This window comes from Pseudomonas sp. LBUM1649, assembly GCF_059716155.1.
In genome coordinates this window covers 2,790,670-2,903,845 of the sequence record NZ_CP166807.1, presented here as the reverse complement: position 1 = coordinate 2,903,845, position 113,176 = coordinate 2,790,670, and the positions used below count along the sequence as shown (strand labels likewise).

Below are 113,176 nucleotides of genomic sequence, written 5' to 3'. Positions count from 1 at the left end.
TTTGCCGCCGCCGGGATGTGGGCAGTCCTCGACGTCCGCGCTGAATCGGGTAGCAAGTTGGATGAGTGCTTTCTGGCTGGCGACGCGAAAGCCCATGCCGACAAAAGCGGCCTCGCCTTGCGTGGTCACGTAGGAAAAGGGCGCATCGCCATAGGAACGCAGATAGAAGGACTCCCCCTGCTGCGCCACATCCAGCAGGCCATAATCGATCATGAACTGACGGACTGCAGCCAGGTCGGGGTGGCGAAAGATGACGTATTCGATATCGTCGATGAGCATTTCTTATTCTCCTAACTAAAGGGTGCGCCAAGCCTGATCGCTTGAAAAATCATCAAGCCTAACGGGGGAGGTCCTGGTTTACATCGATGGGCCGGCTTAATGGCCTGCCGGGAGGCGAACCAAAAAGCACGATAGAGATGAACACGCGTGTTCACTATGTCAATCTATACAAATATGGAAACCCTTCATTGACCCCTGTCATATCCATCTAGACATCCAGTCTTGGAATCCCTGAATCCAACACAGCGCCGCATTCATCAAGCCGCCTTTCGTCTGTTCGCGGAAAGAGGCACTTCACAAGTGAACATCCTCGACCTCGCGCAAGAGGCGGGTGTGGCGCGCGGTACGGTCTATAGCAACATCGACAGCATGGAGAGCCTGTTCGAGGCAGTCGCCAGCCATCTCGCAGGGAGATGCACGAGCGCGTCAAGAAGAGCTTCAATTCAATCTCCGATCCGGCACAGCGTCTTGCCAATGGTATTCGCCTGTTCATTCGTCGAACTCACGAGGACTCTCAGTGGGGGGCGTTCATACACAAGTTCGCCATGAGCAATTCCGCGTTGCGCGAAATGTTCAGCAGCCTGGCGACCCAGGATCTTCTCAGTGGGCTTTCCAGTGGACGGTACAGGTTTCAGCAGGAGCAATTGCTCTCGGTAATGACGCTGATATCGAGCAGTGTCCTTGGCTGGATTTTTCTCGTGCTGGAAGGTCACAGAACATGGCGCGAATCAGGCTCGGACACCGCCGAGCTGGCTTTGCGGGCTTAGGGTGTGCCACCCGAGGAGGCGCGTGCGTTGGCGGCCATTGAGTTGTCGGCACTTCCATCGCTCGACTGAACTCGTAACCGACTTGACTGGACGATCCCCGGTTTTTCAGGGGTTCGGAAAAGCTCGCTCGAATTCCGGGTGCGTCACCGGTCGCGAAATCGGACCATCCGGGTGGCGGCTACTGCGTCAGGCTGACCGATCCTTCCGGTTTCGTAGTGGAAGCTGTCTGCGACCAGACCCCAGGTGAAACGCTGGCACACCGGGCACCTCTTGCCTGGAATCTGGCGCATGAACAACCGCGAATCAACGCCACGCCGCCGATTGCTCCGCCTGAAGTGCTGAGACTGGGTCACATCGTGATGGAAGTGGCCGACTATCAGGCGACCCGTGCCTGGTACACGCAGCATTTCGGGTTTATTCCGAGTGATGTGCAGGTGCTTCCCGACGCCACGCCGATCGTCGCTTTCATGCGCCTGGATCTCGGCGAAATGCCTGCGGTGCACCATACGCTCGTGATTGCGCAAGGGTTCATGGCGACCTATAGCCATAGCGCCCAACTGCCGCACCCATACGCAGATCGGGCCGTCCTCGGTGTCGTGTATCGAGAAGATGAACCATCCATCGCCGGCCGGCTTGCTCGGCACCCAGGCCGTGCAGTCGCAAGGACCCTCATCAGCCTAGGTTTCGAAAAGACCTTTCGGACCGTCGCTTTCCATCTCGGAGCAGAAGACCTCAAGGCCTTGCTCCGCGAACCACGTTTTAAGAATCGCGTCTTCGTCGCCATCGCGCGGCCACGCCGGGTTAGTTTGGAGTGTTGTTTAGGCATTTTATTTCTTGCCAGCCCGCTGATCCGGGAAAAGCATATTTTTGGAGTTGCCTTTCTGGAGTGCGTATACATATTCGCCCAAGGTATAGCCAACCACTTGTTTAGTTCCCAAGCAGCGAGATACGGTAGAGCTGGAGAGAGGTCGGCCACAGGGCTGATGTACAGCGAACGCGAGTCGCGAGACTCGAAACTGCCAACGCAGGACAATCGGGTAGTACGATGAATAAAAAATCATCACCAGAGCAGCACCTTCAACTCCGGGTACGCGAACTTGGGCAGTTGTTCAACTCGATGGATCCGACACCTTTTCTTAACAAAGATCTTGATCGCGACGCGGAAGCGTTCATCGAGACCTGGGCGGAGCAATTCAAGTCAAACTGCCAGCTCAGGATTACAATCCACCTTGAGCACCTGCCCGCAGAAGTCGATCCAAGCGCGATCATGGTCGAGGCAATCCACAATTACTTTGATCATAAAGCAGGTCTCGTACGCGGTGAGTTGAAGCTTCTCCTTTGGGAAGGACGTATCAGCCTATTGATCGGCATCGCCTTTGTGAGCCTGTGCCTGATCTTGGCCGATGTTAGTCGTCAACTTGACGCTGGCGCTGTCGTCAACATAGCGCGCGAAAGCCTGGTGATCGGTGGCTGGGTAGCAATGTGGCGACCGATGCAGATTTTTCTATACGACTGGTGGCCGCTTTTACGATCGATTCGTGTCTACAAGACCATAAGCCATGCACATGTTCGAGTGGTGCAAGGTAAATAATGCCTACGCAAGCTGTAATTCGATCTCGGGCAGGCCAGTCATTGGCCCGCGTAGATGTGCTTCATGCTGCCACCCGCTGCTGTTCCTGACGCAGCGCTTCCTGCACCGCCTCGATGATTCACTGCAGGTACGTGAACTTGTGGTTATCTTCTTTCGGCGCGGTCACCGACGGGGTGTGCCAGAGGGTGTAATTAGTATGTGTAAACGAGCAATCAGCTTGATACCAATGAAGCTGTGCTGGCGGGGTTCTCAGCATTTCTCCAGGCGGTCGATCAAAGTGATACGGAAGCAGCGGCTCGTTATGCGGCGGCCGTTTTATCCGCTTTGCAACCCCTAGGATCTCTGGCAGGGGCAACAAGTGGTGCACTTCGGTATCCAGTCGGTGTTGCGGTATTTCGCCCGTCGTCGCATGTGTTCGGGCGTTGGCGACCTCCATCAACCAAGGGCCAATCTTGCTGTTCGCGACCTCAACGTCCAACAGCAAGTTGACCTGGATAAGTAACGCGGCCAGTGGCACTACGAAGCCGCGAGCCCGGCCCGCTGATCGAGCAGATGTTTGTCCTGGGCCTGCTGCCCAATCTGCAAGGCCAGGGTGGTTACCCTGCGGATTCCACGCCATCCGGACACTCAGCCCACCAACATCCGGACACTCGTTCCACGCTCATTCGGACAGGCAGTCGGAGCGCAGCAACGCGGGTTTGCATTGTTAGTCTGAAGTCTCTGTCGCCGTCAATTTCGTTGCGCGTCTGCGCATCGATTCGCCCTTCAGTTCGATCCGATAAGCGTTGTGCACCAGCCGGTCGAGGATCGCATCGCCCAAGGTCGGATCGCCGATCAGTGCGTGCCATTTGTCCACTGGCATCTGGCTGGTCACCAGCGTCGAGCGGTTGCCGTAGCGGTCGTCCAGCAGTTCAAGCATGTCGCGCCGTTGCGCAGCGGTAAACGGCGCCAGGCCCCAGTCGTCCAGGATCAGCACGTCGGTCTCTGGCATAACCCGCCATCAGTTTCGCGAAGCGGCCGTCGCCGTGGGCCAGGCCTAGTTCTTCCATCAAGCGCGGCAAGCGCAGATAACGCACGCTGCAACCGTCGCGGCAAGCTTTGTGGGCCAGCGCGCAGGCGTCTCTATGATCGCAACGACGGTTTGCCCATTGAAATTTATTGGTGAGCCGTTAGTGCGTGCAAATATTGAAGAGAGAGTTTCTTCCATTTTCAGTACCCGGGATTCTTATGTCACTGAGTCAGAATGATTCAGGCGAGATTAGCGTGTCTATAAGGTAGGGGTCATGAAGGGCTGCTTTTGGCCGCTTTCTGCCGGTCGTCACTACCGCGTGTGCTGGTCAAATCCAATGCAAACGACTGGTCAGCACGAGTGCAATTGACTGGTCAGTGGCAATGCAAATGGGCGGTCAAGTCCATGCAATTGCGCACGTGGCTTTGCTTCGAGCTTCTCCCGATGCGCTGCGGCCAAGGGGAACGGTGGTGGGATTCCGATAAAGGCATGCAGTCGGATTTTAAAATTGATTAGCAAGGTGAGATCGCCGGACGCTTACCCTGGATGGCGGCAAGCGCATCAGCTACGGCTCCCGCGCCATCTGCAAGGGCGGCCTGAATTCGCTGCCGAAAATGGTTTTCAAGGGCGGCGCGCTGATCGGTTGCGACCTTGGCACCCTGAACTTCGCCAAGATCAAAGGCAGCCACATCACGATGAAGTCCGGTATGCTCGCCGCTGAATCCGTGGCTGAGGCGCTGTTCGCCGAGAAGGATGACACCGAAGAGCTGACCACTTACGTCGACGCGTTCAAAAAGAGCTGGCTCTACGACGAACTGTTCGCCAGCCGCAACTTCGGCCCGGCGATCCACAAGTTCGGCGCCATCGTCGGCGGTGGTTTCAACTGGTTGGACCAGAACATCTTCGGCGGCAAATTGCCGTTCACCCTGCACGACAACAAGCCGGATTACGCTTGCCTGAAGCTGGCGGCCGACTGCAAGAAGATCGACTACCCGAAACCGGATGGCAAAATCAGCTTCGACAAACTGAGCTCGGTGTTCATCTCCGGTACCAACCACGAAGAAGAGCAGCCTTGCCATCTGAAGCTGACCGACCCGAGCATCCCGATCGCCAAGAACCTGCCGCTGTACGATGAACCTGCCCAGCGCTACTGCCCGGCCGGCGTGTACGAAGTGGTGACCACGTAAGACGGCGAGAAGCGCTTCCAGATCAACGCCCAGAACTGCGTTCACTGCAAGACCTGCGACATCAAGGACCTGCACAGAACATCACCTGGGTGGCGCCGGAAGGTGCTGGCGGCCCGACTTACCCAAACATGTAAGTTGAATCGCTGAACAACAAGGCTCCCGAAATGGGGGTCTTTTTGTTGCCCGGGATTTAAGCAACAACACAAAATCAATGTGGTGGATCAGGCAGCGCGTTCGTCGCCCGGACTACGCTCGAAGTACCGCTTGTACTCCCGACTTAACTGCGACGTACTTTGATACCCGACCCGATGCGCCACCTGCGCCACACCCAACCCTTCCGCCACCAGCAACGTCTGCGCCTTGAGCAATCGCAAGCGCTTCAAATACTGCACCGGCGGCGACAACGTGCTGCGCTTGAAATGCTCATGAAAAGTCGACGTACTCATGTTCGCGCAACTGGCCAGCGTCTCGACGTTCAACGGCTCGGTGTAGTGGGCATGCAAATGACTTCTCGACGCCGCGATACGGGCAAACTGTCCCCGCTGTTCCAGGAGTTGCCGGTGGTCGTAGCGATGGCAAATGAATAGCTATGCTTTTTCTGATGTCGAAATTGACCGAGCAGAATGGGCTTTGCGTTCAATGGTTTATAACTTGCCGGTTGCAGGAGCTGAGAGCACACGGTTACTGTCGTGACAAATCGCCGCCCGGCAACAGCTTTCGCATAGGTCGACAAACCTAACGGCGAGCTTGCATCTGCTGTTGGGCAGCACGGGCAGAGAGTTACTACCACAGACCTCCCGTATGCGGCGCAACTCTCGGCTTGTGGTCGAGTGGGATCGCCAGTTATGCAGCGGCCTCCTTAGTCGTCATCAAAGGTGAGCAACGAATAACGGCTCAATGGATTAGTTTTTCTTGCGCTTAACGCGATTTCCAGTCTCGCAACCACTGCAATCCGGTCGAGGTGTTGCCACGCGGCCGGTATTCGCACCCTACCCAGCCGTCATAGCCCAACTGATCGATCAGTTCGAACAGGTAGGGATAGTTGACTTCTCCCAGGTCCGGTTCATGCCGGTCCGGCACGCCGGCGATCTGGATGTGGCCGATACCGTCGAAGTCCCGACGCAGTTTAGTGGCCAAGTCGCCCTCGACGATTTGGCAGTGGTAGCAGTCGAACTGAACCTTCAGGTTACTGGCGCCCACTTCCTTGCAGATGGCCTGGGCCTGATCCTGCCGGTTGAGGAAAAAGCCCGGCATGTCCCGTGTATTGATCGGCTCGAGCAATACCGTGACGCCTGCCTGGGCCGCTTGGGCGGTGGCGTAGGCGAGGTTGTCCAGATAAATGGCGTGATGCCGTGCCCGATCACTCTCGGAGGGCAGCAGGCCGGCCATGACATGGATGCGTGAGTTACCCAGTACCTCTGCGTATTCCAGGGCGCGATCAAAACCGCTACGAAATTCACTCTCCCGGCCCGGCAATGACACCGTGCCCCGCTCGCCCGCCGTCCAATCACCGGGCGGCGCGTTGAACAGCGCCTGCACCAGGCCGTTGTCGCTCAAGCGTTGCTTGAGTTCTTCAGCGCTGTAGTCGTAAGGAAACAGATACTCCACCGCTTCGAAACCATCAGCAGCCGCGGCGGCGAAGCGATCCAGAAACGCATGTTCCGGGTAGAGCATGCTGAGGTTGGCAGCAAAACGAGGCATGGTAGCTCCTGAGATTAAGAGTTAGACAAAGGGCCAGATCAGCAGGGTAATACAGAAACCCAAGGTGCCGAGCAAAGTGGTCAACACCGTCCAAGTGCGCAAGCCGTCGGCCACGTTCAGTCCGGACAGCTTGGTGAAGATCCAGTAACCGGCATCATTGATATGGGACATGGCCAACCCGCCACCGCCCATGGCCAGGCACAGCAGGGCCATGTGGTTCGGGGTGAGATTGAGGGTCGCAATCAGCGGGCTGATGATGCCGGCAGTGGTCACCAGCGCCACCGTGGTCGAGCCCTGCACCGCGCGCAACAGCAGGGTCAGCAGAAAGCCCAGCGCGAGCACCGGCAGACCGGTGGTGCGCAGCATATCGGAGACCACGGCACCGATTCCGGTATCCACCAGCACCTTGCCAAACACCCCGCCGGCACCGGCAATCAAGATCACCATGGCTACACCGGGCAAGGCCGAACCAATCACATCCGACACCTGAGTGCGACTCCAGCCCCGACGCGAACCCAGCAACCACGCACACAGCAAGGTGTCGATCAGCAGTGCCACCAGCGGCGCGCCGAGCACGGTCATGACGCCGCGCAAGGTCGATTCGGCAGGCAGCAACGAGGTGGACAGTGTCCCCAGCAGAATCAGAATGATGGGTAGCAGGATCAGGCTGACGATCAGGCCAAACCCCGGTGCGGGTGCTGGCGGCAACTTGGAAACGATGCTGCTGGTGGACTCTTCCAGGCCCATGTGCGACACGGCCACAGCCGCTCGCTCAGTGCTTTTTTCGTTGCCATTGGACCAGGCGGCCAGATCTTCGTTGGTGACATGCGGGCCATAGACCTCGGCACGGATATCGTCGGTCATCGGGTACACCCGACGCGTCATGCGTCCGGCCACGCGGTAGCCGACGTAGCAAAGGAACGCAGTGATGGGCAGACCGAACATCAGCACGCGGCCCAGGTCCGCGCCCAATTGACTGGCAGCAGCCACTGCGCCCGGGTGCGGCGGCAGAAAGGCGTGTACGGTCAACAAGGCAGCGCACATCGGCAGCGCAAACACCAACAACGGCTTACGCGCACTGCGCGCAATACCATAGGCCAGCGGCATCAGGATGATCACGCCGACCTCGAAGAACACCGGCACCCCGACCATGAAGCCGGCAATCGTCAACGCCAGCGGCGTACGTCGGTTGCCGAAACGAGTAATCAGCGTCTTGGCCAGCGCCTCGGCACCGCCGGAGAGTTCGATGATCCGCCCGATCATCGCGCCCAGGGCAATGATGATCGCAATATGACCCAGGGTCTTGCCCATGCCGCCTTCAATGGTGGCGACCAAATCGGCCGGCTTCACCCCGGCCACCAGCGCCACCAGAATGCTCACCAGCATCAAGGCCACGAATGGCTGAAACTTGTACTTGAGCACCAGGAACAACAACAGAGCGATCCCGAGCCCCGCGGTAACCAGCAGTATTAACGGGCTCATTTCACACACCCTTCACGCCGGGTGAACGAAAGGTTTCCGCCACTGGATCTGAACATGCCGCAATGAAGATGAGTCATGCCTGGTATTCCTCTTGTTATTGTATTTTTTGGCAAGCCTCGGGCATCGAGAGTCGCTGCGCGTCTCCCGGTCAGGGCCTGCGTTATCGATCTGTCGTGTTAAGCCAACGCCTTACCAGTGCGCACCAAAAGTCTCTCGCAACTCGTCCAGCGCCGCCTGATCGAGCGGTTCAGGCTTGGGGTTGCTCATCAGCCAGAGCCGCGCGGTTTCCTCGAGTTCCTCCAGGGCGTAGCTGGCCCTGGAGACCGAACTCTCCCAGACCACCGGGCCCAGTCGTTCAAGCATTACGCCACGAACGTTGTTGGCCAGCCGGGCAACCTGTTCGGCAACCTTCGGCGAACCGGGTCGCTGGTAGCCAATCAACGGGATATGCCCGACTTTCATGACCTGATACGGCGTCAGCGGCGGCAGAATGTCATCCGCCTGCCAGACACCGGCCAGTGTCAACGCCACCAGATGCGTGGAGTGGGTATGCACCACGCCGCCGACATTCGGGTTGCGGTCGTAGACCTGACGATGCAGCGCCAGGGTCTTTGAAGGCTTGTCACCGGACACCCATTCGCCGGCCAGGTTGACCTTGGCGATGGTCGCCGGATCGAGGCGCCCGAGGCAGACGTCGGTCGGTGTGATCAACCAGCCGTCGTCCAGGCGTGCGCTGATATTGCCGGCGCTGCCGACGGTATAACTGCGCTCATAAAGGCTGCGGCCGACCTGGCAGATTTCTTCGCGCAGGGCGTTTTCATTGCTCACTGCACACCCCCGGACAGTTGCTTCAAGGCTTTGCTGAAGAAGTCGCGGCCACCGAAGTTCCCCGATTTAAGTGCCAGCGCCAAAGGTTCATCCGTACTGCTGACAGTCGCCGGCACACCCGGATCAATCTGCGCGCCGATCTGCAGCAGCTGTACGCCCAACGCCTGAACCACAGCGCCCGAGGTTTCTCCGCCAGCGATCACGAAACGGCGCACGCCGTTCTGGCGCAGCCCTTGTGCAATTTCGCCAAAGGCGTTTTCCACCAGACTGCCAGCCTGCTCGACACCCAGTTGCTGTTGCACCGACTTGACCTCATCCGGGGAGCTAGTGGCGTAGATCAATACGGTTTGTTCGTTATCACGGGCGAAGGTCAAGGCTTGCGCCACCACCGGTTCACCCGCAGCCAGGGCCAACGGATCAATCCGCAGCGCCGGCCGGCCGGCTTCGAGCCAGGCAGCCACTTGCCCATTGGTGGCGATCGAAGCACTGCCGGCCAACACCACTTCCCCGCCGAACACCGCTGGGAGTTTCGACGCGTCGAGGTCGCGCAGCTTGCCGGCACGACGGAAATTTTCCGGCAAGCCCAGGGCCAGGCCCGAGCCACCCGTCAACAACGGCAGATCGGTACAGGCGGTACCGAGGGTGTACAGATCGCTGTCCGACAAGGCGTCAGCGATTGCCATGCCGACACCTTGAGCCCGCAACTCGACGATTCGCGCACGCACCTGCTCAGTGCCGGCAGCAATGGTGTCGTAGCGCAACAGCCCGACATTCAGGCGGGTCTGCGATTGCAGGACCCGAATTAGATTGGCATCGGTCATCGGCGTCAGCGGGTGATGTTGCATGCCCGACTCGCTGAGCAACTGATCCTGCACAAACAAGTGGCCGCGGAAGATCGTCCGGCCATTCTCCGGGAACGCCGGGCAGGCCAGGGTGAAGTCGCTACCCAATGCGGCCAGCAACGCTTCGCTGACCTGGCCGATATTGCCGGCCGCAGTGGAGTCGAACGTCGAGCAATATTTGAAGAAGATCTGCTCGCAGCTTTGGTCGCGCAGCCAGGCCAGCGCGGCGAGGGACTGCTCGACCGCTTCGGCGACCGGCGTGGTACGCGATTTCAGCGCAATAACGATCGCATCGGCGTCAAGCCCGGCGGCTACGTCTGCGCTCGGGATACCGATGCTTTGCACGGTGCGCATACCGCCGCGCACCAGCATGTTGGCAAGGTCCGTGGCACCGGTGAAATCGTCGGCGATGCAGCCCAACAGCGGGCGTGCGGTGGAGGTAGTCATGGGGTGTTCCTCAAACGGGCTCGGGCTTCAAACGGACTGGGGCTTGGCAGTCGGCAATTCGATGCCCGGAAAAATCTTGATCACTGCCGAGTCGTCCTCACGGCCGAAGCCGGCACTGGACGCCTGCATGAACATCTGGTGAGCGGTGGCCGACAGCGGCAGCGGGAATTTGCTGGCCCGGGCGGTATCCAGCACCAGGCCCAGGTCCTTGACGAAAATGTCCACCGCGGACAACGGTGTGTAGTCAGCCTTGAGAATGTGCGGTACGCGGTTTTCGAACATCCAGGAGTTACCGGCGCTATGGGTAATCACCTCATACAAAGCATCGGCATCGACCCCTTCACGCAGGCCCAGCGCCATAGCCTCGGCAGAAGCGGCGATATGTACCCCGGCGAGCAGCTGATTGATGATTTTGACCTTCGAACCCAGGCCATGGACGTCACCCAGGCGATAAACCTTGCCGGCCATGCCCGCAAGGATCGCTTCGGCCTTGGCATAAGCGTCAGCCGGGCCCGACGTCATCATGGTCATCTCGCCGGCGGCAGCCTTGGCCGCGCCACCGGAGATCGGCGCGTCCAGATACAGCAGGCCGTGCTCGGCCAGACGCTGACCAAGGTCCACGGCGTAGGTCGGGGCCACGGTGGCGCAGCCGATCAGCAGACTGCCAGGACGCAAAGCGGCCACGGCACCACCCTCGCCAAACAATACGGTCTCCGTCTGCTCGGCATTCACCACGACCGTAATGATCACGTCGCACTCGGCGGCCATGTGTACGGGCGAAGCGCACGCCACGCCGCCCTCGCTGGCAAACTGCTCCGCCACCGTCGCTCGCACATCGCAGGCATGCACATTGAAGCCGCTACGTAACAGCGAGCGGGCAATGCCCAGACCCATCGCGCCCAGACCGACTACACCGACATTCTTGTTATTCATTGGGTACTCCTGAGAAAAGCAGCGGCTTATTCAACGCCGGCAAGGCGTAAACGGTGGGCCGCATTGTAGATATGTGCACGGGCGGCATGCCCGGCGGCGAGCGGATCGCTCAGCCGGATGGCTGCGACGATCGCTTGGTGTTCTTCGTGTACCTGATGCGAGAAGTCCGCCCTGCCCGCCTCGTTGGTGCGGGTGATGCGGGTCGCGGCTTCCAGGTATTGACTGAAGAACTCCAGAGTCTTGAGGAAGTAAGGATTGCCCGTGGCCTGAGCAATGGCGCGATGAAAGGTCACATCGGCATGAACACCGTCCTGCCCTTCATTTACACCCTCATCGATGCGTGCCAGCGCTTCGTCGATCAGCACCAGATCGGCCTCGCTACGTTTGAGCGCCGCCTCGGAGGCGATTTCTGCCTCGATGGCACGTCGCAGCGCCAACAGGTGAAACACACTGCCGGGTAGATTGGCTTCGGCGTAATCGATACGTAGCGGGCGGATATTGGCGTTGGCCGTGACGAAGATGCCGCGCCCTTGTTGGGGCTGCAGCACGCCTTCGTTCTTCAGGCGGGAAATGGCTTCGCGGACCACGGTGCGACTGACACCAAAGGCTTCGGAGAGCATGGCTTCACTGGGCAGTTTTTCGCCGGGTGCCAACACACCGGTTTCAATCTTGTCCAGCAACTGCTGAGCGACGCTGTCACTCAGCACGTGAGTCGGGACCTTATCGAACATCGTAGCCATCCTGTTTTTGTCTTGTTATCAGGTTGTCATACAGGTTGGACAGATAATCCCCCAATGAGCTGATTATGTGAAGCATTTTTTTATAATAACATTTTATAACACTCCCTTCGCACCTTCTCCTTGGGAAAGCCAACAAGGAAACTCGCGCCTTGCCTCATGAGAACAGTGATTTGCAACAGCTCGTCCCTTCACCGTAGATTCGCTACTATGTTTGCTCCGCTTTCCTTTCATGCGTTTTTTTTACCCTGGAGCCCGAATGCCAAATCAAAAGGACATCGCAGCCGAACGCGGCGCACCGATGATTCCTGAGCAGCGCCGTGAGTTGATGCTGCGCCAGTTGCGCAAGCATCAGGTGTTGAGCGTTCATCAACTGATAGACATGTTCGACTGCTCGCACATGACCATACGTCGCGATATCGCACTGCTTGAACAGGAAGGCCGTGCTTACTCGGTAACCGGTGGCGTGCGAATCGCCAGCCAGCTCCACAGCGAACCCAGCCATCAGTTCAAGGCGGTGGTGGAGTTACCGCAGAAGCAGGCGATGGCCAAGATGGCTGCGCGGCTACTGCATGCGGATATGACGATTTATCTGGATGCGGGGACGAGCACGCTGGAGATCGTCCCGTACATCAAGGCGCTGACGGGCGTGACCGTGGTGACCAACGACTTCGGGATTGTGCAGGCGTTGATCGATGCGCCCCATGTAACAGTGATTCACACCGGCGGGCAGTTGGATCACTCCAATCAATCATGCGTGGGCGGGCTGGCAGTTGCCACCTTGCGTCAAGTCATCACTGATATCGCGTTCATATCGACCAGTTCCTGGGATTTGCGTCGTGGCCTCACCACGCCTTCGGCGCTGAAAGTGGAGGTCAAACAAGCCGCGATGCAATCGGCCTCGCAAGCGGTGCTGGTCGCCAGCAGCTCGAAGTACGGTACATTCAGTATGTACAAGATCGCTGGGCTGGAGCAGTTCGACATCATCCTCAGCGACGACGCGCTGACCCCTGCCGCGACCGATAGCATCCGCAAGCAGGGTGTCGAGCTGTTGCTTCCTTCTGACAGTACCCCGGCTTGAACAGCAGACCTGGATTCAGCAGAGCCCCTAGCCCCCTTCTCTGCTGCGCTTAGCACGCCCTCCAGTCCCGTAATACCGCAAGCCGGCTGACCTGTTGCCACGCGACCGGCATTCGCACTCTACCCAGGCGAATGATGAGTATGTCGGCATCCATGAATTGCTTGGAGCAACCAAAGCATAAGACAGGCCGATTGATCGGCAACCGTATGGAGGGTCTACTCGCGACAGGCAACTATCAGCTCGTTATCACGCAATCCAAGCTCACTGCCTTGTCTTCACTGTGACGAACATTTTGATGCGGTCGTGAATTTCTTGGAGTGCATGGCGCAAAGGCTCATGTTTCTCACTGGTTGTCGGGTCTTCAAAACTCCACACGATCACCTCACCGGAGAACGGCATCCGTGAAGCTTCTTCGGAAGACTTATCACACAGCGTGATCACGTAATGAGACTCCTGCCCTTCAAACTCATTGATCGATTTGCTACGCAAGCCGTTGGTCTCTATGCCTATGTGTTCGAGAGACTCCAGGGTTCGAGGATCAACATCGCCGGGTTCAAGGCCCGCCCTGAAAGCTTTGAAGTTTGATGAGTCAGTGTGGCGAAGCAGCGCTTCGGCCAGCAAGGAACGGACATCGTTTTTGGCGCAGACAAACAGGACCTGCATTTTGTCAGCCATTCCTTTCTCCCCACTCGAAAAGTGATCTGAGAAAACCACATTGCTCAGTTAAGCAGCGTTTTTGATCGCCCGAACTCAAGTCGATGGAATGCACTATTTGCAAATCTTTCAGCGCCCGTGCCGATTCAGTTCGCTTCCTCCAGCACGTGCAAGAGGTCAACAAACTGGCCTGTCAGCTTGTGATGCTTGTCGAGGTGAATCAAAGGTTGGCATCGCTCATGGGATTCACGCATTTTGACTGAACTGCCGAGATACACCGGAAGAATCGGCAACCCTTCCCTGATGAGTTCCTCAACCAGATTGCGATGGAAGCCGGTGGTGCTCACATAGTGATTGATGACAATCCCTTCAACGATCAATGACTCATTATGATCAGCCTGAAGTTCAGCCACCTGTGCCAGCACTTGGTACAACGCCTGGCGAGCGAACGTATCGCAATCGAATGGAATCAATACGGCATCCGCAGCGATAAGTGCGCTGAACGCATAGAAGTTCATCGCTGGCGGCGTATCGATGTAAATGCGGTCGTAATCTTGGGAAATATCGTCCAGCAGCCGGCGCAGCTTGTTTATCTTGAACTTCGCTTCCAGTTTGGGTTGCAGGTCTGCAAGCTCGCCGCAGGCAGTGATCAGGTGAAGATTGTCGTAGGGGGTCTCGACAATCTGAGCGCGGCATTTTTTGGCTGCCGGCCCCGAAGACAGCGTTTGCTTGAAAAAATCTGCAATGCCCACCGAGATGTCATCCCCGGTCAGACCGGTGAGGTAGTAGGTAGAGTTGGCCTGTGCATCCAGGTCGACAACGAGCGTTCGGTAGCCTTCCATTGCGCTTGCAGCAGCCAGGTTGCAAACAATACTCGACTTGCCTACCCCACCTTTTTGATTGAAAACAACACGACGCATCAACACCATTCCTGCGGCAAAAGATTCCAGTCTATCGATTTCCTGCGAATCCACAGGGGCTACTTGATGAATTTTTTATTGCAGTGCCCGTGCGCATTGGTTGAAACGAACAGTAGCTCTGCTCCGCTGTGCGAACCCACTCGCAAGCGAGGACGATGATGTCTTTTGTCGACGATTTTGTGGCTCAGATCATCTCCCTGGAAGTCTCCCTCTATCACTCGACGACAACGTCGACCACTCGGACTGAATTTTCTTCGGTTACGTAATCGTCCAGACACTCCGGCAGCAAGGTGACTTGCGTCCGAGCCTCACCTTCAATAAATCGCTTCATGATCGCCCCCGCTACGATCTCGACGATCAGAAAATTAGACAATTGCGGGAGTTTTCACACAGCCTGGGTCGATTACAGCCCTTCGCGAGAGGCAACAATCGGCCAAAAGCTGCCGCTCATGACGATCTACTAGTGGTCGCTCTCTGTCGGACATCTCCTGTGCGTACGTTGGTCAATCGGATGCAAACGGTGGTCATCACGAATGCAAATGCCTGCTCAGTAGCAATGCAATTTGGTGGTCATGTGCGAGGCAATACGCACTTAAGCGACGCTATGCATAATCCCCGATCAAAGGTCATGGATTGTCATGAAATGAAAAAGCGCTGTCGCCAAATGAAAGGTTGGCAGTTCCCCCATCTATAAACTCGTTTCACAGTCTGCGAAGCCCCCCTATTCAACTTGCACGGTCGGCGCGATGTGGGCCGTATGGTCGTCAGTCTGAGGAGAACAAAAAAATGCGTGTAGAACATCTAGCTGCCAGTCTTGACGCCGTGTTGATAGGCATGCGCCTCGTTAATGCCACGCATGACGTCCCCTTCAATGAAATCAAGGGGCTGCTGCCGCATAAAGCTCTGTTCACGCCCGATCAGGACACTTTCCATCCAGATTACATGGCCTTCACCCTACGTTTCGGCGCACTGGAAGACGGGTGAGTAGTCAAAACGCTCTGTGGAATCGACCTTGGTTTCATAGGCACTTTAAAGCCATAGAGGCATGGCCTGGCAGTAAGCGGGACACCTGGATTTTTTGGTGCATCCACAGACTGCGATTGGCCGTCTGCTGTCTGTCCCGATAGGCAAAGCGACCCTAAGCTGCCCTTCGTGGAAGGACAGCAGTCGGCCAAAAGCGGTCAATGGGCTACCCACCGAGCTCTCGTATTTCAAACTTATCGGCTAAACCCATAGTCAAAGTGATCAGGGGACATGCAATGCCGAAAAAGCGCTGCCCCCCCCTTCGGTCCGTGTAAACTCAAGAGACACACATGGGAAATCATTGAGCCATGCCTACGGAAAGCGAAGAGGGCCGCCGGATCGTTGCGTCCCTGGCGCTCCGGGTTGATCACATCGCTGACGATTACCAGGTCGCCGAGGCGATCATTGCGATGTTTCAAGATACAAACGCTGCTCTCGTTCCGATCATCGGCCCGAAAGGCGTCGCTGCACTCTATCGCCGCAGTCTTCACATTTGCACCGCTGTGCATCCAAGTCTGGCCACCACTTACATGGGCCTGGCAGACCCTCTGGACCTGACAGACCTCAAATCCCTACTCATCCAGCAAAATCGAACCGACGTCATATTCTTTGGCGAGGAATGTTTAAAAACGCTTTACCAGTTGCTGGCCACGCTGATCGGCCCATCGCTCTCTACACGCCTGCTACTGGATGTGTGGGACAACAACTTGAGCGCCCCACCTGCGCAGGAAACTTCGCCATGAGTACCAAAGTGACAATCAACCGTTTGGCTACCGGCGTACCTGGGCTGGACGAGGTGCTGGGCGGAGGTTTGCCGGAGTTTTCCTTCAACCTCATTGCCGGCCCGCCTGGCTGCGGTAAAACCACCCTGGCGCATCAAATGATGTTCGCCCTGGCGACACCGGAACGTCCGGCACTGTTTTTTACCGTGCTGGGTGAACCCCCCCTGAAGATGCTGCGTTACCAACAGCAATTCGACTTTTTCGACAGCGAAGCTATCAACACGTCGGTTCGTTACATCAACTTGGCGGACGATACCCTGGCGGGTAATCTGGACGAAGTACTGCGCCGCATCGTCATCGAGGTAGAAAACCACACACCGGCCCTGGTGTTTGTCGACTCGTTCCGCTCTGTCGTGCTCGCCAGCCAGACCGAGGTCAACCCAAACAACAATCTGCCGCAGTTCGTTCAGCAACTGGGTATGTTGATGACCACCTGGCAAGCGACCACATTTTTGATTGGCGAATACTTCACCGAGACCGATACCAATCCCATTTTCACGGTGGCCGATGGCTTGATCTGGCTGCGCCAGAGCGTGCAGCGCAATTCCATGGTGCGCAAGATGGAAATCATGAAGATGCGCGGCCAGCCTACCCTGCCGGGGCTGCACACCTTCCGCATTACCGGCTCGGGGATCAAGGTCTTTGCGCCGGTCGGCGCGAGTGCCGCCGAAGTTCTGAAGCCACTTACTAACGAGCAACCCGCTCGATTAAAAGTAGGCGTGCCGGGTCTTGATGAAATGCTCGGAGGTGGCCTGCCCAAAGGGTACTCGCTATTGGTTGCCGGTCCTTCCGGGTCAGGGAAAAGCTTACTGGCGTCGACATTCCTCGCCGAAGGTGCTCGCAACGGTGAAACCGGGGTCGTCGCGGTTTTCGAGCAACGTCCTAATCACCTGCGCGATGCTGAACTCAGCGCATTGATTCAAAATGGACAGGTCGGACTGGTGGAGAGCCACGCGGCAGATCTGTCCATCGATGAAATTGTCCAACTGTTGCTCACCGAGATCCGCCGCCTGGGAGCCACCCGGGTAGTCATTGATTCACTCTCAGGCTTCGAACTGGCGGTGGCACCGACATTCCGCGACGATTTCCGCGAATCCTTGTCGCGCCTGATCACAGCATTGACCGGTGTCGGTGTCACGGTGCTGATGACCTCCGAACTCGAAGACCGCTATACCGATCTGCGATTCAGCCCGTATGGTACAGCGTTCCTGACCGATGCCATCGTCGTTCAGCGTTACATCGAAGTTGACAGCCGCTTACTGCGCATCATGGGTGTGGTCAAGGTTCGGGCCAGCGCTCATTCGGATGAACTGCGTTTGTACCATATCGACGATAACGGTTTGCAGGTTGGAGAAATGCTTCACGGCCAGGAAGGTTTGTTGGGTGGGCGGCCCAAAAAAACAGTCCTTACAGGACGTCCAGGAGATGAAAATGATTGAGTTCCCGGTATGAGCGAAACCGATAGCAAGAACGAACGTGAGTTGGCAAATGCCGCCCACGAACTTTTATCGTTGGGTAAAAAAATCGTCAAGGCCCGGACTCTTCTGGTCTCCCTGGAAAAAGAGCTGGTTGAAGTAAACAGTGAATTGAGAGACAGCCTGCAAACGGAGCGGTTGCTTGAGGCTAATCAACAATTAGTATTGTCGGTGCTCGGGGCGTTATCAGAGCCAACAGCGCCTGCGGATGCAGAATTACCCGATTTATACCGGGAAACGCTTGAGGCAAACGAGCAGTTGGTTATCGCCGCCCTCAGCGCTCAAGACATGCAATCCAAGGCCGAGCAGGCCTTGGCACAGCAAAAAGGGGTTCTCGCCAAAGTGGCCCATGAGCTGCGCAATCCGTTGACGCCGATCAGCATGATTGCAGAGCGCATGGTCAGTATGCCCAGCGTCGAGCTGCCTCGAATGCGGACGCTGATTGAAGGCCAGATTCAACTTATGTCACGCATGGTCGAGGACTTGTTAGACGTGTCTCGCGTCAGTAGTGGCAAGCTGCGCCTCAATCGCAGCGATGTCGACATCATCCAGATCATCTCTGATGCCATAGAGGCATGCCGCCCGATGATGCGGGCTAAAAATCTGCATTTCAGTAGACGTTTCCCCCATGAAACACTGCTCATGAATGTCGATTCCGCGCGCTTTACGCAAATTCTGCACAACCTTTTGACCAATGCCACCAAGTACACGCCGAACGAGGGCATCGTCGAGTTATCCGTGACGTTAGTTCCCGACGAATTAACAGTCACTGTTTCCGACAATGGCATCGGCATTAACGCAAAAACACTTCCGTTCATATTTGATCCGTATGTGCAGGACGTAAAGGCTATAGGATTCAACGGTTCTGGTTTGGGGATTGGCCTGACCGTGGTCCGTGAGTTGGTTGAAGCGCACGGAGGGAAGGTAAATGCCAGGAGCGAAGGTGAAAGCAAGGGCAGCGTATTTATTGTGACGTTACCGCGGGCACGTCCTTAACAGCTTTCCAATACCAATTAGAGGAGTACATAACAAGAGATATAGGAGGACCAGGTCTCTATCGCGTACTCTCGTTCGGCGACGACTTATGCCACGGATAGCCCTTCGCGCTGAGTTGAAAGGCGTAGTCGAACAAACGCTTCATGTACTCGCCATCGAATTTGCGATTGCGCGCAAAGTTAAAGTCGGAGCCAATGTACGCAAGATTGAAGTCCGCTCCGTCCTGCTGCGCCATACGGTAGATTCGCTCCAGGTCACTGATCCCCTGAGTTTGAATCAATGCACTGATGGCTCGACCGCCGATGCTCAATGTACGGCGCTTCGTCCCGGACCACTGCGGCTCCAGTGTCCCATTACGAATGACATAGAAATGACGTTCGAGTCGCAAAGGTACTCCGGTGGCTCTGTTCAGCCCCACCAGGGTGCCCGGTGGGTAGAGAAAAACTTGAGTGATGACTCCTCCGTCGACGTGCATTTCATGAAACTGTTTGCCGTCAACGTCCACATCGATCATGACGGGTGAGACTGCACCGGGAATACTCATCGACGCGATCATGATGTTGCGAAAGAGATCGAGCGCTCCCGGTGCTGTACTTTCGGCAATAGCGCCCATGTTCCAGGTGACGGGTCGCCCTGAATCAAGGTCAGTTGTGCCGATCAGCAGAATTCTTCCTTTGGCGTATTCCGCCGCGATCGCCGCAAGAATCTGCGCAGTGACGTATTTCGTAATGAGCCGAGACAGCGGCTTGCTGTCCGCTATACCGTCGCTGGCAAGACGGGTCAGCACGTTTCGCGAATGAAAAATGTCCTTTGGACCGATTGCGTTGGAAACATACCGAATCACACCGTCGTACTCAGGCCCCAGGTAAGCGAAAGGGGCGACCAGGGCACCCGCGCTAATGCCCGTGACGACCTTGAACATGGGTCGGGTTCCATGGCTGGTCCATCCCGCAATCAGTCCCGCTGCGAACGCGCCTGCATCGCCGCCGCCCGAAACCGCCAGCATGCTTGCCGGCGGCAGGATGTTGTTCGGCTTCCCGGCTCTGGCGAGATCCTCGCTCTCACGTTTGTTGGCTTGAACCGCATCCTGAATGAACGGAGTCAGGTCGTAGTCCAACCTGTAGCGAGCATTGGGAATGCCTGGGATGACCGCTTTTTCCGTTAAGTTTGGCGGAACAGCGTCACGGCGTGGCAGGCACGCTTGAAGGAACGTGTCCAGAGGTGAGGCGCCAGGTCTGAGCGGAAATGGTTTCAAAACGCCTCCTCCGGCCCCCGCAGTCGACAGCAAGCGCGCTCATCGTACCCGCGAAGTCCTTACCCAGGGTGCCCGAGATGACAACATGCCAGCCGACCGCGACCCGTCATTCGAACGCCAGGTCGCTCAGTTTGCGCTCCTTTACATGATAAAAAAACTCATTGGGCGAGCAGCCCAGGTTAACTAACTAGCCCACAAACCAACATTATATGTTACGTTATATCAACACATTGGCTGTCGGTTGTTTACCGGCAGAGTGATCCACCCCCTGCCTGCGACTTTCGATGACAAACCTTGTTCAGATCCCGCCCATCACCAGCCTAAGCCAGCGCCTGATGTCCATCGATGCCCTCAGGGGCTTGGTGATCATATTCATGCTGCTGGATCACGTGCGCGAGACGTTTTTTCTGCACCGCCAGGTCGCCGACCCGATGCTCATCGACAGCACTGAGCCGACGTTGTTTTTCAGCCGGACGCTCGCCCATTTATGTGCGCCGGTGTTCGTGCTTCTCACTGGACTGTCCGCTTACCTGTACGGCGAAAAGCACCAGGGCAAGAACGATGTATCGATGTTCCTGTTCAAGCGTGGCCTGTTCCTGGTTGTGCTGGAGTTCACCCTGGTGAATTTCGCCTGGACCTTCCAGTTCCCCCCCACTGTGATTTACCTGCAGGTGATCTGGGCGATTGGTGTCAGCATGATTGCCCTCGCTGCACTGGCCTGGCTACCTCGGCCAATCCTGTGTGTCCTGGGTCTTGTCATCGTCGGCGGGCACAACCTGCTCGATCCCCTGCACTTCCCGGCCGGATCGGCGCTGCACCTGCCTTGGGCCATTTTGCATGATCGCGGCTGGATCGATTTCTCCGACAACTTGCGCCTGCGCAGTTCCTACCCCGTGCTGCCGTGGATCGGCGTCATCGCCCTGGGTTACTGCATCGGCCCCTGGTTCGCACGCTCAACCTCGGCCGCCGTGCGTCAGCGCTATCTGTTGCTGGCTGGGGCCAGCGCATTGATCGGCTTCATCACCCTGCGCCTGGTCAACGGTTATGGCGAGGCACATTGGGTGGTTTATGAAAACACCACACACACCCTCATGAGTTTTTTCAACATCACCAAATACCCACCTTCCCTGCTGTTCCTGTGTCTGACGCTAGGCGTGGGGCTGTTGCTGCTGCTTGGCTTTGAGCGGGCCCGGCAACACAAGTGGATCAGCACCCTGGCGGTATTTGGTGCGGCACCGATGTTCTTCTACTTGCTCCATCTTTATGTGCTGAAAATGCTGTATCTGCTCAGCGTGGCGTTGTTCGGTCTGAATCAGGGCGACTACTTCGGCTTCGACGGCATGTGGGCCGTGTGGCTGACGGCCGTGCTCCTGGCTGCATCGCTGTATCTGCCGGTGCGCTGGTTCGCCGCACTGAAGGCGCGTCGTCGCGATATCGGCTGGCTCAAATACTTCTGATCGGGACTTCTTATCGGGGCTTCTGATCAAGAGATGGGTTCGCCTCGGGCGGCATGATCGACTACCATGCCGCCGCCGGTTCCCAAATGGGATTAATAGGGAATCCGTGATGCTGCCAACGCATCAAACGGAACTGCCCCCGCAACTGTAGGTGCCGAGCCTGCTCCTGAACTGCCACTGGGATCGATTCCCGGGAAGGCTGGAGCACGCCATGACGCATCAGTCAGGAGACCTGCCGGCCAAGCAACAAATCACTAACCGGCGGGGTGTCCGGGAAGGACATCCTTGCGCGCGCGTCACTCAGGTGATCGGGCCTTGCACTGCTTTTTCGGCAGCGCTCGATGATGTGTTTTCCAGACCTTGCACCCTTGCTGCGTGTACGGTTCAAATGGAGATTGCATCATGCTGTTGCCGCGCTTTTTCGCCCTCGTCACAGGCCTGGGTGTTTCTTCCCTCGCCTATGCCTCCCCCACTCATTACCCGCTGACGATTGAGAACTGCGGCAGCACACTGACGTTCGCGCAGGCCCCCGCCCAGGCTGTGACGATCGGCCAGGCCGGCACCGAAATGCTCTTTGCCTTGGGACTCGGTGACAAACTGGTCGGTACTTCGCTGTGGTTCAATGATGTACTGGGTCAGTACAAGGCGCAAAACGACAAGACCGAACGCCTGGCCGATAACGAGCCGAGTTTCGAGTCGGTGATCGGCAAACGCCCGGAACTGGTCGCCGTCGAGCTGGAATGGATGGTCGGCCCGCAAGGCGCAGTCGCTACCCGCGAGCAGTTTCACGAACTGCAGATTCCGACCTATCTCATGCCCTCGGACTGCGAGTCTAAGGACAACCTGGTGGGTGCCGATGGCACCCGCCTGCAGCCGTTTCGTATTGAAAGCATCTACAAAAGCATCACCCAGCTGGCTGAGGTTTTTGATGTCCAGGCGCGTGCACAGCAGCTGAACGCGCAACTGCAGGCCAGCTTGGCCAAGTCCATTGCCTCTGTGCAAGACAAAGACCTTACGCACACCAGCGCGCTGGTCTGGTTTTCCAGTGCCAGTCTGGATATCGATCCCTATGTCGCCGGGCACAAGGGCATTCCCGACTTCATGCTGGGCACCTTGGGCGTGCGCAATGTGGTGCAGTCCGACGAAGAGTGGCCAACCGTTGGCTGGGAAACCATCGCCAAGGCCAACCCGACGTTTCTGGTCATCGCCCGCATGGATCGCCGTCGTTTCCCGGCCGATGACTATCAAAAAAAGCTGGAATTCCTGCGTAGCGATCCCGTGACCCGCAACATGGACGCCGTGAAAAACAACCGCATCATTATCCTCGACGCCATGGCCATGCAGGCCAGCGTGAGAATGTTCGACGGTCTCGAATCGCTGGCAACGGCCATCAACAGCTACGACCTGCCAAAATGACCGCGACGCTGATTCGCACTCTGCTGGCACTGGTGATACTGCTTCTGGCCGTGATTGCCGGTGTGGCCATCGGTGAAACCCGCATCGAGCCCAGTGTGGTGTTCCAGGTGCTGGCCAACAAACTGTGGACGGCCGGTTACGCCCTCGATCCCATCGACGAGGGCATCGTCTGGAACTACCGCCTGACTCGCGCGCTGGTGGCGGCGGCTTGCGGGGCGGGCCTGGCGACCTGCGGGGTGATCCTGCAATCGCTGCTGCGTAACCCGTTGGCCGATCCTTACCTGCTCGGCATTTCCGCGGGGGCCTCGACGGGGGCGGTGCTGGTGGCGTTGCTGGGCTTGGGTGCCGGGGCGATTTCGATGTCGGTCGGGGCGTTTTCCGGTGCCGTCGCTGCCTTCGCCGTCGTTGTGTTGCTGGGCCGTGCCAGTGGTTCGCCTGGCAGTACCGGGCAGATCATCCTGGCGGGGATTGCCGGCTCGCAACTGTTCAATGCGCTCACGGCGTTCTTGATCACCAAGTCGGCCAGTTCCGAACAGGCTCGCGGCATCATGTTCTGGTTGCTGGGCAATCTCAGTGGCGTGCGCTGGCCCTCCGTGTGGCTGGCCGTACCGATTGCGATAGCCGGTCTCGCGGTTTGCCTGTGGCACCGGCGTGCGCTGGATGCCTTCACCTTTGGCGCCGACTCCGCGGCCTCGCTCGGCATTGCGGTACGTCCTGTGCAATTTCTGTTGATCAGTTGTGCCGCCTTGGTGACGGCGGTGATGGTGTCGATTGTCGGCTCCATCGGTTTTGTTGGACTGGTCATACCCCACGCCGCAAGGCTGTTGCTGGGCACTCGGCATACGCGCCTGCTGCCGGCCAGCGCGCTGGGCGGTGCGGTGTTTCTGATTGCCGCCGATGTTCTGTCCCGGACGCTGATCAAGGGCCAGGTGATTCCGGTTGGCGTGATCACTGCATTGGTCGGCGCGCCAGTGTTCGCGCTGATCCTGGTCGGTCGGAGGAATGCCCGATGAATGCTGCTGCGCCTGTTATCGACGAACCCGTATTGAGTTGTTCCGGCATCGGATTCTCTATCCGCGATGTTGAATTACTGCACGAGATCCACTTGGACATTCGTCGTGGCGAAACCCTGGGTCTTATCGGGCCCAACGGTTCGGGAAAATCCACGCTGCTCAAACTGCTGGCCGGCGTGCGTCTCCCCAGCCGGGGAGCCATCCATCTCACCGGCCAAAGCCTCAAGGCACTGTCGCGGCGAACCATCGCACAAACCCTGGCGGTGGTTGAACAGCAAGCCGACACACTGGATGCGATCCGTGTGTTCGATGCCGTGGCCCTGGGCCGAACGCCGTGGCTGTCGGCCTTGAGTCCATGGTCGAAGGCGGACGATGACATCGTCCATCAAGCCCTGCACGACGTGGATGCGACGCACCTGAGCAGGCGCACCTGGCGTAGCCTCTCTGGTGGCGAGCGTCAGCGTGTGCATATCGCGCGTTCCCTGGCCCAGCGCCCGCAGATCCTGCTGCTGGACGAACCGACCAATCACCTGGATATCCAGCACCAGCTGGCGATTCTGCACGTGGTTCACGCATTGCCCGTGACCACCGTGATTGCTTTGCACGATCTCAACCAGGCACTCACCTGTGATCGTTTGGCTGTGCTGGAAAAGGGACGCCTGGTGGCCCTTGGCAAGCCGCTCGAGGTGTTGACCCCACAACGCCTTCTGGACACCTTCGGTGTCCACGCGCACTACCTCATTGACCCCTTTGACGGCGCGCACATCCTGCGCTTGCGTTCATCCTGATTCGTTTGTGGACACCCCGAAAATGCCTACCCGATCCGCCATTCTTCTCGCCCTGGCAAGTCCACTCGCACTCGCTGATTCGGCTCAATCGAAAGCCAATGGATTTATCCAGGACAGCGCCTGGAGCGTGCTCAATCGCACTGTCTACGACCATCGCGAGTACCGCAATGGCGCCCGCAACAACGCAGCGCGCAATGCCTACAAACCGCGTGACGAGCGTAATGACTACGCCGAAGAATGGGCCTACGGGCTAATGGGTACGGTGCAATCAGGCTTCACCCAGGGCCTGATCGGGGTAGGTATGGATGCCCATGCCTATCTCGGCACACAACTGGACAGCGGCGGTGGCCGCGCAGGGAAAGCGCGATTGCTTGGGCTCGACAACCAGGGACATCCCAAGGACGCGTTCAGCCGCGGCGGTGCGGCAGTCAAACTCCGCCTGTCATCGACCGTGCTGAGCTATGGCGAGCAGCGCGTGAAAACGCCGGTATTCAGTTCGTCCGATAGCCGCCTGCTCCCGGAGACCGCCACCGGCGTATTTCTCTCCAGCAAAGAGTTCGAGGCACTGAAGCTGGTCGCAGGACATTTCACCGAAAGTACCGATCGAAATGCCAGCAGTCATGACCAGGGCTTTGTGGTCAACTACTCCAACGCCGTTAAAGGCAATGCCTTCGATCTCGCGGGCATGGTCTTTACACCGGAAAAAAACCTGAACGTCAGCATCTATACCTCGCGCTATGAGGACACCTGGAACCAGCATTACCTGGGTGGCACCTTCATCCAGCCGCTGGATGAAAGACGCTCGTTGGCACTCAACCTGAACCTGTATCGCACCACTGATGAGGGCAAGTCGTTATCCGGCAGGATCGACAATACCACCTGGAGCCTGATATCCACTTACACCCAAGGCCCACATGGCTTTAGCCTCGGTTATCAGAAGGTGGATGCAAACACGCCGTTTGATTACGTCACCCGCGGCGCGATCTTTATCAGCAACGCGGTCCAGCTGTCGGACTTCAACGCACCCAATGAACAGTCCTGGCAAGCTCGCTACGATCTGGATGTCACCCCCTGGGGGTTACCGGGCCTGTCCATGAGCGCCGCTTATGTTCGCGGCAGCCAGATCGATGGCAGCCATGTCGACCCGCAAGGCGGCTATGCCTATCTGGGTTATGGCGAAGGCGGCAAACACTGGGAACGTGACCTGGAGGTGCGCTATGTGGTGCAAGGTGGCGCAGCGAAAGGCACCACCCTGTCGGTGCAGCACAATGTGCATCGGGGCAATACTGCCCAGGCAGAACTGGACACGGACCAGATACGCCTGGCGGTCGAGTACCCACTGACAGGAAGGTTCTGAGCCCTTCAGCCCAGGCTTCGGTTTGACGCTAATCCCGTAGGAGCCGGCCGCAGCAAGCCGGCTCCTACAGTTGTTATCGTTTCCACGTTAGGATTATCGAACGCTGGAATGGACCCTCTCGACTAAAGGACGCGACATTTATGGAAATCCCTTTTTCTCAAATCAGCGAGCGTTTGAACAATCGCCGATTTACGGTAGCGGGCAACGCCCACGGGCTATCCGGTGCAGGCACGGTATTTCATTACCATGTCGAGGGAGATGCCGTTTCGGGTACCTACCAAGGCGGCAAGATCCGCATGGGCAATCAAGTCGGCCGCGTAACAGGCCCAGATACCATCGAGCTTCTTTTTCATTGCCTGACTACGGAGGGTGAGATTCTGTCCGGCTGGTCTCGTGGCACGGTAGGTGTTGATCACGCGGGACGTACCACTCTGTCCTTCGTATGGGGTTGGTTGTCGGGCGCGACTGGAGGTGGGGAGTCGAGCTACGTCGAACTTGTCGCGTAGCGATTAATTGTTTTTTTGTGCCCTCGATTCACGACTCACCATCAACCAGTCTCACCCTGTGGCAGTCAGCGGGTCCCAGTTTCTGCCCGCTTGCTGAGCGCACCTCAATCGGCATCAGCGCCTGGGCGGACGCGTTGTCCAACAGCACAGAACGGGTTTCCTGCGGCTTGAACAGAAAACGTTCGCCCCACTGCCTCATACTGACCACAACCGGAAAGATCTCCCGTCCTTTTTCCGTAAGTACGTACTCCTTGTAGGCGCTGCCATCCGACGCCGGTCGCACGTCGAATATCCCGACCTCGACCAGCGTCTTCAGTCGCGATGCCAGAATATTCTTGGCCACGCCCAGGCTCTTTTGAAATTCGCTGAATCGGCGAATGTCGTCAAAAGCGTCGCGGATGATCATGAGCGACCAGCGATCACCGATGGCTTCCAGTGTTCTTGCTACCGGGCATTCGCTGCCTTGCGGTGAAGCGTCGTCGAGCATTTTTTACCCCTGTGGAATGTGGTTGCAATTTGAAACCTGATGCGGCAACAATGGAATCAAGTTTTCAATTGCAACCAGTTTAACGCCATGGAGGTGCGCATGACAGCAGATACCGATTCAGCTACCCAATCGCTGGCCAGGCAGCCTTCGCAAATATCGCTTAAGGGAACCGGAGAAAGCAGCAGGATCGACCGCTCTCCAGGGCTTTCACCGTCGCTCACGTTATTGTTTTCCATGACCTGCGCGCTTGCAGTAGCCAACGTTTACTTCGCGCAACCGTTACTCGATTCCATGGCCCAGAGCTTGGGCGTGGCCTCATCGATGATCGGGGTTGTGGTGACGGCCACCCAGGTGGGTTACGCGCTGGGGTTGCTGTTCATCGTCCCACTGGGGGATCTGGTAAACCGCAAGCGGCTGATTCTGACGCAAGTGCTGCTGTCTGCGGTGGCGCTCGCGGCGATTGGCGCAGCACAGCAATGGCTGGCCCTGTTGGGTGCCATGATCGTGATGGGCTTGCTGGCAGTGGTCGTTCAGGTACTTGTGGCATACGCCGCCGTGCTGGCAACGCCCTCGCAACGCGGGCATGCAGTGGGGACGGTAACCAGTGGGATTGTCCTGGGCATTCTACTGGCGCGGTTTACCTCTGGCCTGACTGCCGACATTGCGGGCTGGCGCGCCGTTTATTTTGTGTCTTCAGGACTGATGCTGACACTCGTGGCAGTGCTGTGGAAAGTAGTGCCTGTACCGACGTCGTCAAGGCAGCAAGACGCCTACCTTGCGCTCATCGGTTCGCTCTTCAAACTGTTCATCACCGAGCCCACGTTACGCGCCAGGGGCGTGCTGGCGCTACTGATCTTTGCCGCTTTTTCCGTGCTGTGGACCTCCATGGTGCTGCCCTTGAGCGCTCCGCCGCTGTCGCTTTCACACACTGCCATTGGCCTGTTTGGCCTGGCCGGCGTCGCCGGCGCCCTGGCTGCCAGAAGAGCCGGTCGTTGGGCCGATCAAGGCCTTGGGCAACGAGTGACCGGCATTTCGCTGGGGCTCCTGACGCTGTCCTGGTTGCCCATCACATTTGCCGAGACGTCCCTGATCGCGCTGGTTTGCGGGGTCGTCCTGCTCGACTTCGCGGTGCAGGCAGTACACGTCAGCAACCAGAGCATCATCTTCGCCGCACGACCCGACGCGCAAAGTCGCATGGTCGGCGCCTACATGTGCTTTTACTCGGTCGGCAGCGCGCTGGGAGCCGCCGCAGCGACCCAGGTTTATGCGCTATGGGGCTGGATGGCCGTCAGCCTGCTGGGCGCCTTGATCAGCGCAACTGCCCTGGTTCTGTGGTTTTTCATGTCGCATCTCTCAACGGCCAATCAAGGACGGCTCTGGCAGCATCAAAGTGGTGGTTTCCTGGGTGAGGATCAGGGGGTGGCTGAGGCGATGGATCAGGCATGAGCGTGATGTTGTGTCTATCAACACCTTACTGACGGGCAGAATCGGTTTTTTGCTGCCCATCGTAAAAGGCCACAACGTGCCAAAAGCGGCCGGTGGTCGTTGCATTTCGCTTGTAGCCAGCGTGTGGCTAAGCTTAATAAATCGGGGTGAACTGAAACCCGGGTGATAGCGGCCATCAGCGGATCTGGATAGGCACCAAGACGGTGCTCCCAAAGGAGACGACTATGTATGCGGTTATAAGAACCTACTTGGGTGCTGGAGCAAAGCAGCTTTTCGAGCGTTTGGAAGAACGCAAAACCGAAGTCGAAGCTGCCCTGCGAACAGTGCCTGGCCTCGTAAGCTACACACTGCTCAATACGGGTGATGGTGGTACGTCGGTGACTGTTTGCACGGACAAGGCCGGCAGCGATGCGAGCTTGAAAGTTGCACGTGAGTGGATTCAGAAAAATGCATCGAATATCCACGCGGACCCGCCGATCGTAACGGAAGGTCCGGTCATTGTGCAGATCAAATAACGCGTCATTGTGATTGATCTCACGACACGGTCGCTGTCGCGGGTTAGTCTTGGCCGTGTTCCAGCAAGCTCGATACCCAAGACGCGATTGAGCCAGCGGTTACCCAGGCACGCTCGGTACATCCAGCCCTACTTCACACGATCCAGCGCCACGATCGTCTTGAACCCAAACCCAGGCCAGGGAAGATCCTGCCAACGCAATACGGCCCTGTCGTGCGTACTCATCAGCTCGTGCGGTATCAAATTTTTCAGCAGCGTTGAAAGAGGATGATTTCAAGGCAATTCTCCATGTCCTGAAATCAACCTACGTCATGCGCAGGAATAATAAAAATTCATTAATTTTATGTGCTGCATTCCTGTGAGGAATGATAGCGAAATCAAGCCCCGAAAGATTCGGGGCTTGATAGGGTCATACGGCATCAGGGTTTGCGACCTCCACCTCCGCTCATCCCATCGTCCTTGCGTCCCGTATCAGATTTATCGCGGTCATCGGCAAGATTGCTGCCGCGTCCGCTTCCTTGCCCACCAGTGGCCGATTGATCAGCCTTGTTGGGTTGTTGTCCACCTGAAGCCTGGCCGCCTTTCTGACCTGGCTTGGACATGTTTTCCTTATCGTCGGCAAATTCGCCTCCGCGATTGGTGCCCTGCCCGCCTCCGGCCATGCGATCGCTATCGCGCGATTGTTGTCCGCCGGAAGCCTGACCTCCTTTTTTACCGGCTTCTTTACCGGCTTCGTTACCGGCTTCAGTAGCCTTGTCCCGATCATTGGAGAAATTGCCGGGATTTTTATTTCCTGTATTGGCCATTTTCTTTCACCTCTACATCGTTGGCACGAGCATAGGCTCGTCTAATTCGGAGGACGCACAAAAGAGAAAGTTTGAACGGAAATATCGGGCTCGCGACGAGTGGATTCGGGCATTTGGTTCCATTGAATTTGCGCGTATTCGATGGACGGCGAATGCCTCATGGAGGGGCAATCTGCGACGGCTTGCAGATCAAATGCTCGATGTTTACTAGACTTGATACGCGTAGGAGTCCTCCATGCATCACACCCAGGTGGTCACCCGATGACTGAACACATCGTGCATTTTCATTGCCAGATCGATCAGGGAACCACTGAGCGCTTCCGGGACTGTTGCCTCGAAGCCATCGATCAAGGCGCTACCTCCCTGCTCCTCAATCTGTCTACGAGCGGGGGTAGCACCAACTTTGGCTTCACCCTCTACACCTTCCTGAAATCACTGCCGGTACCGCTCTGCGCGATCAACGCGGGCAACATCGAATCAATGGGCATCATTATGTTTTTGGCGGCAGGTCGGCGTATCACATCGCCCCACTCACGCTTCCTGATTCACCCGATGAACTGGTACTTCAGCCAAAAATCGGTCGACCATCAGCGCCTTCGTGAATACCTGTCGAGCCTCGACAACGACCTTGCGCGTTACGTACAGATTTTCACAATCGAAACGGCTGACGCCGAGACCAAGCTCGATATTTTTCATTGCCTTTCAGCGGAAGAAAAAGTCATCGCTGCACACGAGTCTTTGGCATATGGCATAGCCCATGAGATGAAGCAAATGATGTTCGCTGATGATGTCAAACATTGGAAAGTCAGCGGTGGATGAACCGAGCGCACTTCAGTTTCCCAATTATGCCGCCGAGCTTTCTGTCATCTCGATGGAACATTGATATCAGCCCGTCCTCTATCGCAACACACGCGAACCCGAGGATGTCCTGATGATCGACTCACTAACCGGTATGAAGCCAGGCGAGCGTTACACCGTCGAGAGCCTCGAACGCACACGACATTTTCCCGGGTTCTTTCTCGACGGAAAGTATTACCTGGGGCCGGAATTAATGACCGCTGTCGGGTGGCTGGAAGGTCAGCATTTTTTTATGACGAACTTGATCCCACGGGCGAACCGGTATTTCCAGATCGGCTCGCTGGCAGCATCGAAGACCTGACGTTGATTCTGGCTGATGGCGCACGCCTGAAACTCAACAAAATCCGATTTAACGCCCCGGTGGATTCACCCTCGCCAACGGTCAGAGAGCGCCCCGATGTGTCCCGTAGTGACCCGGCCAAACTGCTCGACAACAAACTGGTGGTGATCACTGGCGCATCCAGCGGCATTGGCCGAGCGGCTGCACACGCGTTCGCCAGCCAAGGCGCCCGCCTGGTCCTGGGAGCGCGTGACGAAGCCGCCCTCGATGAAGTCGTCGAAGAATGTGCCGCACGGGGCGCCACCGCCCTGGCAGTTCGCACGGATGTGACCAACAGTGAACAGATGCGAGCTCTGGCAGATCAGGCTGCCGCCTTTGGCGACGGGCGCATCGACATCTGGATCAACAACGCAGGTGTCGGCGCGGTAGGCAGCTTTGAGGACACGCCTCTTGAGGCCCATGAACAGGTACTGCAAACGGATCTGCTCGGTTACCTGCGAGGTGCCTATGTCGCGTGGCCGTACTTCAAAAAGCAAAGGCGCGGAACCTTGATCAATACCCTTTCGCTGGGGAGCTGGGTCGCGCAGCCCTATGCCGTGGCGTATTCGGCCAGCAAATATGGATTACGCGGTTTCAGCGAGGCGCTGCGCGGGGAACTGAATGAATATCCAGACATTCATGTGTGCGACATCTACCCAGCTGTCATGGATACCCCTGGATTTCGTGATGCCGGTAATTTCACCGGTCATGCGCTCAAGCCACCGCCACCCCTCTATGATCCGCATCTCGTTGCCCAGGCAATGATTGCCTGTGCTATACGACCAAGGCCCAGCACTACCGTGGGAAGCGCTGCCACACTGGCACGCATCGCGCATTTCCTGACGCCTGGTTTCCCCCGTCTATCCGGGTGGTTGACGCGGCTGGGTCTCGAATACAGTCCAGAGTCGGTGACGTCGTCCGGCAACCTCTTCGAGCCGCCCACCGGGCAACGGCATATCGAGGGTGGCTGGCGCAATACCGAGAACAAGCCTTCCTTGCTGGTAGCGGTATGCGCATCATTGTTGCTGGGTGGATGCCTGTACGCGCTCAATCGTCGTGGACGGCGAGAGCGTTATCGTTAGCGTTCGGCCCATGACCCGAGACCGAAAGGATCTAATGTCCTTAAGGGATCCGGTGTAGGCTAAATGGTGAGCCCCTAGCCAATAATCAGGTCAAGCCCTGTCAAGCGCGCACCTTCGCGGCGCTTGCTCGACACCCTTCAGACAAGAGTCATTTGGTTGACTCCGTCAGGACCAACGGTCATGTTATCGACTTTAGAAATCCGCCATTTGGTGGAGCAGAGTTTCCTTCCGTCACGTTGCGAATGCACCATCGATCCGGGGGCTGCCTTGACCGTTCGTATTTTTCATGAGACGTCGAACCAGGAGATTCTTGTCGTTACCGGAATCTCGCTAGTTCAACTGAGTACCGGACAGTCAATCGCGAGCCTTATCGAAGAGCTAAGGCAAGACCTTGAACTCGTTACATCTGCTCCAAGCTACCCACACAATTACCTGACCTCCAAGCATCAACCTACCTAAAACAAGTCAGAGGCGATCGAGGGATCACGCGCTCGGGTGGGTGTGGTAAATCTTGCTGACGATCGTCCACTTGCCTTCCACCTTCAGCAGGTTGAAGAAATCGGTGAAGCGAAATCCAGAAACGTTGTCGGTATCGACCCGGGCACTGGCGGCAGTGCCCACGATGTCGATGCGCACGATCGCGGCTTTGGCATCTGGGGATGGGCGGAAAGAGTTGTCGATGACGTCGTACAGATTCTGAATCGCGCCGCCGACGAGCTTGTCGCCGTCGACCCCAAACATGGTGGCCTGTTCGTTGAACGCGGGCTTCATCAAAGTGCTGTCAGCCTTGGCACCACCCTCGTTGTACTGGCTAAGCACGTCGACGATCGCGTTGTATTCCTGGACGTAAGTTGGATTGCTCATGATGTACTCCTGGTTGCATGTTTTTGGTGACCCGCTTGGCCAAGCGGACGTGACAAACGAAAACCGACAATTACAGTTGGAATTGGCCGTTGGCCGTTGGCCAATCGGTGTAGCCCTTGGCGCCACCGCCGTAGTAACTCTCACGTGGCGCGATGGTCAGTTCGACACCACGACGCAGGCGCTCTACAAGGTCTGGATTGGCAATGAACAAGCGACCAAACGCTACCGCGTCAATCCGGCCTTGCGCCCGGCGGATCCTGGTTCTGCGAAATGGAACCATCGGCCATGCCCTGCTCAACACAACGCGTGATTCGCTGGATGATCAGCGCGGTGCCTTCTTCCAGCACCGTGCGCATGTCCTCCGACAAGTCGCAGACTTCAGCGCCCAGCTTCACCACCAGGGATATCTCCTCGGGATGATCGAACGCTTGCGTCTTTGCCCAGTAACGCAGATAGCCCAACAGCCGCTCGGCTCCGGTTCCTTCTGCGGCCATCACGATATCGACACGCCCGATGTACTCCTGAAAGTATTCTTCGAGCAGACCAGGCCGCTAGTGTTTCCTGTCAGATGTCTACTCGTGAATTGCCATGTTTTTTTGCGCTACCGGATTGACTCGTGAAGGCTCAAGGGCCGCCCTCTCCCATTTGGCGATAACCAAGGGTGCGATGGCATTGCCCAACACATTCAATGTGGTGGTACCGCTATCGATAATCCTGAAGATGCCCGCGATCAATGCCACCCCTTCCAATGGAAGACCGGCAGACGCCAATGTCGCAGACAAGATGATGATGGCAAATCCAGGTACTCCGGCAGCTCCTTTGGAGGTCAGCACCATCGTGACCACCAGCAGAATCTGCTGGGAAAGCGAGAGGTCGATACCATAGAGTTGTGCGACAAAAATCGTCGCCACGCCAAGAAAAATCGACGCGCCATCCAGATTGAACGCATACCCCACCGGCACCACAAAACTGACGATGCGGCGCGCAACGCCATAGCTCTCCAGCTTGCTCATCAGCTGCGGCATCACCGCTGCCGACGCGGCACTCGAGAACGCAAGAATCAGCTCGTTTCGGAAGTACTTGATCAGCTTGAAGATGTTCTCGCCGATCAAATAGCAAATACCGCCGAGTACCACCAACGCAAAGACAATCAGTGCCAGGTACACCACACCAATCAGCTTTAGCAAGGGCAATAGCGAGGCAAAGCCAAAGGTCGCAACGGTAGCGCCGATCATGCCAAATACACCTATCGGAGCGTACGCCATGACGATTGAGACGACTTTGAACATCGCATCGGAAATACCCTGAACCACCGCGACCACTGGCGCGCTTTTCTCTCTAGGTAGCGAGTTCAAGGCCATGCCGAACAACACCGCGAAGAACAGCACCGACAGCAGCTTCGCCTCCGACATCGCAACGAAGACATTGTCCGGGACAATGTTCTGCACAATGACGAGGGCGCCCTTCGAAGGTTCCATCGTGATAGACGCAGAGCTATGCGTGATGCCCGAAATATCGGTACCCGTGCCAGGCTCGAAGATATTTGCGAAACACAGACCCATTACAATCGCCAGGCCGGTAATCGCAAAGAAATATCCCAACGACTTTATGCCCATACGACCAAATGACTTGTTATCACCGCCTCCTGCGATGCCCAGGATCATGCAACAGAACACGATCGGCACAACCACCATCTTCATCATCTTGATGAAGATATCGCCAAGCGGTTTCAGGATTTCCGCACTAACCCACAATTGATACTGCGGATGCGTATTGAAGTACCAACCGACGAGCACGCCAAGCAGCAGCCCGGCAATGATTTGCCACACCAAGGGAATACGTTTCATGTCTAGCCTTCTTGTTGGAATGAAAGGACTGCATTAATTGGCAGTTGCTAGAGTCATGAGCTTCCAGCTCACTTGAGTTCAAATGGCACAACGCTGTTGTGCCAACACTGTTCTTATTTTGCGAAGAGCTGGCTCATATCCTTGAACGCCTTGAATTCAAGGGCATTTCCACAAGGGTCAAATAAAAACATGGTGGCTTGCTCGCCGACCTGCCCTTTGAAACGAATGTAGGGCTCGATCACAAACTCCGTGCCGAAAGACTTCAAGCGCTCAGCCAGTGCTTCCCATTCTTCCCAGCCCAGGATGATGCCGAAGTGCGGAACAGGTACGTCGTGGCCGTCTACCGGGTTGCTATGGACGCTTTCCTGGGAAGCGGTTTTTGGGTGTTCGTGAATGACCAACTGATGGCCATAAAAGTTGAAGTCGACCCACTGGTGACTGGAACGACCTTCTTCCAGGCCGAACACTTCGCCGTAAAATGTGCGTGCGCCAGCAAGGTTGTAGACGGGGATTGCGAGGTGGAAAGGCGAGAGGCTCATCGGAACTCCAATACAATTTTTTTGTTGGTGAAGGACCGGCATCGGCTTATTGGTTCGGCCAGTTGCCGGGGGATAGGCACATCGTAGGGCGGCCTACCAAGCAAAAAAATCAATATATTTTTCTTAGAAACACAATTAATATTTGTGAATGATCAAAGAACTCAAGACACTCATCGCCGTTGCACGGGAAGGAACCTTTGCCGCTGCCGGGAATAAAATCGGCCTCACCCAGGCAGCGGTGAGTGCCCAGATCCAGCGTCTGGAAGCCGAACTCGGCTTCGAGATATTCGACAGGAAGGGACGCTCAGCCCACCTCAACAGGATGGGCCACCAAATACTCCTGCAAGCGCAGGAACTGCTTCGCCTCTACGACAATCTGGGCTCCACCACTGTCGGACTTCCTGCAGGCGTCCTGGTGAACATCGGTGCGATCGCTTCCGTGCAGCGATCCTTTTTACCGGACGCATTAGCCAGGTTTCACCAACAATGCCCGCAGTGCCGCACCCGGGTAATCCCAGGGCTATCGATGGAGTTGGTAAACCTCGTGGATGCCGGCGAAATCGACATGGCAGCAATCATTCGCCCGCCCTTCTCGCTACAAAGCGATCTGCGCTGGACGACCTTGGCACTTGAGCCCTACCGCTTGATTGTGCCGCGTGAACTGCCGGGAGAAGATTGGTCAGAACTACTTTCCAGCCAACCGTTCATTCGGTATGACCGATCATCATTCGGGGGCAGACAGGTGGATCGCTTCCTTCGGCAAATGCATTTCACCTTGCGCGAGGTTTGCGAGCTGGATGAACTGGAGGCCATCATCAAGCTGGTTGAAAATGGTGTCGGCGTTGCTTTAGTGCCGCAGACAGCAACCCATCAGGAATGGCCCGCAGGTGTACGAGCGCTCGATCTGGGGCAGCACACTTTCCACCGTGATATCGGGCTCGTACACAGGTCTCGACAGAGTTTTACCGAACCGGTGCGGATACTCGCCCAACTTATTAGTGAGCAAGTAAAGACTGGCCCTGAATAAAATACGGACGGCAAAAGGGGTTGCTGGTTGCCGCAAAACTCCCATCAACCGGGTTGATCGTCGATCTTGATCTGCGTCAGCCCTACCAGTTCAGCCTGCTTCAGAACCTCCTCTGGCGTCGCGTCCGCGTTGGGCATGACCAGGCTGTTTTCTCCATCGCCGAAATGCAGTTGCAGCAAGTGCATCGCCGCCTCATGGATGGGCAACCGAGGTTGCTTGAGTTCGAAGATGTGGGTGCGCGGTTCGCCGTTGAACAGGTATTCCACGGTGTAGTTGTGCATAGCGGATTCCTCGATACAGCCCTGCCCTTTCATGCCAGGCCTACCTTTTGGCAAATGATCAGTGGCAAAGGTTCGATTCTTTACTTGCTCACAACATATGGATATCCGTATCTATCTGAGGGCAATGCCAGGGGCACGCGCGGCAAATTTCCAACGTGGCGCGCAACCCTGCCGGGCTGCGATTCTCCAGCTTGATCTGCCCACCCAGGCGATCTGCAATGGCCTGGACGATGGTCAGTCCCAGCCCTGCACCCTGGTCATTTCCGCGGCTGTAGAAACGCTCGAAAAGCCGCTCGCGATCGTCCTCATTGATACCCGGTCCCTCATCTTCGACTGACAGTTCGTAGCCATTTTCCTTGGCGGACAGCGTTACCCTGATGAGTCCATGCGGTGGGGAGAAGTTCGCAGCATTGGTTACCAGGTTATTAAGGGCAATATCAATCGCTGCGGGGTCGACTCTCACGGGGCCGATGTCGTCACTGACGTCGAACACCAGTTCAAGATCCTTGCTCAACAACCAGGGCGTCAGCTGAATCAGGCTGTCGCGAACGGTGGCGGCCAGATCGATAGGTGCAGGCGGTTGAGTGCCTGTTTCAGGCTCGATACGCGCCATGGTGAGCAATTGGTTGACCAGTCGGCTGGTACGGTCGACGCCGGCAATCAGGTGTTCAAGCGATACGCGCCGCTCCTCTTCACTCCCTGCTTCCATCAGATTTTCGGCATGCACCCTGAGCACGGCCAATGGTGTGCGCATTTCGTGGGCGGCGTCAGCGATAAAGCGCCGCTCACGCCCCATGACTTCCTGAATTTGCGCGAGCATTCGGTTGAGCGCTGCCTGCATCGGTTCAAGCTCCGTGGGGAGCGGCGTCAATTGCAAAGGGTCGAGTGAGCCGGGAGGCCTCGCCCGCAGTGTTGCCGCCATATTGACCAGGGGTTTCAATCCCCAGCCGATGGCCAGCCAGATCATTGCCGCCAGCATCAGGCTTCCCAGGATATTGGGCCATAAAGTGTGACGTACGATCCGGTCTACCAGGTCCGATCGGACGTCGTCGCGTTCGCCCACCCAGATGCGCAGGTTGTTTTGTTTGTCTTCGAGCAAGAAGGCGCGCCAGTGCCGGTTGTTCAGATCCACTACATCACTGAAGCCTGGCGTAGCCGGTGGTGCACTGAAGGACGGTGAGCTCGCCGTGTGCACCAGCATCTCCCCCTTGAAGTTCCAGACCTGAAAGGCAATCTTCGTTTCATAGGGATGCCCATCGACTCTGGGCGCCGCCTCGCTCAAGGCCTGATTGAAAGCCTGATACAGATCAGCATGTTCCTTGCTCGCCATGGGCATGCGCATGACGCCTTGTAAAAGGCGGGCGTTCTGGGCCAATTGGGCATCGTAGACTTCGGCAATTTCGTGGTTGCTGTCGTACAGGTTGAGTACGCTGATCACCATCAGGCCGGCGAGCATCAGGCCAATGATCAAGGTCAGGGTGCGACGCCTGATCGAGGTCATCGACGCTCCTCCACCAGATACCCGATCCCGCGGATGGTGCGGATCAGGTCGGTAGAGAACTTCTTGCGCAGGTGATGGATGTGCACTTCCAGGGTGTTGCTTTCGGCTTCCTCGTTCCAACCATAGAGCAACTGCATCAGATGATCGCGAGTCATTACCCGGCCGGGTGGCGACAGTAGTTCATGCAGCAACTGGTATTCCTTGGGTGTCAGGGCTACTGGCTCGCCCTTGTAACTGACTTGCTGGGTGCCTGGGTTCAAGCTGATACCGGCGTGTACGATCAGCGATTGCGCGCGGCCAGCGCTGCGCCGAAGGAGCGCGCGTATGCGGGCTTTCAACTCGGCCAGGTCGAAAGGCTTGATCAGGTAATCATCGGCTCCGGCATCCAGCCCGGAGATGCGGTCTTCGGTGGCATCGCGCGCGGTCAGGATCAGCACCGGTAGAGTGGAGCCGCTGTCACGCAGGCGCCTCAGCACCGGGAGACCGTCCATGCGCGGCAGGCCAAGGTCAAGTACCGCCAGATCGAAGATTTCACTGAGCAGCGAGTGCAAGGCGCTGCTGCCATCCTGCAACCAGTCGACGGTGTAGCCTTCACGACTGAGGGCCTGATGAATGCCCTCGCCGAGCGCCACGTCATCCTCTATCAGTAATAAGCGCACACGGACTCCTGTCAGCCGAGTTTCTTGTTCACGTCAACCAATAGCGTTTCAATCTCTTTGCGCCGCCCGGCGTCGGCGCTTTCGCGGCCGGGACGAGGCGCGGCCAACAAGGCTTTTTGCAGTGCTGCCCTGGCCTCGACGTAACGCTTTTGACGGTAGAGGTGATCCCCCCAAAAGTACAGGCTATCGATGCCGTTGGGGTTCATTTGCAAGGCTAGCTTGAGCAATTGTTCAGCCTTGTCCGAGTCGCCAAAACCAATGGGCCAGCCCGGCACACGGTCATACAGCGCACCGAGGCTGGTGTAGGCAGAGCCTTGCAATGCCTTGGGGTCTAACGCCAGGGCTTTTTCCAGATCGGCTTTCGCCTCTTTGACCTTGCTCAGCGCCCCGAGGCCTCCTTGGGCACCGGCCCAACTACTGGTGACGATACCGGCCCAGATCCATGCCTCTGCTACGGCCTGACGTTCCTGTGTGAAGCTTGAAGCTTGCGCGGCGAGTTTTTCGAAGGCAGCGGTGCGTTGTCCCTCGGGCAACTCGTACTGAATGTGCGCCCAGCTTTGCTGGATCCCGTTGAGCCGTTGCTGGTCGGCGGCATCCAGTGCCCAGACACTCTGGCTCAATACGCCAGACAGCAGGCAAGCGATGATCTTTTTCATGGTTTGAGATTCTCCTGGTCGGGTTTCTCGCTCAGGTGGCGGATCAGGGGCAATTGTTTACGCAAGCCACGGTCCACCAGATGCGGCAGCAGGCTGTTGAGGCGTACAAAAAAGCGCTCCGGCCAGCCCAGGTACAAGTCGCGACGGTCACCGGCAATGGCGTGAATCACAGCGGCTGCCACGGCTCGCGGATCGTCGACATTGGCCTTGAGGGCATCGTTGAGCGCCTGGGCCGCCGGGCTGTTCATGCTGGTGCGGGTGGCTCGAGGGGCGACGTAGAGCACGCTGACCCGGGTATCCGCCAGTTCCCGGCGCAGGGCTTCGGAGAACCCGCGCAGGGCAAACTTGGTCGCGCAGTAACTGGCGTATCCGGGGTAGCCAATGGAGCCATAGGTCGAACCGACGTTGACCACCATGGCACTGTCGGCCTGCTTGAGCAGTGGCAGCAGCAGTTTTGTCAGGCAGATCGGCGCACTGATGTTCACCGCCAGCATCGCGTTGATCTCACTGTCGTCCAGCTGTTCGAGCATGGCGAAATGGTTGACCCCGGCGGCATTGATCAGCAGGTTGATACCGCCGATACTTTCAGCCTCCGCCAGCACTTCGCGGCGCTGGGATTGCAGCGTCAGGTCAGCACCGATCCAGCACAGGTTGCGGGGGTAAAGCTCAAGCAGTGACGCCAGCGGTTGCCGATTCCGGGCCACGGCCAATACCCTGGCACCACTGACGCACAGGGCCGTGGCGATGGCTAGGCCGATGCCGCCGCTGGCTCCGGTCAACACCACCCGAGCTTCAGACAGGCGCATGCAGGTTCTCCCCGTCACGCGGCAAGCCGCGGAACATATCGGTGTACAGTTGGTAGACCACTGTGGAGGCGTGAATGACCGCGGCCTGATCGTCCGGGTCTTCCAGTCTGTCCATGAGTCGGCGATAGGTCTGCATGTGTTCGATATCCAGCGAGCCGTGGGAACTGAGGTAGCTGAAGGCGCTTTCCGGCAGATCCAGGCGTTCGCGAATGCTGCCGGCGGCGCGGGTAGCCAGGGCGATGCTGGTGCCTTCAAGCACGTTGACCATGCCGAACAGCCCCACCGGGTTGTCCCGGGCAATCAAGTCGTAGAGGAAGCTGACCATCAATTCGATCGGCAAGGACGGACGCCCGTCGCGTACAGCGTCCTTGTCACCGCCGCAGGCCTGGATGTCATCAAGTACCCACTTTTCGTGGCCGTATTCATCCTCGATGTATTCGCACACCGCTTCACGCAGCCATTCCAGACGTAACGGCAAGCGCGCACCACAAGCCATCATCAACGGCACGGTATGGCGCACGTGGTAATAGGCTTGTGCCAGAAAGGCGCGGTAACTTTCCAGGCTGACCTTGCCCTCCAGCGCATCGCGGATGATCGGCAAGTTGAACAACTCAATGCGTTCCTGTTGAGTGGCTTCCTGCAACCTGTCAAAAAAACTCATGGTGCGGTTTCCTCGGAAAATGCGGATTCGCTCAGTTGCACCCTGTAGCGTTCGACGATGACATCACGGCGCGGCCGGCCATTGGCGGTGAGCAAACCGTTGGCGGCAGTGAAGGGTTGGACGAGCCGGCTCCAGTGACGGACCTGGGCGTACCCGGGCAAAGCATCGTTGGCCTGGCTTACGGTGGCGGCCAGTTGTTGGTCAGTACAATCCGGGCGATGTGGCCAGAGCAGCGCATGGTTGTGCGGCATGGCCTCGCCATGGACGAAGGCCTGGGCGATATGCCCGCGCTGGGTCAGTTCGGCCTCCACCCACTCGGGATTCACGTTGCGCCCGAAACTGGTGACGAACTGATGTTTCTTGCGTCCCTTGAGGTAGAGAAAACCCTCGGCGTCGAACTCGCCGAGATCGCCGCTGGGCCACCACTGCTCGGTGTGCGGCGCCTCTCCCAGATAGCCCAGCAAGGTTGAACCCTTGATCAGCACTTCGCCGTCGTCCGCCAAACGAATCTGCACATGGGGCAACGGCCGTCCGACACTGCCGGGGCGGCACGCTTGTGGGCGATTGAGGCACACCACTGATGCACACTCCGACAGTCCATAACCTTCGTAGACCGGCAGGCCCACACGCTGGGCCCGACGCAGCAGATCCTCGCAAACCCGGGCGCCGCCCACGGCGGCAAAACGCAGATGCTGTGGGTCGAAGGCTTTCCGTTCGGCAGCGCCGACCAGCATCAGCAGCAACTGAGGTACCAGAATCAGGCTCTGGGGGGACCGGCTGGACAGGCATGCCAGCAGTTGCGGCACATTCGCACCGCTGGCGCCTTGAATCCCCAGAGTTTTCTCGCTGGGAAGGCTCAAGGTCGCGCCAGCATGCAACGCGGCATAACAACCGATGTTTTCCAGCAAAATGGCGAGCGGCAGCAGGGCCAGGTGGTGTTGCGGGTCGGTGGGTTTGCTGGCCAGATCCAGCTCGCGGGAGACCCGCAAGATGCTGTCCGCACTCAAGCACACACCCTTGGGCGTACCCGTAGTGCCCGAGGTGAAGGTCAACTTGGCAGTGCCTTCAGGCATCCGGTTCCGGCCACTGAAGGTGCGACGCAAGAACTCGCCGTTCTGCTGATATCCAGCCGCTTGCAGTTCGTCGTGCAGTGGCGGTTCGGCAATTACCCGTTCGGCCTGGCTTTGTTCCAGGCAATGCTTGCGCTGCGCCGGACTGAAAAAGCCCGGCAAGGTCACACAGGTCAGGCCTTCGAACAGTGCGGCCAGATCCCAGAGCATGGCGTCGACGCCGTTGTCCAGCGCCAGTGCAACGACCTTGACCTGCTCGTTTCGCAGACGCTGTTGGCGATCCATCACTTCGGCATACAGCGTGGCGTAGTCCAGTTTCAGCTGATCGCCCCACAATGCAGTGGGACTTGCTTTACGCTCGGCATGGTTGCGCAGGGTCTGTTTGAAACGTTCCACTTCAGGCGACATGGCAGCAAGCCTCAATGGACGTTGGCAAACCCAGGCGGCTGAACAACCCGATATCGCGCAGATGAATGAATCCGGCGCGGATGTTGCCAACATGAACCCAAGGCTTGCTTTGGTAGTAGCTGCCCCAGGTGTGGCGGAACTCGCCAAGTCGCGCAGGGTCGGCGGCACACAGCGTGACCGGCTTCAAACCCAGGCGATGAAAGCTGTTGACCAACCCCAGGTTCCCGGTAAAGGCCACCCATTCCAGTCCCCCCATGGCCAACAGGTAGGTCATCGCGATGATGCTCATTCGAGCGTTTGCGGTGTCGCTGGCTGCCAGGTTGCCCACCTCGACGATGGCCGATCGGTCTACGGTCTGGTCGGCGGCGGCACTGATCAGCGGATCGATCGCCTCGTCCAGGTAACACTCCAGAAACAGCGGTCCGGCGCTCGCCAGACGTACACCGACCACCGCACACAGCGCATCGCACGCATCGATCATGCCGAACAGTTCCGGCATGAAATGGCGAATGTCGGCACCGTGAGCCTTACGAAAACGTTGCTGGATAAAGATTTCGAAGGCGCACCGTTGCGGGTCCTCCGGCAATGCTCTGGCGACATGCATTCGCGGCGCTTCGGCTTGGCCAAAGTGCAGCGGCAACTGAACATTCCAGTTGAAATCAGACATTGGGAAACACCTCCCCCCGGATCAATTGGGGAGAAGTATCAAAGGCATTTCTTAACGAAGTCTGAAGGTGATAAAGAGATCAGCCGAAGTGCTCTCAAGATTGCCTGTCGATGGCGGGGCACCATCACCCCTTGCCAACGAACCCGCAAGGCTTCGGCCATAATGACCCTGTCTTGCACTGCAATCGGCGGGAACCTGTCAGATGATCTCGATTGAACTGCACGCGGCCCGGCGCGATGAGCTGCAGACCATTGAAAACTTGATGCAGTTCTACACCTATGACTTCAGCGAGTGGTTGCCGCTGTCACTGGGCGAGCATGGCTTTTACAATCTCATGCCTCTCTCGGACTACTGGCGAAAACCCGCGACCCAGGCATTTCTGATCAAGGTTGACGGGGAGTTGGCCGGGTTTGTTACCGTGGATGACGAAATTCATGTACCCGACGCCTGCTACAACATCGGTTACCTGTTCGTCAGCCGGCGCTTTCGCGGCCAGGGTGTCGCCAGGTTTATCGTTTCCACCCTCTTGAACCGGCTCCCTGGTCGATGGCAGATTTTCCATGTCGAGGCGAACCAGCCGGCACGGCTGTTCTGGGCTGCCGTGATACCTGAGGCGACGCAAAAGCAGTTCAGCCTTCATCAGATGTTGATCCAGGGATTGCCGTGCACCGTTTACTGTTTTGAACAACCGTACCCCCCCCTGTAGGAGCGAGCATGCTCGCGAAAAACCTGAGAGCACCGTGGGGTGTCAGGCACCCCGCGTCATCGTTGACCTCCATCGCGAGCATGCTCGCTCCTACAAGGGTGTAGACGCAGACACCCGACTGCAGCCCCCCCTTTCTAATTCCAAATCAGCTTTGTCCGACAATATGTAGTGACTGAAAAAAATCACTACAAAACCGTTGACGCCTTCGATTTGCCCTTGCATGATGCAGACGTCTCCCCGATCGGGAGTACTGGCAACACGCTTGAGCAAGCTCGTCTGACCGCCGAGCTGTTTTTTCCGGATACACCCTGCCCACAAGGCAGATTGAAGAAGCTGACCTGGCCTGAACGTCCAGTACAAGGACGAGAAGCGCTGGCGATCCATCCTCATGAAGCTTGTCGCCGACCCTGAAAACGTCGGCAGGGGCCGAAGGTTATCGCCGCTTCTCTTCGTTGTGACGCTATTGCGTAGCAGTTATTCAACACGACTACATGCAACAGACGCGGTTCCCCGTCGATTTCGGCGGACGACTGCTGACGTCCTGGTTTCGGTGCCAGGGATCAACTAACCGATGGGCTACTTGTATTAGCGAATCAACTTTGAAAGATCACCAAATGGTCAAGGGGGCTTTATCATGAATCTGAACAATCAACCTACTATCGAAGAACTGGCTCGTATGTTCGCGGCGCAAAAAGACAGCCACGACAGCCATATTCTGTGGATCAGCAAATCGGGCCAGGTGCATATCGACTGCCTGTCGCCGCATGCCCATGAAGCGGAGTTCGACCAGAACAACCAGAACCTGCTCGCCCGACTGAAAATGTACCGTCGCGGCCAGGGCTATGTCGGCAAGAAAGCCGCAGCCGACAAGAACTTCATCGGTAATGTGCTGCAAACGCTGAAACAGGCCTGGGACTCGCTGCAGAACCAGAACGAAACTCGGGTGATTGACCGGTTCTACTGATTGAAGTGAGTTATCGCTGACTTGCTAATAAAAAGGGCCTGCTGCCACTAAGAGCAGGCCCTTTTTTTAATGCCCGTGTATTCCTGTTCAACGCAGATCTAATGTGGGAGCTTGACCGCAGCGACCGCCCAGGCAGCCGCTGCGCAAAATTTTTAGCGTTTGACCGACAGATCGATCTGGGTCATGCGACTGCGAATGGTAAACACACCATCGCCCGAGAGAATCGCGCTGCGCGCAAACAGGCGCCCGCTCTCCCAGTTCGACAAGCCCAGTTCCGGCTTGTTGAGTGCGTACTGACCATCGACCCAACGGGTAATCCCGTTGCCGACAAAAGGCGCGTTGACCGCGTTGTAGAAGCGTTCCTGAGTCGCCGCATCTTCACTGAGCAGCGACACAGTGAATTGCGGGCTGTAGCGGTTGAACAAGGCGATGGCACTGTCCAGGTCGTCGACGATCTTCAGGCTGACTTCCGGGGTTTCTTCCCATTCCCACTCACGACCCAATTGATCTTCCGGCAAGGGTTCGGCCAGTGCTTCGGTGCGATAGCCTTCCGCACGGTAGACCTCGACGGTGGCGGTTTGCCAATCCACCGGCAGGAACGCTTCGCTGCCCAGGGCGATGTGCAACTTGCAGCCCTGGCCGCGTGCCTTGCCGGCCTGTTGCAGCGCATCGAGAAACAGCGGCACCAGTTCAGCGGCGCGGGCGCGATGAATCAGGCAGACGTTCAGGGTGTTGCAGACCTTGCGGTCGAGGGAGTTGCGCACCACGGCGGCGAAGCGCGTGGAGTCGGCGTCAGTGTCGGCGATCAACCAGGCGCCACCGGTACCGTGCAGGCTGACGGCGGTACCGGCCTGTTGCGCGATGCTGCCCAGTTGACTGACGGCGCGCCCCGAACCACGGGCCACGGCCAGTGACAGACGGCGGTCGGCGAACATCGCCCAACCGGCGGCGTGATTGACGCTTTCCACCAGAGACACCGCACCGGTCGGCAACCCAGCGTCGTTCAGTGCCGGGTTCAGTGCGTGAGTGACGATGGCCTGGGCCGTGCCCAACGCATCGCTGCCAATGCGCAGCACCGCGGTGTTACCGGTGCGCAACACACCGGCGGCATCGGCGAAGACATTCGGCCGGCCCTCGAAGACGAACGCGACGATGCCCAGTGGCGAGACCACTTGCTCGACTTTCCAGCCGTCGTGCTCGACGCAACTGATCACTTTACCGCGGGTGGCCGACGCATCGCGCCAGGCGCGCAAGCCGCCGATCATGTCGCGGCGCATGCGCTCATCGGCCAGCAAACGCGTGGTCGAGCGGCCACGAGCCTTGGCCCGTTCAATGTCGGCCAGGTTCGCGGCCTCGATCAAGGCCCAGCACTCAGACGTCTCCAGACGTTGCGCGAACAAATCGAAGAAGGCGCTGATGGCCTGATCCGACACCGACGACATCGCGGTAAATGCCGCTTCGGCACGTTCGATCGCGACGGCCGCCGCTTGCTGGTCAGCCACCGGGATCAGCAACAGTTCGCCGCTGACCTGCTCGACCAACAGGTGGTCACCGGGCTGAAAGCGTTCCGCCAGTTCGGGGCTGACGACAGTGACACGATTACCGGCGAAAGGGATCGGCGTGCCAGCGACTAGACGTTCGAGCGCAAGAGACATGAAGCGGTTACACCATGCAATGGGCGGGCGGAAAATGTATAGCAAAAGTCCCCGAGCGTCATCCGCCACGCCCCTGCGCCGATGATCGCAAACCCCACTGTGACAGCCCGGTGCACCTACGCTTAAACGGTACCCCCCGCGTTTGCTGTTTCGAAGGAGGCCGTCATGAGCGATGAATTCAGAAGCCATGGCGCAGCCCTTGACGACGAAGGTCTGGAAAATGCCCTGGACCTGGCCAAAGTCAGCGCTGCACAACTCTGGGCTGTTCTGGCAGTAGAAACCTCCGGCAACGGATTCTTTTCCGACCGCCGTCCGAAAATCCTTTTCGAGCGTCACGTCTTCAGCCGCTTGACCCACCAGAAGTTTAACGCACAACATCCCGATATCAGCAGCAAAAGCCCTGGCAACTATGGTGCGTCGGGGGATCACCAGTACGACCGGCTGAATCAGGCTATCGGCCTGAACCGCAATGCGGCGCTGCAAAGCACTTCGTGGGGGCTGGGTCAGACCATGGGGTTCAATTTCGCCTCCACCGGTTCTGCAGACGTCGAGTCGATGGTCAAGCGCATGGTCCTGTCCGAGAACGAACAACTGCTGTGTACCGTCGGCACGTTGATCGGTGGTGGTTCCGTAGCGGCGCTGCGGGCCAAGGACTGGGCAAATTTCGCCCGGCGCTACAACGGCCCCAACTACGCCATCAACAACTACGATTTGCGGCTCAGTGCCGCGTATCAAAAGTTCTCCTACGGCGGTACGCCCGACCTGAGGATTCGCACCGCGCAAACCTACCTGACGTACCTGGGATGGCACCCCGGTCCGATTGACGGCATCGTCGGCAAGCAGACCCGGGATGCGATGAATCTGTATCAGGCCAGAGAAGGTCTGGAGCTGACCACGGTGCTGGATGACGAGACGCTGGAACATCTGCGCGGCCGGATTCTGAGGATGTCGCCCTGATCCCGCACGAGAGACATCCCCTGTGGGAGCGTTATGCCGTTCACTTAAAACAATTTTCAGGCGAGCAAGAAATCTGTGGCGAGGGGATTTATCCCCGTTGGGTCGCGAAGCGGCCCTCAGCGTCCGTTCAAACAGACCGAGTTGTTCGGATTTACGACTGCTTCGCAGCCGAACGGGGATAAATCCCCTCGCCACAAAGGCTCTCACACAGGGATCATGGAGTCCTGGTTACGTATCAAAGTGTGTACAGCCCCGCCCCTGACACACCAGGCCTTCAAATCCCCGCGCCAACGACACACCGCAGATACACCTGGTTGATGAAATACGTCTGTCGATTGGCCACGCCGATCCCAGCACTCAACGGGCACATCGCCGCCCGACATCCCTGACTTGAAGGAGATCAACCATGAGCGCCACTATTTCATCGGCCGTGAAAGGCCTGCACCTGAACCTTGACCGTGCCGGCATCTGGATCGCGCCACTGACCCTGCGGGTGTTTCTTGCCTGGGAGTTCTTCGAGTCAGGCCTGGAAAAATTCAATGGCGAAAACTGGTTCGCCGACATCCAGGACCGCTTTCTGTTTCCGTTCAACCACCTTCCTGCCACGCTGAACTGGGAATTGTCGATGTGGGTGGAGCTGATCTGCGCGCTCGCCCTGCTAGTGGGCCTGGCCACACGGTTCTCGGCGATCAGCCTGATCGTGGTGACCATCGTCGCAACCGCCGCGGTGCACTGGCCGGCCGACTGGTCGACCTTGAACGAACTGGCCCAGGGTTACTCCATCAGCAACAAAGGCTTCGGTAACTTCAAGCTGCCACTGATCTACCTCGCCGCCCTCGTGCCGCTGCTGCTTTCGGGTCCCGGCAAGTTCAGCCTCGATGCCCTGCTGGCCCGGTTTTTCTGGCGCCGCAATCATCGCTGAAACGAAGCCGTACTGTAGGAGCGAGCTTGCTCGCGATGGACGTCAACGATAATGCTGGAAACCTGACACCCCGCGGCGTTCTCGGGTTCATCGCGAGCAAGCTCGCTCCTACACAGTGGGTCAAGAATTATCGAACCATTTCTACCACCGCCTCAATCACACCGGCTCTTGCATAGCGTTATTGGCCAGTTCGAACGTGGCGCACATGGCCAGACCCAGTACCTGGAAACCGGGGTAAACAATGAGTCCGATGTGTTGCATGGGGGTTGCCCCGAATGACCTTAAAGGTGGCATGACCGGTTATTCAGCCAGAGCACCGCACTGCACGCCTGCAGTCATTGCACCGGGTAAATAAACGTCCGACGGCAATTCGGTCAGACAATCGTCCATTCAGGCCATCCCCCTTCATTTATTGGGTCTATAAATAACAGTACACAGTTGGCCGCAAACAAGAGGCGCAGGCCATGGACAGCAAGGATTCGGGCACAAATCTGGCCTTCTGGTTGCCAGGCAGTGCAGTCATCCTGAGTCTGGTGGTATCGATGTTCGCCCTCACCCGCGAACCTTTTCTGGAACCGCGCCCAATCGGTGCCCAGTTCCAGGCGCAACTGCCCATCGAGGCCCGGCTGTGGCAGGACCCTTTCGACGCGGTGGAGCGTTATCGCAAGAAGCTTGTCGACAGCAAGAACCCGGACGCCGAGAACGTTTGCAGCCCCGGCCTCTCTCCCCTGAGCGCAGGACAATCGGCGCCCGATATCATGGTCGCGCTGGTCGAGGGCGGTCCCTACGCCGATGAAGTCGAACGGCGTCGGCGCATTCGCTATGCCTTGCTGGCCGGGTTCAAGAATTCCCATCGGGTGCCGGATCAGGAGCAGTACATCCACTGCCTGAAACTGGCCGCCAACCTGACACTCGATGCGCCGCAGAAAACCGCTTTCGTCGATACCCCCTACGAAGTGTTCGTGTCCAACCCCTTCGATCCACCGCTGGCACTTGAAGGCAAGCCTGCGCCCCCCGACCGCACGATCGTGTTCTGGCTGAAACAGGACGCGCTCGGCTCGAATCCGCTGCAACAGCTCGAGACGCTACGCGACAGCCTGAACAAAAAAGTCGCCATGGCCTGCGCGCCAGCACCCTGCGCGGTGCCTGCGGCCAATGCCGTCCTGAAGGTCATCGGCCCCTCGACCTCGACCGTGCTGCGCGACATGTTCCAGGACCAGGACATCGGCAAGGCCTCGCCGAACATCGAAATCTATTCACCGCTGGCCACGGCCGATAACGAGACGCTGGATCGCGGCTACCAGAAGCTTTCACCGCCTTTGGTCAACCGCGAGCCGATGAAGCTGCTGCGCACCGTCAGCGACGACGGCACCATGACCCAACTCATGCTCGAGGAGTTGAAGTTGCGCCGCGTGGACCCGGCCGCTGGCGTACGCTGTGGTGAGGGTAAACTGCGCCGGATCGGCTCACCCTGCACCGGCAATCTTCGCCGCAGCGGCAACCGTATCGCGTTGATTTCCGAGTGGGACAGCTTCTACAGCCGTGCCCTGATCGAAAGCTTCAAGTTGCAGGTGGCCAAGGACGCCCTCCTGGGTGACGGCGAGAAAAACCAGCGCGAAGCGGTCGACCAGTGGATTTTGCGCTTCAGTTACTTGCGCGGTCTCGACGGACGTCTGCCGGAAGAATCGGCGAGCACCGATAAAACCGCCAGTTTCGATGCCAGCAAAAACGCCCGTAGCGCATCCGCAATCGACCTCAGCCCACTGGAAAAATCCGACGGCAATTCCCAGCTCGATTACCTGCGACGCCTCGCCGACCACATCGCCAGCGAAGACGCGGCCTATCGACGCGATGGCGAAAGCGGCATCGGCGCCATCGGCATCCTGGGTGTCGATGCCTACGACAAGTTGTTGGTGCTGCAAGCACTCAAGAGCCGGATGCCCTACAAACTGTACTTCTCCACCGATCTTGACGCGCGCATGCTGCAACGGGGCCAGGCACAAACCACGCGCAACCTGATCCTCGCCGCGCCCTATGGCCTTACGCTGACCCGCGCCCTGCAACAGGACGTGCCGCCGTTTCGCGACAGCCTGCAAAGTGCAGTGTTTATCTCGGTACTGGCCGCCTTGGCACCGCAATCCTTTGATGCCAAACGCGCGAAATTCGACTATTCCAAATCCGAGCTGCTCTCGCCGGGTATTTATGAAGTCGGCATCAGTGGCTTCATTCCCCTGGCCACGCGACTGGGCGCCTCGCGCCCGACGAGTTGCCAGGCACCTACCCAATCCCAGTCGGATCGTGGCATACCGCCTCACGATCTGATGGCGCTACGCTGCCTGCAAGATCCATCGCCGCCGCCCTACCCTGAGCCCTCCAGGTCACTACGCGAGCGCTTCAAACAAAGCCAATCGTTCTTTTGGGCGGGACCTTTGACGCTCACCCTGTTGACCATCGCCGCGTTCATCCTCTGGTGGCGCATCGAGGGCCCCCAGGATGAACAGGACACGCGACTGGCGTGGGTGCGCGGCGTACCTATTACGCTGTTCATGGTAGCGGCGGCCTGCGCCTTCATTGCTACACGCTACTGGCATGCGGAGTTCCTGTGGTTCACCTTCGTGCTGGTGCTGCTGGGCATCCTGTCTTCGAACCTGGTCCGCCGCTCCACACGGCGACTGGCATTGGCCCAGGACGCGACGGCGAGTTTGACCCCAGGTTCATACGATGCCTGGGCGTGGTACATCGTGGTCCCGCTGGTAATGTTCATCCTCGCGTTGATGCTGGCGTACCAGATGCGCAGCACCTTGACCGACAACGGCCTGGGCGAGCCGATGTTCCTGCTCGAAGGCATCAGTGCCTGGCCGACCGTGGCGCTGCGCCTGCTGGCAGTGCTGATCTCGCTCTCGGCGTTGACCTGGGGCTGGCGTAAACTGCGCATCAACTGCGCCGACATCGAAAGCGCCTTCCATTTGCGCCTGCACATGCGCAAATACCAGACGACCCTGTGGGGCCAGGTGCGACGTTTGATCCGCCGCGGCAAAGGCTGGAGCCTGCGCCGCTGGTGCAATGAACTGGGCCATTGGCTGCTGCTGATTTTCTTCCCGCTGATGAGCGCCAGCGAAGACTGGTCGAAATCCTGCGCTGCCGCCCAGGCCCGCTGCACGGACGGACGCAAGATGATCGTCATTACGCGCTTCTGGGGTGAGCACTGCATCTGCGGTTCATTCGGTGCCCGCCTGTTGCGCGCGATACTCGCCACCTGGGCCTACATTGTGGTCACCAGCGTGCTGTTTGTGATCTGGCCCATGGAAGGCATGCCCGTGCGCGGCGCATCGGCGTGGTGGATGATGACCTGGCTGATTCCAACCCTGATTTTCCAGGTGCTGGTATTCTGGGTCATGGACGCCAACCTGTTGCTGACGCGCTTCATCCGTCATCTGAGCGAGCACCATGCGATCTGGCCGGGATCCTTGCAGGCCGAGCACAAGAAAATCTTTGGCATGCTCAAGCATCCCTGCATCGATGACTGGGTGGATCTGCAACTGATCGCCAAGCGTACGTCGGCGGTCAACCGGCTGATCTACGCACCGACCGCGGTGCTGTTGATCCTGCTGGCCTCGCGCAGCAGCCTGTTCGACAACTGGCCGACACCGCCGGGCCTGATTATTTCCTACCTGCTGACCGCGTTGCTGCTGCTCAGCTCAGCGCTCACCCTGCGGCGAGCCGCGGAAAAGGCCCGCACGGTGGCCTTGCAACGACTCGACGTCTATTTGCTGGAAACACCGGAATCGACACCGTGCTTTGCCAAATTCAAGATGATCCGCGAACGGGTTTCAACGCTCAACACCGGTTCGTTCTCGCGCTATTCCGAAGATCCGTTGATCCGTTCACTGCTGCTGTCCCTGACCGGTATCGGCGGCTCGGCGATTGTCGATGCTTTGAATTATGCGAAGTTTTAAGGACTGCGCATCATCAGGGCCGCTTCGGTAGGGCAATGCTGTTCACTTAAGCATGGGGTTGAATTTAAGAACTGGATTGGGGGGCATATCCATTGCTGCGGTAACGGCCACTTATGGTTTCGCCCTTACGGCGAGTCCCTTTTTCAAACGCCTGTACGGACCGGACACAAACGCCAAAAAGGAACCAAAAGGCTTTGCCCCACCACTCGGTGCCTCGCCTGGGCTCGGCATGCCCTCACTCCGGCTTCGTTCCGGTTCTGCGCAGTGGGCAACCCGGCATGGATGCCGGGTTAGCCGCGCTGGGCCAAGGATGGCCCATCGCGGCGGACTCTGTAGGAGCGAGCATGCTCGCGAAAAACCTGAGAGCACCGCGGGGTGTCAGGCTCCCCGCGTCATCGTTGACCTCCATCGCGAGCATGCTCGCTCCTACAGGCTCTTCCAAGTGACTCGCTGTAAAAGCGAAACCCTAAGTGGCCGTTACCGCAGGAATGGATATGTCCAAATATGCACCTGCAGCAACCAACTTAAAGTGCACAGCATTAGCTTCAGTAGGCGACGGTCGCTTGCACCTGCGGATCAGCCCAGGAAAACCGATACACCGTCGACGACGCTCGCGGATGACACTGCCCGTTATCCGCATCCGCCCCGACAATCGACCATCGCGCCCGGGAGTTCTGCCCCAGTTCCCGCGCGGCCTCGGGCTTGAAGCAGCGGTCCAGCACTTCATCCGGCACCAGGGCGTAGTCCTGCGGGTGTTCGCGCAGCCACTGCGCAGCCCTTTGCACCGTAGAGTCGAGCATACCGAAGTGGACGATCGGCTGGCGGGCGAACAGCCAGTGCCCTTCGCTCCAGTTGACCAATACCAGGTCTGCGCCATGGGTCATGCTGTTGGCCTGGGCCATGAGCGTTTGATTGGGATTGGTTCCGTCCCGGACCGGCTCGACGAACCCCCGGGCGAACCACAGCACGAACCAGGTCGCGACCAAGGCCGGGAACACTCGCCGCAATCGCGGGCGCTGCCTGGACCAACGCTGCAGCAACCAGGGCACCAGTGGCGCTGCCACCAGGACCAGCCCGGGCAACGCCGGGTAAATGTACAACTTGCGCTTGCCGCTGCTGATACAGAAAAACAGCACCACCAGCGCCACCCAGCCGAGCAACACCAACACCCGGCCATCGCGTTTTTGCAACTGACGGCGCCAGGCGGGCACCAGCCACGGCAACACCAATACCAGCGGCAGCCAATACTGCGCAATGACGTTGGTGAAGAAGTACCAGAAGGGTTCACGGTGATGCCAGGCGGCGGCATAGCGTCCGGCGGTCTGGCGCAGGAGGATTTCCCGCGCATAGGCGATTTCGTCAGCGCTGCCATCGAGCATTATGGACAAGGCCAGGGGCAGCAGCCAGATCGAAATCGCTGCCAGCATGAGCACCAACCCGAGCAACCATCTGCGCGCCTGGCCCGGCATCGCCACCACCCCCGGCCAACCCTTGCGCACCGCATAGGCATAGGGGATCAGCAGCAGCGCCGGGAGAAAGCCCACGCCTTTGGTGATCACGCCGATGCCCATCGCCGCGCATCCCACATAGAACCAGCGCCAGGCAGGCCCGAGCAGCAGGTGACGGGCCATGGCATACAAGCCCAGGGTCGTGAACAGAATCAGGAGGCTGTCGATCTGCCCGGTGCGCAGGATGCTGTAGGTCTGGTAGGTCGCCAGGTACAACAGTGCAGCGAGGCGACCGATACGCTGGCACCAGAGCCGACGGCCCAGGTCATAGACCAGCGCCGTGACCGTTGCCGCCGACAACAGCCCCGGAATATACAGCGCGATGTTGGGCATGCCGGTCAGCCAGACGAAGAACGCCACCGTCCACATGAAGATCGGCGGCTTGTCGCCGTAGATCTCCCCGGCCCGGTGCGGAATCAGCCACGAGCCGTTGTGCAGCATCTCCAGGGCCACACCCAGGAAGCGCTCCTCATCGACGTTCTGCGCCTGACGCAGCCCCAGCCCGGCGCCGATCAACAGCAAGGCCAGCAGCATCAGGCCCAGGCATTCGACCCGGGGCGAGAGGGTTCGGCGCATGGTTTATTCCTTGAGTTTTCGGCTTTTGGCAATCAATTGCAGGTTGCGCAGATACACGATGGAGCCAAACGCCTGCCCGGCAATGAACACCGGGTCCTGGCGGTAAATGGCGTAGGCAAACAGCAAGGTGCTGCCGACGATGCTCAGGTACCAGAAGCTCACCGGGATGACGCTGCGCTTCTTGTATTCGCTGTACAGCCACTGCAGGACGAACCGACCGGTAAACGCGATCTGTCCGGCAAAACCGATCACCAGCCACATGGCTTCGCGGGTCATGATCATCCTTCGAGCTCCTGGGCGTGGGTGTTCAGGCGCGTGCGCTTGATCAGCCACCAGACGCCGACCAGGTCGAGAATGCCCACCAGGGCACGGTCGAGGTTGCCGTACTTGGACACCCCCGCCGTGCGCGCTCGATGGTTGACCGGATAGACGATCATTCGGCCGTTGTGGCGCTGGATCAATGCCGGAATGAATCGATGCATGTGGTCGAAATACGGCAGGCGCAAAAACGCCGCGCGTTCGATCAGCTTCAGGCCGCAGCCGGTGTCCGGCGTGGCATCCTTGAGCAGGCGCCGGCGCAGGCCGTTGGCGAAACGCGAGGCCCAGCGCTTGCTCGCGGTATCGCGACGGTTGGTCCGGTGACCGGCCACCAACTGCACATCGCCGCTACCGCGCTCGCTTCGCAGCCCACGTACCATGGCCAACATGCCGGGGATGTCCGCCGGATCGTTCTGGCCGTCGCCGTCGAGGGTGGCCAGCCATTGCCCACGCGCTTCCCGTGCCGCGTGGTAGAGCGAGGTGCTTTGCCCCAGCGAGCGTTCATGGTGCAGGATGCGCAAGGCACTCAGACCGCTGTTCCTGATCTGCCGCAGCTCGTGCAAGGTGGCATCGGTACTGCCGTCGTCGACCACGATAATTTCATACACTTCGTTTGCCAGCGCCTCGCGCACCTCTTCAAGCAACGGCTTGAGGTTGTTCGCTTCGTTCTTCGCCGGAATCAGTACCGATACAAATATGTCTTGGCTCATGGAGTCCCCTCGCCCTTTTGGCTTTACCGTTATCAGCGGCGAACGATTCAAATCTGATAAAACTGCCGATACCACTGCACAAATGCCCCGACCCCGGTCTCAACTGACACCTGCGGGCGAAAGTCGACCCACGCTTGCAGCGCCGAGACATCAGCCCAGGTCTTGACCACATCACCGTCCTGCATCGGCATGAAGTTACGCCGGGCCTCTTTGCCCAATGCCGATTCCAGGCACTCGATAAAATCCAGCAGCGCCACGGGCTCACCGCGACCGATGTTGAACAGTCGATTGATACCCTCGCCCGGCGGCCTTGTGCGCAGGCGGGCGATGCTTTCAACGATGTCGTCGATGTAGGTGAAGTCCCGCGCCATCTCGCCCTGGTTGTAGACGTCAATGGGCCGGCCGTTGAGGATCGCCTCGGTGAATTTGAACGGTGCCATGTCGGGCCGGCTCCAGGGCCCGTAGACGGTAAAGAAGCGCAGGCCGCTGGCCTTGAGGCCGTATAGATGGCAGTAACTGTGGGCCAGCAGTTCATTGGTACGCTTGGTGGCCGCGTACAACGAAACCGGGTGATCGACGGCATCTTCGACGCTGAAAGGCATCTTGCGGTTGCTGCCGTACACCGAACTGCTCGACGCATAGATCAGGTGCCCGGGGCGATGGTGCCGACAGGCTTCCAGCACATTGAGGAAACCCACCAAGTTCGATTGGGCGTAGACATCCGGATGGTCCAGCGAATAACGCACGCCGGCCTGGGCGGCCAGATGCACCACTTCGCTGAACCGGTACTCGCGGAACAATTCCAGCAATGCCGGTTTATCGACGATGTCCATTTTCAGGAAGCGAAAGCCCGGTAAGGACTCAAGCGCCTTTAGCCGCGCCTGCTTGAGCGCTACGTCGTAGTAGTCGTTTAGGTTGTCGATCCCGACCACTTCATGACCGTCCTGGCACAAGCGCCTGGCCGTATGAAATCCGATGAAACCGGCGGCGCCGGTGACGAGAACCGTCACGAGGCGTTCACCCTAAAGGACGCACCTGGCGGTGCCGAATGACTGCTGAAAAACCACGCCTGCTTCATGTTCTGTTTCCGCTCATGACATTTCTAACGCGTTGCTCCGTCATGAAGTTTGTAAAACAGAAATATTGCAGTTTCGCTGGCCTGGATGAATTTCAAGGGTATTCCCGCATAAAAGCGACTACTTCGCATCCCCGGCTTGCGGTTTGTAAAACCTGAACAAGCCGATGTTGGCCGTATTGGTGTACTCCCTGGCCCAATTCGGCTTCACCGTGCGGTCATGGAAATACAGTGCGCCTTTTGTGCGATCCGGCAATTGCTTGTTCAATGCCTTGCGCGCGATTTCCTTGGCCATCGCGTAAGACACCTCTTCCTGTACAGAGTCGGAACGGCCGTCGCACCACCAGGAGAACTGGCAGCTCCTGGTTTCCGAGCCCTGCTTGACCACGCCGCATACGGTATCGGGAAAACCCTCGTGGCCGAGGCGGTTCATCACCACATTGGCCACCGCTTCCATGTCGGCCGCGTTCTTGCCTTTGGCTTCCCAGTAGATCGAACGGGCGAGACAGGTGATGGCGTCATCCAGCGGCGCTTTGCCCGCCGGGTCCACGGCCTGGACCTCAGGCTGGGTAATGGCTGCAGACTTGGGCGCCGCCGCGGGACTGCTGTTTTCTGCGGCCTTGCGCTCCAGCACCTCGGCCTTGTCTTCAGCGATTTTCTGTTTTTGTTCCTGGTCAGTGGCGAATGCCGGGACAGCGAGCAGGGTCAGGGCGAGGCAGGTGGCTAACCAGTCGTGGCGCATGGTCGGGCACTACTCTGTAGGCAGTATTGGTCCAGTGTAGTAGTGAAATGATGGCGCAGAGAATGCGACATCACGGAAAAAGGCATTGCGCTCAAGGGGGGCACTTCGCGCATCATGGGCGCAGTCAGCTCAAGGAGGATTTCCATGCATTTCCTATCATCCACTCTGCGCCTTGCCGGGTTTTCACTGGGACTTCTATTTGCCGCCACCGCGCTGGCGAGCGAAGAGTCGCAACTGATCGAATCGATCAACGTCTACCGCAGCCAGTTGCAGCGTTGCGCCGGCCAGGTGTCATCGGAACTGCCGCCGCTGTCGGCCGACCCGCGGCTGGTGCTGTCCGCCGCCAGCGTCGGCAACCTGCAGCAGGCCATGGCCACTGCCGGGTATCCGATGAAGAACGTGCAGGCGATCAGCCTGTCCGGGCCGCGTGATGCGCCCTCGGCCATGAAGGCGATCCAGGAAAGTTTTTGCCAGATCGTGCTCGACCCGCAATTCGTCGACGTCGGCGTCAGCCGCCAGGACCGCGAGTGGCGCATCGTACTGGCCCGGCCATTGTTGAGCGCACGCCTGGGCGATTGGCAAGCCGAAGGGCAAAAGCTGCTGGCCGAACTCAACGTCGCGCGCAGCCAACCCCGCCAGTGCGGCGCGCAAGCCTTCAACGCCACCACCCCGCTGACCTGGAACGCCACCTTGGCGAGCGCCGCCGAAACCCAGTCGCGCAGCATGGCCAACAACAACTACTTCGATCACAAGGACCGCGACGGCCGTACCCCAGGCGACCGCGCGGAACTGGCGGGCTACGACTTCCAGCAGATCGGCGAAAACATCGCCGCCGGGCAGGACAGCGTGCGCAAGGTGGTCGACGGCTGGCTAACCAGCCCCAGCCATTGCGCCAACCTGATGAACCCGCTGTTCCGCGATTTGGGCGCGGCGTATGCGGTTGATCCGAAGAGCGATGCGGGGATTTACTGGACGGTGATGTTTGGGGCCCTGTAGGAGCCGGCTTGCCGGCGAAGGCGTCCTTCACCCTGGGAGACTGTGTCACAATAAGCGCCTTTCCAAAGCGTGGCATCATGGCTAAAGTCGCTGGCTCGAAGCGCCTTCGCAAGGAACATCCGCTTGAGCCCTACGCCTTCCCCAAACAGCCAGCCAGAACCAGCAAAGCCCGCTGCAATCAGCCTGCGAGAAGCGTTCCGCTTCTGGCTCAAGCTCGGCTTCATCAGCTTCGGCGGGCCGGCGGGGCAGATTTCGATCATGCACCAGGAACTGGTCGAGCGCCGACGCTGGATCTCCGAGCGACGCTTTCTGCATGCGCTCAACTATTGCATGTTGCTGCCCGGCCCTGAGGCCCAGCAACTGGCGACCTACATCGGCTGGCTGATGCACCGGACCTGGGGCGGCGTGATCGCCGGTGCGCTGTTCGTGCTGCCGTCGCTGTTCATCCTGATTGCCTTGTCGTGGGTGTATATCGCCTTCGGTGAGGTGCCGGTGGTGGCCGGGCTGTTCTACGGGATCAAGCCTGCGGTGACCGCGATTGTGCTGCAGGCGGCGCATCGAATCGGCTCCCGCGCATTGAAGAACGGCTGGATGTGGGGCATCGCCGCCGCGTCATTCGTGGCCATCTTCGCGCTCAACGTGCCGTTTCCCTTGATCGTGTTGGGGGCGGCAATCATCGGTTATTTCGGCGGGCGTCTGGCACCCGAAAAGTTCCGCACCGGCGGCCACGGCGCAGCGCAAAAATCCTTCGGCGCGGCGCTGATCGATGACGACACACCGACACCCGAACACGCCCGTTTCAGTAGCTGGAAACTGCTACGCGTGGCCCTCATTGGCGCGGTGTTGTGGGCGCTGCCGATGGCCACCCTCACCGCCCTGTTCGGCTGGGAAGGCACGCTGACGCAGATGAGCTGGTTCTTTACCAAAGCGGCGCTGCTGACCTTCGGCGGTGCCTACGCGGTGCTGCCCTATGTTTACCAAGGTGCGGTGGGTCATTATGGCTGGCTCACGCCGACGCAGATGATCGATGGCCTGGCCCTCGGAGAAACCACTCCAGGGCCACTGATCATGGTCGTCGCCTTCGTCGGTTTCATCGGCGGCTATGTGCATCAGGTGTTCGGTCCTGATCAGGCCTTTGTCGCCGGTGCCGTCGCCGCCATGCTGGTGACCTGGTTCACCTTCCTGCCTTCGTTCCTGTTCATTCTCGCCGGTGGTCCCTTGGTGGAATCGACGCACAACGAACTCAAATTCACCGCGCCGTTGACGGCGATTACGGCGGCGGTGGTCGGGGTGATTGTCAATCTGGCGTGTTTCTTTGGCTATCATGTGCTGTGGCCCAAAGGTTTCGGCGGTCAGCTGGATTGGCCTTCGCTGCTGATCGCCATCGCGGCGGCCGTTGCGTTGTTGCGATTCAAGCGCGGGGTGATCGAAGTGTTGATCGGCTGCGGGCTGATCGGGCTGGGGGTGTACCTTCTGCGATGAAAACAGACGTTTACAGGTTTCACTTTCACCCCTAGTATCCAGCCACCGTGGATAGTTTGTTATCCGCCATCGACGATTTCCCCTGCTGGAAACCTGTGTCATGAGCACCTCACCGTCAGAGCACCACTTGCTGGATGTCTCGATCCTGACCACCTCTGTGTTGGTCGTGGAAGGCATTGCCTCATGAAACGCATCGTCAACCTGCCCATGGCCCTGCGCCGCTCCAAACTGCGTCACTCCGCACGCCCGCCGGATAGCACCCTGCTCGCCTGAATCGCGTCCCCGACGCGTCGAGCCCCCACCTTTTCGCTATCGCTGCCAACCCGCCGCGGACCTTTATCCGTCGTCGTGCCCTGGCCTGAATCCGTGCGTCCGCGGGACGCCAACGTGAGTGACGAACAATGAAATTCGCAGCCCTTGAAGACGCCCAACATTTTTTGGCGAACAACCCCGATATCGACATGATCGAGCTGTTCATTCTCGATGCCAACGGCGTGCCGCGCGGCAAGTTGTTGCACCGCGAGGAACTGCTGGCGGTGTATGAAAGCGGTCGCCCGCTGCCCAGCACCATTCTCGGCCTGACCTTGCAAGGTGATGACGTCGAGAACTCCGGGCTGGTCTGGGATGTGGGCGACATCGACTGCCGCGCCTATCCGCTCGAAGGCAGTCTGGTGCGTTTGCCGTGGCGGCAGATTCCGACGGCGGCGGTGCAAGTCAGCATGCACCCGCAAGAAGGCATGCCGGCGAGCATCGCTGACCCACGTCACCTGCTGATCAAGGTCATCGAGCGTTTGCAAGCCGAGGGTTACCACCCGGTGATGGCGTGCGAGCTGGAGTTCTATTTGCTGGACGCCAAGCGTGACCACCACGGTCGCCCGCAACCGGCGCTGGACGTTGACGGCGGTCGACCGCGACACACTCAGGTCTATGGCCTGCGTGAGCTGGAGCAGATCGAACCCTTCCTCGCCGACCTCTATGCCGCGTGCAAACTCCATGGCATTCCGGCGCGCACGGCGATTTCCGAGTACGCCCCAGGGCAAGTGGAAATCACCCTGGAACACGGTGATGCCTTGCAAGCGATGGATCAGGCCGTGCGTTACAAACGACTGGTGAAAGCCGTGGCCCACAGGCACGGCATGCAGGCGACGTTCATGGCCAAACCCTTTGATCATCTGGCAGGCACCGGCATGCACATGCACGTCAGCATCGCCGACACCGAAGGCCGCAACCTGTTCGCGTCCGAGGACCCGGCTGGCACCCCGCTGCTGCGCACCGCCATCGGTGGCATGCTGGCGTCCCTGCTCGATTCGCTGTTGCTGTTCTGCCCCAATGCCAACTCCTACCGGCGTTTCCAGGCCAACAGCTATGCGCCGCTGGCCCCGACCTGGGGCGTCGACAACCGTACCGTCAGCCTGCGTGTTCCCGGTGGCCCGGCCAACAGCCGCCACATCGAACATCGCATCTGCGGCGCCGACGCCAACCCGTACCTGGCAGCGGCGGCGATCCTGGCCGGCATCCATCGTGGCATCAGCGAGAACCTCGATCCGGGCGAACCGGTGCAAGGCAACGGCTACGCGCAGGCCACGCAATTGCTGCCGACCGATTGGCTGACGTCACTGACGGCGCTGGAAAATTCGGTGTGGGCGCGGGATGCGTTGGGGCAGGAATTTCTTGGGGTATATCTGGCGGTCAAGCGTGCCGAGTACCGGCAGTTCATGGCTGAGGTGGGTGAGCAGGATTGGCGCTGGTACTTGACTGAGGCGTAAACCACCCAGTCAGCCACCGAGAACCTTGTAGGAGCAAGGCTTGCCCGCGATGGCGGTATGTCAGTTGAAATTAATGCTGAATGACACACCGCCATCGCGGGCAAGCCCTGCTCCTACAGGGGCTGCGCCTGCTTTCCTACCTCTTTTGCCTGGACATGAAACATGACCCAACACACCAATTCCTACTACACCGCCACCCTCAACCATGAAACGGACTACCCAACCCTGCAAGGCCAACACCGTGTCGACGTGGTGATCATCGGCGGCGGTTTCACCGGTGTCGCCACGGCGGTCGAACTGGCGGAGAAAGGCCTGAAAGTCGCCATCGTCGAAAGCCACAAGATCGGCTGGGGCGCCACCGGGCGCAACGGCGGCCAGGTCACCGGCAGCCTCTCGGGTGACGAAGCGATGCGCAAACAGATGCGCCGCACCCTCGGCGACGAAGTCGACGATTTCATCTGGCAGCTGCGCTGGCGCGGGCACCAGATCATCGAGCAACGGGTGGAGAAATACGGCATCGCCTGCGACCTCAAGCACGGCCACCTGCATGCGGCGTACAAACCGGGCCACATGGACGGTTTGCGCAAGGACTACGACGAAGCGGTGCGCCGTGGCATGGGCGACGACGTCAGCCTGCTCGACCGCAGCCAGGTACGCGACCTGCTGCAAAGCGACCTTTACCACGGTGCGATCAAGAACACGCGCAACATGCACCTGCACCCACTCAACCTGTGCATCGGCGAAGCGCGGGCGGCGCAAAGCCTGGGCGCGCTGATCTTCGAAAACAGCGAAGTGCTGGAAATCATTCACGGCGATGGCTTTCACAAGAGCCCAGGCGTACGCACCGCCCACGGGCGCATCGACGCCAATCAGGTCCTGTTGGCCGGCGACGTCTACCACAAACTGGAACCGGGCAAGCTCAAGGGCAAGATCTTCCCGGCCATGGGCGGTATCGTCACCACTGCGCCGCTGGGGGACCTGGCCAAACAGATCAACCCTGAAGACCTGGCGGTCTATGATTGCCGCTTCGTGCTCGACTATTACCGCCTGACCGCCGACGGACGTCTACTGTTCGGCGGCGGCGCCAACTACAGCGGCAAGGATTCGCGCGACATCGCCGCAGAGTTGCGCCCGTGCATCGAGCAGACGTTCCCGGCACTCAAAGGCGTTGCCATCGATTACCAGTGGAGCTGCGCGATGGGCATCGTGATCAACCGCATCCCGCAACTGGGCAAACTCTCGGACAACGTCTGGTACTGCCAGGGCTACTCCGGGCACGGCATCGCCACCACCCACATCATGGGCGAAATCATGGGCCGCGCGATTACCGGGCATCTGGCACAGTACGACACCTTCGCCGCCTGCCAACACATCCGCGTGCCCATGGGCGACCTGCTCGGCAACCCGATGCTGGCCGCGGGCATGTGGTACTACCAGATGCTTGAGCGACTACGCTGAGTCGCTCGGTGCCAGTACATGGCGGCCGTACACTCACCAGATATCCACCCTGTTACTTCTGACAGTAGACAGCCAAAAATTCAACAGCTAGTTTAATTTCACGAATTGCCAAACAGCTTCTCAGAAGAGGTGCGGGGTGTAGATTACCCTCATTAAATCAGGCCAGGACGGTGTCAGCCACGTAGTGCCCTGCCGTATCGAATGGATCGCAGACATGGACATGTATTACTGGCTCGCACTCGTTAGTTATGCACTGGCTTTTCTGATCATTGTGGCGTTTTCAGTTGTTTACTTGAAGCGTTCTGACTTCCTGCCCTATCACGGCATCGCCATTGCTCGCCCGTGGGATGAGGTCGACTCGCGTATGCAGTTGCTGATCATGGCGCTGATCAAGGTGGCCGGGTGGGCATGGCTGGCTGTGGCCTTCGCTGGCTTCGTGCTGTTGTACCTGCTTTTCTCGCGCAATGCGGAGTTTTCACTACTGATCATATTTCAAGTGTTCTGCCTGATTGCAGTTACGCCACCCATAGCCGTCGCCATTCATATTCACAAGAAAACGGATGCACCAACCCCGATTCGCAGCGGCACTTTAGTCGTGTTGCTAACGTTATCGGGATTCACGTTCGCATTGCTATCCGGCCATTACGCATAGCTTTGCAGGACTCTCCCGCACACCATGAAGGTAACGAACCATGAACCTCGACTCATTGTTCTGGAAAGTCGTTAAGGGTGATCTTCCCTTGCCAAATGCAGCCGCATTACTGGGATGGAAATTCATCAGGCACGATGAACGCAAGAATAAGGCCTATGTCGAATTTGATGCTCCCACTTCGTTGACCAATCCAATGGGCAACATTCAGGGGGGTATGCTTTCAGCCATGCTGGATGACTGCATGGGGCCAGCGGTATATGCAAACCTGCATGCTAACCAAATCGCCATCACGGTCGAGGCGAAAACCCAATTCTTCCGCCCTGCTTCGCCGGGACGCATTATCGGATGGGGCCGCATTGATCACGCAACTAACAAGTTATGCTTCACTTCGGGTCAACTCACCAATGAAGCCCACGAAGTTCTGGCGCGCGCGACAGCCATTTACCAAATCGTCAATCGTCGTGAGCCGTGAATCGGATGGCCGTCATCGGCGAGGCGGTAACCGCCGTGATGGTGATGTCCGACGGCAGCAACCGAGTCAGTTATCAATTCTTTCGATCTTTCAAATCACCAAGCCGAATTTTTTATTTGCGCCCGACCTGTTCAAGATGAGCGCCATCACCCCTGTCTCGGATGGAAACGACATGAATCTAAATTTCGCCTTTGCCTGCATGATCGTGGTTTCGTTCACCATCGCGTTGGTGCACACCTGATCGCGACAATGCGCACCCGGCTTTTCTTCCTGTATCGAACGGTGCCTTAAGGCGCGACGTCATTGGTCAAGGGCGAGGCAACCTGCATTGACTGCCACAAGGGCATTGCGCACAAGCTGCCGGATATGAGCGGTGTCAAAGGCTGGTAGCGGTTCAGTTGCTCGCGACATGATCCACATTGCCCGATGTCACCAGCGTCTTCAACGACGCATCGAACTGTTTCAACGCGCTCACTTGCAACTCGGTCTGCTGATTGATCTGCGCGGCAATCTGCGGCGCGGCTTTGCCATGCACCCACACCGAGGGCATCTGCTCGGCACGTGAACCTTCAGTCTGGCCGATGTACTGCAGGTTCGAATCATAGAATTTGGCCACAAACCGCGCCTCAACCTGATTGTTGCGTTTCGACACCAGGCGACTGTAGGTGTCGAGCAGCCCCCCATTGGCTTTGGCGGCGATGCTCAGCAACCGTGGGTTGGCTTCGGCCCAGGCCAGGTCCCGCAGTTGCGCGGGCCTCTTGAGGATCTGGCTGATGATAGACGTCGTGTGTCTGGCACCCCAGGTGTTGGCGCCCACGAGAATGCCGTCGCCAGCGATCCGTCGGCCGCTGGGTAAGGTGTGCGGTGGTGGGTTCAATGCAGCCCCGCCGCCTTGCAGGCGTCGACGAAGGTTGCGCCTTTTTTGTCCATGGCGGTCTTGACCAGGGCGTTGGCTTTTTGCAGGGCGGGGCTGGGTTGGGCCCATTGTTCGGGGGGCAGCGGTTGCGACCAGGCTTGTACGCTTTCAGGCAGGATCGGACGGCCCTTGCGGTGGGCCCATTCGGCGATCAGGTAGGGCATTTTCCAGAACACTATCACCCGCCTGACGTACCACCAGCGCAGAGGCCATCGGGTTCGCTTGCCGTAACCGTATTGGTGTCGCTGCTCGGCGGTCAGGTCGGCGCCGTCATCGTCCAAAGAGCCCATGAAACGTGCGCCTTTGCGTTCGATCTCAAAGGTGTGCAGGCCCTCGTAGGGCTTGAGTTCGTCTTCGGTGGGTGTAAGCCCCAGAATCGCAAGCATGGGGTTGGGCGTATCCACCTGCTCCCCTTCTTCCATGTAATTGCGAATGAACGTCCACATGCCCAGCGCATGCGCATCGCTGGGTTGGGCCGACAGGATAAACTGCACGGTGTCGTGCTCCTCGTCCTCCAGGCCCATGCCGAAGGTGTAATCGCGCATCGCACCGTAGCTGGTCACGCCCTGGCTGCGGGCGACCCAGGCCACCACGCTCTCCCAAGGCACGATCAGCACCCGATGGGTGGTGTCGTCGATGTAGCACACTTCGCGGCGTTGGCGGTTGAAGCGGACCGGGTAGCTTTTGGCCAGGGTTCGGACGTTGGAGAGCATGCCGTAGATGAAGGCACCTAGGGGGATAATGGATAGAAGCGCGTAACTGGAAAAGACCTTAATAGCATCGATGAGATCCTTGAATGGGGTAGGGAAATTTTCTGGATAAGAAAGCACCCCATAAAGGATTACAAAACTGGGAGCCACAAATGCTGTAATCAGGGCCATCCAGATTCCAGTTGCCAGAATCTTCCCCTGCTCGACCATCCCCCTGTTGCTCCCCCCCAACTCCAGATAGGTCTCATTTATTTCTGAAAAGTTACGCCGCGACACTTGCGCCTGCCCGGTGTAGACCGGCAATGGCGCCAGGAACAGAGTTTCATTCAAGCCCCTGAGCCGCAGCTCCCCGGCACGGGGCCGCTGGCTGCGGATGTCCGGTGCCGACTCCGGGCTTTCCGGCGGTTTTCTGCGCTTGAACAGTCGGCTAATCATCGACCGCCGCCATTTCTTCGCGCTTGCATCCCCAGAAAAGCGCTTTGTCGAGGCCGCTGGGCAAGGTTTCCACTGGATCGAGCATAAACCGCCCCTGGGCCGGCAACCGTACACCGCGCACCGTCGCGATGCGCAGGTCGCGCAGGACAAAACTGGTGTAGTGAAACAAGTTGCGTTCGGCTTCCAGTTGGTAGCGGATGGTGAAGGCCAGGGCGAAATCCGACGTTTGCTGGGCTTCGCTGATCGGCAGGTGAAGGGTCAGTGCCTCGTCTTCCTGGCTGGCGACCACGGTCACCGCGGCCCAGGCCGCACTGTTTTCCTGCCAGCGGGCAGGCGGTGCCTGCCGACTGTAGGGTTGGGGGTGCCGATCGCGGGTTTGATGAAAGGCCCGCAGGTGCACTTTGCGGCTGTCCATTTCCCGCGTGCGCACACCGGGCAGTCGCAGTTGCAGGTAGGTGCGCTTGCCTTTGCGAACCAGCTCACAGGTGGGTTGTTGCACCACCTTGGCCAGGGCGCTCCAGTCCTCGGCCAGGCTGCGTTGCAGGTTGGCCGTGCCCCAGGCGCTGGCTTGTAGCCATTTTTGCAGGGCGTCCAGGTTGAAGTAGTTGTACAGACCTTCACCCACCAGTTGCAGGGCCGTGCCGATCAACCCCACCAGGTTGGCTTTGGCGGCGATGCTCAGCAGCCGCGGGCTGGCTTCGGCCCAGGCGAGGGACCGCAGTTGGGCGGGCTTCTTGAGGAACTGGCTGATGATAGACGTCGTGTGTCTGGCACCCCAGGTGTTGGCGCCCACGAGAATGCCGTCGCCAGCGATCCGTCGGCCGCTGGGTAAGGTGTGCGGTGGTGGGCTCAATGCAGCCCCGCCGCCTTGCATGCGTCGACGAAGGTTGCGCCTTTTTTGTCCATGGCGGTCTTGACCAAGGCGTTGGCTTTTTGCAGGGCGGGGCTGGGCTGGGCCCATTGTTCGGGGGGCAGCGGTTGCGACCAGGCACGCACGCTTTCAGGTAGGGTCGGGCGGCCCTTGCGGTGGGCCCATTCGGCGATCAGGTAGGGCATTTTCCAGAACACTATCACCCGTCTGACGTACCACCAGCGCAGGGGCCAGCGGGAACGCTTGGCGTATCCCCAACGCTTGCGCTCCTCGGCAGTCAGATCGCCTCCTCCATCGTCCAGCCTACCCAATGCCCTGGCGTCGAGCCGTTCGATTTCAAAGGTGTGCAGCCCTTCGTAAGGTTTGAGCTCGTCCTCGGTCAGGGTAATGCCCATCGCAGCAAGCATGGGGTTCGGCGTATCCACCTGCTCCCCGTCCTCCATGTAATTGCGAATGAACGTCCACATGCCCAGCGCATGCGCATCGCTGGGTTGGGCCGACAGGATAAACTGCACGGTGTCGTGCTCTTCGTCCTCCAGGCCCATGCCGAAGGTGTAATCGCGCATCGCACCGTAGCTGGACACGCCCTGGCTGCGGGCGACCCAGGCCACCACGCTCTCCCAGGGCACGATCAGCACCCGATGGCTGGTGTCGTCGATGTAGCAGACTTCGCGGCGTTGGCGGTTGAAGCGGACCGGGTAGCTTTTGGCCAGGGCTCGGACGTTGGAGAGCATGCCGTAGACGAAGGCGCCGAGGGGCAGAATGGATGCAAGGCTAATCTTGCTACCTGCCTCTATAAACAGGAGTAAATCGCGCCAGGGAGTCCTAAAGTTTTCTGGATAAAAGAGTACTCCGTACACGATGAATAGGCTCGGAGCAATGATAGCTACAAACAAGGCCATCCAGATTCCAGTTGCCAGGATCTTCCCCTGCTCGACCATCCCCCTGTTGCTCCCCCCCAACTCCAGATAGGTCTCGTTCATCGCCGAAAAGTTACGCCGAGACACTTGCGCCTGTCCGGTGTAGACCGGCAAGGGTGCCAGGAACAGGGTTTCATTCAAGCCTCTGACCTGCAGTTCACCAGCACATGGCCGCTGGCTACGGATGTCCGGTGTTGGCTCTGTAGCTTCAGTCGGTTTTCTGCGTTTGAACAGTCGGCTAATCATCGAGCGCCGCCATTTCTTCGCGCTTGAACCGCCTGAAGAGCGTCTTTTCGAGCCCGCTGGGCAAGGCTTCCACGTCATCGAGCACAAACCGGCCCTCGGCCGGCAACCGTACGCCCCGCACCGTCGCGATGCGCAGGTCGCGCAGGATAAAATTGGTGTGGTGAAACAAGTTGCGCTCGTCTTCCAGTTGGTAGCGGATGTTGAGGGCCAAAGCGAAATCCGAGGTTTGCTGGGCTTCGCTGATCGGCAGCTGAAGGGTCAGCGCCTCGTCTTCCTGGCTGACGGCCATGGCAACTGCAGCCCAGGCCGCACTGTTTGCCTGCCAACGGACGGGCGGTGCCTGCCGACTGTAGGGTTCGGATTGCCGATCGCGGGTTTGCTGAAAGGCCCGCAGGTGCAGTTGGCGACTGTCCATTTCGCGAGTGCGCACACCCGGCAGTCGCAGTTGCAAGTAGGTGCGCTGGCCTTCGCGAACCAGCTCACAGGTCGGTTGTTGCACCACCCGGGCCAAAGCGCTCCAGTCCTCGGCCAGGCTGCGTTGCAGATTGGCCGTGCCCCAGGCGCTGGCTTGCAGCCATTTTTGCAGGGCATCCAGGTTGAAGTAGTTGTACAGACCTTCGCCCACCAATTGCAGGGCCGTGCCGATCAGCCCCACCAGGTTGGCTCTGGCGGCGATGCTCAGCAGCCGCGGGCTGGCTTCGGCCCAGGCCAGGGCTCGCAGTTGAGCAGGCTTCTTGAGGATCTGGCTGATGATTGTTGTCGTGTGTTTGGCGCCCCAGGTGTTGGTGCCCACGAGAATGCCGTCGCCCGCGATTTGCAGGGTCGTAGCCGCCAATGCCTGATGATTGCCTGCGGCGAGCGCTTTGCCCCATTGTTGCGAATGTTTGCCTAAGTCTAATGCGGCAGCCAGACCACCAAAAAAGAATGCTCCAAAACCTGTAACACCCGTCCAGCGTCCCAGGCGGCTCATGGTATTAAGCTTGCCGGCGGCACTGTCCATTTGTTCGATATGTGCCTGCAAGATCGATTCAACGAAAACCGCAGCATCTGATAAAGAACGGTCATTGTTTTTGATGATCGCACTCAACGCCTCAACAAACTTCTGCCCCTGATACACAAACAGCAACAGCGCAATCCCATCCCCTCCGGAGTTCAAGATCCTACTCAGCGGCTTGCCAAACGTCCCCGTCGCGCGGAAATCCCGCACCGTGCGCTGCATTTCCTTTCGCAGCACCGGGTCCATGCCATCGACCACCGTACCGATCTGCCGGCGCCCGCCACCGCCCACCGTCAACGCCCGGCTGAGGCGGTCTTCCAGCGGCAGCAGCGCGTCCTTGAGCTCATTGATCCGCTGGTTATGCGCCTGCTCACTGCCCGGCGCGCTCAAGCCATGGGTTTGCCGCGACAACTCCTCACGGCGCAGCTTGTAGGCGCGCTTGAGCTGGCGGCGCAGATCGAGGGCGGCATCGCGGGTCTTGTTGAAGGCCTGGATTTCGTCAGCCGACGCCGCCCGCAGGGTCAAGCCGCTGCGGGAAAATTCGCGCAACAGTTGCAGGCGTGCCGACTGACCGAGGTCACGGAGGAACTTATTGGGGTCGATGTGCTGTCGCTGCTTTAGTGCGTCATGGGCAGTTTCTAGCTCGTCCGCAATGCTGAGTTGCCTGGCCGGGTTATACGCCCCATCCAACAAACTCTGCAGCCCCTTGAACCGCGTATTCAGATCCGCATAGTTGGGCAGCCGTTCGTTCATCAGGCTGTTGAATTGATTGGCCAGCGCATTGACGCTGGCCAGGCTGTCCGGGGCCGTGGCGACCTGGATCGAGAAGTTGCTCAGATCCAGCAGCTTCTTGCTCACATCCAGCTGTTCGGCGAGGGTCAGGGTTTCCAGCCCCGGGACAACGGCGAGCGGATTCTGCTCAAGGAAGGCGGCGAGTTTTTCCGTCGCGTCGCGATGGCTGCACAGGGCCGCCACGCAGACGAATTCGGTTTCCAGGCGATGCTCGATCTGCGCGTTTTGCTCGAAATCGTAATACCAGGCCGCTCGGTGAAAATGGCCGCCGGCGATCATGTTCAAGCGGTCTTCACGAATGGCTTGCAGGCGCTGTTGCCAATGGCTGAGCAGCGTTTGCTGCTGGCGGACGAACGCTTGCATCTCGGCCCGCTTGACCAGTTGATCGATGCCACGCTCGCCGATGGCCTTGCCGTTCAGTGCCTCCCAGGTTCGCAGGTGGAGGCCGGCGATGGTGCTTTGATGTTTTTGCCACAGCGCTTCGCCCAGGCCATCGAGCAGGTTGACGAAGGCCTGCGCGTAAGGATCGCTGGCCGCGGCCTTTCGCCAAGCCTGTTCGCCACCATAGATTGACGGCCCGTTGTGTTCGCGTTTGGCCCGCAAGTAATCATGAAGCGCCGTCTGCTGTTGCGGGTTGAGATCCTCTTGCAGGGCTTTGACATCGGGATCCGTGGCGGCCACGGCTTGCAGACGCTCCGGACCCGCCTCATACAAGGACTGGATGTAAGCGCCGGTGAGGTATTTGCGCTGGGCCTCCTCGTCGGCGCTCCAGTGCTCAATCCAGTCCGCCACCTGCAGCTGGGCGCTGGCGAGGTCGCGCATCACGCCAAAATCGTCGCGCAAGACCAAAAACAGGTAGTCGTTCTGGTAGATACCCAGCACCCGACTGGTGAGCGCTTCGATCCCCGTCTCCTTGAACAGCGGCGCGGCTTCCCAGCTATAGGGTTGGCGTTCCTGCGGGTGGGCGCCCTCGGGCAATGCCTCGGGGCCTGTGCCGGCGGCTGGCGGGATGGGCGGTGCCACTTCCGCCAGCCATTTTTCCGCCTGCAGCTTGCTCAACAAACCAGGACCGCCATCAACGGGGCAAGCGCTTACCAGATCGATGCGTTGCATCAAGCGTTCACGCTCGGTGGCGCTCTTGAGCACCTGCGCGCACTTGAAGGCCGTCCACTGGATCTCCGAATAGCTGGCGTACAAGCGGTGTTGCCGGTTGAACACCAGATGCGGCTCGCCGACCGACGCGGTGCGCGTGTCGCCCGCCACCTCCGCACCCTGCCACAGCAGTTTGCTGATATGCCCTTGCTCGACGCGGTATTCGTGCAGGTAGCCGGTGTTGTGATCGATGATGTACAGGTAGCCGTCACGCAGCAGCCGGATGCCCAGGGGCTGGCTGTTGAGCTTGAGCGGCATTGACAGTTTCGTAGAGGGATCGAGGTGTTCGACCAGGCCGTAGCGCAGCGGCAGCAGCTGCACTTTGTGGCCCATCAAGGGGCACAGCCCGATGGGTGAACGGGCGTCCTTGACGCTCTTGGCCATGGCCGCGACATTGGCGCTGACTTTGGGGGGTTGTCGGACAGTCACAGGAGGCCTCCTTGTCGATCGGCAGCGCGGCTTTCCGCGAGCTCGGCAGCACGTTGTACGCGCGCCAATGGGGCGCCCGCTGCCGTCCCCGCCAGCAGTTGCGCGATATCAAGATGTTCAATCACCGGTTGCCCGGCCAGATAACCAAAAACGTTCGCGTAAAAGAGCATTTCCTGCTCTGAAGAAAAGCCTTGCTGGTAGGCTTCGCTCGCCAGTTTTTGTGCATACTGACGACCCTCAGGCCCTGGAAAATTCGCCATGAACGCCGGGAAGTGCGCATGCAAGTGCTCAATCAAGTCTGAGACGACGTTGCGAAACTCGACCTCGCCCAGTGCCGTAAGCTCCAGATCGGTCAATCGATTAGCCTGCGGTTCAACGCGGGCCTGTTCGGGGCGGGTGTGCTGCCGCCAGGCGCCCGCTACTCCATCGGGCACGCAGACGTGGGCGACAGGCCCGAACCAGCGTGCGCTGTTGGCTTGGCACGCAAGGTCAAACATAGGATGCATGACGGCTGGATCGGCGATGCGCGGCATAACCTCCACGCCCTCCGCCTGCTCAACACTGAGCAGGCGGCGCCAATGTTTGCACAGCGTCAGCGCGTCGGCCTCGCTGAACAGCAGATACCCCCATTCCAGCGCGGCATGTTCCTGGAAGTACGCCAGCAGTGAATCCCCTGCCCCCTTGAGCGTGACCAGACAGGGTGAGATGTCTGCCAGCTCATGCCAGCGGGTGCCGTGGTACAGGCAATACACCGGGTTATCCCAGCGGTGCAGGCGACGCGCCAGATTCGCGGCGCTGACCCCGTCCAACAGCAGATAGGCCGGCAACGACCAGGGCAGATCATCTGGCAATGGCGGTAACTCAAGCATGGGCTGCTCCACTCTGCTGTTTGAGGACTTCGCACATCGCGCAAACAGGCTTTTTGGCCATCAGGGCCAATCGCTGCGCGTGGGCCGACAAGGGTGCAAGAAGGGGCGCGGAGACCGCCCCTAGCGCCGACAACGGCGGGACCGGCGCCACTCCCACCAACGGATCGCCCCCCTCATCGATGGCCACATTGCTGAAAATGCCCTCCGGGTTGATCACGATGTAGTGGTCACCGGCCTTGAGCGTCAGGCTTATGTTGGCTTCGACCACCACATTGGCGGCAGTGACATGGGCCTGGGGGCCGGCTTGGATCACCAGCGTGCCGCTGGCCGTGGTGCTGCTGTTGCCCGCAATGCTGATCAGCTCGTTTCCACCGATCATCGTGTGACGCTGGCCTTGCGTGGTGTGCAGTTCGTCGCCCTTGATCAGGCTGGAACTGTTGTTCCCGACCTGTTCAAACCGGTCGTTGCCAATCGCGCTGTGGCTGTCTCGCGTAATCTGCTCACGGCGGTCGTTACCGATCCTGGTCTCGCTGTCGTTGAGGATCATCTGTTCGAGGTCGCGCTGGGCGCGCAGGTAAATTTTTTCTTGCCCGGCACGGTCTTCAATCGACAGCTCGTTGTAGCCGCCAGTGGCGGGCGAGCTGCGGCTGCGCAGCACGGTTTTGGTCTTGTGCGCCGGCAAGGGGTACGGCACGCCGGTGATCGCGTTGGGCACGCAACCGGTAATCAACGGATGATCCGGATTGCCTTCCAGAAAGGTCACCAGCACTTCCATGCCGATGCGCGGGACGGTCACCGCCCCGAAGTGATCTCCCGCCCAGCTGGACGATACCCGTAGCCAACAACTGCTCACGTCATTGCCTAATCCGGCGCGGTCCCAATGAAACTCGACCTTGACCCGCCCGTATTCATCGCAAAAGATTTCTTCGCCCGCAGGCCCGGTGACACGGGCGGTCTGGCTGACCAACTGCGTTTTGCGCGGGACCAGCGGCGGACGATAAGACACATCCCAGGGAATCGCGCTGAAGCTGTTACGGTAACCCTGGGTGAAGCCGTCTTCGGGCTTGACCTCGCTGGTGATCGCTTCTTCAAGAACCTGGGGTTGTTTTCCAACGTGACTGACACTGAGCAACAACCACATATCGTTGTAGGGTTGGCGCGGGTGTTCGGTCAGTTCAAAGAAGTGGCCACTGCGCAAATTCGCTTGATCGCTGCAGCCCTCGGCCAGTTGGTAATCACTGCGATGGCGTTCCAGCGCGTGCCGGGTAAGCTGTTTCCCGTGTTTTTCATTCTCGATGAAAACGGGGTAGCGATAGTCTTCCAGTTCAGGCCCGCTACCGGCCGTGCAGTGACCTTCGAATGGCGCTTTCGGGCGCGTGAAGTCATAGTCGCGGCGCGTGGTCGTGCTGGTCCGGGTGCTGAAACGCATGGAAAAACGATCGATCACCGAGCGCTCCGCGACCATACCGGAGCCTGGTTGATAAGGGGTTGCACCCAAAAGGGGGAAGAAGCTCTGATGGTCGGTAAACACCAGCATGTGGCCATCGGGTGAGTGCTGGTGGTGCCAGGCAATGCCCTCCTCGGCACATAACCGCTGGATCAGCTCGTAGTCGCTTTCCCCATACTGAGTGCAGTAGACGCGCTCGGGGCCGGGGGTGACGTGGAAGGTAAACACATCGGCGAGAATGCCATGGCCTTTGAGTACCTGGGCGATGATTTGCGGTACGGTCAGGCCCTGGAAAATCCGTTGATGGTGGCTGAACTGCAAATAGTGCAGCGCCGGCACTAGGGTCAGGTGATAGCGGGTCAGGCGACGACCCGCCTCCCCCACGACGACATCTTCGATACGGCCATGAATGCCTTCGCCATTGAGGCCGAACTGGAGAAACGCCGGCTGGCGCAGCAGGCTTTCCAGATTGAAGTCGGGGTACTCGCTGACCAGCTCGAGGTGGATCGCGTACAAGCAGCTGATGGCTTCCGTACCGTCAAAGGCCAGTACTTTGAAATCGTTGCGAACCGTGGGGATTTTCAGTTCGAAATGAGCAACATTGGCCGGTGCGAACATAGGCTGATCCTTGAGCTGAGGACGACAACCGCACGAATCTCATCCATGACGACATCAACGAGCGGTAATGGCCAAGGAAGCTAACAAGAGCGAGCAGGAATGAATGCCGGAAAAGTCCACTGATGACGTCGGAATTTTCCGTATTCAGGATGATTAATTTTGCTCCATTAAAAAGCGCCCGTTGCCATGAAGGCCGCGAGCGCTTTTTTGTGGGCGAGCACTTGATTCCAAGCCAGCGAAGATTCCTGTGGGAAATTCAATGAATGAAGCTCACGAAGTTCTGGTGAGTGCGACAGCCATTTACCCTGACTCGGATTCAGTTGCTCGCGACATGATTCAGGTTTGCGCTTGTCACCAGTGTCTTCAGCGACGCATCGAACTGTTTCAACGCATTCACCTGCAACTCGGTCTGCTGATTGATTTGCGCCGCAATTTGCGGCGCGGCTTTGCCATGCACCCACACCGAGGGCATCTGCTCGGCACGTGAACCTGCAGCCTGCCCGATGTATTGCAGGTTCGAATCGTAGAACTTCGCCACGAACCTCGCTTCGACCTGATTGTTCCGCTTCGACACGAGGCGACTGTAGGTGTCGAGCATCACCACCACATCCGGATGAGCCTGCACCGCAGCATCGAGGTTTTCGTAGACCGTCACCGCTGCGAATTCCTTCTGCAACGACCCCATCAACCAGCCAATCGCTCGCTGCGGGTCGGAACTGTCGACGAACGCCTGGCTGATACGCGAATCCAGCTCAGGATTCTGCGCCCCCTTCACCGCCACATCGTGGTAGCTCTCAAGGTATTGCTGGGTATTGAGGGTGTTATCACTGTAAAGCACCGCCACTGTTTGCGTGTGTTGCAAACGAATGGCGCTGTCGGCGATTGACGGGAAGTGGCAGGACGCATCCGCAGCCATGGCCGGTGCGGTGGCAGCAAGGCTGCCGCTGAACACGGCGACAAAAACCAGCAAGGTCGACATTCTCATCGCGCTTATTCCTTCAATGGCGAGATCGGTATGGCGCTATCTTCCTCCCTTGGCTGAAAAACAGAACTTGCATTCTTTAATGATGGGTATCGAGCGAATGAATGATTGCTATGACGGCACCTGCGCGTTCGGTTTCCCGCAGCCCCCCCACTCGGGGCACCAAGTGGATATCGACACGACGGTTGGCCGAGTTCATCGACGGAAGAAGTCTGGTAAGAGCAAGTCGCGCTGACGATACGTCCGGGATACATCCCCCCGCATACCTGTTTCTCGCTTGTTACCTCGCCGCCGCTGTTGTCACTTCTGCACCGCTCGACAGCTCAATAAAGTAGGGCCTTCGGCATCCTGCAGGGACCTCAGAGCCCTGTTCAGCGCCGATCCCATCACGGAAGAGGTGACATCATGAGTTTCGTCAAAGTGGAAAAAAACCAGAGCAGCGCGCCATCGGAAGCCGAGATGAAAAAGGCCATGATCGAGTCGGGCGGCGTACCGGGCGAGGTTAGCGGAACCAACGCCGCCCGCACCCTGACTTACACCGGCGTGGTCAATCACACGGTGTATGAGAACAAGCTGATCGAGATTGCCCATGGCAAACGCACCAGCTGGAACTACGTCTGGGCCGACGCCCGGGCTGCCTGAAACCACGGCGGGGCGGCATGTAGGCCGCCCCGCCGTGTGCGCCATTGATACACCCCCGATACCCGCCTGTAACGCCAAGACACTTGGGCACCCCGCCCCTTGCGCCTAGATTGAAACCCTCAATGGACCGACCGGCTTGGCCGCTCACGGCCCATCGACTGCCCAACACACCACCAAGGAAGAGGGAAACCATGAGCAAGTCAATCGCTGTCAGCCAACAAAGCCAGCAGCTTCACAACGATGTGCAAGAAGCCGTCAAGTCGATCATGGGTGCTACCACCGCGCTGAAATCCACCGATTACAGCCGGGTCTTGAGGTCCGCCCTGGCGGCTTCGCAAAAAACCGTCAGCATCGAAATTGCCCCCGGCGACCTGACCCTGCTGAAGAAGTCCGGCTACAAGCTGTGCTTTGCCAAGAAAGTCGGTACTGCCGACTACAACGTGGTCTGGCAGTCCTACAGTGCCTACCTGAGCAACAACGAATTCAGCTGGACGCCGCTGTATCAGCTGTTCGCCTCCAACGTGTTCAAGGAAAACGTACAAGTCAAAGTCTCGACCAATATCGTCAATATCGGTCTGGGGCAAACCTCGACACTCGATGAGCACGGCTTGCTGAGCCCGGCAGTCACGGGCGGCCCTGAGGTTTCCGTGACGTTCGTCAACAACTACGCGCCGATCCATCCGGGGATCAACCAGTTGTCCACCGGCATCGATGGCAATCAGGTCAGCACGCCGATCTACGTGGCAGTCAACCAGGTGGTCACCGGCAACACCGTACTGACCCCTGTGGAAACCATCCTCGTGTGGTTCGAACAGGATGTGCAGACCAGTACCATGTTCAGTACCTCACGCTCCAAGGCGATCGAAATCGACCTGACCTTCGATAACACCGCAGGTCGCCTTTACGAAGGCGGTCAATGGAAAACCGTTTGACGGACGCAGCGGGGCAACCTCGCGGTTGCCCCGTCTATTCGTCGAACGGCGCTATTCATCGAGTGGAGCTTGGGCAAAATAGCCCGTCAACGACTGGCAGATAGAGGCTGCCAGATCCTCCTGGGTAGCGATGCCATAGGGTTGATTGCGATCGAACTGCGCTGACCAGCGAATCCGCCCCTGCGCCACATCCACCAACCGCAGCGACGCCCGGACCCGCGCCGGCTCGACCCGCACGCTGCCCTCCAGGCAATAGCAGTAACGACCGCCACGCCGGGCATTCGGTGTTTTCACACTGCTGCGCGGCATCCTGATCAACACATGGTTAGCACCGGTCTGTGCCTGTTCGAACGACTCGAACAGTCGACAACTGAGCTCCTCGCACAAGCCGCGGGTAAAGTCATCGCCCTCACGGGTAATGCAAGTAAACGGCTGGATCTGCAAGACAGGATGGCGCGTGGCGCCTGCGTTGGGCCGCAGCCGCTGATAAACCAGGCGATAACAACCAGGCGCAATGCTCAGCCGCACCGGCTCCTGCTGTCCCACGGTGGCGTAATGGCTGGTGAGCTTGCGGCGCAGCCGCCCCACCTGCACCCGCACCACCGGATCGTCACCGGTGCAATACACCGCCGGATCACGACGAAACACGGCGATGCCAATGGCGTGCTCGGTCAAAGGGACATTGGCCGACTGCAGGTCGTGCTCGACCAGAAAGCGCAACAGGCTGCCCATGCGCCGGGACTTGGCGAACAACGGACTCGCCAGCAGCAACGCCAGTACCCGCTCCAGCTCTTCAGGTTCGAGCGACACGGCAGTGCTCTCGGCACTTGCAGGACCTGTGTGTTTGATCACCATTGCCTGCCTCCGTGCAGGTTGCCGACAATCGCTTGCCACTTCCAATGAAGGGTTGTGGGTACGGGAGTCCTACTCCCTGACCACGCTTGAGACCGGCCAAAGGCAGGCCAGGACGTGGCAAGGTCGAAGCTTAGCAGCCGTGATGGAATGGGCAGTGATTACAGGGTGTCGGCCGACGAACGTTCAATCCCAACCCCCGTCAACCCGACGAGCCAAACGCTCTGCATCAGTTATTTATACTCAAATGCCAGCTTAATAATATTTTACCGATATCAGGCTGATCCCTAGTCTTGAGCCCAAGAAATGGCAGGTCGACACAGACCTTTATCCAACTTCGAAGGGCAAAGAGATGACCATTGAAAAAACAATAATAGATACCTTGATTGTCGGCGCCGGCCAGGCCGGCGTAGCCATGAGTGAACACCTGAGCAAGCTCGGCGTGCCGCACCTGGTGCTGGAGCGCAACCGTATCGCCGAACGCTGGCGCACCGGCCGATGGGATTCGCTGGTGGCCAATGGTCCCGCTTGGCACGACCGTTTTCCAGGCCTGGAATTCGACGATATCAGCCCCGATGGTTTTGCCCCCAAGGAGCGCGTGGCCGATTACTTCGAAGCCTATGCCCGCAAGTTCAAGGCGCCGATCCGCACCGGCGTGGAGGTGAAGAAGGTCGAACGTAACGTTGGTCGCCCGGGCTTCACCATCGAGACCTCCCAAGGCGTGATCGAGGCCAGCCGCGTGGTGGCTGCCACGGGTCCCTTCCAGCGTCCGGTGATTCCGCCGATCGCACCGAAAGATGCACAATTGCTGCAGATCCACTCAGCCGACTACCGCAATCCCGGGCAATTGCCCGAGGGCGCCGTGCTGGTGGTGGGCGCAGGTTCCTCGGGCGTGCAGATCGCCGATGAATTGCAGCGCTCCGGCAAGCAGGTCTACCTGTCGGTGGGCGCCCACGATCGCCCGCCCCGCGCTTATCGCAACCGTGATTTCTGCTGGTGGCTGGGCGTGCTTGGCGAGTGGGACCAGGCCGCCATGAAACCTGGCCGCGAACACGTGACCATCGCTGTCAGTGGCGCCCAGGGTGGCCGCACCGTGGATTTCCGTGGCCTGGCCCATGCCGGCATGGTGCTGGTGGGCCTGACCCAATCGTTCAATGGCAGCGTGGCGACCTTCCAGCCGAACCTGGCGGACAACCTGGCGCGGGGCGATGAAAACTACCTGGCCCTGCTCGATGCCGCCGATGCCTACATCGAACGCAATGGCCTGGACCTGCCGGAAGAACCCGAAGCGCGCCATACCTTCCCGGATCCGGACTGTGTCACCCAGCCGATCCTCGAGCTCGACCTGGCCAAGGCCGGCGTGACGTCGATCATCTGGGCCACCGGTTTTGCCGTGGACTACAGCTGGCTGAAGGTCGACGCCTTCGACGACAACGGCAAGCCGCAGCATCAGCGCGGCGTGTCCAGCGAGGCTGGCGTGTATTTCCTCGGCCTGCCCTGGCAATCCCGCCGTGGTTCGTCGTTCATCTGGGGCGTGTGGCACGACGCCAAGTATGTGGCCGATCACATTGCCATTCAGCGGACCTACCTCGAGTACCGCGATGCCGCTGAACGCGAGGCCGAAACCACTCCGGCCGCTCACCAGACCACCGTCAGCGCTTGATATCCGCACGGCGCGTGAACCGCGCCGGCCCCAACTTTTCAGGAGTTCCAAATGGCCACGCCAACCCATACCCGCATCCGCATGTTCAACACCAAGGAAACCTACCCGAACCAGAGCCTGGACAACGACCTGTGCCAGGCCGTCCGCGCCGGCAACACCGTCTATGTGCGCGGCCAGGTCGGCACTGATTTCAACGGCAACCTCGTTGGTCTCGGCGATCCGCGGGCGCAAACCGAGCAAGCCATGCGCAACGTCAAACAACTGCTGGAAGAAGCCGGCAGCGACCTGAGCCACATCGTCAAGACCACCACCTATCTGATCGACCCGCGCTACCGCGAACCGGTGTATCAGGAAGTGGGCAAGTGGCTCAAAGGCGTGTTCCCGATTTCCACCGGGCTGGTGGTGACGGCATTGGGTCAGCCGCAGTGGCTGATGGAGATCGATGTGATTGCGGTGATCCCCGAATAAGGAGCAGAGCCATGACCTTTTCCATCGCCGCCCGCTGCCCCGAAACCGGCCAGTTCGGCATCGCCATCAGTTCCTCGAGCATCGCCGTCGGCGCCCGCTGCCCCTGGTTGTTGCCCGGTGTGGGCGCCGTCTCCACACAAAACATCACCCTGCCCTCCCTTGGCCCGGAAACCCTCGCCCTGATGGAGCAAGGCCTCGCACCCGCCGAGGCCCTGGACAAGGTGCTGACCCGCAACGGCTACAGCCAGTACCGGCAGATTACCGCCATTGACCACCTCGGGCGCACCGCGCACTTCAGCGGCTCGCAAACCCTGGGCAACCACAATGCCGTGTCCGGCGAGCAATGCGTGGCGGCCGGCAACATGCTCGCGGCCCCCGGGGTGATCGAAGCCATGGTCAGCGCCTTCGAACAGGCCGAAGGCCAACTGGCCGACCGTTTGTTGGCGGCGCTGCAAGGCGGCGTGGCGGCCGGAGGCGAAGCCGGGCCGGTGCATTCGGCCGCGGTGCTGGTGGTCGGGGAGCTGACCTGGCCGATCATCAACCTGCGGGTCGACTGGGCCGATGAAGACCCGATTGGCCAGCTGCAAAAGCTCTGGCACGCCTACCGCCCGCAAGTTCAGGACTACATCGACCGCGCCCTGGCGCCCGACAAGTCCCCGGGCTACGGCGTCGCCGGAGACGATCGATGAGCGCCAGCCGCAATCTGCTCGAAACCCTGGTGGCGTTCGACACCACCAGCCGCGAATCCAACCTGCAGCTGATCGAGTTTGTCCGCGACTACCTCGAAGGCTTCGATGTGTCGTGCCAACTGGTCTACAACCAGGAGCGCAGCAAAGCCAATCTGTTCGCCACGATCGGCCCGGCGGACCGGCCAGGCATCGTGCTCTCGGGGCACACCGACGTGGTCCCCGTCGACGGCCAGCCGTGGACTGTCGCGCCGTTCCAGCTCACCGAACGCGAGGGCAAGCTGTACGGTCGCGGCACGGCGGACATGAAGGGCTACATCGCCTGCGTGCTCGCCCTGGTGCCATCGCTGGTGCAGGCATCGTTGCGATTGCCGGTGCATATCGCCCTGTCCTACGATGAGGAAATAGGCTGCCTGGGCGTGCGCTCCCTGCTCAAGGCCCTGGAACAACGCCCGGTCAAACCGATGCTGTGCATCATTGGCGAACCTACTGAACTCAAACCGGTACTGGGCCACAAGGGCAAGCTGGCTATGCGCTGTGACATCCACGGTCACGCCTGCCATTCGGCCTACGCCCCGCTCGGGGTCAATGCCATCGAATACGCGGCCGAGCTGATCGGTGAACTGGGGCGCATCGGCCAACGGCTCAAGGCACCCGAGCAGCATGACGCGCGTTTCGATCCGCCGTTCTCCACCGTGCAGACCGGCGTGATTGAAGGCGGCAAGGCCTTGAACATCGTCCCGGCCGACTGCCGCTTCGACTTCGAAGTTCGCGCCCTGCCCTCACACGACCCGCGCCTGGTGGCGCAGGAACTGCAGGCCTATGCCGAGCAGCACCTGTTGCCGCGCATGCGCGCCGTGAGTGAGCAGAGCGAGATCCGTTTCAGTGAGTTGTCGGCGTACCCCGGCCTGGCCACCGATGCGCGCAGCGAAGCCGCTGAGTTGATCGCTGCATTTTCCGGCTCCCGGGCGTTCGGCACGGTGGCGTTCGGCACCGAGGGCGGCTTGTTTGATGCGGCGGGAATCCCGACGGTGGTGTGCGGCCCGGGCAGCATGGAGCAAGGCCATAAACCCGATGAGTTCGTCAGACTGGAACAACTGCACGGCTGCGATGCCATGCTGCAACGAATGCTGTTGGCGATCAGCAACTGAGGGCTGGCCCAAGGCTCAGGTATAGAGTCGGGCCAGTTCTTCCTGACAGTAATCCACGAAGAGCTGCACCGGCTTGGTCAGCTGCGCCCTGCGCAACCACGCCGCAGACAACCCGGAGCCGGTGACGGCTTCGGCCAGCGGCACGCACACGACTTTTTGCCCGTCATAGGTGTATTCGGAAAACGGCTTGGTCACCAGGATCGAAAAGCCGAAACCCCGCCCTACCATCCCGCGCACCATCTCGATCGAAGGCGAACTGAAGACGATGTTCGGCGTCAGCCCGCGCTCTTCGAAGATGCTCACGAAATAGGTTCGGCTGGGCACCACGTCCAGCAGGATCATCGGCTCCAGCACCAGGTCGTGCAGCGAGACTTTCGCCTGCTGCGCGAAGCGATGGTCCACGGGAAGCAAGGCGTAGGGTTGCTGGGGCGGCATCAGCGCCACGGTCTCGATCGTGCTGTCCAAATCGTGTTCGAAGACCATGGCCATGTCGATGCTGCCGGCGGTCAGCGCTTGCACCAACTCCTGCTGCTCGCCATCGCGAATGCGTATTTCCACCCCTGGCCAGCGTGCCTTGAAACCGGCGATCAGGCGTGGCAGGTATAGCGGTGCCACGGTTTCAAAACAGCCGATGTCGATCTGCCCCGCCACCACGTCATTGTCCGCCAGGGCATTCTGCTCAAATTCATGGGCGACCCGCAGCAGCTCCTGGGCCTTGCGGTAAAACCGCGAACCGCTGGGCGTCAGCGAAACCCCCTGGGCGTGATGACGGATGAACAGTTGCACGCCAAAACTTTCCTCCAGGTGCTTGATCGCCGTCGACACCGAAGGCTGCGCGATATAGAGCTTGCGCGAGGCCTCCGCCACGCTGCCGCAGTCGGCCGTGGTGACGAAATATCTGAGCTGGCGCAGGTTGTAAGCGGCCATGGGGATCTCCGGAAAACACAACATCTGGGTCAAGGAATCGACAGCGCCCACAAGGGTTTTGCGCTGACCTGCGGTCAAGGTTGAACATACCGGAGGCGACCGCCAGCGCGGCATATATTTTTTAAGGTTTGAGGCAACAAACTTACTAATTTATCTATCCCGATCCATTGCACATGATCACTCCAACAAGAAAAGCGTCGTTCGCGCGGCGCTCACCGAAGTACGTCCACGTACTCACTTTGCCTTGGAGTTCGTCATGGTAACCACTGCAACAACGAGCGCCCCGCTCATCGAAAAACACACGATCGGCTACGTGCCGCCGCAAGATCGTCATGGCAAGACGCGAGACCTGTTCACCCTGTGGTTCGGTGGCAATATCGCCCCCTTGCCCATCGTCACCGGCGCCCTCGGCGTGCAAATGTTTCACCTGAATCTGGTCTGGGGCATCGTCGCCATTCTCGTTGGCCATCTGGTCGGCGGCGTGCTGATGGCGCTGCACTCGGCCCAAGGCCCGCAGATGGGCATCCCGCAGATGATCCAGAGCCGCGCCCAGTTCGGCTCCCTGGGCGCGCTGCTGGTGGTGCTGATCGCCGGCGTCATGTACATCGGCTTCTTCGCATCCAACATCGTGCTGGCCGGCAAATCCCTGCACGGCGTGGTCGACAGCGTCCCGGTGCCCGTGGGCATCGTCATCGGCGCCCTGGGTTCGGGCATCATCGGCATCATCGGCTATCGCTTCATCCACGTGCTCAACCGTATCGGCACCTGGGTGCTGGGCATCGGCATCGTGCTGGGCTTCGGCTACATCCTGACCCACGTACAGACTGACGACTTCCTCACCCGTGGCAGTTTCAACATCTCCGGCTGGCTGGCGACGGTTTCCCTGGCCGCGCTCTGGCAAATCGCCTTCGCACCCTATGTGTCCGACTACTCGCGCTACCTGCCGGCCAACGTGCCCGTGGCGGCGACCTTCTGGACCACGTACCTGGGCACGGTGCTCGGTTCCAGCTTGTCGTTCGTCTTCGGCGCCGTCGCCGTACTGGCCACGCCAGTCGGCATGGACACCATGGACGCGGTCAAGCTCGCCACCGGTTCCATCGGCCCGCTGATGCTGGTGCTGTTCCTGCTCAGCGTCATCAGCCACAACGCCCTCAACCTCTATGGCGCCGTGCTGTCGCTGATCACCCTGGTGCAAACGTTCGCCTACCGCTGGATCCCCACCGCCAAGAGCCGCGCCGTGCTCTCGGTCATTGTGCTCGCTGCCTGCTGCTTTGCCGCCGTCGGTGCCTCCGCTGACTTCATCGGCCACTTCGTCGACATGGTATTGGTACTGCTGGTGGTCCTCGTGCCGTGGACGGCGATCAACCTGATCGACTTCTACGCCATTCACAAAGGCAAGTACGACATCGACTCGATCTTCCACATCGATGGCGGGATCTATGGACGCTACAACCCGCAGGCGCTACTGGCCTACGCGATCGGCATCCTGGTGCAGATTCCGTTCATGAACACGCCGCTGTACGTCGGACCGATTTCCGAGCACATCAACGGGGCGGATTTGTCCTGGTTGGTGGGCCTGTTGATTACGTCGCCGCTGTACTGGTGGCTGGCCAATCGTGACAGTGCCTACAAGCGTCGGTTGTCGGGTGGAAAACTGGCCAGCAACGTTTAATCCCGCCAACAAGCCGCAAGACAAAGCCCCGCAGACTCGGGGCTTTGTCATGTCTGCAACGCGCCCAGCTTCAGCGTGGCCCCTGAAATGAATGGAACCACGCACCTCATCGCGTTTTCGAAACTCTATCGGCGCCGCTTCCCGATCAAACAAAGGTGCCATTGCAGAGGAAATCCCGATGAACTGTCGACTTCTGCTTCTGATTGCCTGCCTCACTCCCGGCCTGGCCGTCGCTGAAGGCTGTGACGTGCTGACGCGATCTCAAAGCCCTTCCGTTCCGGTGGTCGAGACCCACAGCTGTTATGAATACGAAGGCATGCCGGTCAATGCCATCGATTGGTCCTGCAGCAACGAGAGCAAGGAGATGCTCACCAACACCAAGAAAAAAGTCGAACACTGTGCCGATCACTATCAAGCCTCCTGCGTCGCCACGCTGACCCAGGAATCCCTGGCCAACCCGCATTCCACCAGCAAGGACAAGAACAGCAAGTCAGTGAACATTCCCGACAGCGCCCAGGTCACCACGTATTACTACGACGCGCAGCACATTGATCAGGCCAGGATCGATTGCGAGTCCGGTGGCGGTCACTGGAAGACCAAATAGCCCCGGAAATTAAAGAACCCTGGGTTTGCGTGGCCACCTGACTGAATGACTTTCAGGAGGTGACTCATGCAAATAGAAACGCTATGGATCGTAATGCAGTGCATTGACACCTCGGCCGGCTCGTCAGAAGTTCGCCGGGGTGTTCGCGCTAATGATCTCCGCTTCATCCGCCCCGATGTTCCTGAAGCGATGCGGCAATGTTGTCGGAAAGTAATAACCATCACCGGCATTGAGCACGCTGATCTGCCCGTCCACCGTCAGTTCGACGGTGCCACGGGTCACAAGCCCGCACTCTTCCCCTTCCGAATGCACGATCGGCTCTTCCCCGGAACTCGCACCCGGCGCGTATTGTTCGCGCAACAGACGCATCTGCCGGCTCGGCACGGACGCGCCGATCAGCAGCAGGCGCAGGCCGTGGCGGCCAAGGTCAGGCTGTTCGTTGGCGCGGAAGACGTATTGATGCTCGCGCGGCGGTTGATCGAAGGTGAAGAAGTCGGCCAGGGACATGGGGATGCCTTCAAGCAGCTTTTTCAGCGAGCTGACGGAAGGACTGACGCGATTCTGTTCGATCAGGGAAATGGTGGCATTGGTGACGCCGCTACGCCGGGCCAGCTCGCGCTGGGACAGTTTGTAGCTTTCGCGTACTAATTTGAGTCGTGAGCCCGTGTCCATGACAGCCTTATGTGCTTGGTACTTAAGGGTAATGGGGGTGGAGAGCAGGCGTGGATCGCGCCGTTTTCCTGTCCCGGAAACGTGAAAGGCGGCTATTAAATCACGTTTGCTGGTGTTGCTGTAGGAGCAAAGCTTGCTCGCGATAGCGGTCTGTCAAACGACTCAAAGGTCGCCTGATCTGGCGTAATCGCGGGCAAGCCTTGCTCCTACAGGTTGGCTCTGGCACTGCGATAAATAAAAAGCCGGCGACACCTTTAAGGGCCACCGCCGGCGAGGTAAAGCCTAGATGCCGAAACGGTCACGCAGCGAGTAGTACACGGCGCCGAGGGCGGTCAACGGTGCCGAGAACGTGCGCCCGCCGATCATCGGCATGTGTGGCAGGGAGGCAAACGCGTCGAAGCGTTCGGCGTCGCCACGGATCATTTCCGAGATCAGTTTGCCCGCCAGGTGCGAGCAGGTGACGCCGTGGCCGCTGTAGCCCTGCATGTAGTAGGCGTTTTTCTCGATACGGCCGAATTGCGGCATGCGCGACATGGTCAGCAGGAAGTTGCCGGTCCAGCGATAGTCGATCTTCACATCCTTCAACTGCGGGAAGGTCTTGAGGATTTTCGGGCGGATCAGTTGTTCGATGTCGTCCGGCTCGCGCGCGCCGTAGACCACGCCGCCGCCGTAGAGCAAGCGGTTGTCGGCGGTCAGGCGGTAGTAATCGAGCAGGTAGTTGCAGTCTTCGACGCAATACTTGTTGGTGATCAGGCTGCGGGCGACTTTTTCCGACAGCGGCTCGGTCACGACAATTTGCGACCCGCACGGCATGCTCTTGCTGGTCACGCGATTGTCGAGGCCCTGCGGCAGGTAGGCGTTACCGGCGATCAGCAGGTACTTGGCCTTCACCACGCCTTTGGCGGTGCGAATGACGTTTGGCTCGCCGTAGGTAATCTCTACCGCAGCGGATTGCTCGTAGATTTTGCCGCCCAGACGTACGATGGCGGCGGCTTCACCGAGGGCCAGGTTCAGCGGGTGGACGTGACCGCCCTGCATGTCGAGCAGCCCGCCGACATAGGCATCGGAGCCAACTTCGCGACGGATATCAGCCGCGTCAAGCATCTTCAGATTACGGTTGCCGTAGCGCTCCCAGTTGCGCTTCTGTTCGGCCAGGCCGTTGAGTTGTTTCTTGTTCATCGCTGCGAAGATACCGCCCGGGCGGTAGTCGCATTTAATGTCGTATTGCTTGATGCGCGAACGGATGATGTCGGCGCCTTCGAAAATCATGCTGCCGAGGATTTCCGCAGTTTTGTCGCCGTAACGCTCTTCAATCACGTCGACGTCGCGGCTGTAGGAATTGACCAGTTGACCGCCGTTACGACCGCTGGCGCCGTAGCCGACTTTTGCTGCTTCCAGCACTGTCACTTTATAGCCGGCTTCGGTGAGGAACAGCGCCGAGGACAGGCCGGTGTAGCCAGCGCCGATGATGCAGACATCGCAGTCCACCGCTTCTTCCAGGATCGGAAAGTCGATCACTTCGTTGCGGGTGGCGGCGTAGTAGCTGTTGACGTGTTGTTGTTTCATTGTTGTTCTCCGAGGGACGCCGGCAAAACCGGCGCCCACCGCTGTAAAAGAATTAGAGCTTGATCCAGGTCGCTTTGAGCTCGGTGTACTTGTCGAACGCGTGCAGCGATTTGTCCCGACCATTGCCCGACTGCTTGAACCCGCCGAATGGCGCGGTCATGTCGCCGCCGTCGTATTGGTTGACCCAGATGCTGCCGGCGCGCAAGCCACGGGCGAAGGTGTGGGCCTTGCTCAGGTTGCTGGTCCACACGCCGGCCGCCAGGCCGTAGATGCTGTCGTTGGCGATCTGCAGCGCTTCTTGCTCGCTGTCGAAGGTGATCACCGACAACACCGGGCCGAAGATTTCTTCCTGGGCGATGGTCATGGCGTTGGTCACGCCATCGAAAATCGCAGGCTCCACGTAGAGGCCCCCGGTGTCTTCGAGGGTGCGGCTGCCACCCGCGATCAACTGCGCGCCCTGCTCCTTGCCGATGTCGATGTAGCGCAGCACGTTGTCCAGTTGACGTTGATCCACGACCGCGCCGACGGTGGTCGCAGGGTCGAGCGCGTGCCCCGGTTTCCAGCCTTGCATGGCTTCCACCAGCAGCGGGATGAACTGATCACGGATCGAGCGTTCCACCAGCAAACGCGAGCCGGCGGTGCAGACTTCGCCCTGGTTGAAGGCAATGGCGCCGGCGGCGGCCTGCGCTGCGGTGCGCAAGTCCGGCGCATCGGCGAACACCACGTTGGCGCTCTTGCCACCGGCTTCAGCCCAGACGCGTTTCATGTTGCTTTGCCCGGCGTAGATCATCAGTTGCTTGGCAATCGCCGTGGAGCCGGTGAAGGCCAGCACGTCAACGTCCATGTGCAGCGCCAATGCCTTGCCGACGGTGTGGCCGAAGCCTGGCAACACGTTGAACACGCCTTTGGGGATGCCGGCCTCGAGCGCGAGCTGCGCAATGCGGATCGCTGTTAGCGGCGACTTTTCCGAAGGCTTGAGGATGAACGAGTTGCCCATCGCCAGGGCCGGGGCGAATTTCCAGCTGGCCATGATCAGCGGGAAGTTCCACGGCACGATGGCCGCGACCACGCCGGCCGGTTCGCGAGTCACCAGGCCAAGCTGATCGTGGGGCGTGGCGGCGACTTCGTCGTAGAGCTTGTCGATGGCTTCGGCGGTCCAGCGGATCGCGTTGGCGGTCGCCGGAATGTCGATGGCCATCGAATCGCTGATCGGCTTGCCCATGTCGAGGGTTTCGAGCAGCGCCAGTTCTTCCTGGTTGGCCAGGATCAGATCGGCGAAGCGGATCAGGATGCGCTTGCGCTCGGCCGGGGCCAGTCTGGACCAGACGCCGGATTCGAAGGTGCGACGGGCAACGGCGACGGCGGCGTTCGCGTCAGCTTCGTCGGTGCTGGCAACATTGGCCAGAAAGCGACCGTCCACCGGGCTGATGCATTCGAACGTGGCGCCGCTGGCGGCTGCACAGTATTGGCCGTCGATGAAGGCACGGCTTTCGATGTTGAGGGACTGGAAGCGTTGCTCCCAGTCGCTGCGAGTGTTTGTCATGGTTGTGACTCGACGCAGGGGAATAGGTGATCGCAATACCTGTAGGAGCAAAGCTTGCTCGCGATAGCGGTGTGTCAGGCAACATCAATGTCGATTGATCCGCCGCCATCGCGAGCAAGCTTTGCTCCTACAGGTTTTTGTGTCGGGCACCGTGCTGTGGGAGCGAGCAGGCTCGCTCCCACGGTTGATCGGTGTTGTTCGTTTTAAACGGTGTGCAAGTACCAGTTGTACTCAAGGTCGGAGATGGAGTTCTCGAACTCGGCCAGCTCGCTTTCCTTGCACGCCACGAACACGTCGATGTACATCGGGTCGATGTATTTGGCCATGACTTCGCTGTCGTCCAGCTCGCGCAGGGCATCGCGCAGGTTGTTCGGCAGGCTCTGCTCGTTCTGCTCGTAGCTGTTGCCTTCCACCGGGGCGCCCGGCTCGATCTGGTTGGTCAGGCCGTGGTGCACGCCGGCCAATACCGAGGCCATCAACAGGTACGGGTTGGCGTCGGCACCGGCCACGCGGTGCTCGATGCGCACGGCGTCCGGTGAACCGGTCGGCACGCGGACCGCCACGGTACGGTTGTCGACGCCCCAGCTCGGCGAGTTCGGCACGTAGAACTGTGCGCCGAAACGACGGTAGGAGTTGACGTTCGGGCAGAGGAACGCCATCTGCGCCGGCAGGGTCTCGAGCACACCGCCGATCGCGTGTCGCAGCGCGGCGTTCTGCTCGGGATCCTCGCTGGCAAAGATGTTGTTGCCTTCCTTGTCGAGAATCGAAATGTGCACGTGCAGACCGTTACCCGCCTGGCCCGGATACGGCTTGGCCATGAAGGTGGTGTCCATCTCGTGGTCGTAGGCGATGTTTTTCACCAGACGCTTGAGCAGCACTGCGTAGTCGCAAGCCTTTATAGGATCGGCCACGTGGTGCAGGTTGACTTCGAACTGCGCCGGGGCGCTTTCCTTGACGATGGCGTCAGCCGGGATACCCTGCTCTTTCGCGCCTTCGAGGATGTCCTGCAGGCAGTCGACGTATTCGTCGAGATCGTCGATCAGGTACACCTGGGTCGACATCGGACGCTTGCCGGACACCGGCGAGCGCGGCGACTGCGGACGACCGTTCACGTTGTCCTGGTCGATCAGGTAGAACTCCAGTTCGAACGCGGCGCAGATGGTCAGGCCCATGTCGTCGAACTTGCGCACCACATTGGCCAACACTTCCCGCGGGTCGGCGAAGAACGGCTGGCCTTCGAGTTCGTGCATGGTCATCAGCAGTTGCGCGGTCGGGCGCTTCTGCCATGGCTCGATGCTCAGGGTGCCAGGGATCGGGTAGCAGATCCGGTCGGAGTCGCCGATGTCCAGACCCAGGCCGGTGCTTTCCACCGTGGAGCCATTGATGTCCAGGGCAAACAGGGACGCCGGCAGGTTGATGCCTTTCTCGTAAACCTTATGAAGACTGGTGCGTTCGATGCGCTTGCCGCGCACCACACCGTTCATATCCGCAATCAGAAGGTCGACGTACAAAACCTCAGGATATTTCTTAAGGAATGCGTTTGCTTCGTTGAGTTGAACGGTACGCAGAGGGACCGACATGATGCACCTATTAGCTGTTAATTATTATGTTCACCGCCCTTTCACGTAGCCAGTCAATCCGAAAGGCAAAGTGAAGTCAATAGCGAACAGCCAGCCTTTAAACGTTTATTTTCGGGCCTCTCAGAGGCACGAGAGTGCCAAATCATCCTTGGAACACGCGTAAATCCTCAGCTTTGGACGTGCGGCGTTTAGAATTTTTTACATGAGAGTTGTTAATTAAAATCAACAAGGCTAAGCTCCAGAAAAGCTCGTCCAAGTGTGAAACTTCGAGGTGATAAAAATGGCATTCAAGCCATTGATCGGCGTTACTGCATGCGTCAAACAGATTGGCCTGCACCCCTACCATGTCAGCGGCGACAAGTACTTGCGTGCTGTCAGCGTTGCCGCGCTTGGGCTGCCTGTGGTCATTCCTTCCTTAGGCGGACTGACCGAAATCGAAGACCTGCTACCGCAGCTCGACGGTCTGTTGCTGACCGGCTCGCCATCGAATGTGGAACCCTTCCACTATCAAGGCCCTGACAGCGCTCCCGGCACCGAACACGATCCCCAGCGGGATCGCACCACCCTTCCCCTGATCCGCGCGGCCATTGCCGCCGGCGTTCCGGTACTCGGTATCTGCCGGGGCTTTCAGGAGATGAACGTGGCGTTCGGCGGCAGCCTGCATCAGAAAGTCCATGAGCTGCCCGGCTTCCTCGATCATCGCGAAGCCAACCATCCCGACCTCGCGGTGCAATACGCACCGGCGCATGCCGTCAGTGTGCAGCCCGGTGGTGTGTTCCAGGCGCTGGACCTGCCCCCGGCGTTCCAGGTCAATTCGATTCACAGCCAGGGCATCGACCGACTCGCTCCCGGTCTGCGCGCCGAAGCGCTCGCGCCGGATGGCTTGATCGAGGCGGTCTCGGTGGAGAACAGCAAAACCTTCGCCCTCGGTGTGCAATGGCACCCGGAATGGCAGGTTCTTGAGAACCCGCCGTACCTGAAAATTTTCCAGGCGTTTGGCGAAGCGTGCCGACAACGGGCGGCGCTGCGTAACTCGCGCTGACTTAGAACACTAAAACCAATTTACTGCCCCCGTGAGTCAGGCGGGCGTGCCTTTGCGCGCCCGCCACTCACGACAACAACACACTGCAATAACAACAAGTACCGCAGCCAGGACGGCGGCACCGGATAAACCCGGGGTGGGAAACGCAATTCCCTGTAGGAGCGAGCATGCTCGCGATGGATGTCCGGACACCGCGGGCATTCAGACTGCCAGCGTCATCGTTGGCGACCATCGCGAGCATGCTCGCTCCTACAGAAGAGGCAGCGTCGACCGTGAAGCCCCGGGTTTGCAATCAACTATTAAGTCAGGCCGCGTTGGCCCGACGACAGAAACCTGTTGGGAGTTTCACATGGCAAACGCCTCCAGCATCTACAGGAAGGCTCTTGAAGGTCACCAGGCACCGAAAAAGGTGTTGGTGAAAGTCGACCGCGTCACCAAGAAGTTCGACGAGACCACTGCAGTGGACGATGTGTCCCTGGAAATCCATCAGGGCGAAATCTTTGCCCTGCTCGGAGGTTCCGGTTCCGGTAAATCGACGCTGCTGCGCATGCTCGCCGGCTTCGAGCGCCCGACTGAAGGCCGCATTCTGCTCGACGGCGTCGACATCACCGACATGCCGCCCTATGAGCGGCCGATCAACATGATGTTCCAGTCCTACGCGCTGTTCCCGCACATGACGGTGGCGCAGAACATCGCCTTCGGCCTCAAGCAGGACCGTTTGCCCGCCAGTGAAATCGATGCCCGCGTCGAAGAGATGCTGCGCCTGGTGCACATGACCCAGTACGCCAAGCGCAAACCCCATCAGTTGTCCGGCGGCCAGCGCCAGCGCGTGGCATTGGCCCGCTCCCTGGCCAAGCGTCCAAAGCTGTTGTTGCTCGACGAACCTATGGGTGCGCTGGATAAAAAGCTGCGTTCGCAGATGCAGCTTGAACTGGTCGAGATCATCGAGCGCGTCGGCGTGACCTGCGTCATGGTGACCCACGATCAGGAAGAGGCCATGACCATGGCCCAGCGCATTGCGATCATGCACCTGGGCTGGATCGCCCAGATCGGCAGCCCGGTCGACATCTATGAAGCCCCGGTCAGCCGCATGGTCTGCGAATTCATCGGCAACGTGAACGCCTTCGACGGCACCGTGGTGGAAGACCTGGAAGGTCACGCGATCATTCACAGCGCGGACCTGGAGCAGAAGATCTACGTCGGCCACGGCGTCAGCACCTCGGTGCAGGACAAGTCGATCACCTACGCCATTCGCCCGGAAAAGCTGCTGGTCAGCACCGTCAAGCCGGACACCCGCTACAACTGGTCCAGCGGCAAGGTGCATGACATCGCCTACCTCGGCGGTCACTCGGTGTTCTACGTCAAGCTGCCCGGTGGCAAGGTTGTGCAATCGTTCATGGCCAACGCCGAACGCCGTGGTGCACGTCCGACCTGGGACGATCAGGTCTATGTGTGGTGGGAAGACGACAGCGGCGTGGTACTGCGCGCATGAGAACCTTCAATCAGCAATTCCTGCGCCTGGTGCCCAGCGGACGAAAGCTCGTCATCGGCATCCCGTTCCTTTGGCTGTGCCTGTTCTTCATGCTGCCATTCTTCCTGGTGATGAAGATCAGCTTCTCGGAGGCGGCCCTGGCCATTCCGCCCTACTCGGAGATCTATACCTACGCCGAGCAGAAATTCAATCTGCTGCTCAACATCGGCAACTACACGCTGCTGGGCGAAGATGAGCTGTACCTCTCGGCGTACCTCGGTTCGTTGAAGGTCGCGTTGCTCAGCACGCTGATGTGCCTGGTGATCGGTTTTCCGATGGCCTACGCCATCACCAAGACCCGCAGGGAAGCGCAAAACGTCCTGCTGCTGTTGATCATGATGCCGACCTGGACCGCGATCCTGATCCGTGTTTACGCGTGGATGGGCATCCTCAGCAACAACGGTCTGCTCAACGGTTTCCTGATGTGGACCGGGCTGACCGATCACCCGATCGAGATCCTCAATACCAACACCGCCGTCTATATAGGGGTCGTTTACGCTTACTTGCCGTTCATGATCCTGCCGCTGTACGCCAACCTGGTCAAACACGATCAGAGCCTGCTGGAAGCGGCATCGGACCTGGGTTCGAGCACCTTCAACAGCTTCTGGAAAATCACCGTGCCGCTGGCCAAGAACGGCATCATCGCCGGCTGCATGCTGGTGTTCATTCCGGTGGTTGGCGAGTTCGTGATTCCGGAACTGCTGGGCGGTCCTGAGACCCTGATGATCGGCCGTGTGCTGTGGCAGGAGTTCTTCAACAACCGCGACTGGCCGGTGGCGTCTGCCCTGGCGGTGGTGATGCTGTTGATTCTGATTGTGCCGATTCTGCTGTTTAACCGCAGTCAAGCCAAAGAGATGGAGGCACGGGGATGAAACGCTTCGGATTTTCAAAGTTCATGTTGATTTTCGGCTTGTCGTTTATCTACCTGCCGATGCTGATTCTGGTGATCTACTCGTTCAACGCCTCGAAGCTGGTGACGGTGTGGGGTGGCTGGTCGTTCAAGTGGTACGCCGGCCTGCTCGACAACTCGCAACTGATGGGCTCGGTGGTGCGCTCTCTTGAGATCGCCTGCTACACCGCGATTGCCGCGGTGGCACTGGGGACCCTGGCTGCATTCGTGCTGACGCGCGTCACCCGCTTCAAGGGCCGCACCCTGTTCGGTGGCTTGGTGACCGCACCGCTGGTGATGCCGGAAGTGATCACCGGTCTGTCGCTTTTGCTGCTGTTCGTGGCCATGGCGCAGTTGATCGGCTGGCCGATGGAGCGTGGCATCGTCACGATCTGGATCGCCCACACCACGTTTTGTGCCGCCTACGTGGCGGTGGTAGTCTCCGCCCGCCTTCGCGAGCTGGACCTGTCCATCGAAGAAGCGGCCATGGACCTGGGTGCTAAGCCGTTCAAGGTGTTTTTCCTGATCACCATCCCGATGATCGCGCCGTCACTGGCGGCCGGCGGCATGATGTCGTTCGCCCTGTCGCTGGATGACCTGGTACTGGCGAGCTTCGTCTCGGGCCCGGGTTCCACCACCCTGCCGATGGAAGTGTTCTCGGCGGTGCGCCTGGGCGTGAAGCCCGAGATCAACGCTGTGGCCAGCCTGATCCTGTTGGCCGTGTCGATCGTGACCTTCATGGTCTGGTACTTCAGCCGCCGTGCCGAAGCCAGCCGTAAACGGGCGATCCAGGAAGCGATGGACCAGACTGCAAGCGAATCGTGGCAACAACCGAAAAAGCAAATGGTAGAAGCGACGGCCTAGTGCCTTGCTGCCTTTGTGGAGATGGAATTTAACTGTGGCGAGGGGATTTTTGTGGCGAGGGGATTCATCCCCGTTCGGCTGCGAAGCAGTCGTAAACCTGTGAACTGGGTGTACCTGATACACCTCGGTTGCAGGCCAGGGGGCAGCTTCGCAGCCCAGCGGGGATAAATCCCCTCGCCACAAAAATCCCCTCGCCACAGATTTTGTGTTCACTGCTTTGCGTAATTTGAATAAAAAAGAATGGAGTTGTACCGATGAAAATGTTTGGCAGGACTCTGCTGACACTGTCCTTATTGGGCGCGATCGCCTCGGGCGCCCAGGCCAATGACAAGGTTCTGCGCGTCTACAACTGGTCGGATTACATTGCGCCAGATACCGTCAAAAAGTTCGAAGACGAGACCGGCATCCGCGTGACCTACGATGTGTTCGACAGCAACGAAACCCTTGAAGCCCGTTTGCTGGCGGGCAAATCCGGCTACGACATCGTCGTGCCGTCCAACAGCTTCCTGGCCAAGCAGATAAAGGCTGGCGTCTATCAGGAACTGGACAAGTCGAAGCTGCCGAACTGGCAAAACCTCAATCCGGTGTTGCTGAAAAACGCCTCCGCCAGCGACCCGGATAACGCCCACGCCTTCCCGTACATGTGGGGCTCGATCGGCATCGGCTTCAACCCGCAGAAGGTCAAGGAAGTGCTCGGCGCCAACGCCCCGACCAATTCCTGGGATCTGCTGTTCAAACCGGAAAATGCTGAAAAACTCAAAGCCTGCGGCATCAGTTTCCTCGATTCGCCAACCGAGATGATCCCGGCGGCCCTGCACTACCTGGGGTACCCGGTGAACGATCAGGACAAGGCGCACATCGCCGAGGCCGAAGCACTGTTCATGAAAATCCGCCCGTCGGTGGCGTATTTCCATTCGTCGAAGTACATCTCGGACCTGGCCAACGGCAACATCTGCGTGGCCGTCGGTTACTCCGGCGACGTGCTGCAGGCCAAGGCCCGCGCCGAGGAAGCCGGGAACAAGGTGAAGATCGACTACAGCATCCCCAAAGAAGGCGCCGGCAGTTTCTACGACATGGTCGCCATCCCGCGTGATGCCACCAACGTCGAAAACGCCTACCTGTTCATGAACTTCCTGATGCGTGCGGACATCATCGCCGAGATCACCAACAACATCGGCTACAGCAACGCCAACGCGGCCGCGACGCCGCTGGTGGATGAGGCGATTCGCAACGATCCGGGCTCGTACCCGTCGCAAGACGTGATGGCGACCTTGTATGCCATCCCGGACATGCCGATTGGCGTGCAGCGGGTGATGACCCGGGGCTGGACCAAGGTGAAGTTGGGAAACTAGTTCGCTTTGGAAAAATGCTGCATCTGATGCCGCCATCGTCGGAACGCCGCCCGGAGCAAGCTCGCTCCCACAGGGGGACCGCATTCCATTGTGGGAGCGAGCTTGCTCGCGATGGGGCAAGCACATCCGACAGAGATGCCTGCTTTCCCGATTTACTTTCATGCAGCGCCTTACCACCGCTGCATCCCTCACCTGGCTCCTCGGTTAAGGTGAAGTTTGGCGCCCTCGGGCGCCTTTTTTTGTGTTGGATCAAGCGCCGCCCAACGGCCACTCGGCCAGCGCCCGGTAGCGGCCCTTGTGCGATTCGAACAACGTGAAGCGCTCGGCTCGCAGGAAAAACTCGGGTGGCGTGGCGGACTCCGGAACCGGCGCCCGATAGTCACGCGCCAAGGTCAAATGCGGGCGAAATTCCCGTGGTGCATCCGCAAGGACAAAGGGCAACAAGGCCTGCTCCAGGTCATACACCAGCCGCAACAACTCAGGCGATGCCTGCTCGGGCGCCAGCACCAGTACCCCTGCCCTGCGCCACACGTCCAGGCGATCAAGCTCCACGGTCAGGCGTTCGCCCGACGTGCGCACAGACGCGGCAGCCGTGCAGATGTCGGCAATCTGCGCGATCCCGACCGAACCCAAAAACTTCAAGGTCAGATGAAAATTCTCGACCGGCACCGGACGCCCGCTGCGCAATTGCAAGGCGCTGCGCCATTGGGCGATGGCCTTGCGTTGTGCCGGTGCGCAATCCAGCGCAAAAAACAGCCGTTTGAATGGTTCGCGGGATTCGTCGCTCATTCGTGGCACCTCCTGACATCCAAGTTATAGTTCATGCAAGCAATTCAACTGGAGGGGGCCATGCGAGAAATCATCAGCAAAGAGCCATGGTGGGCCGTGCCACCGAAACCCGGTCAAGATGAGTTCGAGCTCGAATGGGGGTGGCTGGTTCACTACAACGAAGGTGAGCCGCGCTTCGAGTTCGTCAAGGAACGGCCGACAGACCGCGAGATTCGTAATCGCAAGAGTTGCAGGATCACCCCGGTTTCCGAGTGATCCTGCGGCAGGTACTCAGGCTTTGACGATCATTTGAAATCCGCCGAAGATCATGCGCTGGCCATCGAACGGCATCGGATTGACGTCCGGCTGCATCCTTGGATCGACCATCATTTTTTCCATTCCGGCATCGCATGTAGCCTTGTCCGGCCAGATGATCCAGCCAAACACCACGGTTTCGTCGTCCTTGCGTTTCACCGCCATGGGAAACGAGGTGACTTTGCCGTCGGGCACATCCTCGCCCCAACATTCGACGATACTGAGTGCACCGTTCTCCTTGAAAATGCTGACGGCGATTTCAGCGTGCGCCTTGAATTGTTCGCGGTTGGCGGTAGGGACTGCTGCTGCAAAGGCATTGACATAGGACATGAGCATTCTCCTGGGTTCACGGGTTGATCTGCTGGTTAGTCGACTGGCTCGGCCGCCATTCGACATGCCCGGCATCCAGACCGACCGGCGGTTCAGCGCTGCTGGCCAGACTGCCTTCGATCTGCCCCGCCATGTACAGGGTCCCGGCCATCACACCGGTCGTCGGGTTCTGCACCAGTTTGGTCCATGCCTTATCGAAGGTGTTGCCCAGGCTGCTGCGAATCAGCGCTTCGCTGTCCGGCCGGTCGTTGGCCTGGATGATCGCCCGCACGCCCGCAACCCCGACGGAGATCAACGCACCGGCCAGCTTCCCCGCTGCCGCTGCTACCGCACTGGCCGCCCCGCGCGGGGCCATCTCGGCTTCAATCCGTTGACTGGCACGCTTGGCCACTGGCGCCATGGCGGTGTCGGTCGAACCAACGCCCTTGTCGCCACCCGCCTTGTGGACCTTGTCAACCAGCGCGGCGTACGCCGGCAACGTGGTCAGCTGCTCGGTGTGTACGACCTGGTAAAGCGAGGCGTCCCTGGCAGAGGGTGGCCCGAGGGCAATCGCGGGAATTTTCCGAATGCGCCCATTGAGTTGAGCCATCGGCACGCCATGGCGTTGGGAAATCTTCTGCAGTTCTTCCTTGAGAATGTCCAGGTAGAACGCCGCTGCCAGGGTGAGGATCGCATCCGGATCAACCTCAAGCGCCGCCGGGGCCAGCACTTTTTCCTGGTACTTCTCCAGCAGATAAGCCGCCAGGCGCTTTGCCGAGGCATCTTGCTCGCCTTTGGAACTACTGATGGAGTACCAACTGACTTTCATCGACAGCCATTCCTGGGTCCAATAACTGCTGAACCAGGGAATGAAGTTTTCTTCGGTCAGCTGATAGACCCGCGTGCGCCAGTAATCCATGGCTCCGCGCGCGTAGATTTTTGCCTGTTCGGTGGCCGATTGCGAGGCATCGATAATCTCCCGGTCCACTTGTTGCCAGGTGCTCGGGGAAATCATTATCTGCGGCACTTCCACCGGCGCAGGCGGGGCCGTGACGCATCCCGCCAACACCAGCAGCACGACGATCAGCGAACGCAGGTTCAAGATCGCGGTTTCCTAAAGTGTGAGCCGAACGGGATGTTCGGCGCTCGAAGCACCTGGTTTGAGTATAGGTGGCGGCTGTTGCCCGCTCAGAACTGATAGTGCTCTTGAGGCCGCCATCGCGAGCAAGCTCGCTCCCACTTATATCGGGTTGGAACACCATTCTTGTGAACACCCATAACCCCTGTGGGAGCCAGCCTGCTGGCATGAGGCCATCAAGAACACCCTCGCCATCCGACCATCACTCGCATCGATATTCACCATCGTCACGAATGCCTTCCGCCCAGCGACCGACAGCGTAGGATCAATTCCAACCCAACACCAAACCCTGTAGCGGAGGGTCAAACCATGCTGATCCATCTCCTGACCTGCCTGGCCCTGACGGCCTTCACGTTGAGCGTGTTCGGCTGGTTCGTCCTCTGCGAGGAGCGCACGTCATGATCAACAAAGTCACCCTGGCCGTGAGCTTCCCGGTGTTCGGCAACAACTACTATTCGCAGCAATTCGAGTCTCGTAAAGTATTGACCCTGGTGTTCGACGAAAAATTCGAAGCGCTGCTGATTCCGGCAGCCGGTCATCACTTTAATAACGAAGTGGTCGGGCTCAACGATCAGTTCCGCTTTCTCAACGATGTGCTGGCCGAGCATTTGCTGGCGACTGAGTTCACCGCTACCACCCGTCGCAATCACTTCTGAGCAGAGGCTTATTGCGCACAAACTTCCCGAAGGCAACCACGCAGCCAGCGATGCACCGGGTCGGCATCCAGCCGCGGATGCCAAAGCATGGCCACGGTAAATTCAGGCAGTGACAATGGCAGCACAAAGCTGTGCATACCAGACCGCAGATTGGCGGTATGCCGCTGCGGCACACAGGCAATCAGATCGCTCGATCGGGCAAGCGCCAGTGCGGTCGAGAAGCCGGCGACCATGGTCACGATGTGCCGCTGCAGACCGAGCAACTCCAGGGCTTCGTCGATTGGCCCCTTCTCCAGTCCCCGCCGTGACACGCTGATGTGACTGTGCGCGGCAAATCGCGCGGGCGACATCTCACCGTCGCACAGCGGATGCCCCGCGCGCACCACGCCGATGAAGCGATCGCGGAACAACCCTTGGGTAGGCAGTTCCGGGCTCGCGGCCTTGCCCACCACCCCCGTTTCCAGATCGACCATGCCGTCGCGCAGTGCCGTGCTGTCCTTGTCGGGCTTGTGCACGAAGCGCAGGCGTATGCCCGGCGCTTGTTCGGCGACGCGGGAGATCAGCGCGGCGCCGAAGTTTTCGACAAAGCCTTCGCTGATGCGCACGGTGAATGTGCGCAACACGCGCATGAGGTCGGGTTGCTCGGCCGGGCGCAGCACTGTTTCAGCCTCCAGCACAAGCTGACCAACCCGCTCCCGTAACTCCAGCGCGCTCGGCGTAGGCACCAGGCCGCGGCTGGCCCTGACCAGCAGCGGATCGCCGGTGGTTTCGCGCAATCGCGCCAGCGCCCTGCTCATCGCCGATGGACTGAGGCGCAGGCGTTTGGCGGCGCGGGCGACACTGCCTTCTGTCAGCAGCGCATCAAGGGTGATCAGCAGGTTGAGATCGGGTATGGACATGCGTGGCCCCAGGGTCGAATGACATGGCGTTGCATGCACGTATTAACTGCAATACGTGCGCCTTCCGCCATGTTAGGCCCGAGGGTAAATTTGGGTCGCCAAGGGCAAGACCGGCGGCGCCATGGGTCTGCTGGGAACAATTTCGGCCATTGGCACCGCGATGGGCCCGGCGCTCGGGGGTGTGCTCATCGGCGGATTCCGTTGGCGCTCGATTTTCCTCATCTGCGTGCCCCTGGGCCTGTTGACATGGCTGCTCGCGCAACGCTACCTGCCCGAGGATCGCCCGGCGCAGACCGGGCGTACGGGTATCGATCCGCTGGGCACGCTATTACTGGCCCTGAGCCTCGCCGCCTATGCCCTGGCCATGACACTTGGACGCGGTCACTTCGACCTGCCGAATATCGCCCTGCTGCTGGTGGCCTGCCTGGGACTCGGGTTGTTCGTCAGGGTTGAAGCGCGAGTCGCGGCACCGCTGGTGCGCCTCGCCCTGTTCCGCGATGCCCGACTCAGTGGCAGCCTTGCCATGAGCCTGCTGGTGACGACAGTGATGATGGCGACGCTGGTGGTCGGGCCGTTCTACCTGTCGCAGACGCTGCGGTTGACGGCTGTCGAGATCGGGCTGGTGCTGTCGGTCGGTCCGTTGGTCGCCGCACTGACCGGAGTGCCCGCCGGGCGCATCGTCGACCGTTGCGGTGTCCCTGGCATGACCCTCGCCGGGCTCCTGGGCATGGCGTTCGGCTGCTTCATGTTGTCGGTCGTGCCCGAAACGTTCGGCGTCGGCGGCTACATCGCGCCCATGGTCGTCGTCACCCTGGGGTATGCGGTGTTCCAGACCGCCAACAACACCGCCGTCATGCTCGACGTACCGCCCGATCAACGCGGTGTAGTGTCCGGCCTGCTCAACCTGTCGCGCAATCTGGGGCTGGTTACCGGGGCTTCGGCGTTGGGCGCCGTGTTCGCCCTGGCCTTAAAGGCGGTCGACATCGGCACCGTGCATCCGCAGGCCATTGCCAGCGGCATGCGCACCACCTTTCTCGTCGCGCTGGGGCTGATCGTCGTCGCCTGCCTGATCGCGTGGCGCAGGCAGGCTGACGCTCGGTAGAGGCGCTTACTGCTCCAGTATCACCAGCGGGGTGTCTTTCTTGACGATGTAGGTCGCCAGTTCCGACGCCTTACCCTGGCCGACGTTCTTGGCCACGTGGGCGGTACCGGCCGGAATGTACAGGGAGTCTCCGGCCTTGAGCGTAACGCTCGGTTGCCCTTCGAGTTGATATTCGAAGGTGCCGTCGATGACGTAGGCAACTTCTACCCCGGGGTGTGAGTGTTTCGGCGACACCACGCCCGGATCGAAATCAACGCGCACCTGGATGACTTCGCGCCCGGCGACGTCAAGGTCGCGGCGCACCAGGTCCGTACGCTTGAGACCGGCCTGCCAGTTTTTTGCCGGCGGCTGGCCAGCCTCCTCGGCTTGGGCAAGGCCGGTGAAAGCACCGAGTGTCGCAGTGACGAGGGCAACGCCGAGCAGGCCTGCCGCGTAGCGGTTGTGGGTTCGGGACATGTTGATTCTCCAATGTGTGCAAGGTAAAAGCCGTTGTGCGGCTGTTGCATTTCGCGCTTGCCGTGTATCGCCTGCGTGTCCAGCCACCCCGGTTTTTGTATGTGAACGTAGCGTTGCGAACGGTGGATACGTTGCGATACACCGTCATGCCTTGCGCGCAGTGCTGACCAACCCGTCCAGCCAATCGATCTGACACCCCACATCCAATACGCATTTTTGAGCTGCTTGCCAGCTATGGCGGCCTGATAGCCGACCTGGATTTTGTTGACCGCGTACATATCCATTCCTGCGGTAACGGCCACCTATGGTTTCGCTCATACAGCGAGTCACTTGGAAGAGCCTGTAGGAGCGAGCTTGCTCGCGAAGGACGACAACGATAACGTGCGCTGTCTGAGTGACCACGTTGTCCGGACGTTTTTCGCGAGCAAGCTCGCTCCACAGGGCCCGCCGCGATGGGCCATCCTTGGCCCAGCGCGGCTAAACCGGCATCCATGCCGGTTTACCCACTCCGCAGAACCTCCACTCGGCCTCTCGAGGGGCAAGAAAATCAAAAGCCAAAGCGAGGCGGCCTACCGGCCGGCCTGATCTCAGGTGAGCGCGATCCCATGCTCGAGTTCTGCGCCCGCCATCAGATCCTGCCGCAGGTCGAGATATTTCCCATGAGCCAGGTCAATGAGGCCATCGATCACCTGCGCAGTGGCAAGGCGCGTTACCGCGTCGTGCTCGATGCCAGTAAATGACGCAAGGCGCGTCGGGGCATCCCGATGCGCCTTATCTGAAGTCATTGAGCGGCGGCTGTCGGGAAATGGACTGGAGTCACTGGGCGGTGGAAGCCGGCATTGATGTCGGCCAGTAGGATCAGGGGATGAACTTCTCCGATCCCGGCCTCTTGCTGGATGCCGCTTGCGCGGGGCTCGGCATTGCGCTGGTCAGCCAGTTACTGAGCCGGCAAGCCTGCGCCAACGGCTTGTTGCAACCGCTGGTGGAACAAACCATCCGCGGGCCGAATTGGGCCCTGCTGACCCATCGTGACAGTGAGAACAGTGCACGAAGCTTCAGCGATTGGTTGATGCGCCATCTGCAACAGTATTAGCCAATGGCACAGTAACCCTTACAATCACCGCACTTCGTCTACCCTCAAAAGGCGCCTGGCCGCTACCCATGCGTGCCAGGCACCTGGAAATACTTGCGCTAATGAACCGGAGAACTTTCATGCTCAAACGCACCCTGGCATTGGCTGTCGGCTTGACCCTGTCGCTTTCCACCCTGCTGGCGCAGGCTGCCGACACCTTGAAGGTCAGCGCCATTCCGGATGAAGCCCCCACCGAACTGCTCCGCAAGTTCCAGCCCCTGGGCACTTACCTGGAACAGCAATTAGGCATGAAGGTCGAGTTCGTGCCTGTCAGCGATTACCCGGCCGTGGTCGAGGCGCTGGCCACCGACCGGATCGACATGGCCTGGCTGGGTGGTTTCACCTTCGTCCAGGCACGCCTGAAAACCGGTAATGCCATTCCGTTGGTGCAGCGCGAACAGGATGCCCAGTTCACCAGCAAGTTCATCACCGCTGACCCGAACGTCAAATCCCTCGCCGACCTCAAGGGCAAGACCTTCGCCTTCGGGTCGGTGTCCTCGACGTCTGGCAGCTTGATGCCGCGCTATTTCATGCTCCAGGACGGCATCAAGCCGGAAACCTTTTTCAGCCGCGTAGGCTACTCCGGTGCCCATGACGCCACCGTTGCCTGGGTCCAGGCGGGCAAGGTCGACGCCGGTGTCCTGAACGCCAGCGTCTGGGAAAAACTGGTCAAGGCCGGCAAGGTCGACACCAGCAAGGTCAAGGTATTTGCCACCACGCCGGCCTACTACGACTACAACTGGACCGTGCGCGGCACCCTCGACCCGGCGTTGGCGGCGAAGATCAAGGCCGCCTTCCTGGCGCTCGATCCAGCGAACCCTGAGCAGAAAGCGATCCTGGATTTGCAGGCCGCCAGCCGCTTCATCGAGACCAAGCCTGAGAACTACAAAGGTATCGAGGATGCCGCACGCGCCGCCGACCTGCTCAAATGACCTTGCACCTGACCCGGGTCAGCCTCACCCACGCCAACGGCGTACAGGCGCTGCGCAGCCTGGACTTGCACATCGAAGCTGGTGAACAGGTCGCCATCATCGGCCCGTCCGGCGCGGGCAAGTCGAGCCTGCTCAACATCCTCGCCACCGGCCTGCGCCCTGGCAACGGCGAGTTGCAGGTGCTGGGTGAACACCCCTGGCACCTGTCGGCCCGCCAGCGCCAACGCCTGCGCGCGCGCATCGGCCTGGTGCATCAAGCGCCGCCGCTGCCACCGCGCCAGCGGGTGATCACCGCGGTGCTGGCGGGAAAAATCGGTCAATGGGGGTTGGGCAAGAGCCTGTTGAACCTGGTGCATCCGCTGGATGTTCCGGGGGCTCGCGCGGCATTGGCCAGGCTGGACCTGCACGATAAGCTCTTCGCCCAGTGCCAGCAATTGTCCGGCGGTCAACTGCAACGCGTGGGCATTGCCCGGGTGCTGTACCAGGCACCCGAGGTTTTGCTGGCCGATGAACCGGTATCGGCGATGGACCCGGTGCTGGCCGGCCATACGCTCAAGGTCCTCTGCCAGCATGCGCGGGAGCACGCCGTCACCCTGGTCGCCAGCCTGCACGCAGTGGAACTGGCGCTGGCGCACTTCTCGCGGATCATCGGCTTGCGCGACGGCCAGATCCTCTTCGACCTGCCGGCCAGCGCCGTCGACCGCGAGCGGCTCGACACGCTCTACGCGAACGAGCAGTTGCAGCCCTCGCCAGCCCCGGTTCCCCCTTTGAGCGTGCAGATTCCCCGATGCTGAGCCGTGACACCCGCGACCCCGCCACCCGGCCACGCCTGCTGCTGAGCCTGCTGGCGATTGCCCTGTTGTGGCCGGGCATGCGCTTCAGCGAACTGGACCTGAGTGTGTTGCTGGCCAGTGACAGCCAGAGCGAGATGGGCCGCTTTGTCGCGACCTTCTGGCCGCCCGCCCATGGCACAGAATTCCTCCAGCTATTGTGGCAGGCGACCTTGCAGACCCTGGCCATCGCCACGGCCGGCATGGCCCTGGCACTGCTGCTGGCGATCCCCGCCAGCCTGCTGGCCAGCCGCGCGCTGTCGCTGTCGGCAGCGTCCCGCGCCGGTCGTCCGAGCCATTGGGGGCAACTGTTGCGCTGGCCGGTGCGCGGCGTGCTGATTTTCCTGCGCAGCGTGCCGGAAATCGTCTGGGCCCTGCTGTTCGTGCGCGCCGTCGGCCTCGGTCCGACTGCCGGGGTCCTGGCCATCGCCATTACCTACAGCGGCATGCTGGGCAAGGTCTACGCGGAAATTTTCGAGTCGGTCGACCAGCGCCCCGCCCACGCGCTGCTGCAAGCCGGCAGTGGCCGGCTCGCGGCGTTCTGCTACGGGATTTTGCCCAATGTCGCGGCGGAACTGTTGTCGTACACGGTGTACCGGTGGGAATGCGCGATTCGAGCTTCGGTGGTGATGGGCTTCGTCGGGGCCGGTGGCCTGGGCCAGCAAATCGACCTGTCGATGCGCATGTTCGCCGGCGGTGAAGTGGCCAGCCTGTTGCTGACCTTCCTCTTCCTGGTGCTGCTCGCCGATCAACTGAGCCGGCTGATGCGCTGGAGGCTGGCATGAAGCGCCTGGTCAACCTGCTACTGGTGCTGTGCATCGGCGCCGCGGTGTTTGCTTCGTTCCGCTACCTGGGCATCGACCTCGGTGAACTGGGCGCCAGCGGCAACCTGAAACAGATGGCCGCTTACGTGCAGCGTTTTCTCAGCCCGGACCTGAGCACCGGGCATTTGCAGGCCATTGCTCGCGGCGCGCTTGAAACCATTGCCATGTCGGCACTGGGCACGCTGTTGGCGACGGTGTTCGGCTTGCTGCTGGCGCTGCCGGCGGCCGGTCGATTCGGCTGGCCAATGCAAGGTTTGTCGCGCCTGATGCTCAATGCCTTGCGCGCGATTCCGGAGCTGGTGTGGGCCGTGCTTATGGTCCTGGCCGCCGGGCTCGGCCCCAATGCCGGCACCTTGGCCTTGGCGCTGCACACCACCGGTGTGCTCGGCCGGCTGTTTGCCGAAGCACTGGAAAACACCCCGCCCGAACCTGCCAATGCGATGCGCCTGCAGGGGGGTAACGCCATAGAGGCGTTCTGCTATGGCACCCTGCCCAATCTGTTCCCGCAGTTGCTGGCCTACATCCTGTACCGCTGGGAGAACAACATCCGCATGGCCAGCGTGCTTGGCTTCGTCGGTGCCGGTGGTCTGGGGCAAATGCTTTACTTCAGTCTCAGCCTGTTCCAGGAGGCCCAGGCCAGTACGGTCATTCTCGCGATGCTGGTGTTGGTGTTTGCCGTCGACACGCTGAGCAGCTGGAGTCGCCAGCGTTGGGTGAAGGCATGACAATTTGTATCAATGTGTATTGATCGCTGGCGGACGTACACAGCGATACACAACCGTCGGTTCAGGACACATTCGCCTGACATGGAGATGAAACAGTGGGCGGGTCGCACTTCAGCCAGGGCTGAAGCACCCCAACCACAGCAGGAGCCTTGCATGATCAATCAAATCGAAACCGTCCTTTACACCGGCAAGACCGTCGCGACCGGCGGCCGTCAAGGTGAGTCGCGAAGTGACGATGGCCGCCTGGATATCAAGCTGTCCCCGCCCGGTTCTTCCGGTAGCGGCACCAATCCGGAACAGCTGCTGGGTGCGGGCTGGTCGGCTTGCTTCATCGGTGCCATGGGCAAGGCAGCCGCTGCGTTGAAAGTGAGCTTGCCGGCTGACGTGAGCGTTGCCACCGAAGTGGATCTGGGCAATACCGGCAACGCCTACTTCCTTCAGGCGCGCCTGAATGTCAGCCTGCCGGGTCTGGACCCTGTCCTGGCCAGGACGCTGGTGGACGCTGCCCATCAGACCTGCCCGTACTCCAAGGCAACCCGTGGCAACATCGACGTCACGATCAACCTGGTGTAACGCCGTTATTGAACATTTGGTAAATCAGACAGACAAACAAATGCCCCGAAGGTCGGGGCATTTGATCTTGGCTAGCTGCATCGATACAGCTGCACAAGTAGGCTTCAAGAGCCAAGTAGGTGGCCAGCGCTGGTCTCTGGCTTACGAGGTTTATCAGGACTCTCACAGAAACAGCTATAGACGCTGCCCTGCTTCACACGGCTTAAGGGCTGGATCTCAGCGCGGAGATCTTTCTAACCGTGTACCCTTCGGAGCGCGCCCCACGCGTCCTCGCTATCCGCTTGCGCATCAGTCTGCGTTTTCACCTACAACTTCAGATTAGCAAAACACTCAGGGTGTGGGTCGGTATTTTTAGATCGATTTCGTCCTGTGAAAAGCAGCGCAGTTCGGAAAAATAATATTGCCTATTACCCGCATCCGGTCATTCATCGGATTGACGAAATCTGTTGATCCAACCCCATTACTCTCGACATTGCGCTGTGAATTTGCACATTTTGCTGCATTGACGCAGCACTTGATCATCGTGACCGCGTTCTTGCCCCCTGTTCAATGGCTTTTGAGTTGGCATGCGATATGCCCTTACCAGACTGCCCTGGCATTTTGTGTGCCCAGGTCCCATTAGCCGAATCGAGCCGATCCACCGATGGATATCCTGAATTTGCTGGTAAATAAAGCCCAGCCCCTGACCAGTACCGTCGCCGCCGACGGACAACTGCTCGGCCTGTCCTTGAGCCTGAGCGATCAATTGGGCTATGCATCTGAAGAGCTGCTCAATCAACCGATAGAACGGGTATTGAGTGTCGAGTCGCTGCGCACGGTGCAGGCACTGTTTGCCAACCCGCCCGCCGATGAACTGATCCACAGCCTGGAACTGACCCTGATTCGCCGCAACGGCGGCCTGCTGCACGTGATTGCCAGCGGTTTGCTGCAATGGCGCGACGTGCAGCCGGCACGCCTGCACCTGTTGATGATTGCGCTGGGTACGCTGGGGCACCGGCTGCGGGAAATGCACAACGCCAATGAGGTGATGAACCAGATGCTGCAAAGCGCCAAGGTCGCCTACTGGTGCATCGAGTTCGCCGAGGCGGTGGACATCAACCATTCCCCGGATGAAATCGTCCGCCAGGTGTTCGAAAACGACTCCCATTGGCGCCTGTGCAACCGTGCCATGGCCGAGGTCTACGAGATGCCGTCGGATGTCGACTTCAACCAGCAACCGGTGCGCCTGTACTGGCCGCGCAGCCCGGCCAACGAAGAATTCGTGCGGCGCCTGATCGAGGCCGGATTTCATGTCGATGGTGCACTGTCGGTGGATCGCCGCCACGATGGCTCGCCTGCCTACGTGGAAAACGACGTCAGGGCCACCATCGTCAATGGCCAGCTGTTGCGCATGTGGGGCAGCATTCGTGACGTCAGCCAGGAGCTGCGCATGCAGCACGATGCCGAGCAGCGCATCGATGCCTTGCGTCGGGTCTTCGATGCCGTGCCTGACGCGGTGCTGGTGATCGATGAACACCTGCAACCGCAATGGCGCAACGCAGCCTTCGAGGACACCTTCGGTATCACCCATGGCGCCGGTATCGCCCGTTTGCTGCTGGACCATGCCTTGCCCGAACGCACCTGGCACAGCCTGCCCCTGCCGGACCTGAGCGGGCGCGATTTGAACTTCAATGTGCATTGCTCGCGCATCCTGATTCGCGAAGGCGTGGCCTGGCGCGTGGCGGTGTTTCGTGAAAGCCAGGGCGTTCGCCGCCCCCAAGAGTTGCACCCATGAAAGATACCAACCTGCCGCCCACGTTGCAGATGGGCATGCGCTCCTCGGTCAATGTCAGCAGTGAAGTACTGGGCGCGCTGCTGGAAACGCCCGCCTTGCATGCCTTGCTCGACAGCTTCAGCGAAGCGCTGATCGTCACTGACGGCGAAGGCCGGCTGCGCTTTATCAACCTGGCCGCCGAACGCGTCAACCGGCTGTCAAAACAGCAAGCCGTGGGGCTGTCCGAGAGTGATTTTTTCCAGCGTTCGGCGTTGAACTACGACGACTTCCTGGCAGCGCTGAACCGCGGTGGCAACAGTGCGTTGACCCGCTCCCGGGAAGGCCGGGTGCTGCTCAGCAGTACTCACGCGATCCCCACCGGCGCCTACGAAAAACCGTTCAGGATGCTCACCCAGAAAGACTTCGACGCCAGCCAGCCACAGCGTCGGGCATCGCTCAACACCCGGCCGCTGGAGCCGCAAGGCCTGCGCGATCCCCAGGACAACGCCCTGCACCTGTCACCGCAGCTGTCGAGCATCGCCGACACCGGCGTGCGGGCTTTCCGTCGGCGCGCGCGCCTGTTGCTGCTGGGAGAGCCGGGGGTCGGGAAGACCGCCATCGCCCGGCACATTCATCGCGCGGCCGGTTGGGGGGATCGTCCGTTCATCCACGTCAATTGCGGGAGCATCCCGGAGAGCCTGTTCGAGTCCGAGATGTTCGGCTACGAGCGCGGTGCCTTTACCGGCGCGCTGGCGGGCGGCAAGCAAGGCTATATCGAAGCGGCGTCGGGTGGCACGTTGTTCCTCGACGAGATCGGTGAGATCCCGCTGCACGTACAGGCCAAGCTGCTGAAATTTCTCGAAGACAGCACCATCCAGTCGGTCGGCTCGCCCCTGAGCAAATCCGTGCAGGTACAGGTCATTGCCGCCACCAACAAAGACTTGCGGCATCTGGTGGATATGGGTGAGTTTCGCGCCGACCTTTATTATCGTCTCGCCGTGCTGCCGGTGGAAATTCCGCCGCTGCGCCAGCACAGGGATGACTTGCCGTTTCTCATCGACATCCTGCTGAGCCGCATCAATGGCGATCGTGTACCGTCCCTGAGCCTGTCCGCCGGGTGTCGCAAGCGCCTGATGAGCTATGACTTCCCGGGCAACATTCGCGAGCTGGTGAACATTTTCGAACGCTTGGCGGTGCTTGCTGACGATGAGGCGCAGGAGCATCATCTGCCGGCCGAACTGCTTGCGCCGGTGCGTTCCCAGGAACAGTCAGCCCCCTTGGTCGTGCAGGATGAAACGCCGGAAGACCCGCAGCAAAACCTCAAGCTTCAGGTTCAGCATTTTGAACGGCAGGTGATCTTGCGCGCGGTGCATCTGTGTGGAAGCAAGCGCAAGGCTGCGCAGCATTTGGGGATTGATATAGGAACGCTGATTCGCAAGCTGCAACGCGACTGACTTGAGGGAGTGGTCGGCGTACATATCCATTCCTGCGGTAACGGCCACTTATGGTTTCGCCCTTACGGCGAGTCCCTTTTTCAAACGCCTGTACGCCAAAAAGGAACCAAAAGGCTTTGCCCCACCACTCGGTGCCTCGCTGTGGCTCGGCATGCCCGCACTCCGGCATTGCTCCGTGGGTCGCCGCGCAATGCCTGCGTTCGGCCATCGTGGTTTAACGGGGCGCCCAGATCTAAAGCCAAATCGAGGCGGCCTGACAGCCGACCTGGTTATGGATTCGTGCGCTTTGATCGTTCCCACGCTCCGCGTGGGAATGCATCCTGTGACGCTCCGCGTCACCGTTGCGCACGGCTCACGTCATGCGTCGTCAGCGGAACGCGGAGCGTCCCTGGCGGCATTCCCACGCAGAGCGTGGGAACGATCACAACGCGCACAGACCTGCAATCAGGTCGGCTGTAAGGCCGCCTCGCTTTGGCTGTTGCTGTTGCTTTGGCTTTTGATTTTCTTGCCATATCGAGAGGCTTCGTTCCGGTTCTGCGCAGTGGGCAAACCGGCATGGATGCCGGTTTAGCCGCGCTGGGCCAAGGATGGCCCATCGCGGCGGGCCCTGTAGGAGCGAGCATGCTCGCGATGGTCGTCAACGATGACGCTGGGCACCTGACACCCCACGGTGCTCTCAGGTTCATCGCGAGCAGGCTCGCTCCTACAGGGCTCTTCCAAGTGACTCGCTAATGAAGAGCGAAACCATAGGTGGCCATTACCGCAGCAATGGATATGTACGCCGCAGCTTATCCAGAGCCCCCCAAAAAAAACGCTGCAAAAACGCCTACAACCGTTGTTATTTCTGCTTACACTTTCCCACCCGAAAAATACTTACCCCTTTAAAATCAACACCTTAAATATTTGGCACGACCTGTGCTCCTGCTATCTGCAACCCACCATCATTGGGCTTTGCATCTGTGCCGACATTTCACCCGTCGAGCCGATAGCCAGGAGGAATAATAAGAATGTTGATCACCGGGATCAAAAGTCGGCCGGTTTACGACCGGTTGCAACCCCTGCCGGGAGGTATCCGGCACATCATTGCCGGGCAAGGCAGTGGCGGTCGCGCCATGTTGCGTTTGCTGGACGAGATGGCCGGGCTGGACCGGCCGGTCACCTTGCTGTACTCCCAGGAGTCATTTTCCGGCCAGGACTTCCTTGCCCAATTGCAGCAGCACCCAGGCCACCAATTGCGTGTGTACGCCAGCAACCAGGCATTGATCGACGCCCTCGATGACCTGCTCGGCGACGCAAGAATGGGTACCCGCCTCTACCTCGCCGGGTCCGAAAGCTTCCTCGGCAGCGCCATGCAAGTGGCCACCCGTTTCGATCTCAATCGCGACGAAGTGCTTCGCGAGCACTCCGGCACGCTGGTGCGCCGGGTCTGGTGCGTGCACTGCGACACCTACACCGAGAACGTGATCCAACGCCTCTACGACTGCCCCGGTTGCAGCCTGACGCTGGTGGTGCGCGACCACTATTCCCGGCGCCTGGCGGCATTCCAGGCGGTCAAGGCCGATGCCGAAGTCCCGGGCGAATTGCCCCCAGCCGAGGAGCTCGATACATGAGCCAGAACAATGGGACTTTGAATCTGCGGGTGGCCCGCATCGAATCGGTGACCCCGCAAATCAAGCGCTTCACCCTGGTATCGCCGAGCGGCGCGCACCTGCCAGCGTTCTCCGGAGGCAGCCACGTGGTGGTGCTCATCGCCAATCCGAACAATACGCTGCGCAACCCCTACTCGCTGCTGAGTTCGCCCTATGACACCAGCAGCTATCAGATCGCCGTGCGCCGGGTGGAAAGCGGCCGCGGTGGTTCGATCGCGCTGCACGACAGTGTCCGTGAAGGCGACCTGATCGAAGTTACGCCACCGGTCAATCTGTTTCCGCTGATCAAACAGGCACGCCTGCACCTGTTCATTGCCGGAGGCGTCGGTATCACCCCGGTGATCTCCCAGCTGGAGGAGTTGCGCCTGAGCAAGGTGCCCTTCGAACTGCATTACGCGGTTCGCGGCGATGAACACGCACAGCTCGGCAAAGAGTTGCAGGACACCTACGGCAAGCAGGTCCACCTGTATCGCAAAGGCATCGAAGCACGCATGGACATCGGGCAGATTCTCGCCGATCGCCCGCTGGGCAGTCACGTTTATGCCTGCGGCCCGGACAGCATGATCGACGCCACCCTGGCGTGTGCCCGCGAGCTGGGCTGGACCGACAGTCACGTGCACTTCGAGCGGTTCCTCGAGCAAAGCAGCGGCGGCGAAGCCTTCAGTTTCACCCTCGGTCGCAGTGGCGCAACCATTGAGGTCTCGCCTGACCAGACCATGCTTGAAGCGGTGGAGGCAGCGGGCTACAGCATGCCTTACCTGTGTCGTGGCGGCGCCTGTGGCCATTGCGAAACCGAGGTCCTGGAACTCGACGGCGAACTGCTGCACAGCGATGACTGGCTGTCGGACGAAGACAAGACCAGCCGCAAGAAAATCATGCCCTGCGTATCCCGCGCCAAATGCAATCGCCTGGTCATCGACCTCTGATCGACGGAAGACATAACAATGAATATCAAATTCAATCCCGACGAAACCTACCGCGACGACTACACCTTCGCCAACAGCCCAGAGACCATCGCCCGCGCGCCCTTCCCGTTCCCCGATGACGACTACATGTACTCGATGAACCTCGAGCCTCATGTTTCGGTCGGCGACGGCGCCTTCCGGGCGGCGTTCGATATCGACGAGCACTACATCAGCGAATGCCGGGACCGCGCCATTACCCTGGAGAAAGACCCGGGCATGCATTACGTTTCGGCGCCGCACATGATGGAGGCGCAGTGGGACCTGCTGGAGCTGATCATGGAGTCCTACGCCCGCGACTACCCACAGTACTTCACACTGTCCCGTGAAGGCCGCCAATGGCACTGGATCAACCGCCTGCTGGACATCGACGATCACTTCACCTTCGGCGACCCCGCGACCCTGCCGTATGAGCCGATGGAATACGTGACCCGCCAGGCCCAGGGCGACTGGGTATTGCAGGAAGAACGCGACGGTACGCTGTATTGGGGTGCCGGGATCGCCACCCAGCGCGCCGACTACTCGCTGCGCTTCAACCTCGGCATGAGCTGGGAGGAATTCCACGGTCCGGTGCCGCTGGTGAAGGAAATCGGCATGCTCGACCGCGCCCTGAAATTCCTTCTGCGCCTGCGCACCGGCCACCCGGTGCGTCGCCTGAACTGGTCGCTGACGGTCAACCCGCGCCTAGAGGTGTCGGCCGAAAGCCTGCCCGAATGGGCACCGGACCGGACCATCGTGAC

At 59.4% G+C, this 113,176-nt stretch carries 101 protein-coding genes, 17 pseudogenes and 1 riboswitch (2 of these 119 running past the window's edge); of the genes and pseudogenes, 63 read left to right on the top strand and 55 right to left on the bottom strand.

The window, feature by feature from the left end; all coding sequences use genetic code 11:
- Window positions 1-279, bottom strand: the beginning of a protein-coding gene (locus tag ACA058_RS13635; RefSeq protein ID WP_497639542.1) for a VOC family protein. Its footprint begins 636 nt before the window's first position; the window shows 279 of its 915 coding nt (coding positions 1-279); the start codon lies at window positions 277-279; its stop codon lies beyond the left edge, outside the window.
- Between the two features lie 222 nt (window positions 280-501).
- On the opposite strand from ACA058_RS13635, the pseudogene ACA058_RS13630 reads away from it, so the two are divergent.
- From ACA058_RS13630 to ACA058_RS13620, 3 genes and pseudogenes are all read left to right on the top strand, one after another.
- Window positions 502-1,115, top strand: a pseudogene (locus tag ACA058_RS13630) (TetR/AcrR family transcriptional regulator).
- Between the two features lie 47 nt (window positions 1,116-1,162).
- Window positions 1,163-1,600 (top strand): annotated as a pseudogene (locus ACA058_RS13625) (VOC family protein); the annotation flags it as partial.
- Between the two features lie 491 nt (window positions 1,601-2,091).
- Window positions 2,092-2,637 (top strand): hypothetical protein, encoded by a 546-nt coding sequence (locus tag ACA058_RS13620; protein ID WP_497639541.1) that lies wholly within the window; start codon window positions 2,092-2,094, stop codon window positions 2,635-2,637.
- 706 nt (window positions 2,638-3,343) lie between these two features.
- Here the strand turns inward: ACA058_RS13620 and ACA058_RS13615 are convergent.
- A pseudogene (locus tag ACA058_RS13615) lies at window positions 3,344-3,755 on the bottom strand (ATP-binding protein); the annotation flags it as partial.
- A 433-nt stretch (window positions 3,756-4,188) separates the two neighbouring features.
- Here ACA058_RS13615 and ACA058_RS13610 point away from each other — a divergent pair.
- Window positions 4,189-4,967 (top strand): annotated as a pseudogene (locus ACA058_RS13610) (electron transfer flavoprotein-ubiquinone oxidoreductase); the annotation flags it as partial.
- Window positions 4,968-5,054: 87 nt separating this feature from the next.
- Here the strand turns inward: ACA058_RS13610 and ACA058_RS13605 are convergent.
- The 7 genes and pseudogenes from ACA058_RS13605 to ACA058_RS13575 form a co-directional block, all read right to left on the bottom strand.
- A pseudogene (locus ACA058_RS13605) lies at window positions 5,055-5,393 on the bottom strand (helix-turn-helix domain-containing protein); the annotation flags it as partial.
- A 358-nt stretch (window positions 5,394-5,751) separates the two neighbouring features.
- Window positions 5,752-6,534, bottom strand: coding sequence for a 2-oxo-tetronate isomerase (otnI, locus tag ACA058_RS13600; protein WP_497639540.1), 783 nt, complete (start codon window positions 6,532-6,534; stop codon window positions 5,752-5,754).
- Between the two features lie 21 nt (window positions 6,535-6,555).
- Complete coding sequence (locus tag ACA058_RS13595) at window positions 6,556-8,016, bottom strand: GntT/GntP/DsdX family permease (protein WP_497639539.1); 1,461 nt, start codon at window positions 8,014-8,016, stop codon at window positions 6,556-6,558.
- Window positions 8,017-8,205: 189 nt separating this feature from the next.
- Window positions 8,206-8,844, bottom strand: a complete 639-nt coding sequence (gene otnC, locus ACA058_RS13590) for a 3-oxo-tetronate 4-phosphate decarboxylase (protein WP_497639538.1) — start codon at window positions 8,842-8,844, stop codon at window positions 8,206-8,208.
- Window positions 8,841-10,133: a 3-oxo-tetronate kinase gene (otnK, locus tag ACA058_RS13585; protein WP_497639537.1), complete on the bottom strand. Its 1,293-nt coding sequence runs from the start codon at window positions 10,131-10,133 to the stop codon at window positions 8,841-8,843. The genes otnC and otnK overlap by 4 nt, the downstream gene beginning before the upstream one ends.
- Window positions 10,134-10,160: 27 nt before the next feature.
- A complete protein-coding gene (gene ltnD, locus ACA058_RS13580; protein WP_497639536.1) occupies window positions 10,161-11,066 on the bottom strand; it encodes an L-threonate dehydrogenase in 906 nt (301 codons plus the stop codon).
- Window positions 11,067-11,092: 26 nt separating this feature from the next.
- On the bottom strand, window positions 11,093-11,797 hold the full coding sequence (locus ACA058_RS13575; RefSeq protein WP_497639535.1) for a FadR/GntR family transcriptional regulator: 705 nt from the start codon (window positions 11,795-11,797) through the stop codon (window positions 11,093-11,095).
- Window positions 11,798-12,062: 265 nt separating this feature from the next.
- Between ACA058_RS13575 and ACA058_RS13570 the strand changes: the two genes are divergently transcribed.
- On the top strand, window positions 12,063-12,884 hold the full coding sequence (locus ACA058_RS13570) for a DeoR/GlpR family DNA-binding transcription regulator (RefSeq protein WP_497639534.1): 822 nt from the start codon (window positions 12,063-12,065) through the stop codon (window positions 12,882-12,884).
- Window positions 12,885-13,145: 261 nt separating this feature from the next.
- Here ACA058_RS13570 and ACA058_RS13565 read toward each other — a convergent pair whose 3' ends face one another.
- The 3 genes and pseudogenes from ACA058_RS13565 to ACA058_RS13555 form a co-directional block, all read right to left on the bottom strand.
- On the bottom strand, window positions 13,146-13,559 hold the full coding sequence (locus tag ACA058_RS13565) for an arsenate reductase ArsC (protein WP_497639533.1): 414 nt from the start codon (window positions 13,557-13,559) through the stop codon (window positions 13,146-13,148).
- Window positions 13,560-13,684: 125 nt separating this feature from the next.
- Window positions 13,685-14,458, bottom strand: coding sequence for a ParA family protein (locus ACA058_RS13560; protein WP_497639532.1), 774 nt, complete (start codon window positions 14,456-14,458; stop codon window positions 13,685-13,687).
- Between the two features lie 217 nt (window positions 14,459-14,675).
- Window positions 14,676-14,789, bottom strand: a pseudogene (locus tag ACA058_RS13555) (hypothetical protein); the annotation flags it as partial.
- 455 nt (window positions 14,790-15,244) lie between these two features.
- On the opposite strand from ACA058_RS13555, the gene ACA058_RS13550 reads away from it, so the two are divergent.
- The 4 genes from ACA058_RS13550 (at window position 15,245) to ACA058_RS13535 (ending at window position 18,734) form a co-directional block, all read left to right on the top strand.
- Window positions 15,245-15,442, top strand: a complete 198-nt coding sequence (locus tag ACA058_RS13550) for a hypothetical protein (protein ID WP_497639531.1) — start codon at window positions 15,245-15,247, stop codon at window positions 15,440-15,442.
- A 347-nt stretch (window positions 15,443-15,789) separates the two neighbouring features.
- The gene (locus tag ACA058_RS13545; protein ID WP_497639530.1) at window positions 15,790-16,224 is read left to right on the top strand and encodes a hypothetical protein; all 435 of its coding nucleotides are present in this window, start codon (window positions 15,790-15,792) and stop codon (window positions 16,222-16,224) included.
- On the top strand, window positions 16,221-17,702 hold the full coding sequence (locus ACA058_RS13540) for an ATPase domain-containing protein (protein WP_497639529.1): 1,482 nt from the start codon (window positions 16,221-16,223) through the stop codon (window positions 17,700-17,702). The genes ACA058_RS13545 and ACA058_RS13540 overlap by 4 nt, the downstream gene beginning before the upstream one ends.
- Before the next feature lie 9 nt (window positions 17,703-17,711).
- Window positions 17,712-18,734 carry a sensor histidine kinase gene (locus ACA058_RS13535; protein WP_497639528.1) on the top strand — a complete coding sequence of 341 codons (1,023 nt, stop codon included), beginning with the start codon at window positions 17,712-17,714 and terminating at the stop codon, window positions 18,732-18,734.
- A 58-nt stretch (window positions 18,735-18,792) separates the two neighbouring features.
- Here the strand turns inward: ACA058_RS13535 and ACA058_RS13530 are convergent, their stop codons facing one another.
- A complete protein-coding gene (locus ACA058_RS13530) occupies window positions 18,793-19,989 on the bottom strand; it encodes a patatin-like phospholipase family protein (protein ID WP_497639527.1) in 1,197 nt (398 codons plus the stop codon).
- 284 nt (window positions 19,990-20,273) lie between these two features.
- Between ACA058_RS13530 and ACA058_RS13525 the strand changes: the two genes are divergently transcribed.
- The 6 genes from ACA058_RS13525 to ACA058_RS13500 all read left to right on the top strand — a co-directional run bounded on the left by ACA058_RS13525 (window position 20,274) and on the right by ACA058_RS13500 (window position 26,526).
- The gene (locus tag ACA058_RS13525; protein WP_497639526.1) at window positions 20,274-21,446 is read left to right on the top strand and encodes an acetyltransferase domain-containing protein; all 1,173 of its coding nucleotides are present in this window, start codon (window positions 20,274-20,276) and stop codon (window positions 21,444-21,446) included.
- 59 nt (window positions 21,447-21,505) lie between these two features.
- Window positions 21,506-21,700: riboswitch (cobalamin riboswitch) on the top strand.
- A gap of 148 nt (window positions 21,701-21,848) precedes the next feature.
- Complete coding sequence (locus tag ACA058_RS13520) at window positions 21,849-22,862, top strand: ABC transporter substrate-binding protein (protein WP_497639525.1); 1,014 nt, start codon at window positions 21,849-21,851, stop codon at window positions 22,860-22,862.
- Window positions 22,859-23,875 carry a FecCD family ABC transporter permease gene (locus tag ACA058_RS13515; RefSeq protein ID WP_497639524.1) on the top strand — a complete coding sequence of 339 codons (1,017 nt, stop codon included), beginning with the start codon at window positions 22,859-22,861 and terminating at the stop codon, window positions 23,873-23,875. The genes ACA058_RS13520 and ACA058_RS13515 overlap by 4 nt, the downstream gene beginning before the upstream one ends.
- Window positions 23,872-24,663, top strand: a complete 792-nt coding sequence (locus tag ACA058_RS13510; protein WP_497639523.1) for an ABC transporter ATP-binding protein — start codon at window positions 23,872-23,874, stop codon at window positions 24,661-24,663. Before ACA058_RS13515 ends, ACA058_RS13510 begins: the two co-directional genes overlap by 4 nt.
- A gap of 22 nt (window positions 24,664-24,685) precedes the next feature.
- The gene (locus tag ACA058_RS13505; RefSeq protein WP_497639522.1) at window positions 24,686-26,020 is read left to right on the top strand and encodes an OprD family porin; all 1,335 of its coding nucleotides are present in this window, start codon (window positions 24,686-24,688) and stop codon (window positions 26,018-26,020) included.
- Between the two features lie 140 nt (window positions 26,021-26,160).
- A complete protein-coding gene (locus ACA058_RS13500) occupies window positions 26,161-26,526 on the top strand; it encodes an avidin-fold protein (RefSeq protein ID WP_497639521.1) in 366 nt (121 codons plus the stop codon).
- A gap of 28 nt (window positions 26,527-26,554) precedes the next feature.
- Here the strand turns inward: ACA058_RS13500 and ACA058_RS13495 are convergent, their stop codons facing one another.
- Entirely contained in the window at window positions 26,555-27,013 is a 459-nt protein-coding gene (locus ACA058_RS13495) for a winged helix-turn-helix transcriptional regulator (protein ID WP_497639520.1), read from the bottom strand.
- Between the two features lie 99 nt (window positions 27,014-27,112).
- Between ACA058_RS13495 and ACA058_RS13490 the strand changes: the two genes are divergently transcribed.
- The gene (locus tag ACA058_RS13490) at window positions 27,113-28,459 is read left to right on the top strand and encodes an MFS transporter (protein ID WP_497639926.1); all 1,347 of its coding nucleotides are present in this window, start codon (window positions 27,113-27,115) and stop codon (window positions 28,457-28,459) included.
- Window positions 28,460-28,683: 224 nt separating this feature from the next.
- The gene (locus tag ACA058_RS13485; protein WP_497639519.1) at window positions 28,684-28,974 is read left to right on the top strand and encodes a hypothetical protein; all 291 of its coding nucleotides are present in this window, start codon (window positions 28,684-28,686) and stop codon (window positions 28,972-28,974) included.
- Window positions 28,975-29,160: 186 nt separating this feature from the next.
- Here ACA058_RS13485 and ACA058_RS13480 read toward each other — a convergent pair.
- Together ACA058_RS13480 and ACA058_RS13475 are read right to left on the bottom strand one after the other, a co-directional pair.
- Window positions 29,161-29,250 (bottom strand): annotated as a pseudogene (locus ACA058_RS13480) (SAM-dependent methyltransferase); the annotation flags it as partial.
- Between the two features lie 142 nt (window positions 29,251-29,392).
- Window positions 29,393-29,779 (bottom strand): stress protein, encoded by a 387-nt coding sequence (locus tag ACA058_RS13475; RefSeq protein ID WP_497639518.1) that lies wholly within the window; start codon window positions 29,777-29,779, stop codon window positions 29,393-29,395.
- 261 nt (window positions 29,780-30,040) lie between these two features.
- Here ACA058_RS13475 and ACA058_RS13470 point away from each other — a divergent pair, with 261 nt between their 5' ends.
- The 3 genes and pseudogenes from ACA058_RS13470 (at window position 30,041) to ACA058_RS13460 (ending at window position 32,497) form a co-directional block, all read left to right on the top strand.
- Window positions 30,041-30,598 carry an ATP-dependent Clp protease proteolytic subunit gene (locus ACA058_RS13470; RefSeq protein ID WP_339552187.1) on the top strand — a complete coding sequence of 186 codons (558 nt, stop codon included), beginning with the start codon at window positions 30,041-30,043 and terminating at the stop codon, window positions 30,596-30,598.
- A 112-nt stretch (window positions 30,599-30,710) separates the two neighbouring features.
- Window positions 30,711-32,038 (top strand): annotated as a pseudogene (locus tag ACA058_RS13465) (SDR family oxidoreductase).
- A gap of 180 nt (window positions 32,039-32,218) precedes the next feature.
- Window positions 32,219-32,497: a DUF1652 domain-containing protein gene (locus ACA058_RS13460; protein WP_497639517.1), complete on the top strand. Its 279-nt coding sequence runs from the start codon at window positions 32,219-32,221 to the stop codon at window positions 32,495-32,497.
- A gap of 24 nt (window positions 32,498-32,521) precedes the next feature.
- Here the strand turns inward: ACA058_RS13460 and ACA058_RS13455 are convergent, their stop codons facing one another.
- The 5 genes and pseudogenes from ACA058_RS13455 to ACA058_RS13435 all read right to left on the bottom strand — a co-directional run bounded on the left by ACA058_RS13455 (window position 32,522) and on the right by ACA058_RS13435 (window position 35,288).
- Entirely contained in the window at window positions 32,522-32,902 is a 381-nt protein-coding gene (locus tag ACA058_RS13455; RefSeq protein WP_497639516.1) for a nuclear transport factor 2 family protein, read from the bottom strand.
- A gap of 70 nt (window positions 32,903-32,972) precedes the next feature.
- Window positions 32,973-33,155, bottom strand: a pseudogene (locus tag ACA058_RS13450) (alkene reductase); the annotation flags it as partial.
- Window positions 33,148-33,444: pseudogene (locus ACA058_RS13445) on the bottom strand (TetR/AcrR family transcriptional regulator); the annotation flags it as partial. The pseudogenes ACA058_RS13450 and ACA058_RS13445, both read right to left, overlap by 8 nt.
- Window positions 33,445-33,474: 30 nt before the next feature.
- Window positions 33,475-34,749, bottom strand: a complete 1,275-nt coding sequence (locus ACA058_RS13440) for a cation:dicarboxylate symporter family transporter (RefSeq protein ID WP_497639515.1) — start codon at window positions 34,747-34,749, stop codon at window positions 33,475-33,477.
- A gap of 113 nt (window positions 34,750-34,862) precedes the next feature.
- Window positions 34,863-35,288 carry a VOC family protein gene (locus ACA058_RS13435; RefSeq protein ID WP_497639514.1) on the bottom strand — a complete coding sequence of 142 codons (426 nt, stop codon included), beginning with the start codon at window positions 35,286-35,288 and terminating at the stop codon, window positions 34,863-34,865.
- Window positions 35,289-35,436: 148 nt separating this feature from the next.
- Here ACA058_RS13435 and ACA058_RS13430 point away from each other — a divergent pair, with 148 nt between their 5' ends.
- Window positions 35,437-36,315 carry a LysR family transcriptional regulator gene (locus tag ACA058_RS13430; RefSeq protein ID WP_497639513.1) on the top strand — a complete coding sequence of 293 codons (879 nt, stop codon included), beginning with the start codon at window positions 35,437-35,439 and terminating at the stop codon, window positions 36,313-36,315.
- A 44-nt stretch (window positions 36,316-36,359) separates the two neighbouring features.
- Here ACA058_RS13430 and ACA058_RS13425 read toward each other — a convergent pair whose 3' ends face one another.
- From ACA058_RS13425 to ACA058_RS13390, 8 genes are all read right to left on the bottom strand, one after another.
- Window positions 36,360-36,596, bottom strand: a complete 237-nt coding sequence (locus tag ACA058_RS13425; RefSeq protein WP_497639512.1) for a hypothetical protein — start codon at window positions 36,594-36,596, stop codon at window positions 36,360-36,362.
- A gap of 88 nt (window positions 36,597-36,684) precedes the next feature.
- Complete coding sequence (locus ACA058_RS13420) at window positions 36,685-38,097, bottom strand: ATP-binding protein (RefSeq protein WP_497639511.1); 1,413 nt, start codon at window positions 38,095-38,097, stop codon at window positions 36,685-36,687.
- On the bottom strand, window positions 38,094-38,756 hold the full coding sequence (locus ACA058_RS13415) for a response regulator (RefSeq protein ID WP_497639510.1): 663 nt from the start codon (window positions 38,754-38,756) through the stop codon (window positions 38,094-38,096). The genes ACA058_RS13420 and ACA058_RS13415 overlap by 4 nt, the downstream gene beginning before the upstream one ends.
- 11 nt (window positions 38,757-38,767) lie before the next feature.
- Window positions 38,768-39,412 (bottom strand): tetratricopeptide repeat protein, encoded by a 645-nt coding sequence (locus ACA058_RS13410; RefSeq protein ID WP_497639509.1) that lies wholly within the window; start codon window positions 39,410-39,412, stop codon window positions 38,768-38,770.
- A complete protein-coding gene (locus tag ACA058_RS13405) occupies window positions 39,409-40,218 on the bottom strand; it encodes an SDR family oxidoreductase (RefSeq protein WP_497639508.1) in 810 nt (269 codons plus the stop codon). The genes ACA058_RS13410 and ACA058_RS13405 overlap by 4 nt, the downstream gene beginning before the upstream one ends.
- Window positions 40,205-40,879 (bottom strand): iron-containing redox enzyme family protein, encoded by a 675-nt coding sequence (locus ACA058_RS13400; protein WP_497639507.1) that lies wholly within the window; start codon window positions 40,877-40,879, stop codon window positions 40,205-40,207. Before ACA058_RS13400 ends, ACA058_RS13405 begins: the two co-directional genes overlap by 14 nt.
- On the bottom strand, window positions 40,876-42,357 hold the full coding sequence (locus ACA058_RS13395; protein ID WP_497639506.1) for an AMP-binding protein: 1,482 nt from the start codon (window positions 42,355-42,357) through the stop codon (window positions 40,876-40,878). The genes ACA058_RS13400 and ACA058_RS13395 overlap by 4 nt, the downstream gene beginning before the upstream one ends.
- Window positions 42,347-43,024, bottom strand: coding sequence for a thermostable hemolysin (locus ACA058_RS13390; RefSeq protein WP_497639505.1), 678 nt, complete (start codon window positions 43,022-43,024; stop codon window positions 42,347-42,349). The genes ACA058_RS13395 and ACA058_RS13390 overlap by 11 nt, the downstream gene beginning before the upstream one ends.
- 202 nt (window positions 43,025-43,226) lie before the next feature.
- On the opposite strand from ACA058_RS13390, the gene ACA058_RS13385 reads away from it, so the two are divergent.
- Together ACA058_RS13385 and ACA058_RS13380 are read left to right on the top strand one after the other, a co-directional pair.
- A complete protein-coding gene (locus tag ACA058_RS13385; RefSeq protein WP_497639504.1) occupies window positions 43,227-43,730 on the top strand; it encodes a GNAT family N-acetyltransferase in 504 nt (167 codons plus the stop codon).
- Window positions 43,731-44,364: 634 nt separating this feature from the next.
- Window positions 44,365-44,694 carry a hypothetical protein gene (locus ACA058_RS13380; protein WP_497639503.1) on the top strand — a complete coding sequence of 110 codons (330 nt, stop codon included), beginning with the start codon at window positions 44,365-44,367 and terminating at the stop codon, window positions 44,692-44,694.
- 152 nt (window positions 44,695-44,846) lie between these two features.
- On the opposite strand, the gene ACA058_RS13375 is transcribed toward ACA058_RS13380, so the two are convergent.
- The gene (locus ACA058_RS13375; protein WP_497639502.1) at window positions 44,847-46,349 is read right to left on the bottom strand and encodes an aldehyde dehydrogenase family protein; all 1,503 of its coding nucleotides are present in this window, start codon (window positions 46,347-46,349) and stop codon (window positions 44,847-44,849) included.
- 165 nt (window positions 46,350-46,514) lie between these two features.
- Between ACA058_RS13375 and ACA058_RS13370 the strand changes: the two genes are divergently transcribed.
- Window positions 46,515-47,306, top strand: a complete 792-nt coding sequence (locus tag ACA058_RS13370; RefSeq protein ID WP_497639501.1) for an N-acetylmuramidase domain-containing protein — start codon at window positions 46,515-46,517, stop codon at window positions 47,304-47,306.
- 406 nt (window positions 47,307-47,712) lie between these two features.
- A complete protein-coding gene (locus tag ACA058_RS13365) occupies window positions 47,713-48,228 on the top strand; it encodes an HvfX family Cu-binding RiPP maturation protein (RefSeq protein WP_497639500.1) in 516 nt (171 codons plus the stop codon).
- A 159-nt stretch (window positions 48,229-48,387) separates the two neighbouring features.
- Here ACA058_RS13365 and ACA058_RS13360 read toward each other — a convergent pair.
- Window positions 48,388-48,489: pseudogene (locus tag ACA058_RS13360) on the bottom strand (GlxA family transcriptional regulator); the annotation flags it as partial.
- Window positions 48,490-48,692: 203 nt separating this feature from the next.
- On the opposite strand from ACA058_RS13360, the gene ACA058_RS13355 reads away from it, so the two are divergent.
- A complete protein-coding gene (locus ACA058_RS13355) occupies window positions 48,693-52,184 on the top strand; it encodes a hypothetical protein (RefSeq protein ID WP_497639499.1) in 3,492 nt (1,163 codons plus the stop codon).
- Between the two features lie 545 nt (window positions 52,185-52,729).
- On the opposite strand, the gene ACA058_RS13350 is transcribed toward ACA058_RS13355, so the two are convergent.
- The 5 genes from ACA058_RS13350 to ACA058_RS13330 all read right to left on the bottom strand — a co-directional run bounded on the left by ACA058_RS13350 (window position 52,730) and on the right by ACA058_RS13330 (window position 57,113).
- The gene (locus tag ACA058_RS13350) at window positions 52,730-54,268 is read right to left on the bottom strand and encodes an ArnT family glycosyltransferase (protein WP_497639498.1); all 1,539 of its coding nucleotides are present in this window, start codon (window positions 54,266-54,268) and stop codon (window positions 52,730-52,732) included.
- A 3-nt stretch (window positions 54,269-54,271) separates the two neighbouring features.
- On the bottom strand, window positions 54,272-54,550 hold the full coding sequence (locus ACA058_RS13345; protein WP_497639497.1) for a lipid-A-disaccharide synthase N-terminal domain-containing protein: 279 nt from the start codon (window positions 54,548-54,550) through the stop codon (window positions 54,272-54,274).
- On the bottom strand, window positions 54,547-55,296 hold the full coding sequence (locus ACA058_RS13340; protein ID WP_497639496.1) for a glycosyltransferase family 2 protein: 750 nt from the start codon (window positions 55,294-55,296) through the stop codon (window positions 54,547-54,549). The genes ACA058_RS13345 and ACA058_RS13340 overlap by 4 nt, the downstream gene beginning before the upstream one ends.
- Window positions 55,297-55,343: 47 nt before the next feature.
- Window positions 55,344-56,306 carry an NAD-dependent epimerase gene (locus tag ACA058_RS13335; RefSeq protein ID WP_497639495.1) on the bottom strand — a complete coding sequence of 321 codons (963 nt, stop codon included), beginning with the start codon at window positions 56,304-56,306 and terminating at the stop codon, window positions 55,344-55,346.
- Window positions 56,307-56,492: 186 nt separating this feature from the next.
- Window positions 56,493-57,113 (bottom strand): cell wall hydrolase, encoded by a 621-nt coding sequence (locus tag ACA058_RS13330; RefSeq protein WP_497639494.1) that lies wholly within the window; start codon window positions 57,111-57,113, stop codon window positions 56,493-56,495.
- A gap of 144 nt (window positions 57,114-57,257) precedes the next feature.
- Here ACA058_RS13330 and ACA058_RS13325 point away from each other — a divergent pair, with 144 nt between their 5' ends.
- The 8 genes and pseudogenes from ACA058_RS13325 to ACA058_RS13290 all read left to right on the top strand — a co-directional run.
- Window positions 57,258-58,109 carry a CAP domain-containing protein gene (locus tag ACA058_RS13325; protein WP_497639493.1) on the top strand — a complete coding sequence of 284 codons (852 nt, stop codon included), beginning with the start codon at window positions 57,258-57,260 and terminating at the stop codon, window positions 58,107-58,109.
- Window positions 58,110-58,232: 123 nt separating this feature from the next.
- Entirely contained in the window at window positions 58,233-59,591 is a 1,359-nt protein-coding gene (gene chrA, locus ACA058_RS13320) for a chromate efflux transporter (protein WP_497639492.1), read from the top strand.
- A 401-nt stretch (window positions 59,592-59,992) separates the two neighbouring features.
- A complete protein-coding gene (locus ACA058_RS13315; RefSeq protein WP_497639491.1) occupies window positions 59,993-61,357 on the top strand; it encodes a glutamine synthetase family protein in 1,365 nt (454 codons plus the stop codon).
- A gap of 162 nt (window positions 61,358-61,519) precedes the next feature.
- On the top strand, window positions 61,520-62,815 hold the full coding sequence (locus ACA058_RS13310; RefSeq protein WP_497639490.1) for an NAD(P)/FAD-dependent oxidoreductase: 1,296 nt from the start codon (window positions 61,520-61,522) through the stop codon (window positions 62,813-62,815).
- Window positions 62,816-63,029: 214 nt separating this feature from the next.
- Window positions 63,030-63,467, top strand: a complete 438-nt coding sequence (locus ACA058_RS13305) for a hypothetical protein (RefSeq protein WP_497639489.1) — start codon at window positions 63,030-63,032, stop codon at window positions 63,465-63,467.
- 40 nt (window positions 63,468-63,507) lie between these two features.
- Entirely contained in the window at window positions 63,508-63,939 is a 432-nt protein-coding gene (locus ACA058_RS13300; RefSeq protein ID WP_497639488.1) for a PaaI family thioesterase, read from the top strand.
- A complete protein-coding gene (locus ACA058_RS13295) occupies window positions 63,929-64,180 on the top strand; it encodes a hypothetical protein (RefSeq protein ID WP_497639487.1) in 252 nt (83 codons plus the stop codon). Before ACA058_RS13300 ends, ACA058_RS13295 begins: the two co-directional genes overlap by 11 nt.
- A 53-nt stretch (window positions 64,181-64,233) precedes the next feature.
- Window positions 64,234-64,329: pseudogene (locus ACA058_RS13290) on the top strand (NapC/NirT family cytochrome c); the annotation flags it as partial.
- 4 nt (window positions 64,330-64,333) lie between these two features.
- On the opposite strand, the pseudogene ACA058_RS13285 reads toward ACA058_RS13290, so the two are convergent.
- The 8 genes and pseudogenes from ACA058_RS13285 to ACA058_RS13250 form a co-directional block, all read right to left on the bottom strand.
- Window positions 64,334-64,615: pseudogene (locus ACA058_RS13285) on the bottom strand (ATPase); the annotation flags it as partial.
- Between the two features lie 197 nt (window positions 64,616-64,812).
- Window positions 64,813-66,000, bottom strand: coding sequence for a DUF6708 domain-containing protein (locus ACA058_RS13280; RefSeq protein ID WP_497639486.1), 1,188 nt, complete (start codon window positions 65,998-66,000; stop codon window positions 64,813-64,815).
- A complete protein-coding gene (locus ACA058_RS13275) occupies window positions 65,993-66,853 on the bottom strand; it encodes a hypothetical protein (protein WP_497639485.1) in 861 nt (286 codons plus the stop codon). The genes ACA058_RS13280 and ACA058_RS13275 overlap by 8 nt, the downstream gene beginning before the upstream one ends.
- Window positions 66,850-67,932 (bottom strand): DUF6708 domain-containing protein, encoded by a 1,083-nt coding sequence (locus tag ACA058_RS13270; protein WP_497639484.1) that lies wholly within the window; start codon window positions 67,930-67,932, stop codon window positions 66,850-66,852. Before ACA058_RS13270 ends, ACA058_RS13275 begins: the two co-directional genes overlap by 4 nt.
- A 97-nt stretch (window positions 67,933-68,029) precedes the next feature.
- Entirely contained in the window at window positions 68,030-71,407 is a 3,378-nt protein-coding gene (locus ACA058_RS13265) for a toxin VasX (protein WP_497639483.1), read from the bottom strand.
- A complete protein-coding gene (locus tag ACA058_RS13260) occupies window positions 71,404-72,276 on the bottom strand; it encodes a DUF4123 domain-containing protein (RefSeq protein ID WP_497639482.1) in 873 nt (290 codons plus the stop codon). Before ACA058_RS13260 ends, ACA058_RS13265 begins: the two co-directional genes overlap by 4 nt.
- Window positions 72,269-74,341: a type VI secretion system Vgr family protein gene (locus ACA058_RS13255; protein WP_497639481.1), complete on the bottom strand. Its 2,073-nt coding sequence runs from the start codon at window positions 74,339-74,341 to the stop codon at window positions 72,269-72,271. Before ACA058_RS13255 ends, ACA058_RS13260 begins: the two co-directional genes overlap by 8 nt.
- 316 nt (window positions 74,342-74,657) lie before the next feature.
- Window positions 74,658-75,326, bottom strand: a complete 669-nt coding sequence (locus tag ACA058_RS13250) for an ATPase (RefSeq protein ID WP_497639480.1) — start codon at window positions 75,324-75,326, stop codon at window positions 74,658-74,660.
- A 402-nt stretch (window positions 75,327-75,728) separates the two neighbouring features.
- On the opposite strand from ACA058_RS13250, the gene ACA058_RS13245 reads away from it, so the two are divergent.
- Together ACA058_RS13245 and ACA058_RS13240 are read left to right on the top strand one after the other, a co-directional pair.
- Window positions 75,729-75,965 (top strand): hypothetical protein, encoded by a 237-nt coding sequence (locus ACA058_RS13245; RefSeq protein WP_497639479.1) that lies wholly within the window; start codon window positions 75,729-75,731, stop codon window positions 75,963-75,965.
- 191 nt (window positions 75,966-76,156) lie between these two features.
- Entirely contained in the window at window positions 76,157-76,897 is a 741-nt protein-coding gene (locus ACA058_RS13240) for a hypothetical protein (protein ID WP_497639478.1), read from the top strand.
- A gap of 51 nt (window positions 76,898-76,948) precedes the next feature.
- On the opposite strand, the gene ACA058_RS13235 is transcribed toward ACA058_RS13240, so the two are convergent.
- Entirely contained in the window at window positions 76,949-77,752 is an 804-nt protein-coding gene (locus tag ACA058_RS13235; protein WP_497639477.1) for a hypothetical protein, read from the bottom strand.
- A 349-nt stretch (window positions 77,753-78,101) separates the two neighbouring features.
- On the opposite strand from ACA058_RS13235, the gene ACA058_RS13230 reads away from it, so the two are divergent.
- From ACA058_RS13230 to argE, 4 genes are read left to right on the top strand one after another with little or no spacing between them, the layout of a single operon-like run.
- Entirely contained in the window at window positions 78,102-79,412 is a 1,311-nt protein-coding gene (locus tag ACA058_RS13230; RefSeq protein WP_497639476.1) for a flavin-containing monooxygenase, read from the top strand.
- 51 nt (window positions 79,413-79,463) lie between these two features.
- On the top strand, window positions 79,464-79,880 hold the full coding sequence (locus ACA058_RS13225) for a RidA family protein (RefSeq protein ID WP_497639475.1): 417 nt from the start codon (window positions 79,464-79,466) through the stop codon (window positions 79,878-79,880).
- 11 nt (window positions 79,881-79,891) lie between these two features.
- Entirely contained in the window at window positions 79,892-80,569 is a 678-nt protein-coding gene (locus tag ACA058_RS13220) for a DUF1028 domain-containing protein (protein WP_497639474.1), read from the top strand.
- The gene (argE, locus tag ACA058_RS13215; RefSeq protein ID WP_497639473.1) at window positions 80,566-81,717 is read left to right on the top strand and encodes an acetylornithine deacetylase; all 1,152 of its coding nucleotides are present in this window, start codon (window positions 80,566-80,568) and stop codon (window positions 81,715-81,717) included. Before ACA058_RS13220 ends, argE begins: the two co-directional genes overlap by 4 nt.
- 15 nt (window positions 81,718-81,732) lie before the next feature.
- On the opposite strand, the gene ACA058_RS13210 is transcribed toward argE, so the two are convergent.
- Complete coding sequence (locus ACA058_RS13210) at window positions 81,733-82,644, bottom strand: LysR substrate-binding domain-containing protein (protein WP_497639472.1); 912 nt, start codon at window positions 82,642-82,644, stop codon at window positions 81,733-81,735.
- Window positions 82,645-82,900: 256 nt separating this feature from the next.
- Here ACA058_RS13210 and ACA058_RS13205 point away from each other — a divergent pair, with 256 nt between their 5' ends.
- Window positions 82,901-84,316, top strand: coding sequence for a purine-cytosine permease family protein (locus ACA058_RS13205; RefSeq protein WP_497639471.1), 1,416 nt, complete (start codon window positions 82,901-82,903; stop codon window positions 84,314-84,316).
- A gap of 178 nt (window positions 84,317-84,494) precedes the next feature.
- Complete coding sequence (locus ACA058_RS13200) at window positions 84,495-84,920, top strand: hypothetical protein (protein WP_497639470.1); 426 nt, start codon at window positions 84,495-84,497, stop codon at window positions 84,918-84,920.
- Between the two features lie 123 nt (window positions 84,921-85,043).
- On the opposite strand, the gene ACA058_RS13195 is transcribed toward ACA058_RS13200, so the two are convergent.
- The 4 genes from ACA058_RS13195 to ACA058_RS13180 all read right to left on the bottom strand — a co-directional run bounded on the left by ACA058_RS13195 (window position 85,044) and on the right by ACA058_RS13180 (window position 90,281).
- On the bottom strand, window positions 85,044-85,592 hold the full coding sequence (locus tag ACA058_RS13195) for a cupin domain-containing protein (protein ID WP_007895886.1): 549 nt from the start codon (window positions 85,590-85,592) through the stop codon (window positions 85,044-85,046).
- A 282-nt stretch (window positions 85,593-85,874) separates the two neighbouring features.
- Window positions 85,875-87,158, bottom strand: coding sequence for an NAD(P)/FAD-dependent oxidoreductase (locus ACA058_RS13190; protein ID WP_497639469.1), 1,284 nt, complete (start codon window positions 87,156-87,158; stop codon window positions 85,875-85,877).
- A 52-nt stretch (window positions 87,159-87,210) separates the two neighbouring features.
- Window positions 87,211-88,701 carry an aldehyde dehydrogenase gene (locus ACA058_RS13185; RefSeq protein WP_497639468.1) on the bottom strand — a complete coding sequence of 497 codons (1,491 nt, stop codon included), beginning with the start codon at window positions 88,699-88,701 and terminating at the stop codon, window positions 87,211-87,213.
- Window positions 88,702-88,904: 203 nt separating this feature from the next.
- Window positions 88,905-90,281: a glutamine synthetase family protein gene (locus ACA058_RS13180; protein WP_008063763.1), complete on the bottom strand. Its 1,377-nt coding sequence runs from the start codon at window positions 90,279-90,281 to the stop codon at window positions 88,905-88,907.
- 280 nt (window positions 90,282-90,561) lie between these two features.
- On the opposite strand from ACA058_RS13180, the gene ACA058_RS13175 reads away from it, so the two are divergent.
- The 5 genes from ACA058_RS13175 (at window position 90,562) to ACA058_RS13155 (ending at window position 95,959) form a co-directional block, all read left to right on the top strand.
- Window positions 90,562-91,323 carry a gamma-glutamyl-gamma-aminobutyrate hydrolase family protein gene (locus ACA058_RS13175; RefSeq protein ID WP_497639467.1) on the top strand — a complete coding sequence of 254 codons (762 nt, stop codon included), beginning with the start codon at window positions 90,562-90,564 and terminating at the stop codon, window positions 91,321-91,323.
- Between the two features lie 349 nt (window positions 91,324-91,672).
- On the top strand, window positions 91,673-92,815 hold the full coding sequence (gene potA / locus ACA058_RS13170) for a polyamine ABC transporter ATP-binding protein (RefSeq protein WP_497639466.1): 1,143 nt from the start codon (window positions 91,673-91,675) through the stop codon (window positions 92,813-92,815).
- 29 nt (window positions 92,816-92,844) lie between these two features.
- Entirely contained in the window at window positions 92,845-93,726 is an 882-nt protein-coding gene (locus tag ACA058_RS13165; protein WP_497639925.1) for an ABC transporter permease subunit, read from the top strand.
- Window positions 93,723-94,607 (top strand): ABC transporter permease subunit, encoded by an 885-nt coding sequence (locus ACA058_RS13160; protein WP_338586316.1) that lies wholly within the window; start codon window positions 93,723-93,725, stop codon window positions 94,605-94,607. Before ACA058_RS13165 ends, ACA058_RS13160 begins: the two co-directional genes overlap by 4 nt.
- A 254-nt stretch (window positions 94,608-94,861) precedes the next feature.
- A complete protein-coding gene (locus tag ACA058_RS13155) occupies window positions 94,862-95,959 on the top strand; it encodes a polyamine ABC transporter substrate-binding protein (protein ID WP_497639465.1) in 1,098 nt (365 codons plus the stop codon).
- Window positions 95,960-96,208: 249 nt separating this feature from the next.
- On the opposite strand, the gene thpR is transcribed toward ACA058_RS13155, so the two are convergent.
- On the bottom strand, window positions 96,209-96,748 hold the full coding sequence (gene thpR / locus ACA058_RS13150) for an RNA 2',3'-cyclic phosphodiesterase (RefSeq protein ID WP_497639464.1): 540 nt from the start codon (window positions 96,746-96,748) through the stop codon (window positions 96,209-96,211).
- 60 nt (window positions 96,749-96,808) lie between these two features.
- Here thpR and ACA058_RS13145 point away from each other — a divergent pair, with 60 nt between their 5' ends.
- Entirely contained in the window at window positions 96,809-97,003 is a 195-nt protein-coding gene (locus tag ACA058_RS13145) for a hypothetical protein (protein ID WP_497639463.1), read from the top strand.
- Between the two features lie 15 nt (window positions 97,004-97,018).
- Here the strand turns inward: ACA058_RS13145 and ACA058_RS13140 are convergent, their stop codons facing one another.
- A complete protein-coding gene (locus ACA058_RS13140; protein WP_497639462.1) occupies window positions 97,019-97,372 on the bottom strand; it encodes a DUF1428 domain-containing protein in 354 nt (117 codons plus the stop codon).
- 16 nt (window positions 97,373-97,388) lie between these two features.
- A complete protein-coding gene (locus tag ACA058_RS13135) occupies window positions 97,389-98,453 on the bottom strand; it encodes a hypothetical protein (RefSeq protein ID WP_497639461.1) in 1,065 nt (354 codons plus the stop codon).
- Window positions 98,454-98,887: 434 nt separating this feature from the next.
- Between ACA058_RS13135 and ACA058_RS13130 the strand changes: the two genes are divergently transcribed.
- A complete protein-coding gene (locus tag ACA058_RS13130; RefSeq protein WP_497639460.1) occupies window positions 98,888-99,145 on the top strand; it encodes a hypothetical protein in 258 nt (85 codons plus the stop codon).
- Window positions 99,146-99,153: 8 nt separating this feature from the next.
- On the opposite strand, the gene ACA058_RS13125 is transcribed toward ACA058_RS13130, so the two are convergent.
- The gene (locus ACA058_RS13125; RefSeq protein WP_497639459.1) at window positions 99,154-100,044 is read right to left on the bottom strand and encodes a LysR family transcriptional regulator; all 891 of its coding nucleotides are present in this window, start codon (window positions 100,042-100,044) and stop codon (window positions 99,154-99,156) included.
- A 94-nt stretch (window positions 100,045-100,138) separates the two neighbouring features.
- Between ACA058_RS13125 and ACA058_RS13120 the strand changes: the two are divergent.
- A pseudogene (locus ACA058_RS13120) lies at window positions 100,139-101,146 on the top strand (MFS transporter); the annotation flags it as partial.
- Between the two features lie 6 nt (window positions 101,147-101,152).
- On the opposite strand, the gene ACA058_RS13115 reads toward ACA058_RS13120, so the two are convergent.
- On the bottom strand, window positions 101,153-101,602 hold the full coding sequence (locus tag ACA058_RS13115; protein ID WP_497639458.1) for a cupin domain-containing protein: 450 nt from the start codon (window positions 101,600-101,602) through the stop codon (window positions 101,153-101,155).
- Window positions 101,603-102,207: 605 nt separating this feature from the next.
- On the opposite strand from ACA058_RS13115, the pseudogene ACA058_RS13110 reads away from it, so the two are divergent.
- From ACA058_RS13110 to ACA058_RS13050, 13 genes and pseudogenes are all read left to right on the top strand, one after another.
- Window positions 102,208-102,342, top strand: a pseudogene (locus ACA058_RS13110) (alcohol dehydrogenase); the annotation flags it as partial.
- A gap of 53 nt (window positions 102,343-102,395) precedes the next feature.
- Window positions 102,396-102,695, top strand: a pseudogene (locus tag ACA058_RS13105) (LysR substrate-binding domain-containing protein); the annotation flags it as partial.
- A gap of 119 nt (window positions 102,696-102,814) precedes the next feature.
- Window positions 102,815-103,666, top strand: coding sequence for a putative selenate ABC transporter substrate-binding protein (locus ACA058_RS13100; RefSeq protein ID WP_497639457.1), 852 nt, complete (start codon window positions 102,815-102,817; stop codon window positions 103,664-103,666).
- Window positions 103,663-104,460: a phosphonate ABC transporter ATP-binding protein gene (locus ACA058_RS13095; protein ID WP_497639456.1), complete on the top strand. Its 798-nt coding sequence runs from the start codon at window positions 103,663-103,665 to the stop codon at window positions 104,458-104,460. Before ACA058_RS13100 ends, ACA058_RS13095 begins: the two co-directional genes overlap by 4 nt.
- Entirely contained in the window at window positions 104,454-105,281 is an 828-nt protein-coding gene (locus ACA058_RS13090) for a PhnE/PtxC family ABC transporter permease (RefSeq protein ID WP_497639455.1), read from the top strand. The genes ACA058_RS13095 and ACA058_RS13090 overlap by 7 nt, the downstream gene beginning before the upstream one ends.
- Window positions 105,278-106,045 (top strand): phosphonate ABC transporter, permease protein PhnE, encoded by a 768-nt coding sequence (phnE, locus tag ACA058_RS13085; protein ID WP_497639454.1) that lies wholly within the window; start codon window positions 105,278-105,280, stop codon window positions 106,043-106,045. Before ACA058_RS13090 ends, phnE begins: the two co-directional genes overlap by 4 nt.
- 153 nt (window positions 106,046-106,198) lie before the next feature.
- Window positions 106,199-106,618, top strand: a complete 420-nt coding sequence (locus tag ACA058_RS13080) for an organic hydroperoxide resistance protein (protein ID WP_497639453.1) — start codon at window positions 106,199-106,201, stop codon at window positions 106,616-106,618.
- Between the two features lie 643 nt (window positions 106,619-107,261).
- Entirely contained in the window at window positions 107,262-108,392 is a 1,131-nt protein-coding gene (locus ACA058_RS13075) for a PAS domain-containing protein (protein ID WP_497639452.1), read from the top strand.
- Window positions 108,389-109,825, top strand: a complete 1,437-nt coding sequence (locus ACA058_RS13070) for a sigma-54 interaction domain-containing protein (protein ID WP_497639451.1) — start codon at window positions 108,389-108,391, stop codon at window positions 109,823-109,825. The genes ACA058_RS13075 and ACA058_RS13070 overlap by 4 nt, the downstream gene beginning before the upstream one ends.
- 621 nt (window positions 109,826-110,446) lie before the next feature.
- Window positions 110,447-110,533: pseudogene (locus tag ACA058_RS13065) on the top strand (outer membrane lipoprotein carrier protein LolA); the annotation flags it as partial.
- Between the two features lie 299 nt (window positions 110,534-110,832).
- Window positions 110,833-111,435 (top strand): dimethylamine monooxygenase subunit DmmA family protein, encoded by a 603-nt coding sequence (locus tag ACA058_RS13060; protein WP_497639450.1) that lies wholly within the window; start codon window positions 110,833-110,835, stop codon window positions 111,433-111,435.
- On the top strand, window positions 111,432-112,400 hold the full coding sequence (locus tag ACA058_RS13055) for a PDR/VanB family oxidoreductase (protein ID WP_497639449.1): 969 nt from the start codon (window positions 111,432-111,434) through the stop codon (window positions 112,398-112,400). The genes ACA058_RS13060 and ACA058_RS13055 overlap by 4 nt, the downstream gene beginning before the upstream one ends.
- A gap of 18 nt (window positions 112,401-112,418) precedes the next feature.
- A protein-coding gene (locus tag ACA058_RS13050; protein WP_497639448.1) for a heme-dependent oxidative N-demethylase family protein crosses the window boundary here: on the top strand, window positions 112,419-113,176 show its 5' portion. It continues 283 nt past the right edge of the window; only the first 758 of its 1,041 coding nucleotides appear in the window; it begins with the start codon at window positions 112,419-112,421; its stop codon lies beyond the right edge, outside the window.

Excerpts from the sequence above, each read along its gene's own strand:
- ACA058_RS13125 (WP_497639459.1), bottom strand. The coding sequence starts at position 100,044 with ATGTCCATACCCGATCTCAACCTGCTGATCACCCTTGATGCGCTGCTG.
- ACA058_RS13145 (WP_497639463.1), top strand. The coding sequence starts at position 96,809 with ATGCGAGAAATCATCAGCAAAGAGCCATGGTGGGCCGTGCCACCGAAA.
- ACA058_RS13345 (WP_497639497.1), bottom strand. The coding sequence starts at position 54,550 with ATGATCATGACCCGCGAAGCCATGTGGCTGGTGATCGGTTTTGCCGGA.
- ACA058_RS13435 (WP_497639514.1), bottom strand. The coding sequence starts at position 35,288 with ATGAGCCTCTCGCCTTTCCACCTCGCAATCCCCGTCTACAACCTTGCT.
- ACA058_RS13205 (WP_497639471.1), top strand. The coding sequence starts at position 82,901 with ATGGTAACCACTGCAACAACGAGCGCCCCGCTCATCGAAAAACACACG.
- otnK (WP_497639537.1), bottom strand. The coding sequence starts at position 10,133 with ATGACTACCTCCACCGCACGCCCGCTGTTGGGCTGCATCGCCGACGAT.
- ACA058_RS13070 (WP_497639451.1), top strand. The coding sequence starts at position 108,389 with ATGAAAGATACCAACCTGCCGCCCACGTTGCAGATGGGCATGCGCTCC.
- ACA058_RS13375 (WP_497639502.1), bottom strand. The coding sequence starts at position 46,349 with ATGTCTCTTGCGCTCGAACGTCTAGTCGCTGGCACGCCGATCCCTTTC.
- ACA058_RS13500 (WP_497639521.1), top strand. The coding sequence starts at position 26,161 with ATGGAAATCCCTTTTTCTCAAATCAGCGAGCGTTTGAACAATCGCCGA.
- ACA058_RS13220 (WP_497639474.1), top strand. The coding sequence starts at position 79,892 with ATGACCTTTTCCATCGCCGCCCGCTGCCCCGAAACCGGCCAGTTCGGC.
- ACA058_RS13330 (WP_497639494.1), bottom strand. The coding sequence starts at position 57,113 with ATGCGCCACGACTGGTTAGCCACCTGCCTCGCCCTGACCCTGCTCGCT.
- ACA058_RS13175 (WP_497639467.1), top strand. The coding sequence starts at position 90,562 with ATGGCATTCAAGCCATTGATCGGCGTTACTGCATGCGTCAAACAGATT.
- ACA058_RS13515 (WP_497639524.1), top strand. The coding sequence starts at position 22,859 with ATGACCGCGACGCTGATTCGCACTCTGCTGGCACTGGTGATACTGCTT.
- ACA058_RS13060 (WP_497639450.1), top strand. The coding sequence starts at position 110,833 with ATGTTGATCACCGGGATCAAAAGTCGGCCGGTTTACGACCGGTTGCAA.
- phnE (WP_497639454.1), top strand. The coding sequence starts at position 105,278 with ATGAAGCGCCTGGTCAACCTGCTACTGGTGCTGTGCATCGGCGCCGCG.
- ACA058_RS13080 (WP_497639453.1), top strand. The coding sequence starts at position 106,199 with ATGATCAATCAAATCGAAACCGTCCTTTACACCGGCAAGACCGTCGCG.
- ACA058_RS13475 (WP_497639518.1), bottom strand. The coding sequence starts at position 29,779 with ATGGCCAATACAGGAAATAAAAATCCCGGCAATTTCTCCAATGATCGG.
- ACA058_RS13425 (WP_497639512.1), bottom strand. The coding sequence starts at position 36,596 with ATGCACAACTACACCGTGGAATACCTGTTCAACGGCGAACCGCGCACC.
- otnI (WP_497639540.1), bottom strand. The coding sequence starts at position 6,534 with ATGCCTCGTTTTGCTGCCAACCTCAGCATGCTCTACCCGGAACATGCG.
- ACA058_RS13195 (WP_007895886.1), bottom strand. The coding sequence starts at position 85,592 with ATGGACACGGGCTCACGACTCAAATTAGTACGCGAAAGCTACAAACTG.
- ACA058_RS13440 (WP_497639515.1), bottom strand. The coding sequence starts at position 34,749 with ATGAAACGTATTCCCTTGGTGTGGCAAATCATTGCCGGGCTGCTGCTT.
- ACA058_RS13560 (WP_497639532.1), bottom strand. The coding sequence starts at position 14,458 with ATGCGTCGTGTTGTTTTCAATCAAAAAGGTGGGGTAGGCAAGTCGAGT.
- ACA058_RS13390 (WP_497639505.1), bottom strand. The coding sequence starts at position 43,024 with ATGTCTGATTTCAACTGGAATGTTCAGTTGCCGCTGCACTTTGGCCAA.
- ACA058_RS13310 (WP_497639490.1), top strand. The coding sequence starts at position 61,520 with ATGACCCAACACACCAATTCCTACTACACCGCCACCCTCAACCATGAA.
- ACA058_RS13180 (WP_008063763.1), bottom strand. The coding sequence starts at position 90,281 with ATGTCGGTCCCTCTGCGTACCGTTCAACTCAACGAAGCAAACGCATTC.
- ACA058_RS13400 (WP_497639507.1), bottom strand. The coding sequence starts at position 40,879 with ATGAGTTTTTTTGACAGGTTGCAGGAAGCCACTCAACAGGAACGCATT.
- ACA058_RS13160 (WP_338586316.1), top strand. The coding sequence starts at position 93,723 with ATGAAACGCTTCGGATTTTCAAAGTTCATGTTGATTTTCGGCTTGTCG.
- ACA058_RS13325 (WP_497639493.1), top strand. The coding sequence starts at position 57,258 with ATGCATTTCCTATCATCCACTCTGCGCCTTGCCGGGTTTTCACTGGGA.
- ltnD (WP_497639536.1), bottom strand. The coding sequence starts at position 11,066 with ATGAATAACAAGAATGTCGGTGTAGTCGGTCTGGGCGCGATGGGTCTG.
- ACA058_RS13525 (WP_497639526.1), top strand. The coding sequence starts at position 20,274 with ATGACAAACCTTGTTCAGATCCCGCCCATCACCAGCCTAAGCCAGCGC.
- ACA058_RS13350 (WP_497639498.1), bottom strand. The coding sequence starts at position 54,268 with ATGCGCCGAACCCTCTCGCCCCGGGTCGAATGCCTGGGCCTGATGCTG.
- ACA058_RS13485 (WP_497639519.1), top strand. The coding sequence starts at position 28,684 with ATGTATGCGGTTATAAGAACCTACTTGGGTGCTGGAGCAAAGCAGCTT.
- ACA058_RS13405 (WP_497639508.1), bottom strand. The coding sequence starts at position 40,218 with ATGCGCCTGTCTGAAGCTCGGGTGGTGTTGACCGGAGCCAGCGGCGGC.
- ACA058_RS13420 (WP_497639511.1), bottom strand. The coding sequence starts at position 38,097 with ATGACCTCGATCAGGCGTCGCACCCTGACCTTGATCATTGGCCTGATG.
- ACA058_RS13490 (WP_497639926.1), top strand. The coding sequence starts at position 27,113 with ATGACAGCAGATACCGATTCAGCTACCCAATCGCTGGCCAGGCAGCCT.
- ACA058_RS13190 (WP_497639469.1), bottom strand. The coding sequence starts at position 87,158 with ATGAAACAACAACACGTCAACAGCTACTACGCCGCCACCCGCAACGAA.
- ACA058_RS13280 (WP_497639486.1), bottom strand. The coding sequence starts at position 66,000 with ATGATTAGCCGACTGTTCAAGCGCAGAAAACCGCCGGAAAGCCCGGAG.
- ACA058_RS13455 (WP_497639516.1), bottom strand. The coding sequence starts at position 32,902 with ATGAGCAATCCAACTTACGTCCAGGAATACAACGCGATCGTCGACGTG.
- potA (WP_497639466.1), top strand. The coding sequence starts at position 91,673 with ATGGCAAACGCCTCCAGCATCTACAGGAAGGCTCTTGAAGGTCACCAG.
- ACA058_RS13395 (WP_497639506.1), bottom strand. The coding sequence starts at position 42,357 with ATGTCGCCTGAAGTGGAACGTTTCAAACAGACCCTGCGCAACCATGCC.
- ACA058_RS13620 (WP_497639541.1), top strand. The coding sequence starts at position 2,092 with ATGAATAAAAAATCATCACCAGAGCAGCACCTTCAACTCCGGGTACGC.
- argE (WP_497639473.1), top strand. The coding sequence starts at position 80,566 with ATGAGCGCCAGCCGCAATCTGCTCGAAACCCTGGTGGCGTTCGACACC.
- ACA058_RS13140 (WP_497639462.1), bottom strand. The coding sequence starts at position 97,372 with ATGTCCTATGTCAATGCCTTTGCAGCAGCAGTCCCTACCGCCAACCGC.
- ACA058_RS13055 (WP_497639449.1), top strand. The coding sequence starts at position 111,432 with ATGAGCCAGAACAATGGGACTTTGAATCTGCGGGTGGCCCGCATCGAA.
- ACA058_RS13315 (WP_497639491.1), top strand. The coding sequence starts at position 59,993 with ATGAAATTCGCAGCCCTTGAAGACGCCCAACATTTTTTGGCGAACAAC.
- ACA058_RS13185 (WP_497639468.1), bottom strand. The coding sequence starts at position 88,701 with ATGACAAACACTCGCAGCGACTGGGAGCAACGCTTCCAGTCCCTCAAC.
- ACA058_RS13255 (WP_497639481.1), bottom strand. The coding sequence starts at position 74,341 with ATGTTCGCACCGGCCAATGTTGCTCATTTCGAACTGAAAATCCCCACG.
- ACA058_RS13370 (WP_497639501.1), top strand. The coding sequence starts at position 46,515 with ATGAGCGATGAATTCAGAAGCCATGGCGCAGCCCTTGACGACGAAGGT.
- ACA058_RS13575 (WP_497639535.1), bottom strand. The coding sequence starts at position 11,797 with ATGTTCGATAAGGTCCCGACTCACGTGCTGAGTGACAGCGTCGCTCAG.
- ACA058_RS13225 (WP_497639475.1), top strand. The coding sequence starts at position 79,464 with ATGGCCACGCCAACCCATACCCGCATCCGCATGTTCAACACCAAGGAA.
- ACA058_RS13155 (WP_497639465.1), top strand. The coding sequence starts at position 94,862 with ATGAAAATGTTTGGCAGGACTCTGCTGACACTGTCCTTATTGGGCGCG.
- ACA058_RS13305 (WP_497639489.1), top strand. The coding sequence starts at position 63,030 with ATGGACATGTATTACTGGCTCGCACTCGTTAGTTATGCACTGGCTTTT.
- ACA058_RS13075 (WP_497639452.1), top strand. The coding sequence starts at position 107,262 with ATGGATATCCTGAATTTGCTGGTAAATAAAGCCCAGCCCCTGACCAGT.
- ACA058_RS13505 (WP_497639522.1), top strand. The coding sequence starts at position 24,686 with ATGCCTACCCGATCCGCCATTCTTCTCGCCCTGGCAAGTCCACTCGCA.
- ACA058_RS13520 (WP_497639525.1), top strand. The coding sequence starts at position 21,849 with ATGCTGTTGCCGCGCTTTTTCGCCCTCGTCACAGGCCTGGGTGTTTCT.
- ACA058_RS13130 (WP_497639460.1), top strand. The coding sequence starts at position 98,888 with ATGATCAACAAAGTCACCCTGGCCGTGAGCTTCCCGGTGTTCGGCAAC.
- ACA058_RS13410 (WP_497639509.1), bottom strand. The coding sequence starts at position 39,412 with ATGAAAAAGATCATCGCTTGCCTGCTGTCTGGCGTATTGAGCCAGAGT.
- ACA058_RS13535 (WP_497639528.1), top strand. The coding sequence starts at position 17,712 with ATGAGCGAAACCGATAGCAAGAACGAACGTGAGTTGGCAAATGCCGCC.
- ACA058_RS13380 (WP_497639503.1), top strand. The coding sequence starts at position 44,365 with ATGAATCTGAACAATCAACCTACTATCGAAGAACTGGCTCGTATGTTC.
- ACA058_RS13545 (WP_497639530.1), top strand. The coding sequence starts at position 15,790 with ATGCCTACGGAAAGCGAAGAGGGCCGCCGGATCGTTGCGTCCCTGGCG.
- ACA058_RS13385 (WP_497639504.1), top strand. The coding sequence starts at position 43,227 with ATGATCTCGATTGAACTGCACGCGGCCCGGCGCGATGAGCTGCAGACC.
- ACA058_RS13540 (WP_497639529.1), top strand. The coding sequence starts at position 16,221 with ATGAGTACCAAAGTGACAATCAACCGTTTGGCTACCGGCGTACCTGGG.
- ACA058_RS13550 (WP_497639531.1), top strand. The coding sequence starts at position 15,245 with ATGCGTGTAGAACATCTAGCTGCCAGTCTTGACGCCGTGTTGATAGGC.
- ACA058_RS13200 (WP_497639470.1), top strand. The coding sequence starts at position 84,495 with ATGAACTGTCGACTTCTGCTTCTGATTGCCTGCCTCACTCCCGGCCTG.
- ACA058_RS13595 (WP_497639539.1), bottom strand. The coding sequence starts at position 8,016 with ATGAGCCCGTTAATACTGCTGGTTACCGCGGGGCTCGGGATCGCTCTG.
- ACA058_RS13100 (WP_497639457.1), top strand. The coding sequence starts at position 102,815 with ATGCTCAAACGCACCCTGGCATTGGCTGTCGGCTTGACCCTGTCGCTT.
- ACA058_RS13245 (WP_497639479.1), top strand. The coding sequence starts at position 75,729 with ATGAGTTTCGTCAAAGTGGAAAAAAACCAGAGCAGCGCGCCATCGGAA.
- ACA058_RS13510 (WP_497639523.1), top strand. The coding sequence starts at position 23,872 with ATGAATGCTGCTGCGCCTGTTATCGACGAACCCGTATTGAGTTGTTCC.
- ACA058_RS13115 (WP_497639458.1), bottom strand. The coding sequence starts at position 101,602 with ATGTCCCGAACCCACAACCGCTACGCGGCAGGCCTGCTCGGCGTTGCC.
- ACA058_RS13090 (WP_497639455.1), top strand. The coding sequence starts at position 104,454 with ATGCTGAGCCGTGACACCCGCGACCCCGCCACCCGGCCACGCCTGCTG.
- ACA058_RS13240 (WP_497639478.1), top strand. The coding sequence starts at position 76,157 with ATGAGCAAGTCAATCGCTGTCAGCCAACAAAGCCAGCAGCTTCACAAC.
- ACA058_RS13565 (WP_497639533.1), bottom strand. The coding sequence starts at position 13,559 with ATGGCTGACAAAATGCAGGTCCTGTTTGTCTGCGCCAAAAACGATGTC.
- ACA058_RS13430 (WP_497639513.1), top strand. The coding sequence starts at position 35,437 with ATGATCAAAGAACTCAAGACACTCATCGCCGTTGCACGGGAAGGAACC.
- ACA058_RS13570 (WP_497639534.1), top strand. The coding sequence starts at position 12,063 with ATGCCAAATCAAAAGGACATCGCAGCCGAACGCGGCGCACCGATGATT.
- ACA058_RS13300 (WP_497639488.1), top strand. The coding sequence starts at position 63,508 with ATGAACCTCGACTCATTGTTCTGGAAAGTCGTTAAGGGTGATCTTCCC.
- thpR (WP_497639464.1), bottom strand. The coding sequence starts at position 96,748 with ATGAGCGACGAATCCCGCGAACCATTCAAACGGCTGTTTTTTGCGCTG.
- ACA058_RS13230 (WP_497639476.1), top strand. The coding sequence starts at position 78,102 with ATGACCATTGAAAAAACAATAATAGATACCTTGATTGTCGGCGCCGGC.
- ACA058_RS13470 (WP_339552187.1), top strand. The coding sequence starts at position 30,041 with ATGACTGAACACATCGTGCATTTTCATTGCCAGATCGATCAGGGAACC.
- ACA058_RS13250 (WP_497639480.1), bottom strand. The coding sequence starts at position 75,326 with ATGAGAATGTCGACCTTGCTGGTTTTTGTCGCCGTGTTCAGCGGCAGC.
- ACA058_RS13095 (WP_497639456.1), top strand. The coding sequence starts at position 103,663 with ATGACCTTGCACCTGACCCGGGTCAGCCTCACCCACGCCAACGGCGTA.
- ACA058_RS13495 (WP_497639520.1), bottom strand. The coding sequence starts at position 27,013 with ATGCTCGACGACGCTTCACCGCAAGGCAGCGAATGCCCGGTAGCAAGA.
- ACA058_RS13210 (WP_497639472.1), bottom strand. The coding sequence starts at position 82,644 with ATGGCCGCTTACAACCTGCGCCAGCTCAGATATTTCGTCACCACGGCC.
- ACA058_RS13340 (WP_497639496.1), bottom strand. The coding sequence starts at position 55,296 with ATGAGCCAAGACATATTTGTATCGGTACTGATTCCGGCGAAGAACGAA.
- ACA058_RS13355 (WP_497639499.1), top strand. The coding sequence starts at position 48,693 with ATGGACAGCAAGGATTCGGGCACAAATCTGGCCTTCTGGTTGCCAGGC.
- ACA058_RS13260 (WP_497639482.1), bottom strand. The coding sequence starts at position 72,276 with ATGCTTGAGTTACCGCCATTGCCAGATGATCTGCCCTGGTCGTTGCCG.
- ACA058_RS13235 (WP_497639477.1), bottom strand. The coding sequence starts at position 77,752 with ATGGTGATCAAACACACAGGTCCTGCAAGTGCCGAGAGCACTGCCGTG.
- ACA058_RS13460 (WP_497639517.1), top strand. The coding sequence starts at position 32,219 with ATGTTATCGACTTTAGAAATCCGCCATTTGGTGGAGCAGAGTTTCCTT.
- ACA058_RS13365 (WP_497639500.1), top strand. The coding sequence starts at position 47,713 with ATGAGCGCCACTATTTCATCGGCCGTGAAAGGCCTGCACCTGAACCTT.